Here is a 114,209-nt window from a genome sequence, read left to right as displayed (position 1 = left end):
AAACGGCGGTGGTAACTATAACCATCCTAAGGTAGCGAAATTCCTTGTCGGGTAAGTTCCGACCTGCACGAATGGCGTAACGACTTCTCGACTGTCTCAACCATAGGCCCGGTGAAATTGCACTACGAGTAAAGATGCTCGTTTCGCGCAGCAGGACGGAAAGACCCCGGGACCTTTACTATAGTTTGATATTGGTGTTCGGTTCGGCTTGTGTAGGATAGGTGGGAGACTGTGATGTGGCCACGCCAGTGGTTGCGGAGTCGTCGTTGAAATACCACTCTGGTCGTGCTGGATGTCTAACCTGGGTCCGTGATCCGGATCAGGGACAGTGTCTGATGGGTAGTTTAACTGGGGCGGTTGCCTCCTAAAGAGTAACGGAGGCGCCCAAAGGTTCCCTCAGCCTGGTTGGTAATCAGGTGTTGAGTGTAAGTGCACAAGGGAGCTTGACTGTGAGACCGACGGGTCGAGCAGGGACGAAAGTCGGGACTAGTGATCCGGCGGTGGCTTGTGGAAGCGCCGTCGCTCAACGGATAAAAGGTACCCCGGGGATAACAGGCTGATCTTCCCCAAGAGTCCATATCGACGGGATGGTTTGGCACCTCGATGTCGGCTCGTCGCATCCTGGGGCTGGAGTCGGTCCCAAGGGTTGGGCTGTTCGCCCATTAAAGCGGTACGCGAGCTGGGTTTAGAACGTCGTGAGACAGTTCGGTCCCTATCCGCTGTGCGCGTAGGAATATTGAGAAGGGCTGTCCCTAGTACGAGAGGACCGGGACGGACGAACCTCTGGTGTGCCAGTTGTCCTGCCAAGGGCATGGCTGGTTGGCTACGTTCGGAAAGGATAACCGCTGAAAGCATCTAAGCGGGAAGCCTGCTTCGAGATGAGTATTCCCACCTCCTTTGAGGGGTTAAGGCTCCCAGTAGACGACTGGGTTGATAGGCCAGATGTGGAAGCCTGGTAACGGGTGGAGCTGACTGGTACTAATAGGCCGAGGGCTTGTCCTCAGTTGCTCGCGTCCACTGTGTTGTTCCCGGGTTGCGAACAGTCGCACCGGTTGAACAGTTTCACTACTTAATTGAAAAGTGTGCTTGTTCGCTAGAACCCGATAGGGTTTCGGTGGTCATTGCGTTAGGGAAACGCCCGGTTACATTCCGAACCCGGAAGCTAAGCCTTTCAGCGCCGATGGTACTGCAGGGGGGACCCTGTGGGAGAGTAGGTCGCCGCCGAACAATCTTTCAAGGACCCTTGGTCCCAGCGTTCATGCTGGGACCAAGGGTCCTTTTTTATTTGCCGAAGCGCGTCGGGAGACTGGCCGCGCGAGAATGTCTGTAGTACCCGAAGACAGGAGTCACCCCCATGCCCACCAACTCTCCCGACGATCGTTCGGAGCGCGAGCCGCGTCGCCGGGACGGCGGTGACAGGGGCGGATTCCGTAGCGGTCGCGACGATCGCTCCGCCGGGCCGCGCCGGGACACCAATGACCGTGGCGGTTTCCGCCGTGACGACAGCCGGCCCAATGGCGGCGGTGGTGGCGGCGGTGGTGGTTTCCGTCGGGACGACAACCGCGGTGGCGGGAGCGGTGGGAGTGGCTTCCGGCGCGATGACAACCGTGGTGGCGGTACGCCCGGTGGGGGTTTCCGCCGGGATGACAACCGGTCGGGCGGCGGCGGTGGTTTCCGCCGGGACGACAGCCGGAGCGGTGGTGCGTCCGGTGGTGGGTTCCGTCGTGATGACAACCGGTCCGGTGGTGGCGGTGGGTTCCGTCGCGACGACAGTCGGCCCAGTGGTGGTGGCGGCGGTGGTGGTTTCCGTCGTGATGACAGTCGTGGTGGCGGGAGCGGTGGGGGTGGCTTCCGGCGTGATGACAGCCGCAGTGGTGGCGGCGACCGTGCGCCGCGTCGGGACGACGACCGTGGTGGGCGTTCCGGTGGTGGTTTCGAGCGGCGCGATGACCGTCCGCGCGGGCCCCGTCGTGACGACGGTCGGCCCAGTGGGGGCGGCGCCGGCGGTGGGTTCCGTCGTGATGACCGTGGTGGGCGTTCCGGTGGTGGTTTCGAGCGGCGTGACGATCGTCCGCGCGGGCCGCGTCGCGATGACGACAACCGTGGTGGCGGCGGTGGGTTCCGTCGTGACGACAGCCGAGGTGGCGGGAGCGGTGGGAGTGGCTTCCGCCGCGACGACAACCGCGGTGGTGGTACGTCGTCCGGTGGTGGTTTCCGCCGGGATGACAGCCGGAGCGGTGGTGCGTCCGGTGGTGGTTTCCGTCGTGACGACAACCGGTCCGGTGGTGCGTCCGGTGGTGGGTTCCGGCGTGACGACAACCGGTCCGGTGGCGCGTCCGGTGGTGGGTTCCGGCGGGATGACAACCGCGGTGGTGGAAGTGGTGGGGGTGGCTTCCGGCGCGATGACAGTCGTGGTGCCGGCGGTGGCCGTCCGCCGCGTCGGGACGACGACCGTGGTGGGCGCTCCGGTGGTGGTTTCGAGCGGCGCGATGACCGTCCGCGCGGGCCCCGTCGCGATGACGACAACCACGGTGGCGGTGGTGGGTTCCGTCGTGATGACAGTCGTGGTGGCGGGAGCGGTGGGGGTGGCTTCCGGCGCGATGACAGTCGTGGTGCCGGCGGTGGCCGTCCGCCGCGTCGCGACGACGACCGCGGTGGATACCGTGGTCAGCGGGACGACCGGGAGCGTGGTGGTTTCGGACGTCGTGACGAGCGCGAGCGGGACCGCGAGCCGATCAAGCGGCTTCCCATCCCCGATGACGTCACCGGTGACGAGATCGACAAGAGCGTCCGTCAGGAGCTGATGAGCCTGCCGAAGACCCTGGCCGACGACGTCGCCAGGAACCTCGTCATGGTGGCTCGCCTCATCGACGAGGACCCCGACCAGGCGTACGCGTACTCCCGTATCGCCCTGCGGCTGGCCTCGCGGGTGGCCGCCGTCCGTGAGGCGGCCGGGTTCGCCGCGTACGCGACGCAGAAGTACGCCGAGGCGCTGGCGGAGTTCCGGGCGACCCGGCGGATGACCGGCTCCGTGGACCTGTGGCCCGTGATGGCCGACTGCGAGCGTGGACTCGGGCGGCCCGAGCGGGCGATGGCGATGGCCGGTGAGCCCGAGGTGCAGAAGCTGGACAAGGCCGGTCAGGTGGAGATGCGGCTGGTGGCCGCCGGGGCCCGCAGGGACATGGGGCAGATCGACGCCGCCATCGTCACCCTGCAGAGCTCGGAGCTGGCCTCCCACTCCGTACACCCGTGGACCCCGCGACTGCGGTACGCCTACGCCGACGCGCTTCTGGCGGCGGGGCGTGAGGACGAGGCGCGGGAGTGGTTCGCCAAGGCGCTGGAGGCTGACAAGGACGGCTCCACCGACGCCTCCGACCGGCTCGCGGAGCTGGACGGCGTCGAGTTCGTCGACGCACTCGGCGAGGACGCCGAGGAGTCCGGGGCGGAAGCCGCCGACGAGCGCGGCAGCGACGACGATGACGATGACGACGAGGCCGGCGGTACGGCCAAGGCGTGAGGCATGACAGAGGGGCGGCACTCCCGACAGGAGCGCCGCCCCTCTGTCGTGCCAGGTGGAGGTCAGTCGGTCGTGAGGCTGCGCAGGACCAGGCCGGTGGCCGGCTTCGGACCGAACGAGGTCGACTTCCGCGGCATGGTGACGCCCTGCCGGGCCAGGTCCCGGACGATCTCCTCGCGTACCGGATGCATCAGGACCGCTGTCGTGTGATGGCGCTCCGCCTGTTCGACGGCCGCCGCGGTGTCGTGGATGTACGCGATGTGCTCCGGGGCGTCGGGGATGCGCCAGATCCGGTCGAGCAGAGTCGTGTGCAGGACCGTCGCGTCGAGTGTGCGCCAGGCGGCCGGGCGGTCCGCCGGGACCGTGCGGGCCAGCAACTCCTCGTCGGGGCGGTCGACCAGATGGAATCCGCCGTCCCCTGCCAGCAGGAACGCGTTGCCCTCGGCGGCGGCCTTCGCGAGCGCGGCCATGGCGTGCGGCAGCGGTCCCTCGACGTCGCGGACGCGGAACCGGCCCTTCACCGCGGCGAGCGCGTCCTCGACGGGGAAGCCGTGCAGCAGCCGGTGGATGGCCCGGACCCGCAGCGGGTAGCGGACCGTGTCGACCAGGAGGACCAGCCCGAAGTCCCAGGGGCCGGGGGAGTCGTGCTCCTCGCGGAGCCGCAGATATGTCGCCCAGCGGTGGTGGCCGTCGGCGATCAGGGCCTGGTGGCGGGCGAGATCTGTCTGGATCTCGGCCTGTTCGGCCGGGTCCGTGACCGCCCACAGCCGGTGACCGAAACCGTCCTCCGTCGTGGTGGCCAGGAGCGGGGTGCGCAGAACGGTCCGCTCGACGGCTGCGGTCGCGCCCGACGGCCGGCCCTCGCCGCGGTAGGTGAGGAGCAGGGGTTCCAGATGGGCGGCCGTCGTACGCATCAGATCGGCGCGGTCCTCGACGACGTCCGCCATCACGTCCTCGTGGGGGAGGACGACGCCCTCCTCGGTGGTGGACAGCGCCAGTGCCCCGATGACACCGCGTTGCAGGATTTCGCCGTCGCGCTGTTCGTACACGTAGAGGGCGGCTTCGGGGTCGGGGGCCAGTACGCCCTCGGCGAGCCAGCGGTTCAGGGTCTCGGCGGCCTGCCGGTGGCGGACCTCGGCGGTGGCCGCGTGCGGCAGGATCAGCCGGACGATGTTGTGCGGGTCCGCGGACTCCAGGTGCAGCAGCCCGTCGGGCCGTACGACCACGTCGTACGGGGGGGAGGTCACCGCGGCGAGACTGCCGACCCGCTCGGGGACGTACCGCAGTCCACGGAACGGGATCAGACGCAGTCCCTGATCTGCGCGACCTGATGTGTTCATTGCTGCATCGTATGTGCGTCCGGACGATGCGCGATGATCGGGGGAGAAGCCTGGGAAGAGGAGCGCATCATATGAGTCAGCGGAGCAGGACCCGGCCGAGCGGCAGCGGTACCGCGCTGAACGAGGCGTACGACACGGCCCTGCTGGACCTCGACGGGGTGGTGTACGCGGGCGGGCACGCCATCGACCACGCCGTGGAGTCGCTGGGCACGGCGCGGGACGGCGGGATGCGTCTCGCGTACGTGACGAACAACGCGCTGCGGACTCCCGACGCGGTGGCCGGGCACCTGACCGATCTCGGGGTGCCGGCGGAGGCCGCCGATGTGATCACCTCGGCCCAGGCGGTGGCCCGGCTGATGGCCGATCAGCTGCCGTCCGGGGCGCGCGTGCTGGTGGTCGGCGGCGAGGGACTGAAGGTCGCCCTGCGGGAGCGCGGGCTGGTGCCGGTGGAGTCCGCGGACGACGGACCGGTGGCGGTGGCGCAGGGATACGGCGGGCCCGACATGGCGTGGGGAAGGTTCGCCGAGGCGGCCTACGCGATCGCGGGCGGAGTGCCGTGGTTCGCGTCCAACACGGACCTGACCATCCCGAGCGCCCGGGGGATCGCACCGGGCAACGGGGCGGCGGTGGAGGTCGTACGGATCGCGACCGGCGCCGAGCCGCAGGTGGCCGGAAAACCGCTGCCGCCGATGCACCGGGAGACGGTGCTGCGGACCGGGGCGAAGCGGCCCCTGGTGGTCGGGGACCGGCTGGACACGGACATCGAGGGGGCGTTCAACGGAGGTGTGGACTCGCTGCTGGTCCTCACCGGGGTCACCGACGCCGCTCAGCTGCTGGCCGCCGGGCCGGAGCGACGGCCGACGTATGTGGACCGGGATCTGCGGGGCCTGCTGACCGGGCAGCCCGAGGTCGACGCGGTGGAGGACGGACACCGGTGCGGTGGCTGGACGGCCGGGGTGAGCGGCGACGCGTTGACGCTGGACGGCGAGGGGGACGCCCTGGACGGGCTGCGGGCGCTGTGCGCGGCGGCCTGGACCGAGGCCGGGGACGGCGGCTGCCGACTGGACGCGAGGAAGGCGATCGACGCCCTCGGGCTGTAGGGGCTTGTTCGGGTACGTGATCGGGTCCGGGCGTTCCTGTGGGACGAGTGGCGGGAAAGCGGGACGGGGACGGCGTGGGGCCCCGGTTGCGCGACCCACCCGAACGGGTGAAGTGGCAGGGTAGGCTAACCTAACCAGGTGTTGGTCGACAGTCCCCCAGAACCGAGCGCGGGCGCAGCGCCTGCGGCCCCCGAGCCCGCCAAGCGCCGCGCGGTCCGGGCCGGCGGGCTCGTGGCCGCCGTGGCCGCCCTGATCCTGGTCTGCCTCGCGAGCATCGCGGTCGGCGCCAAGGGACTGCCGCTCGGCGATGTCTGGCACGGACTGTTCCACTCCTCGGGGACCGGCGCCGACGTACTCGTCCGGGAGGTACGGGTGCCACGGACCCTGCTCGGGCTGATCGTCGGCACCGCGCTCGGCCTCGCCGGAGCGGTGATGCAGGCCCTGACCCGCAACCCCCTGGCGGAACCCGGACTCCTGGGGGTCAACGCGGGGGCGTCGGCCGCCGTCGTCTCCGCCATCAGCTTCTTCGGCGTCACCTCACTGACCGGCTATGTCTGGTTCGCGTTCCTCGGCGCCGCGATCGTCTCCGTGGCGGTGTACGTCCTCGGCGGCAGCCGCGCCGCCACCCCGGTACGGCTCGCGCTCGCCGGGACCGCCGCCACCGCGGCGCTGTACGGATACGTCAACGCCGTACAACTGCTGGACTCGGCGGCCCTGGACCGGCTCCGGTTCTGGACCGTCGGATCGCTGGCCTCCGCCGACATGGAGACGGTCGGCAAGGTGTGGCCGTTCATCGCGCTCGGCGTCCTGCTCGCGCTGCTCATCGCCCGGCCGCTCAACGCCCTGGAGATGGGCGACGACACGGCCAGGGCACTGGGCGCCCGGCTGAACCTGACCCGGGTGCTCGCGATGCTCGCAGTCACCCTGCTGTGCGGCGCCGCGACCGCCGCGTGCGGGCCGATCGTCTTCGTCGGACTGATGATCCCGCACCTGGTACGCGCCATCACCGGCCCCGACCTGCGGTGGATTCTGCCGTACGCGGCCGTCCTCGCCCCCGTGCTGCTGCTGGGCGCCGACGTGGTCGGCCGGGTCGTCGCCCGGCCGTCCGAACTCCAGGTCGGCATCGTCACCGCGCTGCTCGGCGGACCCGTCTTCATCCATCTCGTACGCCGCAAGAGGATGGCCCAGCTGTGAAGGCGAAGGAGGCCGCGGAGCGGACGGGGACGGAGGAGCGGGACCGGGCCGCGAGGGCCGCCGCGTCGGTGAGGGCGGTACGGACGGCGGGCGGGATCTCCTTCCGGCTCGACGTGCGGACCTGTCTCGTCGTCGTCCTGCTCGCCGCCGTGGCGGCCGGAGCGGCGGTCGTGCTCATCGGCAGCGGCGACTTCGCCATGACACCGGGCGAGGTCGTCACCACGCTGTTCGGTCACGGAACCTTCCAGCAGGAGTTCATCGTCACCGGGCTGCGGCTGCCGAGAGTCCTCGTGGGCCTCCTCGTCGGCGCGGCGCTCGGCATCGGCGGGGCCGTCTTCCAGACCATCTCCCGCAACCCGCTCGGCAGCCCCGACGTGCTCGGCTTCGGCCAGGGCGCCACCGTCGGCGCGCTCACCGTCATCGTGATCTTCCAGGGCGGGGTCGCGGCCGTCGCGGGCGGCGCAGTCGTCGGCGGCGTACTGACCGGCATCGCCGTCCACCTGCTCGCCTGGAAGCGCGGGGTGCACGGCTACCGGCTCGTCCTCGTCGGCATCGGCGCCGCGGCCATGCTCACCGCGGCCACCCACTACCTGATCACCAAGGCCGATCTGGTCGACGCGACGCGGGCCGTCGTCTGGATGACCGGTTCGCTGGACGGCCGGGACTGGGCCCAGGTCTGGCCGCTGCTGGCGGTCTGCGGCCTGCTCGTCCCGCTGGTGCTCGGCCACGGGCGGGCGCTACGGGCGATGGAGATGGGCGACGACGCCGCGTACGCCCTCGGCGTCCGGGTCGAACGGGCCCGGCTGGTCCTGATGGGCTCCGCCGTGCTCCTCGTCGCCGTCGCCACCGCCGCGGCCGGCCCCATCGCCTTCGTCTCGCTGAGCGCCCCCCAACTGGCCCGCAGGCTGACCCGGTCGCCCGGCCCCAATCTGGCGCCCGCCGCCTTCATGGGAGCCGCCCTGCTCCTGGTCGCCGACTGGATCGCGATGGACGCCTTCGGCGACCGCCAGCTGCCCGTCGGTGTGGTCACCGGTGTCCTCGGCGGCTGCTACCTGCTGTGGCTCCTGGTCACCGAACGCAAGGCGGGCCGCATATGAGAGCCCGCGCCCGAAGCGGCACGGACCCGGCGCGGCCGGGCCCCTCCAACAGCACCATCGACCCCGGGAGTACGACCATGCAACGCCTCACAGCGGAATCGGTGACCGTCGGCTACGACCAGCGGATCATCACCGACAGTCTCTCGGTCGAGATCCCCGACAACTCCTTCACGGTCATCGTCGGCCCCAACGCCTGCGGCAAGTCCACCCTGCTGCGCGCCCTCTCCCGGATGCTCAAGCCCAGCCAGGGACGGGTGCTCCTGGACGGGCAGAACATCCACACGCTGCCCGCCAAGAAGGTCGCGAAGACCCTCGGGCTGCTGCCCCAGTCCTCGATCGCGCCCGACGGCATCACCGTCGCCGACCTCGTGGCCCGCGGCCGCTACCCGCACCAGGGGCTGCTGCGGCAGTGGTCCCCCGAGGACGAGCGCGTGGTCGCGGAATCGATGGCGTCGACGGGTATCGGCGAACTCGGCGAGCGTTACGTCGACGAACTCTCCGGCGGGCAGCGCCAGCGCGTCTGGATCGCCATGGCACTCGCCCAGCAGACCCCGCTGCTGCTGCTCGACGAGCCGACGACGTACCTCGACATCCAGCACCAGATCGACGTCCTCGACCTCTGCGCCGAACTCCACGAGAGCCGGGGCCGCACCCTGGTCGCCGTCCTGCACGACCTGAACCACGCCGCCCGGTACGCCACCCACCTCATCGCCATGCGCGAGGGCGAGATCGTCGCGGAGGGGCCGCCCGCCGACATCGTCACGGCCGAGCTGGTGGAGCGGGTCTTCGGGATGCGGTGCCAGGTCATCGACGACCCGGAGACCGGTACGCCCCTGGTCGTGCCCGCGGCCCGCAAGCGGCGCACCGGCCGTGACGGGAGGACGGCGGCGGGCGTCACGGCGGGAGCCACGGGAAGCTGAACCGAACCAGGACCGGGCAAGCGGTAGGTGATGAGCGCCGGAGGGACGGAGCGGGTGGTTGGAGCCGGCGCGACGGTTCAGGCCGTGGCACCGGTGGACGCGCGGCCGTCCCGGCCACGGCCCGCGGCCACCGTCAGAGCAGTGATCTCAGCCTCAGCAGATCCCGGAAGCCCGCATCGAGGCGGACCCGGCCCGACGCCCACGCCTTCGCGAAGTTCAGCCGCCCGTCCACCAGCGCCACCAGATCGTCCCCGGTCATGGTGAGCCGGATCTGCGCCTTCCCAGGTGGCGGCCCCTCCACCGTGTCGAGCACCCGGAACCGGCCATTTCCGAGACGGCCGGTGAACGTGACGCCGAGGTCCCTGAGGTGGCAGCTGATCGAGCGGTCGAGCTCAGCCGCACCGCGCACACCGCCGTCGGCCCCCGCCAGCCGCTCCGAGAGCCTGTCGAGGGCGCTGCGGCACTCCGCCATGGTCGCCATCGTGATCGACGTTACCGCAGCCCTTCGCGGTAGCGTTCCGGCATGAGCGACTGGATGCCCGGGCCCGGGAGGACGACCGACGGCGTGCCCCGGGACGTGCCGGACGAGGCGCCCGGTGGCCCCCGGGAGACGCCGCCGCACCCCGCCCCTGCCGACGGCGGACGTCACGAGGACACCGGCCCCGCCGCGTCCCCGTACGAGCCCGCGCCCCCGGCTCCGCTGGGCGTGGCCCGCACCCCCACCGGCAACGCCGAGGTGGACGCGCGGCTGGAGCGGCTGGCGGACGCCGACCACCTGGCGGCGGACGGACACACCGAGGTGTACGAGGATGTACACCGTGGGCTCCGCGACGCGTTGACCGCGCTCGACGCCCGGCCCGCGGCCGGGCCGGTGCCCGCACCGACGCCCACGGGCGACAACGCGTACACCACCCCGTACAACAACAGGAGCTGAACCGAACGTGGCAGGAGTGGCACGTCGCCGCCTCGACGCCGAACTGGTGCGCCGAAAGCTCGCCCGCTCGCGTGAGCACGCGAGCCAGCTGATCGCCGCACGGCGGGTGACCGTCGGCGGCAACACCGCGACCAAACCCGCCACCCAGGTCGAGACCAGCGCCGCGGTCGTCGTCAGCAAGGACGACGCCGACCCGGAGTACGTCTCGCGCGGCGGCCACAAGCTCGCGGGCGCCCTCGCCGCCTTCGTACCCCTGGGGCTGAGGACCGAGGGGCGGCGGGCACTGGACGCGGGGGCGTCCACCGGCGGCTTCACCGACGTACTGCTGCGGGCCGGCGTCGGCCATGTCGTCGCCGTCGACGTCGGATACGGGCAGCTCGCCTGGTCGCTGCGGTCGGACGACCGCGTCACCGTCAAGGACCGCACCAATGTGCGGGAACTCACCCTGGAGGCGATCGACGGGAAGCCGGCGGACCTGGTGGTCGGCGACCTCTCGTTCATCCCGCTGGGACTCGTCCTGCCCGCCCTCGCGCGCTGCGCGGCCCCCGGCGCGGACCTCGTCCTCATGGTCAAACCGCAGTTCGAGGTGGGCAAGGAACGCCTCGGCAGCGGCGGCGTGGTCCGGAGCCCCGAACTGCGTGCAGAAGCGGTGCGGGAGGTGGCACGCCGGGCCTGGGCGCTCGGCCTGGGGGTGCGGGGCGTGACGGCCAGCCCGCTGCCCGGGCCGTCGGGCAATGTCGAGTACTTTCTGTGGCTGCGGGCCGGGGCACCTGAACTCGATCCCGCGGATGTCGACCGTGCAGTGGCGGAGGGGCCGAGTTGACGACGAACGCGACGAATACGGCACGAACTGTCTTCCTGCTGGCGCACACCGGCCGTCCGGCCGCGATCCGCAGCGCCGAACTCGTCGTGCAGGGGCTGCTGCGCAGCGGTCTCGGTGTGCGGGTGCTGGCCACGGAGGCGGCCGATCTGCCGCTGCCGCCGTCCGTCGAGAAGGTGACGGCGGACACCCACGAGGCGGTCGACGGGTGCGAACTGCTGATCGTGCTCGGCGGCGACGGGACGCTGCTGCGCGGCGCGGAGTTCTCCCGGGCGTCGGGAGTGCCCATGCTGGGCGTCAACCTCGGCCGCGTCGGATTCCTCGCCGAGGCCGAGCGGGACGACCTGGACAAGGTGGTGAACCGGGTCGTCACCCGGGCGTACACCGTCGAGGAACGGATGACGCTCGACGTCGTCGTGCACAGCAACGGCGACGTCGTCCACACCGACTGGGCGCTCAACGAGGCGGCCGTGCAGAAGGTGTCGCCCGAGCGGATGCTGGAGGTCGTGCTGGAGATCGACGGCCGTCCGGTGACCGGCTTCGGCTGCGACGGCATCGTCTGCGCCACACCGACCGGCTCGACCGCCTACGCCTTCTCGGCGGGCGGTCCCGTGGTCTGGCCCGAGGTCGAGGCGCTGCTCATGGTGCCGATCAGCGCCCACGCGCTGTTCGCCAAGCCGCTGGTGACGTCGCCCACGTCGGTGCTGGCCGTGGAGGTGCAGCCGCACACCCCGCACGGGGTGCTGTGGTGCGACGGCCGCAGGACCGTCGAACTGCCCGCCGGGGCGCGGGTGGAGGTGCGGCGGGGCGCGGTGCCGGTACGGCTGGCGCGGCTCCACCAGGCGTCGTTCACGGACCGGCTGGTCGCCAAGTTCGCCCTGCCCGTCTCCGGGTGGCGGGGCGCGCCGAACTGAGCGCCGGGGCCCGTCCCCGGTGGCCCGCCACCGCCCGGGAGAGTGAACCCGGGACCGGGGGCCGTCGCACGGCGGGCAGGAAACCTCGTATGGTCATGTGCGTGTTGGAGGAGATGCGCATACGGTCGCTCGGGGTCATCGACGACGCGGTGGTCGAGCTGTCGCCCGGCTTCACCGCGGTCACCGGTGAGACCGGCGCGGGTAAGACCATGGTCGTCACCAGCCTGGGGCTGCTGCTCGGCGGACGAGCCGATCCCGCCCTGGTGCGGATCGGCGCCAAGGCCGCGGTCGTCGAGGGCCGGATCACGGTGTCCGACGGCGACGCGGTGGCGGTACGGGCGGAGGAGGCCGGGGCGGAGATCGAGGACGGCGCGCTGCTGATCAGCCGTACCGTTTCCGCCGAGGGGCGCTCCCGGGCCCACCTCGGCGGCAGATCCGTGCCGGTGGGCGTGCTGGCCGAACTCGCCGACGAACTCGTCGCCGTGCACGGCCAGACCGATCAGCAGGGGCTGCTCAAACCCGCCCGGCAGCGACAGGCCCTCGACCGGTACGCGGGCGAGGCCGTCGCCGTGCCGCACGCCGCGTACGCGACGGCCTACCGGCGCCTGCGGGCGATCACCACGCAGCTCGACGAACTGACCGTCCGGGCCCGCGAACGCGCCCAGGAGGCGGACCTCCTGCGGTTCGGGCTGGGCGAGATCGGCGGGGTCGAACCGCTGCCCGGCGAGGACACCGAACTCGCCGCCGAGGCCGAACGTCTGGGCCATGCCGAAGCCCTCGCCTCCGCGGCGGCCCTCGCGCACACCGCGCTCGCGGGCGACCCCGAGGACCCCGAGGGTGTGGACGCCACCTCCGTGGTCGCCGCGGCCGGGCAGTACCTGGACGGGGTCCGTGCCCACGACCCGGCGCTGGCCGCGCTCGCCGACCGGATCGGCGAGATCTCCATCCTGCTCAGCGATGTGGCGGGGGAGCTGGCCGGGTACGCCGACCAGCTCGACGCCGATCCGCTGCGGCTCGCCGCCGTGGAGGAGCGAAGGGCGGCACTGACCGCGCTCACCCGCAAGTACGGCGAGGACGTCACGGCCGTGCTGGCCTGGGCGGAGGACGGGGTCGCCAGGCTCACCGAGCTGGAGGGCGACGACGACCGGATCGGCGAGCTGACCGCGGAACGGGACGCGCTGCGGTCCGAACTCTCCGCGCTGGGCCAGGCGTTGACCGATGCCCGGACCGAGGCGGCCGCGAAGTTCGCCGAGGCGGTCACCGCGGAACTGGCCTCGCTGGCCATGCCGCACGCCCGGGTCTCGTTCGACATCCGGCAGACCGAGGCGTCCGGCGAGGCGTCCGGCATCGACATCGGCGGGCGGAGCGTGACGTACGGTCCGTCCGGCGCCGACGAGGTGGAACTGCTGCTGGCCCCGCACCCCGGCGCCCAGCCCCGGCCGATCGCCAAGGGCGCTTCCGGCGGTGAACTCTCCCGGGTGATGCTCGCGGTCGAGGTGGTCTTCGCGGGCTCGGACCCCGTACCGACGTACCTCTTCGACGAGGTCGACGCGGGTGTCGGCGGCAAGGCGGCCGTGGAGGTCGGCCGGCGCCTGGCGAAACTCGCGAAGTCCGCGCAGGTGGTCGTGGTGACCCATCTGCCGCAGGTGGCCGCGTTCGCCGACCGGCAGCTGCTGGTCGAGAAGACGGTCGACGGCTCGGTGACCAGGAGCGGGGTCACGGCGCTGGAGGGCGAGGACCGGGTCCGTGAACTGTCCCGGATGCTCGCGGGGCAGGAGGACTCGGAGACGGCCCGGGCGCACGCGGAGGAGCTGCTCGCGACGGCGCGGGCGGACGGCTGAGGGCCCGGCGCGCGCGTACGGGGTCGGCGCGTACATGGGGCTGAGGGGGTGTACGCGCCGTGCGTACACCCCCTCAGCCCTGGGTGGCGGGGTGTACGCGCCGCGCGCCTCCCCTCAGCCCTGGTGGCCGCGTGATGGAGCCCCCGCGAGGGTGCGCGCGGCGGGACACGGTGGCGCCGGGCACACAGGTGCGGGACGGCGGAGCATCACCCGTCCCTCCGCCATCCCGGTCGTTCGGTGCGGGATGTACGGCTCTCGTGGGGCGCACGCCGGTGTGGCGCGGGGGCGGCGTACAGCCATGGGCGAGGGGGCGTACGCCGGAGCGTGTTCGCGCGGCGGCACGGGCGGCCGGACCGGGCGGCGCACGGCCCGGCCCCCCAGGTGCGCCGGTGGGGCAACACCACGCCGTACATCTCACCCCTGCGGGTACGAGGGGGCGCGTCCGGACCGCACAGGTCCCGCCAACCGTGGCACGAAGGTGCCGGAACGCCCGTACGTGCTGGCATCCTTGGCGACGTACATACCGCCGACTCGGGACCCCCGGGAGCCATTGAACGTGTCACAGCTGCGTACGGTCCAAGTCCTGGGCGGCGGCAGCGCGGGCAGCAGTGCCCACGTCAGCTCGCTGGCCGCGGGGCTGGTGGCGCGGGGCGTGCAGGTCACCGTCTGCGCCCCCGCCGATCCCGATCGCGCCCATGACTTCCCCGCCACCGGGGCTCGCTTCGTTCCCGTGCCCCGGCGCGGAGATCCCGCCGCCCTCGCCGCGCTGCGCGCCGCGTGCGCGGGCGCCGACGTCGTCCACGCGCACGGGTTGCACGCCGCCGTGCGCACCGGCCTCGCGGTGGCCGGACGCGGCACCCCCCAGGTCGTCACCTGGCACACCCGTGCCCACACCGAGGGCGTACGGGCCGGGATGGTGCGCCTGATGGAGCGCAAGGTGGCCCGAGGGGCGGCCGTGGTGCTCGGTACGTCGTCGGAACTGGTCGATCTGGCCCGCCGCAGGGGGGCGCGCGACGCCCGCCTCGCGCCGGTCGCCGCCCCCGCGCACCGATCGCCCGGGAACGTCCACGACGGCAAGGCACGGGCGGAACTCGGCGCCGTGGAGCGGCCGTTACTGATGTCCATCGGCAGACTCGTACCCGACCACGGCTTCGACGCGCTGCTCGACGCCGCCCGGCTGTGGCGCGCGCTCGATCCGGTGCCCCTGCTGGTCATCGCGGGGGAGGGGCGTGAGCGGGGCGCCCTGCAACGGCGCATCCGGGACGAGGACCTGCCCGTGTCGCTCGTCGGGGAGCGGGAAGACGCCGCCGAACTCCTCGCGGCGGCCGACCTCGCGCTTCTGCCCAGCCGCTGGGAGGCCCGCTCCCAGGTGGCCCAGGAGGCGTTGCGGCTGGGCGTACCGCTGGTCGCCACCGCGGTCGGCGGAGTGCCCGAACTCGTCGGTGACGGCGCGGAACTCGTTCCGTACGGGGACGCCGAGGTGCTGGCCCGTACCGTCGTACGGCTGCTCGCCGACCCGGAGCGGCGCGCCGGACTTACCGCGGCGGGCCGCGAACAGGCGGCGAGATGGCCGACCGAGGACGACACGATCGCTCATGTCCTCAGCGTCTACGACGAGTTGACCTGCCCACTGCTGCCCCGCGGATGCTGAGCGCGGCGCCCGCCGCCGTCTGCCCGGCGGCCGGACGACACGGAAGCCCCGGCGGGACGCGCCGCCCGTCGGCGTCGCGCCCGCCGGGGCCACCGTCAGCCGGCGTACGCCCCGCTCGCCGTCAGTCGCAGCGCCGTGTCGATCAGCGGCACATGGCTGAACGCCTGCGGGAAGTTGCCCACCTGCCGCTGGAGCCGGGCGTCCCACTCCTCCGCCAGCAGGCCCAGGTCGTTGCGGAGCGACAGCAGCTTCTCGAAGAGCTTCCGCGCCTCGTCGACCCGTCCGATCATCGCCAGATCGTCCGCCAGCCAGAACGAGCAGGCCAGGAACGCGCCCTCGTCCCCCTCCAGCCCGTCCACCCCCGCGTCCTCGCCGGAGGTCGGGTAGCGCAGCACGAAGCCGTCCTCGGTGGACAGCTCGCGCTGGATCGCCTCGATCGTGCCGATCACCCGCTTGTCGTCCGGTGGGAGGAATCCGACCTGGGGGATCAGCAGCAGCGACGCGTCCAGCTCCTTCGACCCGTACGACTGGGTGAAGGTGTTGCGCTCCTTGTCGTAGCCCTTCTCGCAGACCGTGCGGTGGATCTCGTCGCGCATCTCGCGCCAGCGCTCCAGCGGCCCGTCCGCGTCCCCGGACTCGATCAGCTTGATCGTGCGGTCGACCGCGACCCACGCCATCACCTTCGAGTGCACGAAGTGGCGGCGCGGCCCGCGCACCTCCCAGATGCCCTCGTCCGGCTCGTACCAGTGCTTCTCCAGGTAGCTGATCAGCTTCAGCTGGAGCACCGAGGCGTAGTCGTTGCGGGTCAGGCCGGTCATATGGGCCAGGTGCAGGGCCTCGGTGACCTCGCCGTACACATCGAGCTGGAGCTGGCCCGCCGCGCCGTTGCCGACCCGGACCGGACCGGAGCCCTCGTAACCGGGCAGCCAGTCCAGCTCGGCCTCGCCCAGCTCACGCTCGCCCGCGATGCCGTACATGATCTGGAGGTTCTCCGGATCGCCGGCGACGGCCCGCAGCAGCCACTCGCGCCAGGCGCGCGCCTCCTCGCGGTAGCCGGTGCGCAGCAGCGAGGAGAGCGTGATCGCGGCGTCGCGCAGCCAGGTGTAGCGGTAGTCCCAGTTCCGTACGCCCCCGATCTCCTCCGGCAGGGAGGTGGTCGGCGCGGCGACGATGCCGCCGGTCGGCGCGTACGTCAGGGCCTTCAGCGTGATCAGCGAGCGGACCACGGCCTCGCGGTAGGGGCCGTGGTACGTGCACTGGTCGACCCATTCGCGCCAGAAGTCCTCGGTCGCCTCCAGCGAACCCTCCGGGTCCGGCAGGGCGGGGGGCTTCTGGTGCGACGCCTGCCAGCTGATGGTGAAGGCCACCCGGTCGCCCGGCGCCACGGTGAAGTCGGAGTAGGTGGTCAGGTTCTCGCCGTAGGTGTCGGCGGGGGTGTCCAGCCAGACCGAGTCCGGGCCCGCGACGGCGACCGTACGGTCGCCGACCTTGTGGACCCAGGGCGTCACCCGGCCGTAGCTGAACCGCATCCGCAGCTCGGAGCGCATCGGCACACGGCCGCTGACCCCTTCCACGATGCGGATCAGCTGGGGGGCACCGTCACGCGGCGGCATGAAATCGGTCACCCTGACCGTGCCGCGCGGGGTGTCCCACTCCGATTCCAGTACGAGGGAGTCCCCCCGGTAGCGCCGCCGGTCCGCGGCGGGTGGCTGTGCCCCCTCCGCGAACGCCGGGCCCAGGCGCCAGAAGCCGTGTTCCTCGGTGCCCAGAAGCCCCGCGAAGACGGCGTGTGAGTCGAAGCGGGGAAGGCACAGCCAGTCCGCTGTGCCGTCCCGGCAGACCAGGGCGGCGGTCTGCATGTCTCCGATGAGTGCGTAATCCTCGATGCGCCCGGCCACGTGCGTCTCCAGTCGAACGGCCATGTCGCCCCGAAGGGCTCTTACTGCAAGGTCAAGGGTGGTTGCAAGGGTTCGTTTAGGGAAATCGACGAGCTCCTGCACCGGTGAGCGGGCTGTTGTGGTGCCGCTGGCCGGCCGGCTCGGCGCGAGTGTCCGAGCAGGATACGACGCACCCGGGTGATCCGTGCCACGGTCCGGAGAAGATCTCTGAGCCGAACGGGTGGGGAGCATTCGGGACGCCCTGATCACCTGGGGGAGAGTGTGGCAGATATGGCCGGAAGCGGCCTCCTGTCGTCGCTGATACCCTGGTGGCCCGTGGACCGGTGGTCGTCCGCGTCAGCGAACGAGGCCCCCGAACCGCAGCGACGGCACCTCCGGAATCTCCGGTTCGGTGAGCCGGTACGCACCCACTATCGCGACCACGGGAGCCCCCTTTGGCTATGCAGCCCACATCCACGACGACCAAGCACATCTTCGTCACCGGGGGTGTCGCCTCCTCCCTCGGCAAGGGTCTGACTGCCTCCAGCCTGGGTGCCCTGCTCAAGGCGCGGGGCCTGCGGGTCACGATGCAGAAGCTCGACCCGTACCTGAACGTCGATCCCGGCACGATGAACCCGTTCCAGCACGGTGAGGTGTTCGTCACCAACGACGGCGCCGAGACCGACCTCGACATCGGCCATTACGAGCGGTTCCTCGACGTGGACCTGGACGGCTCGGCCAACGTCACGACCGGCCAGGTGTACTCGCAGGTCATCGCCAAGGAGCGGCGCGGGGAGTACCTGGGCGACACCGTCCAGGTCATCCCGCACATCACCAACGAGATCAAGCACCGCATCCGCCGCATGGCGGCCGAGGACGTCGATGTCGTGATCACCGAGGTCGGCGGCACGGTCGGTGACATCGAGTCGCTGCCGTTCCTGGAGACCGTCCGCCAGGTCCGTCACGAGGTCGGCCGGGACAACGTCTTCGTCGTGCACATCTCGCTGCTGCCGTACATCGGCCCCTCCGGCGAGCTGAAGACCAAGCCCACCCAGCACTCGGTCGCCGCGCTGCGCAACATCGGTATCCAGCCGGACGCCATCGTGCTGCGCGCCGACCGTGAGGTGCCGACCGCCATCAAGCGCAAGATCTCGCTGATGTGCGACGTCGACGAGACCGCCGTGGTGGCCTGCCCGGACGCCAAGTCGATCTACGACATCCCGAAGGTGCTGCACACCGAGGGGCTGGACGCCTACGTCGTGCGCAAGCTCGACCTGCCGTTCCGCGACGTCGACTGGACGCAGTGGGAAGACCTGCTCGACCGCGTCCACAACCCCGACCACGAGGTCACCGTCGCGCTCGTCGGCAAGTACATCGACCTCCCCGACGCCTACCTCTCGGTCACCGAGGCGATGCGCGCCGGCGGCTTCGCCAACCGGGCCCGGGTCAAGGTCAAATGGGTCACCTCGGACGACTGCAAGACGCAGGCGGGCGCCGGGAAGCAGCTCGCCGACGTCGACGGGATCGTCATCCCGGGCGGATTCGGCGAGCGCGGTGTGAACGGCAAGGTCGGTGCCATCCAGTACGCCCGTGAGCACCGGATTCCGCTGCTGGGCCTGTGCCTGGGCCTCCAGTGCGTGGTCGTCGAGGCCGCCCGCAACCTCGCGGGGATCGCGGACGCCAACTCCACCGAGTTCGACGCGGCCACCGCGCACCCCGTCATCTCGACGATGGAGGAGCAGCTGGCGTACGTCGAGGGCGCCGGTGACCTGGGCGGCACCATGCGGCTCGGCCTCTACCCGGCGAAGCTGGCCGAGGGCTCGCTGGTCCGCGAGGCGTACGACGGCGAGCCGTACGTCGAGGAGCGCCACCGCCACCGCTACGAGGTCAACAACGCCTACCGCGGCGAGCTGGAGAAGAAGGCCGGACTGGTCTTCTCCGGCACCTCCCCGGACAACAAGCTGGTCGAGTACGTCGAATACCCGCGCGAGGTCCACCCCTACCTGGTCGCCACCCAGGCGCACCCGGAGCTGCGGTCCCGCCCGACCCGCCCGCACCCGCTCTTCGCGGGACTGGTGAAGGCGGCCGTGGCCCGCAGGACGGGTACGAAGTAGCGGCTACGCAGGCGATACGGTTGACCGGGGTACGGATCTTTCCTGATTCGTGCCCCGGTTCCCGCTTTCTGTGGAAGGACGTACATGGGTTACCAGGACACGCCCGAGGAGTGGCGGGTCACCGCGAGCACGGTCCCGTTCAAGGGCAACAAGACCAGTGTCCGCACGGACGACGTGGTCATGCCGGACGGTGCCGTCGTCCGCCGGGACTACCAGGTCCACCCCGGCTCCGTCGCGGTGCTCGCGCTCGACGACGAGAACCGCGTCCTCGTCCTGCGGCAGTACCGCCATCCCGTGCGCCACAAGCTCTGGGAGATCCCGGCCGGTCTGCTCGACGTGCCGGGCGAGAACCCGCTGCACGCGGCCCAGCGCGAGCTGCACGAGGAGGCCTACGTCAAGGCGGAGGACTGGCGGGTGCTGGCCGACGTCTACACCACCCCCGGTGGCTGCGACGAGGCCGTACGGATCTTTCTCGCCCGGGACGTCTCGGTGGCGGACGGCGAGCGTTTCGAGGTCGCCGAGGAGGAGGCCGACATGGAGCTGGCCCGGGTGCCGCTCCCGGAGCTCGTGAAGGCGGTGCTCGCCGGGGATCTGCACAACAACTGCCTGGTGGTGGGGGTCCTCTCGCTCACCGCGGTGCTCGCGGGCGACGGGATCGACTCGCTGCGGCCCGCCGACGCGCCCTGGCCCGCCCGGCCCTTCGACGCCTGAGCGGGCCGGCCGCCGCCGGGCCCGTGAGAAGGCCCGCCGGTCCGTCGTCAGCCGCTGATCGGAAAAGATGTTGATCCTTTCGGGGGACCTCTCCGCCACGCTCCACCCTGCGTGCCCGTACGCCTGAACTACGCTCGGATTGCCCTTGACCGGAGTTCCGGAGGGCGACGCGTGCAGCGAAGTGGAGCGTGGCCCGTGACCGATCAGGCGGTGGACACCAGCGGCCCGGCCGGGGCGCCCGGGACCAAGGGGGCCACCGGCGCCGGCACCACCCAGTTCTTCGGCCGCGAACGTGAGTTGCAAGCGCTTCGGGCGGACATCGAACGGGCCGGTCTGGACACCCTGTCGGGCCGCAAGGTGCCCCGGGCCCGGGTCCTGCTGATCGCCGGACGCCCCGGTTCCGGGCGCACCGCGCTCGCCGCCGAACTGGCCCGCGGACTCGTCGCCTCGGGGAAGTACCCCGACGGGCCGCTGAGGGTCCGGCTCACCGAACCCGGCGGCGCCCGGATTCCCACCGAACGCACCGCACGCGACTTGCTCGACCTCCTCCACGTCCCCGTACCGCCCGGCGCCGGCCAGGACGAACTGTCCGGACTCGTCCGCACCGCGCTCGCCGACCGCCGCGCCCTGCTGCTGTTCGACGACGCGGTCGACGCCGAGCAGGTCGACCCGCTGCTGCCCGACAACCCGGACTGCCTGGTCGTCGCCACTGCCCAGGGACCGCTCACCGGCATCCCCGACGTCCGCCCCTGCACCATCGGCGGCCTCAGCGCGGACGCGTCCGTCCAACTGCTGCGCCGGGCGATCGGCCAGGTCAGGATCACCGTCGATCCGCGTACCGCCGAATCCCTCGGCGAGGAGTGCGGCGGGCAGCCCGCCGCACTCGTCCTGATCGCCGGCTGGCTCGCCGCCCGGCCCAACGCCTCGGTCGCCGACGTCACCAGGCAACTGCGGGAGCTCCCGGAGGACGGTGACCCGAACACCGGCGCCCGCCCGCTGGCCCGCGCCTTCCGGCTCGTGTACTCATCCCTGCCGCAGTCCGCCGCCCGGACGCTGCGCCTCCTCGCCCTCGCCCCGGCCGGACTCGCCGACGCCCACACCGCGTCCGCGCTGGCGGGCTGCTCCGTCACCGCCGCCCGTACGACGCTGGACGACTTCGTCCGGCTCGGCCTGCTGCACACCAACGGCGCGGCCCTCGCCCAGTACGAGGTGCCCGGCTGCGTCGCCCCCATGCTGCGCGCCCTCATGACGGAGCTGGACCGCTCGGCCGAGGTGCAGCTCGCGCGGGCCCGGATGCTGGAGCGGACCGTACGGCAGCTCCAGTCCTGCCGGGCGATCACCGACCCGGAGGGGTCGCCGGCCCGCCGCAAGCTCGCCGGACTGCCCCGCTCGCTGCGCTTCCCCCATCCGGAGACGGCCGCCGAATGGCTGCGCAGCCGCCGTCCCGCCCTGCTCGCCTCGGCCAGGGTCGCCGTGGAGGACGGCGAACTCGACACTCTGGCGCGGCGGTTGGTGGCCGCCCTGGTCCGGGCGCTGGCCGCGCACGAGGGGACCGAGGCGGCCGCCCCCGACCTGTACGGGCTGCACGGGCTCGTCCTCGATGTCGCGGAGCGGCGCGAACTGCCCCGCGAACAGGCGGCGGCCCTGCTCAACCTCGGTGATCTGGACGCGCGGACGGGACGGACCAGGGCGGCGCTGGCCCGCTACCGGGAGGCGCTGGACGCGGGGCGGGCGGCCAGGGACCCGTACGCCACCGGCCGCGCGATGGAGTCCGTCGCGGGTGCCCACGCCGAACTCGGTGACTGGCACCGGGCGGGCGACTGGTACGGCAGGGCGCTCGCCCAGCGCCTCACCCAGGGAGACCGCGCCGAGGAGGCCCGGCTGTACGGGCGGCTCGGCTCCGTCCACACCTACGCCGGGCGGTACGGCGAGGCGTTGCGCGACTGGCGGGCCGCGGCGGCGCGGTACCGCAGGCTCGGGGACCGGGCCGGTCACGCGAGGGCGCTCAGCGAGGCGGCCAGGGTGCAGGAGTACGCGGGCCGTCCGCAGGAGTCGCTGCACACCTGCCGGGACGCGGTGGAGTGGGCGCGGAAGGCCGGGGACGTACGGCTTGAGGCGGCGCTGCAGCTCAGGCTCGCCGACACCCTCGACCGGCTCGGCGAGCCGGCGGCGGCCCAGCTGCACCGGAACGCCGCCGACCGATTGCTGGACGAGGGCGAAGGTTCCGCTTCTGCCTACGAAATCCGCAGTGCTTCCACGGAAAGTTAATGCTTTGTAAGGCTGGACAGCGGGAAGTCCTTCATTAAACTGGCTCTGCCGCGTATCCCTGCGGCGATCTCCGTTACGCTGTATGCATCCGGGTATGTACCCCTATGCCCGAGTGCCCCTCCGAGCCAAGGACCGTGGTCGACGTGAAGGTCGGTATCCCCCGCGAAGTCAAGAACAACGAGTTCCGGGTGGCGATCACCCCCGCCGGAGTGCACGAACTCACCCGCCAGGGCCATGAGGTCCACATCGAGCGCAACGCCGGTGCGGGCTCGTCCATCACCGACGAGGAGTACGTCGCGGCGGGCGCGCGCATCCTCGACACCGCCGACGAGGTCTGGGCCACCGCCGACCTGCTGCTGAAGGTCAAGGAGCCGGTCGCGGAGGAGTACCACCGCCTCCGCAAGGGCCAGACCCTGTTCACGTATCTGCACCTCGCCGCCTCCCGGGCCTGCACGGACGCGCTGCTGGAGTCCGGCACCACGGCCATCGCGTACGAGACCGTCGAGGGCGCGAACCGCGCGCTGCCGCTGCTCGCCCCGATGTCCGAGGTCGCGGGCCGGCTGGCCCCGCAGGTCGGCGCCTACCACCTGATGCGCTCGGCGGGCGGCCGGGGCGTGCTCCCGGGCGGTGTCCCGGGCACGGCGGCCGGCCGGGCCGTCGTCATCGGCGGCGGTGTCTCCGGCTGGAACGCCACCCAGATCGCCGTCGGACTCGGCTTCCACGTCACGCTGCTCGACAAGGACATCAACAAGCTGCGCGAGGCCGACAAGATCTTCGGCACCAAGGTGCAGACGGTCGTCTCCAACGCGTACGAGCTGGAGAAGGCGGTCGTCGAGGCGGACCTCGTCGTCGGCGCCGTCCTCATCCCCGGCGCGAAGGCGCCGAAGCTGGTCACCAACGAGCTCGTCGCCAAGATGAAGCCCGGAAGTGTACTTGTCGACATCGCGATCGACCAGGGCGGCTGCTTCGAGGACTCGCACCCGACCACCCACGCCGAGCCGACCTTCCCGGTCCACGACTCGGTCTTCTACTGCGTGGCCAACATGCCGGGCGCGGTGCCGAACACCTCCACCTACGCGCTCACCAACGCCACGCTGCCGTACATCGTGGAGCTCGCCAACCGTGGCTGGGCCGAGGCGCTGCGCCGCGACCCGGCGCTCGCCAAGGGGCTCAACACACATGACGGGCAGGTGGTTTACCGCGAGGTGGCGGAGGCGCACGACCTGCCCCACGTCGAGCTGCAGACGGTTCTCGGCTGACGCGTCAACACCCGCCGTCAACCATGTGCGTCCGGCCGGACCTCGCCCAGCGAGGTCCGGCCGGACGTGTGTCGGGGCGCTGCGACCCCCTCGCACAACTCGCCTCGAACGTAACCCTTTACCCGTTTCGCACACCCGTGAAATGTGTGTCCGGACCCTCGCGCACTCTTGACAGAGGGGTGTTCGATTGCCGACACATCCGGCCGGGTCCGGTGGATTGTGTTGCTGCGAACCGGTGACACGCCATAGAGTCGCAAACCGTCGGCATGGTGCCACGCTGACCTATCGATAAGTTTCCTGGTCCCGTCCAAGGAGGTAAGACGACTTGTGAATGAGTCGACATTTACTCCTGGGGGTGGTCAACCAGGGATGCCCGCGCGGGGTCAGGGCCCGATCGGGCTCGAAGCTGTCGGCTCCGTCGCTGTTCGCACCTTCGCCACCCACCAGCACATGACGACAGCCCCCCAGATGATGGACGGCCTACACGTGAACGCCATGGCCGGCAACGAGAGTGGCCGCGACACCGCCCACTTCGCCGACTTCGCCGAGGTGCCCGAAGGGCACTTCTACGACCCCGACGCCGAGTACGAGCCCGATCCGGAGTACGCGGCCACCCTCGCGCCCGACGCGGCCCGCCAGCGCCGCGAGCGGGTCGGCCCGACCGGCCGCCCCCTGCCGTACTTCCCGATCCCGGGACCGCTGACCGACCACGGCCCCGCGAAGATCATCGCGATGTGCAACCAGAAGGGCGGCGTCGGCAAGACGACGTCGACCATCAATCTGGGCGCCGCGCTCGCGGAGTACGGCCGGCGGGTGCTGCTCGTCGACTTCGACCCGCAGGGGGCCCTGTCGGTCGGACTCGGTGTCAACCCGATGGAGCTCGACCTCACGGTCTACAACCTGCTCATGGAGCGGGGCATGGTGGCCGACGACGTCCTCCTGAAGACCGCCGTGCCCAACATGGACCTGCTGCCGAGCAACATCGACCTCTCGGCGGCCGAGGTCCAGCTGGTCAGCGAGGTCGCCCGGGAGTCCACGCTGCAGCGCGCCCTGAAGCCGCTGATGGCCGACTACGACTACATCGTGATCGACTGTCAGCCCTCGCTGGGCCTGCTGACGGTGAACGCCCTGACCGCCGCCCACAAGGTGATAGTCCCGCTGGAGTGCGAATTCTTCGCGCTGCGCGGTGTGGCGCTGCTCACGGAGACCATCGAGAAGGTCCAGGAACGGCTCAATCCGGAGCTGGAGCTCGACGGCATCCTCGCGACCATGTACGACTCCCGCACGGTGCACAGCCGCGAGGTCCTCGCCCGGGTCGTCGAGGCGTTCGACGACCACGTCTACCACACGGTCATCGGGCGCACGGTGCGCTTCCCGGAGACCACGGTCGCCGGTGAGCCCATCACCACGTACGCCTCCAACTCGGTCGGTGCGGCCGCCTACCGCCAGCTCGCCAGGGAGGTGCTCGCCCGGTGTCACGCCGAGTGAGTCTGCCCGGGGCCGACGAACTGTTCCGTACCACCGGGGGAGGGATGGGACTCCAGTCCTCGTCCCCCGCCGCACAGCGGCGCAAGGCCAACGGCGAGGCCCGGGTGCCGGGTCCGGCCGAGGGCGACGCCGCCACCGACCGGGCGGCCGGCGAGGCGGGGACCGTACAGGTCCCGTCGCCCTCCACGCCCCCGGAGGGCGAGGCCAGGCCGACGACGGGCACCGCGACCACCGAACCGCGCGGCCGGGCCGCAGACAGCGACCGGGTCGCCGCGGCGGCGCAGGCGGGCCGCAGACCGCAGGGCCAGGGCCAGCAGCAGCCGGAGCCGGTGCCCGCGGCCCAGCAGCGCAGACGCGGCGGTCGCGGAGCGAACCGCAGGCCCAGTGGCCGTGAGCGGCACGACGAGAAGATCACGGTCTATGTCTCCGCCGAGGAGCTGATGGACCTCGAACACGCGCGGCTCGTGCTGCGCGGTGAGCACGGACTGGCCGTCGACCGGGGACGCATCGTCCGCGAGGCGGTCGCGGTGGTCCTCGCGGACCTGGAATCGCGGGGCGACGCGAGCATTCTCGTACGGCGGCTGCGCGGTCGTTGACCGGTGCGCCGCGGGTAGCCTGGCCGAAGGGTCGGCCGCGTGCGGTCCGGCCTCCTGTGTGCGGGCCACCACCGCCCGTGTCCCCGCTGCCCCTGGATCACCTCTTGGCACCCACCGACGAGCCGTCCCGCGGCCTCCGCCGCGCCCTTGGCCGAGGGCCGGGGGCGGCGTCGGCTCCCGGGCGGGCGGAACCCGCATCCGGCGCTGTCCCCAGCACCGGCGTACCCGGGCCTCCCGCCGACGCGGGGGACAGTGGCGGGCCGGAAACCGTGTCGGTGCCGGAAGCCGGTTCCGTACCGCAGTCCTCTCCGGCGTCGCGGTCCCATCGGGTGCCGCAGTCCCCTCCGGCGTCGGAGTCCGTGCCGGTGCCGGGGACCGTTCCGGGGAATGTCTCAGGGGACGTTCTCGGGGGCGTTCCCGACCGGGCGGGCGGGGCGGATGCCGGGGCCGGTGAGGCGGGGGGTGAGGCGGTCGAGGGCGCCCGGTTCACCGTCCGGCTGGTGAACTTCGAAGGACCGTTCGATCTGCTGCTCCAGCTGATCTCCAGGCACAAGCTCGATGTGACCGAGGTGGCGCTGTCCCGGGTCACGGACGAGTTCATGGCGTACATCCGTGCCATGGGACCGGACTGGGACCTGGACCAGACGACCGAGTTCCTGGTCGTGGCCGCCACCCTGCTCGACCTCAAGGCGGCCAGGCTGCTGCCCGCCGCCGAGGTCGAGGACGAGGCCGACCTGGCGCTGCTGGAAGCCCGGGACCTGCTCTTCGCCCGGCTCCTCCAGTACCGCGCGTACAAGCGGATCGCCGACATCTTCAGCGACCGCCTGGAGGCGGAGGGGCGCCGTCACCCCCGCACCGTCGGCCTCGAACCGCACCACGCCGAACTGCTGCCCGAGGTCGTCATCAGCATCGGGCCCGAGGGCTTCGCGAAACTCGCCGTGAAGGCGATGCAGCCCAGGGCCGAACCGCGGATCTACATCGACCACATCCACGCGCCGCTCGTCAGCGTGCGCGAGCAGGCCGGGATCATGGTGGCCAGACTCCGGGAGCGGGGGGAGATGAGCTTCGCGGCCCTCACCGAGGACGCCACGGACACCCTCACGGTCGTCGCCCGGTTCCTCGCGCTGCTGGAGCTGTACCGGGAGAAGGCCGTCACCCTCGACCAGGAACGGGCACTCGACGAGCTGACCGTGCGCTGGACCGGTGGTGAGGGGGCGGAGCCCACCGTGACGGACGAGTTCGATTCCGAGACCAGGGAGGACGCACCGGTATGAGCGAACGCGGTCACGACGGTCAGGGCGGTGACGACGGGCAGGGCGGTGACGACGAGCGCGGTGGTGACGGGCACAGTGGTGACGGTGGGCGGGACGGCGCGGTCGCGGAGCTCGAACTCAAGCCCGCGCTGGAAGCCGTCCTCATGGTCGTCGACGAGCCCGCCACCGAGGAGCACCTTGCCAAGGTGGTACGTCGCCCCCGCAGGGCCGTCGCCGACGCGCTGCGGGAACTGGCGGACGAGTACACGGCCCAGCGGCGCGGCTTCGAGCTGCGGCTCGTCGCGGGCGGCTGGCGGTTCTACACCCGGCCCGAGTACGCGCCGGCGGTCGAGGGCTTCGTGCTGGACGGCCAGCACGCCCGTCTGACGCAGGCCGCTCTGGAGACCATGGCGGTCGTCGCCTACCGGCAGCCGGTGAGCCGTTCGCGGGTCTCCGCGGTGCGCGGAGTGAACTGTGACGGGGTCATGCGGACCCTGTCGCAGAGGGGCCTCGTGGAGGAGGCGGGCACGGAACCCGAAACAGGTGCGATCCTGTACAGGACGACGAACTACTTTCTGGAGCGTATGGGCCTGCGAGGCCTGGACGAGCTCCCGGAGCTCGCGCCCTTCCTCCCCGAGGCGGACGCGATCGAGGCTGAGACGCTAGAGGGTGTGCCGTCGTTCGATCCGGACGCACCGGACACCCCGGATACTCACGCAGACGACAAGACGGAATTTTGATGCGAAGCAGTGGCAGGAACAGCGGAAGCGGCAAGAGCGACGGCGGTGGCGGCAACCGGAATTCCCGGGGCGCCGGCAGTGGCGGCAGCCGGAATCCCCGGAGCGCCGGCGCCGGGCGCGGCGACCAGCAGGAGCAGCGTCCCCGCAGGCCCCGGCCCGAGGAGCGCCGCTACGACGTGAGCGGTACCGCCGAGGAGAGCGCCGGTCCGCGCAAGGGCCGTGGCGCGGCGGCCCGCGGCGGCGCCAAGGGCGGACCGAAGCCCGCGCAGGGCGGTGGCGGCAGGACCGGCGGGCCCCGGCGCGGACCGCAGGGTGCCCCGTCCCGGCCGCGTGAGCTCGACGCCAAGATCGAGCAGCGCAACCGGGACAGGTACGCCGGCAAGCCGGAGGTCAGCACGCCCAAGACGTTCCCCGGCGCCGAGCAGGAGGGCGAGCGGCTGCAGAAGATCCTCGCCAGGGCCGGCATGGGCTCGCGCCGCGCGTGCGAGGAGCTGATCGACCAGTCCCGCGTCGAGGTCAACGGCAAGATCGTCGTCGAGCAGGGCATGCGGGTCGACCCGCACAAGGACGAGATCAAGGTGGACGGCCTGACCGTCGCCACCCAGTCGCACCTGTTCTTCGCGCTGAACAAGCCGGCCGGGGTCGTCGCGACCATGGAGGACCCGGACGGCCGTCAGTGCCTCGGCGACTACGTGAACAACCGCGAGACGCGGCTGTTCCACGTGGGCCGGCTCGACACGGAGACCGAGGGCATCATCATGCTCACCAACCACGGTGAGCTGGCCCACCGTCTCACCCACCCCAAGTACGGCGTGAAGAAGACCTATCTGGCGGCCATCCAGGGCCCGCTCCCGCGCGACCTGGGCAAGCGGCTCAAGGACGGCATTCCGCTGGAGGACGGGTACGCCCGCGCCGACCACTTCCGGGTCGTCGAGAACACCGGGAAGAACTACCTGGTCGAGGTGACCCTCCACGAGGGCCGCAAGCACATCGTCCGGCGGATGCTGGCCGAGGCCGGATTCCCGGTCGAGCGGCTGGTGCGGACCTCCTTCGGGCCGATCCCGCTGGGCGACCAGAAGTCCGGCTGGCTGCGCAGGCTCACCAACACCGAGGTCGGCATGCTGATGCGCGAGGTCGGCCTCTGAGCCGGAGCGCGTGAACCGGGGTCCGTCCCCGGAGCGAGTACCACCGAAGGCCCGTGGCCGGTCCTGTTCCCGGAACAGACCGGCCACGGGCCTTTCGCCGTGCCCGTCCACCCTTTATAGTCAGAGTGACTATTAAGGAGGGGCTGTGAGTCCCGTGGACAGTTTCGACGTCCCCCGGCGCCCCCTGGGAACACGCCAGGACGCCCCGGCCCACCGGACCGGGACGGCGCCAGGACCTCGGCAGCGGTCCGCGGATCGACCTCACCGCCCTCGCCGCGCGCGGTCGGTGGACCTGGACCCACGGGGGTGGACCGGGCACTGCCGTCCGGCCGGTGCGACGAGCCGTCCGCACCGGCCGGACCCGGCCGCGCACGGCGGGGGCGGTGCGGACCTCCGCTCCGCCGAAGCGACCGCCCGGGGGCGGCGATGAACGCCGACGCCCCCGGGGGCTACGACCCGCACGCCTTCGAACCCTTCGCCGTCACCGTCGACCTCGCGGTGTTCACCGTCCGCGACGGCCGGCTGCACGTCCTGCTCATCGAACGCGGCGAGGACCCGTACCGGGGCCGCTGGGCACTGCCGGGCGGCTTCGTGCTGCCCCGCGAGTGCGCCGGGGAGGCCGCCCGGCGCGAACTCGCCGAGGAGACCGGGCTCCCCGCCGGCACCGTGGCCGCCCTCCACCTGGAACAGCTGCGTACCTACAGCGATCCGGACCGCGACCCGAGGATGCGGGTCGTGTCCGTCGCGTACACCGCGCTCGTCCCCGACCTGCCCGAACCGCGCGGCGGAGGCGACGCGGCCCGCGCCCGGTGGTGGGACACGGGCGCGCTCGAACCGCTCGCCTTCGACCACGACCGCGTCCTCACCGACGCCCACGACAGGATCGGCGCCAAGCTCGAATACACCTGTCTGGCCACCGCCTTCTGCCCGCCGGAGTTCACCCTCGGCGAGCTCCGGCAGGTGTACGAGACGGTCTGGGGCGTCGCGCTCGACCGTCCCAACTTCCGCAGGAAGGTCCTGACCACGCCCGGCTTCGTGCGGGCCGTGGACGGACCGCCGCGCCGTACCGGCGGCCGGGGCAAACCGGCCGCGCTCTACCGGGCGGGCGCCGCCACCGCCCTGCACCCTCCCCTGCTGCGCCCGGAAGGACGAACCGCATGAATCCGACGAGGACCGTCGTGAAGCAGGCCGCCACGGGCGCGCTCACCGGACTGGCACTCGGTGACGCACTGGGCTTCCCCACCGAGTTCGACGACGTGCCGTCGATCCTCACCAGGAGCGGTCCGTGGCGGCAGATGCCGCTGCCGAGCCCGGCGCTGGTCACCGACGACACCCAGATGACGCTCGCCCTGGCCCGGGGAATGCGCACCGCCATGGACAGCGGGCTGCTCACCCTGGAGCGGCTGGCCCGGCCGCTGCGGGAGGAGTTCGTCGCCTGGTACCACTCGCCGGACAACGACCGGGCGCCGGGCAACACCTGTCTGACGGCCTGTCGGTACCTGGACGGTGACCGGGTCTGGCAGGAGGCCAGCAGGACCGGTTCCAAGGGCTGCGGTGCCAACATGCGGGTCGCGCCGGTCGGACTCGTACCGGGACTCAGTGACGAGCAGCGCGCGGGCGCCGCCCAGCTCCAGGCGGCGCTCACCCACGGCCACCCCACGGCGCTCGCCGCGTCCGACCTGACGGCCCGCGCGGTCCTCCTGCTGGCGCACGGAGCCGAACCGGCCGGACTGCTCGGACAGTTGCGGGCGTACGCGTACGAGAACAGCGGCCGCTACCTCACCCGCTGGCTGGGCGACCTCTGGCGGTACGCGGGCGACCGGTCACCCGAGAGCTACATCCGGCGCGGCTGGGACGAATGCGTCACCGCACTGGACCGCGTCCAGGACGCGCTGGGCGTCCCGGACCCCGAGAGCGACCCCTGCGCGACCACGGGTGACGGCTGGATCGCCGAGGAGGCGATCGCCACCGCGCTGCACTGCTTCCTCCTCTTCCCGGAGGAACCGGTCACCGCCCTGCGCCGGGCCGCCTGCACCCGGGGCGACTCGGACTCCATCGCCTGTCTGACCGGCGCGCTGGCGGGGGCCCATCTGGGGGCCGGGGCCTGGCCCAAGGAGTGGTCGGAACGGATCGAGTACCGCAGTGACCTGCTCTCGCTGGGAGCGCTCTGGGACTCCTGAGGAGACGCCGGAATCCCCTGGCCCGGCACCTGGCACCTGACCCGGCCTCATGCCCCGGCCGCCGAGTCCGGACGGGGCGTACGACCGGCGCCCGCTACGCCCCGGCCGAGGCCCGGCGGCTCCGGATCAGGAACGCCTCCACGCGTTCCCGGTCCGGTTCGGCCGGGAGCGGGGACCGGGAGACGGCCTCGTCGTTCTCCGCCACCAGACGCGTCATGCGCCGCTCGACCTCCGCCCACGGAACCTCGCCCCGCTTCACCGCGAGCAGATCCTCCCGCGCCCCGCCCACCTCGATCGTCAGCTCGCCTGTCCGCAGCAGGTCCCGCCCGCTCGTCAGCAGCCGCAGCAGATGCATCGCGTGCTTCCAGCGCGGAGCCCCGTACCGCCGGACATCGGCCTCCAGCCTTCCGCGCTGCCCCACGGCGTACCGGACGAAGGTGCGGTGGGCGAGCCGGGACAGGAACGCCTCGCGCAGCGCGAGCAGTTCGCGCCCGGTCGGGTCGATCCGCTCCACCAGCGGCGAGTGCAGACACTCCAGCACATTGGGGTTGGCGCGCAGCGCCAGCTCGCAGAAGCGTTCCAGCTCCCAGGAGAACTGCTCGTCCGCGGGGCCCTCGATGTGGGCCGGCGGTTTGTCGAAGCGCCAGAAGAGCGGGGTCGGCGCCAGGAACACCCCGCGCCTGTCCGTGTCGCTGTCGTCCGTGGCGAGCCCGAAGGCCCGCGAGCCCATCACACAGGAGTAGACCGTGTGGTCGCGTACGAGGGCCTCGTCCGTGGAGCTGATCATGCGCGTGAGGGTACGCGGACGCGCGGGCGGCGCCCCGTGGGCCGCGTCTCACCGGTTGGAGAACCACGACCACCGGTCACACCGCCCCTCTACCCTGAACCCGTACGGAACGGGTCCACGGGCGCGGGGCCCAAGGGCACGATCAGGACGCGGCAGCGGCATGCCGGTGCGCGGAAGCAGCGAGGAGCACGATGTGGCGGTACGAGCGGTCCGTGGAGCCGTCCAGCTGGACCGGGACGAGGCCGGGCACATGGGCGAGCGGGTCGGTGACCTGCTCACCGCCGTTCTGGAACGCAACGGGATCGTCCCCGACGACCTGATCAGTGTCTGGTTCACCGCCACGCCGGATCTGCACAGCGACTTCCCGGCCGCCGCGGCGCGCGCCCTCGGCATCGTCGACGTGCCGCTGATCTGTGCCCAGGAACTGGCCGTCGAGGGTGCCATGCCCCGCGTGGTCCGGCTCCTCGCCCACGTCGAGACCCGTCTGGCCAAGGCGGGGATCGCACACGTCTACCTCGGCGCCACGGCGTCCCTGCGCAAGGACATCGCCCAGTGAGAACAGCCGTCGTCATCGGAACCGGCCTGATCGGCACCTCCGCCGCCCTCGCGCTCGCGGGCCGGGGCGTCACCGTCCATCTCGTCGACCACGACCCGGAGTCCGTCCGCACCGCCGTCGCCCTCGGCGCCGGTACGGACGAGGTGCCCGAGGGCCGCGTGGACCTGGCGATCGTCGCCGTACCACCCGCCCATGTGGCCGCCGTGCTGGCCACCGCCATGCGGGACGGGGTGGCCCGTGGCTACCTCGACGTCGCCAGTGTCAAGGGCGGCCCGTGCCGCGAACTGGAGGCGCGCGGCTGCGACCTCGCGTCGTACATCGGCACGCACCCCATGGCGGGCAAGGAACGCTCGGGCCCGCTGGCGGGTTCCGCCGATCTCTTCGAGGGCCGCCCCTGGGTCCTCACCCCGACCCGGGACACCGACACCGAAGTCCTCAACCTGGCGCTGGAACTGGTCGCGCTCTGCCGCGCCGTACCCGTCGTCATGGGGGCGGACGCCCACGACCGGGCCGTCGCGCTCGTGTCGCACACCCCGCAGCTCGTCTCCTCGATGGTCGCCGCCCGGCTGGAGGAGGCCGACGAGACGGTCGTGCGCCTGTGCGGCCAGGGCATCAGGGACGTCACCCGGATCGCGGCCTCCGACCCCCGGATGTGGGTGGAGATCCTCGCCGCCAACCCCGGCCCGGTCGCCGACGTCCTGGCCGGGGTCGCCACCGACCTGGACCGGACGGTACGGGCCCTGCGCGGCCTCCAGTCCGCCGACGAGGAGAAGCGCCGGACCGGCGCGGAGGGCATCGAGGACGTACTGCGCCGGGGCAACGCGGGCCGGGTCCGGGTGCCCGGGAAGCACGGGGCGGGCCCGGCGGCGTACGAGGTCGTGGCTGTGCTGATCAGCGACCGGCCGGGCGAACTCGCGGGCATCTTCGCGGACGCGGGGAGGGCCGGGGTCAACATCGAGGACGTCCGTATCGAGCACGCGACCGGCCAGCAGGCGGGCCTCGTCCAGCTGATGGTCGAACCGAGCTCGGCGGCCGCGCTGGGTTCGGCGCTGCGGGAGCGGGGCTGGTCGATCCGCCAGTAGCGGCGCCCGCCGCGAGGGGCGGGGCCCGGTGGCGTCGGCCGATGCCCGTCATGACGGCGGTGTCCGCCGGGAGGCGCGCCGCCTGACGCGGCACGCCCGGTCGCCCGCCGGGGCGCGGCCGCGGGTCCCGGGTGTCTTCGTCCACAGGGGTGCGAAGGCCCGCCCGGGTACTCGGTAACCTTGTGCGGGGCGGGTCAGCGCGCCCCTGCCCGCCCGCCTCGCGTACCAGGAAGGTGTCCACCACCGTGGAAACCGCAGCAGCCGCCGCCCGGACCGCCCCGGCAGCCGTGATCGTCGCCATCGACGGACCCTCCGGCACCGGGAAGTCCAGCACGTCCAGGGCCGTCGCCGCCGAGCTGGGGCTGAGCTATCTGGACACCGGCGCGCAGTACCGCGCGATCACCTGGTGGATGCTGAACAACGGTGTCGACGTCGAGGACCCGGCGGCCGTCGCCACCGCCGCGGACAAGCCCGTCATCGTGTCCGGCACGGACCCGGCGGGACCGACGATCACCGTTGACGGCGAGGACGCGTCGGCCCCCATCCGTACCCAGGCCGTCACCGCCAAGGTCAGCGCGGTCAGCGCGGTGCCCGAGGTGCGCACCCGGATCACCGGACTCCAGCGTTCCATCGCGGCGGACGCGGCGAGCGGCATCGTCGTCGAGGGCCGGGACATCGGCACCACCGTGCTGCCGGACGCCGACCTCAAGATCTTCCTCACCGCCTCGCCCGAGGCCCGCGCGGCCCGCCGCAGCGGTGAGCTGAAGGGCTCCGACCTCGCCGCGACGCGTGAGGCGCTGATCAAGCGGGACGCCGCCGACTCCAGCCGGAAGACCTCGCCGCTCGCCAAGGCGGCCGACGCGGTCGAGGTGGACACCACCGAGCTGACCCTCCAGCAGGTCATCGAGTGCGTCGTCACCCTCGTCCGGGAGAAGCGGGCCACGCGGTGACGCCGGCCACCGGCACGCCCACGGAGCGCGGAGCGGCGGTCGGGCGCGGAATCGGCATCGGGCTCATGTACGGGCTGTGGAGGCCCCGGGTGCTCGGCGCGTGGCGGATGCCCGCCTCGGGACCCGTCATACTCGCGGTGAACCACTCGCACAACATCGACGGGCCGATGCTGATGGGCACCGCGCCCAGGCCCGTCCACTTCCTGATCAAGAAAGAAGCGTTCGCCGGTCCGCTCGACCCGTTCCTGCGGGGCATCGGACAGCTGAAGGTGGACCGCTCGACCGCCGACCGCACCGCCATCACCCACGCCCTCGGCGTACTGGAGAACGGCGGCGTGCTCGGGATCTTCCCCGAGGGGACCAGGGGCGAGGGCGACTTCGCGTCGCTCCGCGCCGGGCTGGCGTACTTCGCGGTACGGGGCGCGGCGCCGATCGTGCCCGTGGCCGTCCTGGGAAGCACCGAGCGTCGCGGACGGCTGATACCGGGGCTGCCCCCGTTGCGCGGCCGGGTCGACGTCGTCTTCGGTGACGCGTTCGAGGCCGGGGACGGAAGTGGCCGGCGCACGCGCAAGGCGCTGGACGAGGCGACGGTACGGATTCAGGAGCGGCTGACCGCCCACCTGCGAAATGCCCGGCGCCTCACCGGACGGTAGGCGAGACTCACCGGGTAAGACTTGAGTAGTGGACCGCGCGATCGTGGTCCATCGATGAAGATGCAAAGAGGAACGGACTTCATGAACGACCAGATTCACTCCGACGGCTCGGACCACGAGCACGGAGCGCTTGGCGACGCCGAGTACGCGGAGTTCATGGAGCTCGCCGCGCAGGAGGGTTTCGACCCCGAGGACATCGAGGGCGCGATCGGCGAGGCCGGTCACGGACCCCTGCCGGTCCTCGCCGTGGTCGGCCGGCCCAACGTCGGTAAGTCGACCCTGGTGAACCGGATCATCGGCCGCCGCGAGGCGGTCGTCGAGGACAAACCGGGCGTCACCCGCGACCGCGTCACCTACGAGGCCGAATGGGCGGGCCGCCGCTTCAAGGTCGTCGACACGGGCGGCTGGGAGCAGGACGTCCTCGGCATCGACGCCTCCGTCGCCGCCCAGGCCGAGTACGCCATCGAGGCCGCCGACGCGGTGGTCTTCGTGGTCGACTCGACGGTCGGTGCGACCGACACCGACGAGGCCGTCGTCAAGCTCCTGCGCCGGGCGGGCAAGCCCGTGGTGCTGTGCGCCAACAAGGTCGACGGACAGAGCGGCGAGGCGGACGCCACCGCGCTCTGGTCGCTGGGTCTCGGCGAGCCGCACCCCGTCTCCTCGCTGCACGGCCGCGGCACCGGGGACATGCTGGACGCCGTCCTCGAAGCGCTGCCCGACGCGCCCGCGCAGACCTTCGGCACCACCATCGGCGGACCGCGCCGGATCGCGCTCATCGGCCGTCCGAACGTCGGCAAGTCCTCACTGCTCAACAAGGTGGCGAAGGAGGACCGCGTCGTCGTCAACGAGCAGGCGGGTACCACCCGAGACCCGGTCGACGAGCTGATCCAGCTCGGCGGGATCACCTGGAAGTTCATCGACACGGCCGGAATCCGCCGCCGCGTCCACCTCCAGGAGGGCGCGGACTACTACGCCTCGCTGCGGACGGCCGCCGCCGTCGAGAAGGCCGAGGTCGCCGTCGTGCTGATCGACGCCGGGGAGTCCATCAGCGTCCAGGACCAGCGCATCATCACCATGGCCGTGGAGTCCGGGCGCGCGCTGGTCGTCGCGTTCAACAAGTGGGACACCCTCGACGAGGAGCGCCGCTACTACCTGGAGCGCGAGATCGAGACCGAGCTCGCGCAGATCGCCTGGGCCCCGCGCGTCAATGTCTCGGCCCTCACCGGCCGCCACATGGAGCGGCTGGTCCCGGCGATCGAGACGGCCCTCGAAGGCTGGGAGACCCGGGTCCCGACCGGCCGGCTGAACGCCTTCCTCGGTGAGATCGTCGCCTCCCACCCGCACCCGATCCGCGGTGGCAAGCAGCCCCGCATCCTCTTCGGCACACAGGCCGGGACGAAGCCGCCGCGCTTCGTGCTCTTCGCCTCCGGCTTCCTGGAGCACGGCTACCGGCGGTTCGTGGAGCGACGGCTCCGCGAGGAATTCGGCTTCGAGGGCACCCCGATCCACATCTCGGTCCGGGTCCGCGAGAAGCGCGGCCGCAACAAGTGACGGAAGGCGCCCGCAGGGCGTGACAGAGCCCCGGACCGTTCGCGAGGACGAACGGTCCGGGGCTCTGTCACGGCCGGGCGCGCATGCCCCGGTCCCGGTGACCGGGGGACGGACACCGGGCCGCGCGCCGAGCGTTCAGACGCCTCGGGGCCCGGGAGGCAGGGCCGCGGGCCGGGCCCGGCCCGCATGCCTGCCGACCCGCTGCCAGGCGCCGAGGTTCCCCTGGTGCGCGCCCTGCCCACCGCTCCCGCCGTGCCCGGAGTGGCCGCCCAGCGGCGGGCGGCTGCCGAAGAAGCCGCCGCCGAACGCCGGGAAGGCCAGATCCTCCTCGCCGCTCCGGTCGCCGGGCAACGCCCGGAAGGACCGCCGGAACTCGGCGTACAGCGCGTCGTAGATCGGGGTGCGGGAAGGACCGCCCGATGGCTCCTGCGACGGACGCATGGCAGGGATCTGGCTCTGGGGCTGACGCGAGGAGTCGTATGGGTGCACGTATCTGCCAACGACCCTGTGGGCCGTCGGATGCGGGCCGGACGGGGAAACAGCTGTTCGCCGCGGGTGATTCAGTGCCCGGTGCCGCGACCGGCGGTGTCTGACGGGGAGGCGCCAGGCTCGCTCAGGTACCGGCCAGTGGCATCGCGGCCGCCACCAGCAACCCGCCGGCCGCGGCCTTCTCCAGCGCGTCGCGGAGCAGGTCCTCGCGCGGTTGCTGGCCGATCGAACCGGCCGGGGCCGCGTACACGAGCACCGTCCGGGACTTGGTCGCCGCCGTCCGCCAGCCGTCGGTGACCTGGAGCGGCTGGTGGGCCTGCCACCACGCGACGGGGGAGCCGCCGCCCGTGCCGGGCTGGAGCACGGCGTGCAGCCGGCCCACGGCGAGCAGCACCGACCAGCCGGAGAGCACGGCGGGCTCCTGGTTCACATCGGCGACCGGGTGGAAGCCCTGTTCCATCAGGAGCTGGAGGAAGACATCGCCCCCGCTGCCGTCGGTCCCCGGACGGGCGATCGGACCGGTCGGTTCGACGACCAGCGCCGGATGCAGATCCTCGCCGATGAGCACCAGGCCGCTGGTGACGCCGAGAACGGCCTGTTCGGGCCCGAGACCGTCCGGGACCTCGGATTCGCCTCCGGTGATGCTCCGTACGGCCCCCTGGAGCTGGTCCTCCGAGACCTGGACGACCTGCGAGGGGATGCACGTCGCGTGGGCGAAGGCGAGGACCGCGGTCTCGTCGCCCACGAACAGCACGGTGCTGGTGCGCTCCTGCTCGGAGTCGCCCGGGGTGCGGCAGGAAGTGCAGTCGTAACTGCCCGGGGTGTTGTCGCCGACGAGCAGCCGGTCGGCTTCGGCATCGCCGATCTCGGCGCGTACGTCCTCGCTGACGTCGAGCATGCGCGGCACGGGGTGGCTCCTCGAACTCGGTGCGTGCGCCGGGCTGGTCCCGGCTCATGCAGAGGACAACGGCCGATCCGCGGCCGGAGTCACGCACCGAGGGGAACGGAATCGAACCCATGGGCAGCCACGGACCACCGGGACGGCTCTCCGCCCCGGCGCACGCCCGCCCCGGCCTGCGGCTCTCCGGGCGGGCCGGGACACGGCCCGCCCCCGGTTCCGACCTCTGTGCGAATTCTGTGCGAGGAGGCGCGGGCCAGTACAGTCCCAGCAGACCAGTTGACCAGGGGGATGCGGCGGCGCATGCACATTTCATTTCTGCTCCACAACGCGTACGGCATCGGCGGCACGATCCGCACGACCTTCAACCTCGCCGGGACGCTGGCCGAACACCACGACGTCGAGATCGTGTCGGTCTTCCGGCACCGTGACGACCCCGCGCTCGGCGCCCCCGCCGGGGTCCGGATGAGCCATCTCGTGGACCTGCGGAAGAAGAGCCCCACGTACGACGGCGACCGCCCGGAGCATGCCAGGGCGGCCTCGGTGTTCCCGGGCGGCGACACCAGGTACAAGCAGTACAGCGTGCTCACCGACGCCCGGATCGCCGCTCATCTGCGGTCCCTGGAGGCGGACGTGGTCGTCGGGACCCGTCCCGGCCTCAACGTGCACATCAGCAGACAGACCAGGCGGGGCCCGGTCCGGGTCGGTCAGGAGCACCTGACCCTCGACAGCCACGGCTACCGGCTGCGCCGCGAGATCGGGTACCGCTACGGGCTGCTCGACGCGCTTACCACCGTCACCGAGGCGGACGCCCGGGACTACCGGACCCGGCTGAGGCTGCCGGGCGTGCGCGTCGAGTCCATCGCGAACAGCGTGCCCGCCCCGGCCGCCGCGCCAGCGGACGGGACGGAGAAGTGGGTCGTCGCCGCGGGCCGGCTCCACAAGGTCAAGCGGTACGACCTGCTCGTACGGGCCTTCGCCGAGGTCGTCGAGGTCCGCCCGGACTGGCGGCTGCGCGTCTACGGCGGCGGTGACGCGTCCGGAAACGAGCGGCGGGCGCTGGACGCCCTTGTCTCCCGGCTCGGACTCGACGACCACGTCTTCCTGATGGGTTCGGTCCATCCGATGGAGGCGGAGTGGCCCAAGGGGTCCGTCGCCGCGGTGACCTCGGACCGGGAGTCCTTCGGCATGACCATCGTCGAGGCGATGCGCTGCGGACTGCCGGTCGTCGCCACCGACTGTCCGCACGGCCCCCGCGAGATCATCGACGACGGCGTCGACGGCGTGCTGGTGCCCACCGGGGACCAGCACGCCGTCGCGAAGGCGCTGCTCAGCCTCATCGACGACGACGGACTGCGGCTGCGGCTGGGGCGGGCCGCGCTCACCGCGGCGGAGCGGTTCGACCCGGCCCGGATCGCCGAACGGCACGAGAGGCTGTTCACCGAACTGGCCGGCCCCGGACCGAACGCGGCGCGAGGCCACTCCCTCGGCGCCCTGGGCACCGCGTTCCACCGCGCCCGGGGAGACGTGCTGGACGGGGCGTACGCACTCCGTCACAAGGCCGCGGACGTGATCCGCGCGCGCAGGGCGGGCTGAGCGCGGCGGGGACACCCGTTTCTTTTCGTCGGCCGGGGCCCGTCCCCTCCGCCGACCGGGACCCGTCCCCTTCTTCCACCGACTGCGGGGCCGTCCCCTTCCCGTCGGCTGCGGGCCGCCGCCGTCCCGCCGGGCCCTTGGAGCTGTCCCGTGATCCCTGGTGGGCGTGCGACGACAGCTACGGCACCTCGCGGCGTTGTGGGAACGTCCCCGTACATCCAGTACGCGGACGTTCTTCCGCCTTGCGATGCACCGCATCCGACGCCGCACGCTGATCCACCACGGATCGCGGGACAGCCCTTTGGCCGCGACTTCGAGGTGATCGGACCGCCGGGCCGGCCGTCGCGGACCGGGTGGCCCGGGCCCGGTCCGCCCCTTCCGGGCTCCGGGAGCCGGGAGCGGATCGACCCGGTCCCGTACCGGCCGGTGTGCTCCGACGGACCGGGGCACCCGGGCCGCCTTCATGGACCCATAAGCCAAAGATAAGGTTGACATAAGAGGTCCGGAATTCCGCCCGGTGTCATGCCATTCGTGTGACGCTCCCGGTACGAGAAAAGGATTCTCTTCTCGCCGGGGTATTCCGGCGCTTTCTTCTGGCCTTCACGCCCCGGATTCTTCAGGGTTGTTCAATTACCGGGCGACCGGTCGCGCACTTCTCGTTCGGGTGAAGTCGACTGATGCGAACGTGTGTCGTGATCTTGTGACACAAGCGTGACCGGTGGCGGATGTGAGGGTGACGTGACCGCCCCGGCCGGGACCGTTTCCGTCTCCGCGCGCGGCCCCCTACGGTGGGGGCATGACATCCGTACCGAACCCTCCCGCCCAGCCGGACGACGCTCCGGAGCCGTATGTCGGCCTCGACGCCGCGACCGCTGAGTCGCGGGCCCGGGAGCGCGGCTGGACCACGGTCAGAGCGCTGCCGCCGGGCACGGTCATCACCATGGAGTTCCGGTTCGGCAGGATCAACTTCGAGGTGGAGGCGGGCGCCGTGACCCGCTGCTGGGTGGGATGAACGGGTGAAGGCCCCGACCTCTGGTCGGAGCCTTCACCCGGCGGGGGCGCTTGTGCGTACCGCCCCCGGCCTTCCCGGCCGCTCAGCCGCCCGTCACCGGGCGGGCCGGAGCAGGTGCGGCCGTGCCGCCCCGGGGGGCCCGGTCCGTGTGCGGCGGCGGCCGACGGCTGCCGACCGGAGTGACGGGCATCCGCTCCGAACGCACCGAGTGCGCCCGTGCCCGGGTCCCGGAGCCCGGAGCAGGGGCAGCGGCCGGGGTGAAGCGGGCGCTCGCCGCGGCGACCGGCTCGCGTGCCGGGCTCCCGTCGCGGGTGTCGGTACGGGTCTCGGCGCCGATGTCCGTACCGGAACCGGACGCCGGGGCTGGTGCGGTCCGTACGCCCGGGGCGGTGCTGAGAGCGACGGCCGAGCCGTCCCGCCGTGAGGTGCACACCACGTGCGGCTCGTCGGCCGCGACCGGGACGGCCACCCGCCGACTCCCGCGCGCCCGCCACCACGCGCGCACGGCGAAGATCGTCTCCTCGGCGCGGGTGATCAGGGGTTCGCACCAGGGCAGCCCCAGCAGGATCAGCAGTCCGGCCGCCCAGCCGAGCAGCACATCGCTGAGCCAGTGCGTCCCGAGGTAGACGGTCGTGAGTCCCACGCCGAGAGAGACGACGGCCGACGTGGCCGACAGATAGCGTCTGGCCCGTGGCGTGGTGGCCAGATACGCGAGAATTCCCCAGGTCACCACGGCGTTCGCGGTGTGACCCGAGGGAAATATATCGCCGCCGGCGAAGAGCTCGGCCGAGCCGATCTGGGTGGCGTAGTGCGGACCGAGGCGGCCCAGACCGAGTTTGACCGCGCCCACCGTCATGTTGAGCAGCAGCAGCGAGGTGCCCAGGGTGAGCAGCGGCCGCAGTGTGTGCTGCCGCCAGGAGCGCCAGCCGAGCCAGCAGGCGACCATCACGGCCGTGGGGCCACGCTGGCCGAGCACGATGTAGTAATCGAGGAAGGCGTGGAGTTCGGGCCACTGCTGGTACGGCCGGAAGAGCATGACCTTCCAGTCCAGGGTCACCAGCCAGGAAGAGACCAGCACGGCCACGACGATGGCGAGATAGAACGCCAAGGTCCCGCCGAAGAGAGCGATGCGGTGACGGCTCATCCGCGGGATCTCTATCTTCGGCGGTTCCGGCTCCCGGTCCAGGCGGGCAAAGATGTCGGTACGCACACAATCGACGTTACAGCGAGTGAGTGTGAGACCTGGCCCATCCGGCCGGTTTGTGATGACGATGTGATGTGGGCCGGACCACGAAAAGCCCGTAATTCCAAGGCGTCGAGGGAATCCGGACGGCCTTGCGGCCAATCGCCTTCGTGTCGCGCCCGTAAAAATGTTTGAGTATGAACGTAATGGTGCGAAGTAATATCGATATGGATATCGCTGTCGATCGTTGTGGGCGGTACATGGACTCCCGGCCGCCCCTCGGCGTGGCGTACGCCACACCGCGTGATCGATGAGGTATGAGGTCGGCCACGCGTGCCCCGATGGAACTCGCGTACGCTGACGGCTCACTCGCCCGTCGATGCCGGGCCCGAGGGACGCCGGAGGCCCCGGCTCCCGGGCGGCCTGCCGACGCGAGGGACCCGTGAGGGACCTTTGGGAGGTACGCGCATGTCCGGGACGACCACGGGCCGGCACCGGCCGGCATCGGCCACCGGTGGTGGCGATCGCTGGGTCGTCCTGGTCGTCCTCTGTCTCAGTCTGCTGCTCGTCGCGCTCGACGCGACCGTGCTCCACGTCGCCGTGCCGGCCCTCACCGAGGACCTGCGGCCCAGCGCCGTCGGACTGCTGTGGATCGTCGACGCCTACCCGCTCGTCTGCGCCTCGCTGCTGATCCTCTTCGGGACCCTCGGCGACCGGATCGGCCGGCGGCGTGTGCTGCTCACCGGATACGCCCTCTTCGGTGTCGCGTCCGCGCTCGCGGCCACCGCGGGCAGCCCCGGAGTGCTGATCGCGGCCCGCGCCCTCCTCGGTGTCGGCGGCGCCATGATCATGCCCGCGACGCTGTCGATCCTCCGCCAGGTCTTCCCCGACCGGCGCGAACGGGCCACGGCCATCGGGGTGTGGACCGCGGTCGCCGCGGTCGGCGCCGCCACCGGGCCGGTGATCGGGGGCTTCCTCGTCGAGCACTTCTGGTGGGGCTCGGTCTTCCTGATCAACGTTCCGCTGATGGCACTGATCCTGCCGGTCGGCCGGCTCCTGCTCCCGGAGTCCAGGGGTGGCGACGACGGACCCTGGGACGTGTGGGGCGCGCTGACGGCGGCAGCGGGAATCCTCGGCCTGGTCTACGGGGTGAAACGGCTGGGGGCGGGCGAGGAACCACTGGGCCCGGCCACCCTCGGACCGCTGTCGGCCGGGCTCGCCCTGCTCGCGCTGTTCGTACGACGGCAGCGGCGCCGCACGCGGCCGCTGATCGACATCGGGATGTTCGCCCGGCCCGCCTTCTCCACGGCCGTGGGCTGTGTCGTCCTCGCCATGCTCGCCCTGGTCGGTCTGGAACTGATCGCCGTCCAGTACCTCCAGCTCGTCCTGGACCTCAGCCCACTGGAGACCGGACTGCGGCTGCTGCCCCTGACCTTCGCCGCCATGGCGGCGGGCGCCACGGGCTCGTACACCCTGCGCCGCACCGGCCCGCGCCGGATGGTCGGCTGGGGCTTCGTGCTCACCGCGGCGGCGGTACTGCTGCTGACCCTGATGGGACAGCACGACCGGCCTGTGCTGCTCACCTGCGGGTTCGTGCTGCTCGGCTTCGGATTGCAGTCCACGCTCTTCGGCGCGTACGAGTCGATGCTCAGCGAGGCGCCCGCCGACCGGGCGGGCGGCGCGGCGGCCATCGGCGAGACCTCGTACCAGCTCGGTGCCGGGCTGGGCATCGCGCTGCTCGGCAGTGTCATGAACGCCGCCTACGTCCCCGGGCTCGCCCGGCTCTCCCAGCAGGGCGTCCCCGCCGACGCGGGTGCGGCGGCCTCGCACTCGCTCGGCGAGGCGTACCAGGAGGCGGCCCGGCTGGGCGGCCCGCTGGGCGCGGCGCTGCGCGGCACCGCGCGTCACGCCTTCGTCCACGGCCTGCACGTCACGCTGCTGGTCAGCGCCGGCCTGCTGCTGCTCGGCGCGCTGGCCGCGCTGCGACTGCCGCGGACGATGGAGTGCCCGCCACCGGCCGGCCACGGACCCGCCGCGACGGAATCGCCCCGGCGGACGGGAACGCCGGAGACGGCGCGGGCGGTTCTTCGGGAGGCGGTGGGCATCCCGCGTCCGGCGCGGGCCCGTGCGGTGCGCGAGCCGGCTACCGAGGCCCTGCCGCGCCCGCGCCCCGCGTCGCCCGCGGGCCGCCACCCCGTCGAGGCGTCCGGATCTGGACGGGCGGCGCACTGAACCGTAACGTCAGCGCGACGCCTTGACCGACCCCCGCCCGTTCAGCAGCGCCCGAGCCGCCGGAGGCACCCTCTTGTCAGCAACTCCGTCCTCGAAGCTCCCGCCCTTCGACCCGCGTGACCCGATCGGCGTCGACGATCTGCTCGGCCCCGACGACCTCGCGATCCGGGACACGGTCCGGGCCTGGTCCACCGACCGGGTCCTGCCGCACATCGCCGAGTGGTACGAGAAGGGCGAACTGCCCGGCATCCGCGAGCTGTCCCGCGAGCTGGGCTCTCTCGGCGCCCTCGGCATGTCCCTCGACGGGTACGGCTGCGCGGGCGCGACCGCCGTCCAGTACGGGCTGGTCTGCCTGGAACTGGAAGCGGCCGACTCCGGCATCCGCTCCCTCGTCTCCGTCCAGGGCTCCCTCGCCATGTACGCCATCCACCGCTTCGGCACCGAGGAGCAGAAGCGGCGCTGGCTGCCCGGCATGGCGGCGGGGGAGATCATCGGCTGCTTCGGACTCACCGAGCCGGACCACGGATCGGACCCGGCCGGCATGCGGACGTTCGCCGAGCGCGACGGCGACGACTGGGTGCTCACCGGCCGCAAGATGTGGATCACCAACGGATCGGTCGCCGGGGTCGCCGTCGTCTGGGCGCAGACCGACCCGGCCGGGACCCCGGGCGGTATCCGGGGCTTCGTGGTGCCGACCGACACCGCCGGTTTCTCCGCGCCCGAGATCAAGCACAAGTGGTCGCTGCGCGCCTCGGTCACCAGTGAACTGGTCCTGGACGGGGTGCGGCTGCCCGCCGACGCCGTGCTGCCCGGCGCCGTCGGACTGCGCGGTCCGCTCGGCTGTCTCAGCCACGCGCGGTACGGCATCGTGTGGGGCGCCATGGGGGCGGCGCGCGCCAGTTTCGACGCGGCCGTCGACTACGCGAGGACCCGGGAGCAGTTCGGCAGGCCGATCGGCGGCTTCCAGCTCACCCAGGCCAAGCTCGCCGACATGGCGCTCGAACTGCACAAGGGAATCCTGCTCGCCCACCATCTGGGCCGGCGGATGGACGCGGGCACCCTCCGGCCCGAGCAGGTCAGTTTCGGCAAGCTGAACAACGTGCGGGAGGCCATCGAGATCTGCCGGACCGCGCGCACGATCCTCGGGGCCAACGGGATCTCGCTCGAATATCCGGTGATGCGGCACGCGACGAACCTGGAATCGGTGCTCACCTACGAGGGCACCGTGGAGATGCACCAGTTGGTGCTGGGCAAGGCGCTCACCGGTCTGGACGCCTTCCGGTAGCCCGGCGGCCCCGGTGTTTGGTGTGGTCCCACGCCCCTGGCCCGGCCCCCTGTCCCGTGCCCTCCGGGCGTCGGCGCCGGTTTCCGGCCTCCGGATTCCGGCCTTCGGTGAGAGCGGTGGCGCCCGGCCGGTCCCGGTCGGCGAGCGCCCCGCTCAGCTCTGGTTGAAGAAACCGTCGGCCGGGCGGCCGGCGGTCTCGCCGTTCAGCACCTGGGTGTTGGCGGGCGTCAGCAGGAAGACCCGCGTGGCCACCCGCTCGATCGAGCCGCGCAGCCCGAAGGTCAGCCCGGCCGCGAAGTCGACGACCCGCTTGGCGTCGGAGGGGTCCATGGCCGTGAGGTTCACGATCACCGGGACGCCCTCCCGGAAGAGTTCGCCGATGCCCCGGGCGTCCCGGAAGCTGTCCGGGCTGACGGTGGCGATCCGACGGCCGTCCTCGTGGGCCGCCTCGGAGGCCACCTGCACCCGGGGGTCGGTCACCCAGGCGTTGCCGGTACCGGTCTCGGCACCCCCGGCGTACTCGTCGTCGTAGTACCGCTCGTCGTTGTCCTCGACGAGGCCCAGCCAGGCACTTGCCTTGCGCACCGATCCCATGGACGCCTCCTCTCACCGCGGTTTCTTGGTGTTCCGCATCTCTTTCCTATCCCTATGGTCGACCATGATGCGGATCTCGCGCCAAGTGGATAGTCAGCACGGAGGCGATTCGTGACGGTACTGGTGCAGAACTTGTGGCGGTTCGTCAGGGTTCCTCCCCTATAAGGCCGCCAGAAGAAAGAAAATATGATTCTTCGGTCCGTACGGGTGACCTGGGGGACGTACGGGTGAACGGATCGCCCGGTACGATGCACGCCGCGCGCGTGTGCGGACATGTCGCGCGGCCGGGTGAATCACGGGGGAACGTCTTGTTCGGAATCGTCAGACCGTGCACGCATCGACTGTCGGAGGGGCTGAGGACCGAATGGATGGCCCATCTCTGCGGTCTCTGTCTCGCACTTCGCTCGGACCACGGCCAATTCGCCCGCGTCGTCACGAACTACGACGGCCTGATCGTCTCCGTCCTGACAGAGGCTCAGTCCGAGCGCACCACCGGATGGCGAAGGACCGCGGGACCCTGTCCGCTGCGCGCCATGCGGACCGCCCCGGTGGCCAAGGGCGAGGGGGCGCGGCTCGCGGCGGCCGTCTCACTGGTGCTGGCGTCCGCGAAGGTGCGTGACCACGTCGCCGACGGGGACGGGCTGTTGAGGCGCCGGCCGGTCGCCGCCGCGGCCCGCCGGGTCGCCGCGGGCTGGGACCGGGCCGGAGCGCGCGCCGGGGCGGCGCTCGGCTTCGACACGGCGGTGCTGGTCGACGCGGTCGACCGGCAGACCGGGATCGAGTCGCTGGCGGGCCCCGGCACCTCGCTGCTGACGGTCACCGAACCCACCGAGACGGCGACCGCCGCGGCCTTCGCGCACACCGCCGTACTCGCGGGCAGGCCGGGGAACATGGCTCCGCTCGCCGAGGCCGGCAGGCTCTTCGGCCGCCTCGCCCATCTCCTGGACGCCGTGGAGGACCAGCGGGCCGACGCCGCGTCAGGAGCCTGGAATCCGCTCACAGCGACCGGCACCTCGTCGGCCGAGGCGCGGCGGCTGTGCGACGACGCGCTGCACGGCATCCGCCTGGCCCTGCGCGACGCGGAGTTCACGGACGACAGGCTGGCGCATGTGCTGCTGGCGCACGAACTGCGGCGCTCGGTGGACCGGGCGTTCGCGACGGACACCTGTGCGCACCACGCGGACGGGCCACGGGCGGACGGGCTGCCGGCGGCCGGGCGGGGAGCCGGCGGCCACCGGCCGGACGGGCCGCCGACCGGTGCGTACGGGCCGCCGCCGGGCAATCCGTACGCGCCCCAGGCCCCCGGCGGTCCCGCGGCCCCGCCCCCGCCCGAGCCGCCGCGCGATCGGCGCGGACTGGTGGCCGGGTGCCTGGTGTGGGCGGGCCTCGCCTGCACCTGCCGGATGTGCTGCGGGACCTTCGAGGGCCCCTGGAGCAGACAACGGCGCGAGGGCCTGTGCCAGCAGTGCGACTGCGGGAACTGCTGTGACGCCTGCGAGTGCTGCGGCAACTGCGGCTGCGACGACGGGTGCTGCTGCGACTGCGGCTGCGACTGCTGACCGCGCCCGGGACAGCCTCTGGGGGCGCGGGCCGGGGCGGCCGTCAGCGACAGCGCGCCGGCGGACGGCCGTCAGCGGGTGTCCGGCCCGTCACTTGATCTCCGGCGGTGAGATCTGCGACGTCCTGATCGCCGAGCCGCCGATGCCCCACTTCTTCAGCACCCGGTCGTAGGTGCCGTCCGCCTTGAGGCTGTTGACCGCGGCCTGGAAGGCGGGCGCCAGCGGGGTGCCCTTCTTGAACGCGAAGCCGACGTCGAGCCGCTTGAACTCGTTGAGGAAACGCACCCCGTCCTGCTGGGTCACCGCGTACCGCAAGCCGTTGATCGTCGACATCACCACATCGCTGCGCCCCTGCTGGAGCGAGATCCAGAGGGCGCCGTCCTCGGCGTACGTCTTCACGTCGTAGGGCTTCTCACCCGCGTCGGCGCACCGCTGCCGGTTCTTCTCCAGCGTCACCTCGAACGTCGTCCCGGCGCTCGTGGCGACGGTCAGTCCGCAGAGCTGCGTCAGATCGGTGACCTTCGTCAGCTTGCTGTCGTTCCGGACGGCGAAGCCCTGGCCGTCATTGATGTACGTGGCGAAGTCGATCTGCTTGCGGCGTTCGTCGGTGACCCCGAAGTTCCCCGTGCCCACGTCGTACTTCCCGCTGCCCAGCGCGGGCAGGATCGCCTCGAAGGCCGCGATCTCGCGCTTGACGCGGAGCCCGAGCTTCTTGGTGACGGCGTCCGCGAAGTCGATGTCGATACCGGCCAGGGTCTTCCCGTCCGGCAGGTAGAAGGCACCGGGCGGCGCCCCGACACTGGCGGCGAGGGAGACGGTGCCCGCCTCGCGGACCCGCTGGGGCAGCAGGGCCACCGCTGCCGGGTCCTCCTTCACCGAGGACACCACATCGGTGGTCGGGATCTTCCCCCGGGCGGCGCCGGCGGGCCCGGTTCCCCCGGCGGGTGCGGTCGCCGGATCGCCGGAGCCGCACGCGGTGAGCGTGAGAGCGGCGACGGTGATCAGCGCGAAGACGGCGGTGTGCCGGGTACGGGACATGAGGCGGAGTTCTCCTGGTTCATCGGCCCGCGCCCGCCGGTGCGCGGGCAGCGCGCGGCGAGCGCCGGCCGGAGGTGCGAGGCGAGGAGACGTGTCGGAACAGCTCGGACCGGGGCGGGACGAGGCAGCGCGAAGGGCGCGGCGTCGGCACGGAGCGGTGCGGTGACACATCGGGACGGCGCGGGGTGGGGCGAGGGGAGGGTGGTGCGGTGTTGTGTGCGTGAGGACACGCGGGGAATGCCGCTGGGCGCGCTAACGGGCGCGAGCGGGAAAAGAGGAGGAAGCGAAACGCGGGGCTCGGCTCAACAGGAACAGGACCACACGCGACCGAAGTCGATGTGGGAGCGCGTGACCAGCCACAGCTGCGAATGCATGGGTCAAGTGGAACAGGCATCCGGTTGCCCGTCAACTGCCCTGGGACGTGACGGCCTCCCGTGACCCCATGAACAAGGAGTGTGGAAGGCCGCCGGGCCCACAGTGTGGACGACCTTGACAACGGGCCGCGCGCACCCCGTAGCCTTGGAAGCGGATCGCGCTGAGGGGCCCGATCCGTGTTGTGTTCCGTGTGAAGGCACGCCCCGTGTTCGATCGCTGCATCCACGGAGCCCTCGCATGTCCGCGCAGACAGAAACCCTCGCCCCGGACCGTCCCACCCCGGCCGCCAAGGCCCCCGACACCGCACTCCGGATCGTGCCGGTGCGCCGAACGGGCCAGTGGGCGGCGGCCGTTGTGGTCCTGCTCCTTCTCGTCCTGGTGCTGAACTCCGTCGTCCGCAACGACGCCTTCCAGTGGGACGTCGTCATCGACTACTTCGCCACCACCGCCGTGCTGCGCGGGCTGGGGCTCACGCTCTGGCTCACGGCCCTCGTCATGGTGCTCGGATTCGGGCTCGGCACCCTGCTCGCCGTCTTCAGGCTCTCCGCCAACCCCGTTCTCAGAGCGGTCGGTTGGGGGTACATCTGGCTGTTCAGATCCACCCCGATCCTGGTTCAGCTGCTGTTCTGGTTCAACATCGGCGCGCTCTACCCGGAGATCCTGGGCGTCCGCACGGTGAACCTCCTCGGCCCGGTCACCGTCGCCGTCATCGGACTGACCCTGCACGAGGCCGCGTACGCCGCCGAAGTCGTCCGCGGCGGAATCCTCTCCGTCGAGCGCGGCCAGCTGGAAGCCGCCCAGTCGCTCGGGCTGGGGCCGTGGCGCAGACTGCACCGCATCGTGCTGCCGCAGGCGATGCGCTCCATCCTGCCGCCCGCCGGGAACATGCTGATCGGCACGCTCAAGGGCACCTCGATCGTCAGCATCATCGCCGTCCAGGACCTGCTCTACTCGGTCCAGTTGGTCTACCACCGGACCTACCAGGTCATCCCGCTGCTGCTCGTCGCGACCATCTGGTACGTCGCGGTCACCTCGCTGCTCAGCGTCGGCCAGTTCTACGTCGAACGGCGTTACGCGCGCGGCACGGCCGGTGCCCGATGAGCGCCGCCCGCACCCCCGCACCCGTCCTCGTCATCGTCGGCGCGGGACCGCGCGGCACCGGCCTCATCGAGCGGATCGCCGCCAACGCCCCGGAGCTGTACGGGGAAAGCCGCCTCGATATCCATCTCGTCGACCCGTACCCGCCGGGCGGCGGCCGGATCTGGCGGCAGGACCAGTCGCCGCTGCTCTGGATGAACTCGATGGCCGAGGACGTCACCATGTTCACCGACGAGACGGTGGAGCAGGAGGGCCCGGTCCGGCCCGGCCCGTCGCTCGACACCTGGGCCGCCGAGGTCCGGGCCGGTCGCGTCCGCGTCGACGCGTCCGACGAACTGCTCGGCGAGATAAAGCGGTTGGGCGGCAGGGACTTCCCCGGGCGGCGACTGCAGAGCGTCTACCTGCGATGGGTGTACGAGCAGTCGGTGGCCGCGCTTCCGCCGGGCATCACCGTGCACGAGCACCGCGGCAGCGCCGTGCGGGTCACGGGACCGCGCGACGGCCGGCAGCGCGTCTGGCTCGACGGCCGCCCGACCCCGCTCCTCGCCGACCTGGTCGTCCTCACCATCGGCCATCTGGACGCCGATCCCGACGACGGACAGAGGGAGCTGACCTCCTTCGCGGACCGGCACCGGCTGGTCCACCTGCCACCCGACTTCACCGCCGACAGCGACCTCTCGGTGCTGCCGGCGGGTGAACCCGTCATCGTCCGGGGCTTCGGGCTGGCCTTCATCGACCTGATGGTGCTGCTCACCGAGGGCCGCGGCGGACGGTACGAGAACGGCGAGTACCTGCCCTCCGGACACGAGCCCGTGCTGTACGTGGGATCGCGGCGCGGCGTCCCGTACCACGCGAAGATCGGATACGCCCTGGAAGGCGAACGCCCGCCGCTGCCACGGCACTTCGGCCCCGAGGCGATCGACGCCCTGCTCGGCGGGCCGGAGCCGGCCGACTTCCGGAGCGATCTGTGGCCGCTCATCGTCAGGGAGCTCGGCCACGCCCACTACCACCGCCTCTTCACCACCCACCCCGAACGCACCGCCGTCGACCGGTCCGAATTCGAGGAGAAGTACCGGGCCGCCGAACCGGGCAGCCCCGAACTGGACACCCTCCTCGCCGCGGCCGTGCCCGACCCCGCCGACCGGCTCGACCTCGACGCGCTCGACCGCCCGCTGGAGGGGGTCCGCCACACCTCGTACGACGCGCTCCAGACCGAGCTGCGCGACTACATCACCGCCGACCTCGCCCGCCGCCACGACCCCGCGCACAGTCAGGACCTCGCGGTCTTCCTGGGGCTGCTCTCGGTCTACGGACAGCTGACCCGGCTCGGCGAGGTCCCCGGACCGTGGCACGGCTTCTTCAGCTACCTCGCCTCCGGACCGCCCGGCCCCAGGCTGCGCCAGCTGCTCGCCCTGTCCCGGGCCGGCGTGGTCCGCTTCCTGGGCGCCGGGATCACCGTCGAGACGGACGAGGAGCGGGGCGTCTTCCGGGCGGGCAGCGCGACCGTGCCGGGGGAGTGGATCGAGTCCCGCGCCCTGGTCGAGGCACGGCTGCCGGACCCGTCACCGGAACGCACCCGCAGCCCGCTGCTCCGATCGCTGTACGAGGACGGGGCGGCGGCCACCGCGAACGGGCTGCTCTCCGTCGACCCGGCCGACGGGCGAATACGGGACCGCGCGGGCCGTCCGCATCCGCGCCGCTTCGCGCTGGGGCCGCACACGACGGGCCGGGCGGGCGGCGCGTTCACCCGGCCGCGCACCGGCGGCCCCGCCTTCCGGCAGAACGACGCGACGGCGCGTGCGGCGCTCGCGTTCCTCCACGACCGGGCCGGGCTCTCCCGTACCCCCGTCTCCTCCTAAGGAATCCCAAGGAACCCCATGTCGCTCACCAGCGATCACCTCATCGGCAGGACAACCGGAACAGCGAAGGAGGACACAGCGGACAAGGCGGCGGACGCGGCGCCGGCCGGAGCTCCGGCGACGGAACCGGCGGGCGACGGAACGACCCGCGAGGCGCCCTCCTCAGGGGCCCCCGCCCCCGTGATGGTCGACATCCGCTCCGTGCACAAGAGCTTCGGCGCCCTGGAGGTGCTGCGCGGCGTCGACCTCTCGGTACGGACCGGTGAGGTGACCGTCGTCCTCGGCCCCTCCGGCTCGGGGAAGTCCACACTGCTGCGGACCATCAACCACCTGGAGCGGGTCGACCGCGGCTGGGTCAGCGTCGACGGCGTCCTGATCGGCTACCGGAGGGAGGGCGACAGGCTCCACGAACTCCGCGAGCGCGAGGTGCTGCGGCAACGCACCCGGATCGGCTTCGTGTTCCAGAACTTCAACCTCTTCCCGCACCTGACCGTCCTGGAGAACATCATCGAGGCCCCGGTCGCGGCGCTGCGCCGCCCCAGGAAGGCGGCCGTGGCCTCGGCGGAGAAGCTCCTGGCCCGGGTCGGGCTCGCCGACAGGTCGGGGGCGTACCCGGCGCAGCTCTCCGGCGGGCAGCGGCAGCGGGTGGCCATCGCCCGCGCCCTCGCCCTCGAACCGAAGCTGCTGCTGTTCGACGAGCCGACCTCCGCGCTCGACCCCGAGCTGGTCGGCGAGGTCCTGGACGTCATCAGGGACCTGGCCGAGCAGGGCACCACCATGATCGTCGTCACCCATGAGATCGGCTTCGCCCGCGAGGTCGCCGACACCGTCGTCTTCATGGACGAGGGCCGGATCGTCGAGCAGGGCCCGCCCGCCGACGTACTGGACCGGCCACGCCACGAGCGCACCCGCGCCTTTCTCTCCAAGGTCCTGTGAGGTCCCGTCATGCCCGTCACCACCCCTCTCCATCTGGCCGCCGAGATCGGCGGACCGCACGGTTTCGACCCCGCCAGGTACGTCGCCCTCGCCCGGCTCGCCGAGAGCGGCACGCTCGACTTCGTCACCCTCGGCGACTCGTTCGCCCGGCCGGGCCTCGACGCGCTCGCCGTGCTCTCCCGGGTCGCGCCCGCCACCGAACGGATCGGACTGGTGCCGACCGTCACGACCACCCACACCGAGCCGTTCCACGTCTCGTCGGCCGTCGCCACGCTGGACTGGGTGAGCCGGGGCCGGGCCGGCTGGCAGGCCGACGTGTCGGGAACCGGCGCGGAGGCCCGGCTGTTCGGCCGCCGCCCGGCCGCCCCCGCGGCCGACCTGTGGCACGAGGCGGCCGAGGTCGCCGATGTCGCCGCCCGGCTCTGGGACAGCTGGGAGGACGACGCCGAGGTACGGGACGTCGCCACCGGACGCTTCATCGACCGGGACAAGCTGCACTACGTCGACTTCCAGGGGCGCGGCTTCAGCGTCCGGGGACCGGCGATCGTGCCCCGGCCCCCGCAGGGCCACCCGGTGGTCGTCATCGACGCGACGGCCGAGGTGAGCCGGGAGGCCGCGGCCGCCCACGCCGACGTCGTCCTCGTACGCACCGACGAACCCGGCAAGGCCGCCACGGTCCGCGCCGATGTGCGCCGGCGCGCCACCGCGCACGGACGCGACCCCGACGCGCTCCGGGTGTTCGTCGCGCTCACCGTCGACCTCGGGGACGCCGAGAGCGCCCCCGAACCCGGGCTGGAGAGCGGCCCGTTGCTCGCCGGAGGAGGCTCCTACTACCGGGGCGGCCCGGTCGACCTCGCCGACCTGATCACCGAATGGCACCAGGGGGGCGCGGTGGACGGTTTCCACCTCACCCCCATCGCCCCCGAACGCGATCTGGAACGGCTCGTCAACGGCACGGCCACCCTCCTCCAGCACCGCTGCCTGCTGCGCCGCTTCTACCCCGGTGCCACCCTCCGCGAGCACCTGGGACTCGCCCGCCCCGCCAACCGCTACGCCCTTGTCGGAGGACACGCATGAGCACCGCACAGCGGCCCCGGGGAGGGCCCAGGCGACTGCACCTCGCCGCCCACTTCCCCGGTGTCAACAGCACCACCGTCTGGGCCGACCCCCGGTCGGGGAGCCAGATCGACTTCTCGTCCTTCGAACACCTCGCCCGCACCGCCGAACGCGGCCGCTTCGACTTCTTCTTCCTCGCCGAGGGCCTGCGGCTGCGTGAGCACAACGGCCGCATCCACGACCTGGACGTCGTCGGCCGCCCCGACGCGCTCACCGTCCTGAGCGGGCTCGCCGCGGTCACCGAACACCTCGGACTGGCCGGCACCGTCAACGCCACCTTCAACGAGCCGTACGAGCTCGCCCGCCGCCTGGCCACCCTCGACCACCTCAGCGGGGGCCGGGCCGCCTGGAACGTCGTCACCTCGTCCGACGCCTTCACCGGGGAGAACTTCCGGCGCGGCGGCTTCCTCGACCGTGCCGACCGCTACACCAGGGCCGCCGAGTTCGTGACGGCCGCGCGCGGGCTCTGGGACTCCTGGGCCCCGGACGGCTCCCCACGCCACTTCGTCCACCACGGACGCCACTTCGACATCGAGGGCGAGTTCACCGTCCCGCGCGCCCCGCAGGGCCACCCGGTCGTCATCCAGGCCGGTGACTCCGCCGAGGGCCGTGAGTTCGCCGCCTCCGCCGCCGATGTCATCTTCACCCGGCACGGCACCCTCGACGCGGGCCGCGCCTTCTACGCCGACGTCAAGGCGCGACTGGCGGCCTACGGCAGACATCCCGAGGACCTGAAGATCATGCCGGGGGTCACCGTCGTCCTGGGCGACAGCGACGCCGAGGCCCAGGAGAAGGCCGCCGGAATCCGCCGCCTCCAGGTCTCCCCGCAGAACGCGATGCTCGCCCTGGAACAGGTCTGGGGCCGCGACCTCTCCTCGTACGACCCCGACGGGCCGCTCCCCGAGACCGACCCCGATCCGGGCTCCACCCTGACCCAGGGCAGGGTCCGGGTCGGCGATCCCCTCACGGTCGCCGCGAAATGGCGTGCGCTGGCACAGGCCAAGGGGCTGTCGATCCGGCAGACCGTGATCGAGACGACGGCGCGGCAGTCCTTCATCGGCACCCCGCGGACCGTGGCGGCGGCCATGGAGGAGTTCGTCACCGCGGAGGCGGCCGACGGCTTCATCCTCGTACCGCATCTCACCCCGGGCGGCCTCGACGACTTCGTCGACCAGGTCGTCCCGCTCCTTCAGGAACGCGGAATCTTCCGCTCCGAATACGACGGCACCACCCTGCGGTCCCACCTCGGGCTGGCCGGGCCGGTGTGGAAGGGTTGACACCATGAGTACGGACGCACAACGGGCGGACACCGCCGACCGGGCCGAGCGGGACTGGGCGCACTGGCACAAGGAGCGGACCGACACGGTCGCGGCGCCCCACGGCCCGCTCTCGCTCACCGGCACCCACTGGCTCTCCGATCACCCGGACGGCCGGATTCCGGCCGTCCCCGGGCGATGGCGCGAGGACGGCGACGAGGTGGTGCTCACCGCCACCGCCGAGGACGGTCTCACCGCCGACGGGAAGCCCCTGACCGGCGAGATCCGCCTCACCGCCGACCACGGACCGATCGACGTGTCACGGATCGCGCACGGCGGACGCCGACTGGTCGTGCTGCGCCGCGAAGGGCTGTGGGCGGTACGGGACTTCGATCCGGAGTCCGACGCGCGGCGCGCCTTCCGGGGCATCGAGGCGACCCTGTACGAAGCCCGCTGGGAGCTGCCCGGGGTGTTCCGCCCGTACGGCGCCGACCGCACGGTCCGGGTGCGGAACGCCGACGGGCGCGAGCGCGGGCTGGGCCTCGGCGGCGAGATCGCCTTCGAGGTGGACGGCGTGGAGCACACGCTCCAGGTTGCGGTGGAGCCCGACGGCTCGCTCTGGGCCGTCTTCGCCGACGCCACCAGTGGGGACAGCAGTTACCGGTTCCGCTTCCTGCGCCCGGCGGCCCCGGCCCCGGACGGCCGGGTGACGGTCGACTTCAACCGCAGCCTGCTGCCGCCCTGCGCCTTCGCGGACCACTTCATCTGCCCCTTCCCGCCGCCGGGCAACACCCTCGCCCTCGCGGTCCCGGCGGGGGAGCGGAACAGGTCCGGCGCCTGACGCGTACCCGGTCCGGCCGCAGGGGGAGCGTGACCGTGCGGGAGTCCCCGCCCACATGGTGGGCGGGGACTCCCGCACGGGCCGGGGTTTTTGAGATGGTATGGGGATGGTCGGCCGAGCACGGCCGACGGGGGCGGACGTCGTGCCTTCCGGGGGACGCCCTCCGGGACCCCCGGGCAGACATCTCAGGGGGTTCCAGGTCCGTGAATCGCATCGGAGTGACCGGCCACCGGACCATCCCCCGGGCGGCGTACGCCCACGTGCTCATCGGGCTCCGGGCGGCGATCGGCGGTGTCGAGGGCCCGCTCGACGCGCTGTCCAGCCTGGCCGCCGGGGCGGACCAGCTCTTCGCGGACATCGCGCTGTCCCACGGCGCCGAGCTGACCGCGGTCATCCCGAGCGGGGACTACGAGTCGACGTTCTCCGGCGCGGCCGAACTGGCCCGCTACCGCGGCCTCAAGGACCGGGCGGCCCGTGAGGTCCGGCTGGACTTCCCGCACTCCACCGACGAGGCGTACTACGCGGCGGGTGCCTACATCGCCGACCACTGCGACCGGCTGTTCGCCGTCTGGGACGGCCGCCCGGCCCGTGGGCTCGGCGGTACCGGCGACATCGTGACGTACGCCCGTGCGCTCGGCCGGCCGGTCACGGTGATCTGGCACGCGGGCGTGGAGCGCGACTGACCGGCCGGCAATGGATGACGTACCGTCACATCTTGTGCCGGGCAAGCCAGTCGGTGTGCTGCGGCGACACGATCCGCTCGGTCTCGAACACCGCGACCGGCCAGTGCCGCTCGGTCAGTGTGGTCTCCATCGCGACCTGCAGCGCTTCCAGTTCCTTCTCGACCAGGGAGTGCGCGGAGATCAGCGGATGGTGGCGGCGCATCTCGTACCAGGCGAGACAGGCCGCCGCGGCGGCGGACAGCACGCCGGTCAGGGCGAAGGAGCCGGTCACCGAGAACGTCCGGAGCAGACCGAGGACGAGGGCGAGCCCGGTCAGCACGGCGATGGCGGTCGACCAGAGGAACGTGGCACGCCGGGAGACCTCCTGGCGCCTGCGGTACCAGCCTCGCTGATCGATCAGCCGGTCCCGGACATAGGTCTCCTTGCGCACGGTGAACGCCTTGGCCCGCAGTTCCCGCATCGCGTCCGTGATCAGACCGCCGGAATCCTCCTGCCGCTCCCGGGGGTCCACCCAGCCGACCTTCCGTAACTCCTGGAGCCCCTCCTCCAGCCGGTTGGCGAACACCGCCTCCGGGTGCTGGGTGCCGGTGTCGAAGGGGGAGCCGTGGACCGCGTAACGCCAGCAGACCGACTTGATGAACTCCGCCGCGGAGCGGTTCAGCTGCCAGTGCGACTTCGCCTGACGGCGGGCCGAGAGGTAGGTCGCGATCAGGACGCCGGCATAGGCCAGCACTCCCAGCGCGTCGAGGAGTTGGACCGATCCCGCGACCCGCCAGTGCCAGGGGAGGGCCGCGGGCACGGCTCCGAGCACGAGGAGCACCAGCTGCCCCCTGGTGGTGTTCACGCTCTCGCGTTGACGTGCGACGGCGACGGCGTCCGTGTGGTGGAAGAGTGCCGGAAGATCGGCGTTCCGGAAGACCATGCTCCGGAGCGGTCCGGGAATCGCGGTCATGTTCGCCCCCGTCTGCGGTTTCTGACCCTCACCCCGTTGCTGGAACGGGTCGTCGTTCCGTTCTCGTCGGGGCCCTGGGAGACGCCTGTCGCGCACGTCGTCGCCAGGTGCCGCGGCTGTCGTCGCCCGCCCGTCAGGGACCACGGGACAGCTCTTACCGAGGTGATGAGAGTAAAGTCGCGCCGCGGGACACTGCAATGGTGCCGTTTCCGGCTTCCGGCTCCCGGTGCTGTCCCGCTGTCCGGAACGACGGGACGGGTCGGGTGCTCGCTCCGCCCGGGTCAGGCTCCCGACGTCCGCCGGGTGGAGCCGCCTCCGGTACGGCTTCCGCCGCCGTCCCCCGTATCGCCGTCCCCCGTACCACTGCCCCCCGTACCGCCGCCGCCCATGCCGTTCCCGGGGCCTTCGAGTGCCATGCCGTCCGCCTGGCCCGGGGCGCGGCGCAGGGAGAGCAGCAGGGTGAGGGCCGTGCCGACGACCGCCCAGGCGGAGAGGACCAGCAGTGGCTGGGTGAGCGCGTTGCCCCTGAAGTACGCGATGGAGCGGGCCGCCCAGGTGCCCGCGCCCGGTGGCAGGGCCGGTCCGATCGCCCGCCAGAAGTCCGGCAGCATCGGCAGCGGGAAGGCGCCGCCCGCGCTCGGGTTGCCCGCGACCACGATGATCAGGACGGCCAGACCGATGCCGACGATCCCGGTGAGCGCTTCCAGCGCGAGCGTGATCATGCCCACCCCGAAGACGATCAGCGCACCCAGTCCCGCCATCCCCCACACGCTGCCCGGCAACGCGCCGAGGATCGGTCCGATGACGATCGCACCGCCGATGCCGCCCGCGATCGAGTACAGCGCCATGACGGCGACCCGGATCAGCGCGCGCCGGCGGTTGGCGGCGCGGGCGCCCGCGCTGATCGCCAGGATCGAGGCGCAGAGGTAGCCGCCGACGCACCAGCCCACGACGAGGTAGAAGGACGAGAGCCCGTTGAAGTCGTCACTGGAGGCCGGTGCCACGTCCACGGACCTGACCGTGCGCCCCTGGGCCTCGTCGGCCTTGGTGACGATCTTGGTCAGGGTGTTCGCCAGCACGGTGCCGCCCCCGGAGGCGACCAGCACCGTGTCGGTCTTCCCGGTGGGGTCGACGATCAGCACGCCGTCGAGGTCGCGGTTCAGGACCTTCTCGCGGGCCGCCTTCGCGTCGGAGACCCGGCGCGGGTCCAGCGGCCCGCCGGGGAGGTCCTTGAGCTGGGTGATCAGCTTCTGGGACACCTGCGGAGGAGCCACCACCCCGAAGGCGACGTCCGTGGGGACCGGCCTGTGCAGCGCCCCCACGTAGGACGTGATGAACAGAAGCTGCAACGCCAGCGTGCCGATGACGAGCAGCGCGGCCCTGGGCGTGACGGCGTTCTTCACCTCGTCGACGAAAGTCATGCCCTCACGGTCCGGGGGAGCGGCCGTTCACGCAGCAGGTGCGCGGCCGAATGGCTGGTCCCGGACCGGCCCCGCCTCGGATATCGCACGCACGTTCGAACGTGGTCTATGGTTGAAGGACAAAGGGGGTGGCGAGTGAGTACGGATCGGTCCAGGAGGTGCGGATGCCAGGCTTCACGCATCTGCGTACCGTTTCCGGCTTCTCCCCGCGGTACGGGGCGTCGCACCCCGAGCGGCTGGCCGAGCGCGCCGCGGAACGGGGCATGGACGCTCTCGCGCTGACCGACCGGGACACCCTCGCGGGGGCGGTCCGCTTCGCCAGGGCCTGCGAGAGTGCCGGGGTCCGCCCGGTCTTCGGGGTGGACCTCGCGGTGCCCGGGTACGCCCCGGGCGACACCCGCGCCCGGCGGCCCCGGGCACCGGTCCGTGGCGGCGCCTTCGTCGACGAGTCCGCGCCCCGGGCCACCTTTCTCGCCCGGGACGGCGCGTCCGGCTGGGCCGCACTGTGCCGGCTCGTCACCGCGGCCCACGCCACGCCCGGCTCCTACGCCACGCCCGGCTCCTATGCCACGCCCAGCTCCTACGCCACGTCCGGCTCCCACGCCACGCCCGGCCCACGCGTCACCCCCGGACAGCCCCGGCTCGACGGATGCGAGCCGCCCGCCGAAGGGGTCACCGTGCTGCTCGGCCCCGACTCCGAGATCGGCAGGGCGCTCACCGCGGGCCGCCCCGACCTGGCCACCGCGCTGCTCGTTCCCTGGCGGGAGGCGTACGGCGACGATCTCCGGCTGGAGGCGGTCCACCACGGGCGGACCGGCACCGGCCCGGGATCGCTCCGGCTCGCCGCCCGTACCGTCGGCTTCGCGGCCGACCAAGGGGTACGAGCCGTGCTGACCAACGCCGTCCGGTACGCCGACCCCGGGCAGGGCCCGGTCGTCGACGTGCTCGACGCCGCCCGTCGGCTCGTCCCCGTCGACCCGCGCCGCTCCCCCCTCGACAGCGGTGAGCGCTGGCTCAAGGACGACCGCGCGATGCGGGAGACCGCCGAGCGGATCACCTCGGCCGCCGGACTCGGCGAAGGCGCCGGGGCCCGGCTGCTCGCCGAGACCCGGCGCACCGCCGACGCCTGCGCCGTCGATCCCGCGGGTGACCTCGGTCTCGGCGGCGTCCACTTCCCCGAACCGCGCCTCGTCGGCGCCGGCCGGCGCACCGCCCAGCGGGTGCTGGCCTCCCGGGCCGCCGCGGGCATGGTGCTGCGCGGCTACGACCGCAGACCGGACTACTGGGAGCGGATGCGCCACGAGCTGGACATCATCGCCCACCACGGCTTCGCCTCCTACTTCCTGACGGTCGCCCAGGTCGTCGAGGACGTGAAGGACATGGGGATCAGGGTCACCGCCCGTGGCTCCGGTGCGGGCTCACTGGTCAACCACCTCCTCGGGATCGCCCACGCCGACCCCGTCGAACACGGACTGCTGATGGAACGCTTCCTCTCCACCCGGCGCTTCGTGCTGCCCGACATCGACATCGACGTCGAGTCCGCCCGCCGACTGGAGGTCTACCGCGCGATCATCGGACGCTTCGGCGCCGAGCGGGTCGCGACCGTCGCCATGCCCGAGACCTACCGGGTGCGCCACGCCGTACGGGACGTCGGCGCCGCCCTCTCCATGGACCCGGCCGAGATCGACCGGCTCGCCAAGGCGTTCCCGCACATCCGGGCCCGCGACGCCCGCGCCGCGATGGCGGAACTGCCCGAGCTGCGCGCGGTGGGCGAGCGGTACGGGCGGGAGGGGACGCGGTACGGCCGGTTCTGGGAGCTGGTGGAGGCGCTGGACGCACTGCCGCGCGGCATCGCCATGCACCCGTGCGGGGTCCTCCTCTCCGACGCCTCACTGCTGCGCCGCACCCCCGTCGTGCCCACCAGCGGTGAGGGCCTTCCGATGGCGCAGTTCGACAAGGAGGACGTGGAGCACCTGGGCCTGCTCAAGCTCGACGTGCTGGGTGTGCGGATGCAGTCGGCGATGGCGCACGCGGTCACCGAACTGAAGCGGGCCACGGGCGAAGACCTCGACCTGGACGCCGTGCCGCCGGACGACCCGGAGACGTACCGGCTGATCAGGTCCGCCGAGACGCTGGGCTGCTTCCAGATCGAGTCGCCGGGCCAGCGCGATCTGGTGGGCCGGCTCCAGCCCGCCACCTTCCACGACCTGGTGGTCGACATCTCGCTGTTCCGGCCGGGACCGGTCGCCGCCGACATGGTGCGGCCGTTCATCGAGGCCAGGCACGGCCGGGCCCCCGTCCGCTACCCGCACCCCGACCTGGAGGGACCGCTGCGCGAGACCTACGGGGTCGTCGTCTTCCACGAGCAGATCATCGAGATGGTGGACATCATGACCGGCTGCGGCCGGGACGAGGCCGACCGGGTGCGGCGCGGGCTCTCCGACCCGGGGTCGCAGGACCGGATCAGGATCTGGTTCGCGCAGCGGGCGGCGGAGAAGGGGTACGGCGCCGAAGTGATCGCCCGCGCCTGGGAGATCATCGAGGCGTTCGGCTCCTACGGCTTCTGCAAGGCGCACGCGGTCGCCTTCGCCGTACCCACCTATCAGTCGGCCTGGCTCAAGGCGCACCACCCGGCCGCCTTCTACGCCGGGCTGCTCACCCATGACCCCGGGATGTACCCGAAGCGGCTGCTGCTCGCGGATGCCCGGCGGCGCGGGGTCCCGGTGCTGCCGCTGGACGTGAACCGGTCGGCGGCCACTCATCAAATCGAACTGGTGTCTGGTGATGGGGAGGGTGACGGAAAGAGGAACGGTGACGGGCGCGGTCCCGGCGTCTGGGGGATCAGGCTGGCGCTCTCGGACGTCCACGGCATCAGCGAGGACGAGACCGCCCGGATCGAGGCCGGCCGCCCGTACGCCTCGCTGCTGGACTTCTGGCAGCGGGCCCGGCCCGGTCGGCCCGCCGCCGAACGGCTCGTCCAGGTCGGGGCGTTGGACGCCTTCGGCGCCAACCGCCGTGATCTGCTGCTGCATCTGTCCGAACTGCACCGCGCCCAGCGCGGATCAGGGGCGCGGACCGGCGGCGGCCCGCAACTGCCGCTCGGCGACGGCCGCAGAACCGGCTCCGTCGGCCTGCCCGACCTCAACGAGGCGGAACGCCTCAGCGCCGAACTGGGCGTCCTCAGCATGGACGTCTCCCGGCATCTGATGGACGACCACCACGCCTTCCTCGACGAGTTGGGCGCGCTCTCCGCCAAGCGGCTGCGGGACGCCCGGCACGGTGAGACCGTGCTGGTCGCGGGCGCCAAGGCGGCCACCCAGACCCCGCCGGTCCGCTCCGGCCGCCGGGTCATCTTCACCACCCTGGACGACGGTACGGGCCTGGTCGACCTGGCCTTCTTCGACGACAGCCACGCCGCCTGCGCGCACACCGTCTTCCACTCCTGGCTGCTGCTGGTGCGCGGGGTGGTGCAGCGGCGCGGGGCGCGGAGCCTGAGCGTGATCGGCGCCGCGGCCTGGAACCTCGCGGAGCTGGCCGAGCTGCGGCGCACCGGCGGACTCGACGCGGTCGCGGCCCGGCTCGCGGCGGGACCCGCGGACGAGGAGCAGCCCCCGGCCACCGACGGTTCCCCCGGCGCCACTTCCGCCGGCGGCCCTTCGGACGATCCGGCCTCCGCCGCCGGCCGCCGGGTCCGGTTGCCGACCGGATACGAGATGAACCCCTGGGCCGACCTCCGGCCCCCCGGCGAAGGGCCGCCCACCGGACGGAAGTTGTGGCACCAGAGCCAGGGGAGCGCGGGATGAGCGCCGAACGTGTCCCGGCCGGGGTGTTCTGTCTGCGGTTCCGCAGGGTCGGCGGCGGTCCGCCGGACAGCGTCGGTTACGAGGGGCTGCTCGCCCTCCTCGGTGCGTTCACCCCGGTCGTCGAGGCCGCCCCGCCCGACGGGGCACTCGCCGACGTGCGGGGCGCGCTGCGCTACTTCGGGCAGGACGCGGCGGGCCTGGCCGGACTGATCCGTGTCCGCGCCCTCGCCCTGCACGGTGTGGACTGTGCGATCGGGGCGGCCGAGAACCCGATGCTGGCGCGGATGGCGGCGCGGCAGGCCGCACCCGGTACGGCCGTCGTGGTGCCCGATGACAAGGTCGCCGACTTCCTCGTGGACAAGCCGGCCGCCGCGCTGGACGGCGTAGGGACGGCGACGGCCCGCACCCTGTGCGGCTACGGGCTCGACTCCGTCGGCCGGATCGCCTCGGCGCCGCTCGCCACCCTGCAACGGATCACCGGCGCGCGCTCCGGGCGCGAGCTGTGGGAACGGGCCCACGGCATCGACCGCACCCAGGTGGTGCCGAATGCCGCCGCCCGGTCGATGGCCGCCGAACACGCCTTCTCACGCGACGAGTTGGACCCGGATCGACAGCGCCGCGCGCTCGTGTCGCTGACCGAGGAGCTGGGCACCCGGCTGCGCGGCGAGGGGCAGGTGTGCCGTTCGCTCGCGCTCTCCGTGCGTTACGCCGACCGGACCGGCTACGCCACGCTCACCCGCAGCCGCGCGTTCCGTGAGCCCACGGCCCACTCGGCGGCGCTCACCGGGCTCGCGTACCGTATCCACGACTCGTTCGGACTGCAACGCGCCAGGGTGCGGGGGATCGCGCTGCGCGCGGAGGGGCTGGCGGACGCCGAACGGGCCTCCCGGCAGCTGACGTTCGACCCGGCGGACGAGCGGGCGCACCGGATCGAGGAGGTGGCGGACCGGCTGCGGGCGCGATTCGGCCCACGGGCGGTGATGCCGGGCAGGCTGGCGGCGTGAGCCACCGGCCGGATCGCCGGACCGCTATTTCGCCCCCGGGCCCGACGAGGGCGGAGACATGTGCCCGGTGGGCGCCGTGCTGTCATCGGCCGGCCGGAGGCAGTGGTGCGTCCGGGCGGAACGAGGGCGGTGGGGTGGCGCGTGGGACCGGCTGGCCCAGGGTGGCGGCGCGTGGGTCCGGCCGGCCGGGGGCGGTGGTGTGTGGGTCTGGCCGGCCGGGGGCGGTGGCGCGCCTGGTCGGAACGGGGACGGCGGTGCGTGGGTCCGGCCGCCCCGGGACGGTGGTATGTGGGTCTGGCCGACCGGGGGCGGTGGTGCGTGGGTCCGGCCGGGGACGGCGGTGCGTGGTCCCGGGGTCAGCGGCCGTGCCGGGCGGCGACGACGGCCCGGCGGCGGACCGAGGCGAACAGCGCGGCCGAACCCACCGCGAGCGCACCGGAAGTGCCGAGCGCGAGGTACGAGACGCTGTCACCGCCACCGGCCCCGGCGATGTCCTCGCCCGGACGGGCCGGGGCGACGGCGGCGCCGTCCGCCCTGGGCGCGCTCTCCGCGCCCAGGGCCGGGGCCGCGCACACACCTGCCGACACGAGCAGCACGAGCAGTGCGGCACCGAGTGCGACGGCCCCCGCGACCCCGCGGCGAGCGGTCATGACGACGACAGTCATGGCGGCGATCTCCTTCGACGGCGACGCGGGCATGGAACCGGGCGGGGGAGGGGTGGTGGGCGCCTGCCCCGCCCGGCGATCAGAAAGGTAGCCCGGACCGCGCCCGGACACGACGGCCGAGGGCGGTCACGGGCGATCCTTAGGGCGCGCTTAAGGAACCGCTCAGCGCCGGTTAAAGATCGGCCGTCACCACCGGCCGGAGGAGCGGCCGGTCCGGGGTCTCCCGCCGGAGAAGAGGGGCCGCGCCCAGGCAGGGGTGACGGCCGCCGGAGAAACGGCGGCCGTCACGGTCCGGGCGGGCGTCAGGTCAGCAGACCGGTCAACCCCTCGGTACGGGCCAGGAGTTCCAGTTCGTCCAACGCCCGGCGGGCCGCCAGGGCCGCCGCCGGATCGCGCTCGGTGAGGCCGCTCTCCGCGAACTCGTCCTCGTCCAGCCGGAGTACGGTCGCCCCGTCCGCCGACACCCACAGATCCAGGTCCAGGTCCTCCACCAGCAGCTCACCGTCGCTCAGCACGGCCGGGCGGGTCACGTCGCAGTACCAGCCCTTCAGCCCGCCGGTCCCCGTCCTGACCTCCTTCACCGCGAACCACCGGTCGCGCCAGTAGTGTTCGGTGAACACATCGCCCGGCTCGAACCGTACGAAGCCGAAGTCGCGGACCCCGGGCGCGGCCCACGGAGCGCGCACCGTCACCCGGACCCCGTCGTCGCGGACCACCTCCGCCGGGTAACGGATCTTGGTGTGGCCCGCCTTGACGAGGGCGACCACCAGGGCGGTCTCGGACGAGTTCATGGACATGACGTACCTCCGTGGCGCAGATTCCGTAACCGAACCATTTGTCGACGGCGAGCACCGGGCCGTTTGTCGGCGTCCATCGGCCAGGCCGGGCACCACCGCCCCGGGTGTCGTCACCGTGCACGGCGGCGCGGCCCGCCGCAGCCCGGTCCTCGGCGTCGGTGGACCGTGAGTCACGCACGATCACGGTCACGCGCAGGACGGTACGTGCCCCCGCGCCCCGGCCGCCTGCCATTTTCTTCGCGGTGGGGGAGAATCGGATTTCTTCGCGGTGGGGGAGAATCGGATGGTGACTTTCAAGATCGTCCTCGACCCGGACACCGCCACCGCCCCGTACGAACAACTGCGCACGCAGATCTCCGAACAGGCCAGGTCAGGTGCTCTGCCCGTCGGCCACCGGCTCCCGACCGTACGTGGCCTGGCCGAGGACCTCGGGCTCGCCGCCAACACCGTCGCCAAGGCGTACCGGGCGCTGGAGGCCGACGGGGTGATCGAGACCCGCGGCCGCAACGGCACGTTCGTCGCGGCGGCGGGCGACGCCGCCGACCGCAAGGCGGCCGCCGCCGCACAGGACTTCGCGGAGCAGGCCAGACGCCTCGGCCTGTCCCGGGCCGAGGCACTGTCCCTGGCCGAGGACGCGGTACGGGCCGTCTATCCGCGATGAGCGGGTGATCGGCCGGACCGGGGGCCGGGCCGACGGGGAACAGGGAGTCGGAGCCGGGGAAGCGGGAGGGATTGCATGACGGGGCGTCAGAGGTACAGGCCCGCGTCCGTGTTCGAGTCCTGCTTCGGGACCGACGCGGGCCCGCTGCCCCGGCGCAGCGCGTACAGCTCGGCGAGCGTCGCTCCCTCCCTGCCCACCTCCCGGCCGACGCCCTCCTCCGCGCCCAGCCAGGACACGGCCTCCCGGCGGGTCAGCGAGCCGACCTCGATCCGGGCCAGACAGCGGCCCGGCCTGACCACCGCGGGGTGGAGCCGTTCCAGGTCCTCGTTGGTGGTGACCCCCACCAGGACGTTCCGTCCCTGCCCGAGCAGCCCGTCCGTGAGGTTCAGCAGCCGGGACAGGGCCTGGCCGGCCGTGTGCTTCGCCTCGCCCCGGATCAGCTCGTCGCAGTCCTCCAGGAGCAGCAGCCGCCACCGGCCCCCCGACGTGCCGTCGTCCTCGCCGATCGCGATGTCCATCAGATAGCCGACGTCGTTGAAGAGGCGTTCGGGGTCCAGCACGCAGTCGACCTGGCACCAGTCGCGCCAGGACCTGGCGAGGGTGCGCAGCGCGGAGGTCTTCCCGGTGCCCGGCGGGCCGTGCAGCAGGAGCAGCCGGCCCGCGATGTCGTCGGGGGTGACCTTCATCAGCCGGTCCAGGGCCTCCGCCACCGGCGCCGTGTAGTTGCCCCGGACCTCGTCCCAGGTCCCGGCGCTGATCTGCCGGGTGGTGCGGTGCGGGCCGCGGCGCGGTGAGACGTACCAGAAGCCCATCGGCACGTTCTCGGGCTGCGGTTCCGGCTCGTCCCTGGCGCCGTCCGTCGCTTCGCCGAGCACCCGCTCCGCCAGTTCTCCGCTGGTCGCGGTGACCGTGACGTCGGCGCCGCGGCTCCATCGCGAGATCAGCAGGGTCCAGCCGTCGCCCTCGGCGAGCGTGGCGCTGCGGTCGTCGTCCCGGGCGGCGCGGAGCACCCTGGCGGCGGGCGGCAGCAGTGTCGCGGCGGATCTGACCCGGTCGAGCGACGTGCTGTGCGAGTACGGCTGCTCACCCGTCGCGAAACGGCCGAGGAACAGCGCGTCGACGACATCGGAAGGCGAATCACTGTCGTCGACGTTGAGCCGGATCGGCAGGGCGGATTCGGGGTTGGCGGACATGGTGTCCATGATCCGGCACGGGGACACCCCGCGCACCCGGTTTCGCCACGGGGCCCGGCGCCCGCCCCGGGCCGACCGCACCGGCCGGTCCCGCTCACCGCCCCGGCCCGGCGGCGGACCGGAGCGCCCGACGGGTCCTCCGTACGACGGCGTACCCCTTGGTGAGCGCCCGGTCCACCGCGAAGTCACGGCCGGCCGGCCGGCCGGTGATCATCCGGTCGAACTCCCGCGGGGTGGTGCCGCGCCGGACCGTGACCCGTTCCAGGGCGTACGGTCCCTGCCCGCGCCGGGCCAGGGCGTTGCCCACGGCGAGGGACTGGGCGAAGCCCGCGGTCCGCACGGCCCGCCGGACCCGGCGGTCGGAGTAGCCGTACGGATGGGCGAACGAGGCCGGTGCCGCGCCCAGTTCAGCGCCGATGATCTCCCGGCACCGCACGGTCTCGGACCGCAGCCGCCCGTCGTCCAGCTGGTCCAGCTCCGGATGGGTGTGGCTGTGGCCGCCGATCTCCGCACCCGCCGCGGCCAGTTCGCGGACCTGGTGCCAGTCCAGCATGGTGTCGGGCGCGCCCGCCTCCTCGTAGGGACCGCGCAGCCAGCCCGTGGTGACGAAGACGGTGGCCGCGAACCCGTGGGCGGCGAGCACCGGCAGCGCGTACCGGTGCACCCCCTCGTAACCGTCGTCGAAGGTGATCAGCACCGGCCGGGGCGGCAGCGGCCCGCCGGTCCGCCAGGCCCGGCCGAGCGCCGCCGTGGTGAGCGGGGTCAGGCCACGCTCCGCCAGCACCGCCATCTGGGCGCGGAACGCCCCGGGCGAGACCGAGAGGCGGTGGACCGCCGGGGCCGGGCGGTGGGCGACGGCGTGGTACATCAGGATCGGCACGGCCCGGTCCGCCGCCGCCTCGCTCAGCACCGTTCACCACCGTGCCCGGCGGGGCGGCCGGCGTGGTGACCGGGCCGCTGTGCCACGGGGGCGACGGGCGGCGGTACGGAGAACGTCGTACGGCCGCTCCTGACCCGTACGCTCCCCAGCAGATAGCCGCCCACGGCCGCCGCCACCCCGGTCACGATGGCGCCCGCCCGGCCCGCGCCCCCCGGCCGGCCGAGCAGCGCGTCCCGCACCCCACGGACCACCCCGGCGGGCAGCACCCGGGTGGTGTAGCGGCGTTCCGACTCAAGTCCCTTGCCCACCCCGACACTTCGGGTGACCAGGGCCTTGGAGAGACCTTCCGCGTAGGCCCGGGAGCGGAAGTAGCCGAACCGTTCGCGGGGCCCCGGCACCCTGTGGTGGACGACCGCGCGGTCGTCGATCAGCAGCACCGCCCGGGGCAGCGCCCTGGCCAGCCTGACGCACAGCTCGGTCTCCTCGCCGCCCAGCGGCCGGTTGCCGCCGCCCCGCCCGATGCCGGTGGCGAACCCGCCCGTGACCTCGAACGCGGTACGCCGGAAGGACGCGTTGCCCCCGAGCACATTGCGCACCCGGACCCTGCCCGGGGGCAGCCCCTTGTACGTGCAGCCGACGATCCAGTCGAACTCCTCGGGGAACCAGACGGGCCGCCGGCCGGAGGCCCAGGCGGGCACGGTACGGCCACCGACGGCCATCACCCGGGGGTCGTCGTACGCCCGGTCGAAGTGGCGCAGCCAGTCACGCTCGGCCACGGCGTCGTCGTCGAGGAAGGCGACGATCTCGGCGCGGGCGGCGGCGACCCCGGTGTTGCGGCCCGCCGAGAGCCCACGGGGGCCCGCGTTGGCGAGCACGCGCACCCACGCCGATCCCTCGCCCGCCCCGCCCGCCCCGTGCGCCTTGTCCGTCCCGGGCTTCTCGTACTTCTGGGCCAGCCGGTCCAGCAGGGCCGGATTGTGGTCCACCACCAGCAGCGTCTCCCTGGCGGGCAGCGACTGGGCCCGTACCGAGGCGACCGCCGCGAGGATGTCGTCCCAGCGGTCCTCGGTGTGGACGCAGATGACCACGGAGAAGTCCCGTGGACTCACGACGCGTCCCCCTGGCCGGAGACGACGGGTACGGCGGCCGGGCGGCGGCCGGGGCGGCGGACGCGCTTCTCCCGGAGGATCACTTTGAGCACCCGCAGGCCGTCCCGCACCGCGCTGAGATTGCTGACGCCGTGAATCCGGTTGTACTCGTGGCTGGGTACCTCCTGGACCCGCAGCCCCGCCTTGACGACCCGGATGTTCATCAGCGTCTCGATCTCGAAGCCGGTGCAGTCGAGGGAGATCCGGTCCAGGCAGTGTTTCCAGAAGGCGTTGTAGCCGTAGCAGAGGTCGGTGTAGCGCGCCCCGAACTTGCGGTTGACCACCGCGCACAGCACGCGGTTGCCGAGTCTGCGGACCGGTGTCATGTCGTCCGTACCACCGCCGTTGGCGAATCTGGAGCCCTTGGCGAAGTCGGCGCCGCCGACGAGGGCCGAGACGTAGCTGACGATCTCCTCGCCGTTCGCCGAGCCGTCCGCGTCGACCATGACGATGATGTCGCCCGTGCAGGCGTCGAACCCGCTGATGAGGGCGTCGCCCTTGCCCTTGCCCGCCTGCTCGACCACCACGATGTCCGGCCACAGCTCGCGGGCGACCCGCACGGTGTCGTCGGTGGACGCCCCGTCGACCAGGACGACCTCATGAATCCACCCGGGCAGGGACCCGAACACATGGGGAAGGTTCGCCGCCTCGTTCATCGCGGGGATCACCACGCTGACCGGGGGCGCTATCGCGAGATGGGAGGAGATCGGCCGGTAGCCGGCCGGTATTCGGGCGGCGGACGAGGACGACGCGGCCGTCGTCCCGGCAGGGGACGGCAGCGGCGACGTATCCCGGCCCGGAACGGCCGGGCGCAGAACTGAACTCATGATTCTCTTCCCTCTCGTCCGGCGGGCGGTCCGTTCCCGGGCCGCCCGGCTGAATGTCCGGTGCGAAAAGGGGGCTGCCCACCCCGGTCATGACGGCATGACGCCCCTGCCGACCGGGTGAGCCGGTGTCGCGGGCCGCGCGGCGGCGTGACTCAAGGAGCCGTTCGCCGACGCGGCACCCCCCAAGAGCTGTCCAGCGATTCCGGGCGGGCGCACGACGACCGTCACGGCGTCTCGTCGCGTTGCGGGAAGCGTCCGGGTACTCCGGTACGCGGACGTGCCTCCGCCTCGCGACGCACCGTGTCCGGTGCCGTGCGCTGATCCGTCAGGGGCCGAAGACAGCCCTTACCGCGCCCCGCACGGATGCCCGGCGCGGTCCCTCTGTGCGTGTGCGTGTCGGAACTCCGACCGTTCTTCGACCGTGCCGCGCGTGTCCCGCACGGTGTACATGGTCCACATCGTCCGCATTGGCGACTTTGCCCCCCGGCGCGCAGGATGCCGGACTTCAATGTGACGCACGCTCAGGAGGCCGTCAAGAAGCCCTCACCGGATGTTCGTGGCATGAACACTTCCGGCGATAGCTGGCTGCTGCTACCACGGATACGGCAGAGATCCTGCCGTAGGAGGTTCCATGAAACTTTCCGGAGTGGTGGCGTTCTCGTCCTCGCTCATCCTCGGTGCCGTACTCGCGCTGACCGGTGCGGGCGTCGCCGACGCCGCGGCCGAGAGCCGGTCCGTCGACTACGTGGCGCTCGGCGATTCGTACTCGTCCGGCGTCGGCTCGGGCGGCTACGACAGCGCGAGCGGCGCCTGCAAGCGCAGCCGGCACGCCTACCCGGCGCTCTGGGCGACGGCCAACTCGCCCTCGTCGTTCGCCTTCACCGCTTGCTCGGGCGCCCTCACGAGTGATGTGACGGCGAGTCAGCTCGGGCCGCTCAACTCCTCGACCGACCTCGTCTCCCTCTCCATCGGCGGCAACGACGCGGGCTTCGCCGATGTCATGACCACCTGTGTCCTCCAGTCCGAGGCCACCTGTCTCGGCCGGGTCGCCACGGCCCGCGCCTACGTCGACTCCACCCTGCCGGGCAGGCTCGACTCGGTGTACGCGGCGATCCACGCCAAGGCGCCCTCCGCACGCGTCGTCGTCCTCGGCTATCCCCGCTTCTACCAGCTCGGCGGCGGGTGCCTCGCCGGGCTGAGCGAGAAGGAGAGGACGGCCATCAACGGCGCGGCCGACCATCTGAACACGGTGACCGCCAAACGCGCCGCCGATCACGGCTTCACCTTCGGTGACGTCGCCGGACGGTTCGCCGGGCACGAGATCTGTTCGAGCGGCCCGTGGCTGCACAGCGTGAACTGGCTCGACATCGGCGAGTCCTACCACCCCACCGCCGCCGGACAGTCGGGCGGCTATCTGCCCGTCCTCGCCTCGGCCGCCTGACCGTTTCCCGTCCCCGCAGCCGCTCCCACCCGGAACAGCGCGACGCGTCAGGTCGGAGACCTCACCCCCGTGAGGTCTCCCTCCCGCGGGTGAAACGGAACACTTCGCGTGCCGTACTCCCGTCCGAACGGTGAGCCGGCCCGCGGCCCCCTTGTGCACCTTTCCGCCCCCTTGGGCGCCCCCTGGCGGCCCCGGTCAACTCGCCCTGGAATCGGGCGTATTCGGAGGGTGATCGGCGCTCTCGTCGCAGGTGTGCCCGAACCCGGCCGGGATAGGTGAGTGTCGTGCCGGGGCGATAGGGTTAACCTGCCCGGGTCGGGTGCCCTCGTACGGGTGGGGAGTGACATGGAACAGATAACGGTACGGAGCAGGCCGCGTGTGCCTGCCATCACATGCGGAAGCGGTGCGACGAGTTCGCGCCTTGACCGCCATCTCGCGGTGCTCGGCGGTCCCGTCGTGCCCCAGCGGGAAACGGCCGAAGCGACGCTGCTGATGCGCGAGTTGACCTCGCGCGACGCCGCGCACACCGGCAGGAGCCGAAGCCGGAGCGCGCGTGTCTCGCTCTTCGCGCCCCTGCGGCGACTGCGGCGCTCGATCCTCGGCAGCCGCCGCTGACCCGAACCGCCCGACACGACCGCGTTCGCCGAAGGGCACTCAGGCGATCACGCCGTCCCGTCCCGGCGCTGCTGTCCGCCCGTCCGTCATTCCCAGGGCCGGCAGCAGCGCTTCGGTGTGTCCGCCCGCCCTTCCGACGGCCCGGCCGACGCACCCACCGCTCGTCACCCCGGTCACCGGCGGTCGCGCGGCGGCTACCGCTCCCCGTCCGTGTACCGGCGTACGGCCAGGGGCACGAACACCACGAGCAGCGCCACGCACCACGCGAGCGTGCCCGCCACCGGGTGGGCGACCGGCCACGCCGCGCCGGCGGACGGCGTCGCGTTGCCGAGGAGCGCGCGGGCGGCCGTCGCGGGCCGTGCCGCGCGCCTCCTCGTCGCCTCGCGCCGGTGTTCCGTCAGAGCAGGGCGAACTGTCCGTCCGGCCCTTCCTCCCGTCGGCCGAGCACCGAGGCGGGCCGGCGGGCCGCCGCCGGTACCGGCAGCACCCCCGCCGCGCGCAGCTCCCGTTCGGACACCACGGGTCCCGCCGTCAGCGCCGCCCGCAATTCGGTCTGCTGAGGCAGCAGTTCGGCGAGCAGCGCCAACACCGTGATCAGCTCCAGGAGTTCGGACGTCCACTCCTGGGGCCAGCGGGCCGGGCCCACCGCCTCCAGACCGGCCGGGGCGTCGGCGCCCGCGGGGTCCGGGACGCGGCCGGCGAACCACAGCTCCAGCACTCGCGCACCGCCCACCCGGAACTCCCAGGCCCCGGGCGGCACCGGAGAGATCCTGCCGTCGCCCAGTGACAGGACCTCGCCCTCCGGGTCGTACGCCGGAGCGGCCGGCCAGGAGGTGACGGCGGCTCGCACATAGGGGCGCCGTCCGCCGGGCAGCCGTGGCCGCTCCCCGCCGCGCGTCCCGCGCAGCTGAATCCGCAGCAGCTCCCGGCCCAGCGACACCCCCGCCGTCCAGAGCGCGGTGTCGGCGGGCAACGGGACCCGGCATCCGGCGGGCGAGGCGTACGCCGTCGCGAGCACCCACGCCAGCACGGACTCCTCCGAGACCGGCTCGCCACCGCTCCTCCCGTACCGGGCGCGCAGCGACGTGAGCAGCCCCGGAGCGAGATTGGGCTCCTCGGCGCCCGGGCGCCGGTAGAGCGGCCGCACCCGGCCGGGCTGGCCGACGGGGGAGTGGCCGTCCGGCAGCAGCGTGGTCGCGGTCAGCGCGGGGCCGGTGTCCCGGGGGCCGTGACCGTGTTCCACGGCGAAGACCTGCCGGTCGTCGGCGACCCGCCACAGCTCGGGGCGGGCGGCGTCGATCAACCGGTGGTCGGGGATCAGCCACCACTCGTCGAACGGGCCGTGCGCGATCCGCACCGGATCGGGGTACGGGCCCGGCCTGCGGGCGAACGGGCCGGTGCCGCCGGCCCGCGTCCCCGGCAGGGCGGCGACGGGCGTACGGGGGCCCCGGGACCTGCTCGGCCGGAACAGTCGCTCCTGCTCGGCGCCCTCCGCCCGTACCAGCCGCTCCCAGCGGGCCTTCAGTGACGCGGCGTCCGGAGCGGTCACCCAGGGGCGGCCGGTGCGCGGCGGACGGACCGACCACGGCATCAGATCGTCGAGCAGGGGATCGTCGGGACCGGCGACGCCGCCCGCGCCTTCGGCCGCCGCCACGCGTGCTGCCACCGTGTCGTCCTCCCCGTCGCCACGTCCGTTCCGCCGCCCCGGCATCGTAACGGCGCCACCGGGCCGGAGGTCACCGTGCGGCGGGCCGGCGCCCGGGTCAGTGGGCCTCCACGGTCACCGAGAAGGAGAACCGGTCGCCCCGGTAGCGGATTCGTGCCACGTCCACCACCTGCCCGTCCTCGTCGTAGGTCACCCCGGTGAAGTACAGGATCGGGCTGAGCAGCGGCACCTGGAGGAGTTCGGCGGTGAGCGGGTCGGCGAGACGGGACTCGACGGTGTCGGTGATCCTGGCGATGCGCACGCCCACGGCGTCGCGCAGCACCTTCGTCATCGGCCAGCGTTCGAGGTCGGCGACGTCGATCCGGGCCGCGATCTCCGGACGGACGGTGTTCTCCGCCCAGTTGGTGGGTTCGCCGCTCTCCTCGTCGCGGCGCAGCCGGCGGAAGCCGACGGCCTCCGTACAGTCCGGGAAGTACTCGGCGAGGTCGCCGGGCACCGTGACCGGACCGTGCCCGAGGACGGTGGTCCGCTCGCCCGACTGCTGCGCGACGACCGCGTCGATCGAACCCATCAGCCGGACCGGCGAGACGCGCCGGGCGCGCGGCTCGATGAAGGTGCCGCGCCGCCGGTGCCTGCTGATCAGGCCCTCGTTCTCCAGCTCCTTGAGGGCCTGACGCATCGTCAGCACGCTGACCCCGTAGTGCGCCGCGAGCTGTTCCTCGGTCGGCAGCCGCAGTGAGGCGTCCCGGGTGCGGCCCAGTATGGAGGCGCGCAGGGACTGCGAGACCTGGTACCACAGCGGAAGCTTGCGGTTCAGGACCAGCGAGTCGGGGGCGAAGGCCGTCATCTGGGGAACCTGGGTCACCTGGAGTCTCCGTACTGCGACACTGCGGACGCGACGACGCGGGGGCCGGGACGGCGGGGCCGCCTACGGCCGGAAGTTGCGTTCGAGACCCTGCCACACGTCGTCGTACCCACGCTGGAGGTGTCCGGCGGTCGCGGCCTGCCCGGTCGCCGTGACCGGCCAGCGGGTCTCGAACATGAAGGCGAGACCGTCGTCGATCTTCTGCGGTCGCAGTTCCGCGGCGCTCGCCCGGTCGAACGTCTCGCGGTCGGGCCCGTGGGCCGACATCATGTTGTGCAGCGAACCGCCGCCGGGCAGGAATCCGTCCGCCTTGGCGTCGTACGCCCCCTCGATCAGCCCCATGTACTCGCTCATCACGTTGCGGTGGAAGTACGGCGGCCGGAACGTGTTCTCGCCGACCAGCCAGCGCGGTGCGAAGACGACGAAGTCGACCCCGGCGAGCCCCGGGGTGTCGGAGGGCGAGGTCAGCACGGTGAAGATCGACGGGTCGGGATGGTCGTAGCTGATGGAGCCGATGACGTTGAAGCGCCGCAGGTCGTAGACGTACGGGGTGTGGTTGCCGTGCCAGGCGACGACGTCCAGCGGTGAGTGGTCGTAGGTCGCGGACCAGAGGTTCCCGCAGAACTTGTTGATCACCTCGACCGGGCCCCCGCGGTCCTCGTACGCGGCGGCGGGCGCCAGGAAGTCCCGGGCGTTCGCCAGCCCGTTGGCGCCGATCGGGCCCAGCTCGGGCAGGGTGAACGGCTGTCCGTAGTTCTCACAGACGTAGCCGCGGGCGGTGGTGTCGAGGAGTTCCACCCGGAACCGGACACCGCGCGGGATCAGCGCCACATGTCCGGGATCGGCGCGCAGCAGACCCATCTCGGTGCGGATCAGCAGCCCGCCCCGCTCCGGGACGATCAGCAGTTCACCATCGGCGTCGGAGAACACCCGGTCCCGCATGGGGGAGTTGGCGTGGTAGAGGTGTACGGCCATGCCGGTGCGTGTGGTCGCGTCACCGTTGCCGCCCAGGGTCCACAGCCCGGCCAGGAAGTCGGTGCCGGGGGCCGGTTCGGGCAGCGGGTTCCAGCGCAGCCGGTTGGGGTCGGGGACGCTCTCGGTGAACGGCGCGGTACGGATCGACCTGTTGTCGACGCGGACGAACGGCGGATGGGCCGCCGAGGGGCGGATGCGGTAGAGCCAGGAGCGGCGGTTGTGGGCGCGCGGCTCGGTGAAGGCCGATCCGCTCACCTGCTCGGCGTACAGCCCCAGGGGGGCCCGTTGCGGGGAGTTGCGGCCGTGCGGCAGGGCCCCCGCGACCGCCTCGGAGCTGTGCTGATTGCCGAAACCGGCGTGATACGCCAGATCTTCCGCGGTTTTCCTCGCCTGCTCGATGCCGCTCATGGTGCGCTCCCGGTGCCGAAGGAATCCTATGGAACACCGTAGGAATAGCTGGGGGGTGCGTCAACGCCATCGGACGGGAAAGGGCGAGGAGTTTCCCCGCCCGGTCGGCGCGGCCCCCCTCCCGGACGCTCAGCCCCTGGGCCGCGAGGCACGCGTACGGGACACCGCCACCCCGGCCAGACAGAGCAGACCGCCCGCCACGGTGAGCGCGGCCGGGACCTCGTCGAGCAGCAGCCAGGACATCACCACCACCAGCGCGGGCACCGCGTACGTGGTGGCGCCCATCCGCCCCGCGGTGGTGCGGGCCAGGGCGTACGCCCAGGTGGTGAAGGCGAGCGCGGTCGGGAACACGCCCAGATAGACCATGTTCAGGGTGGCCGACAGCGGTGCCTCGGCGGCCTCCGACACCAGCGCTCCGGAGAACGGCAGACAGCCGGCCGTGCCCACCAGGCAGCCGAAGGCCGTGATCCGGAGCGCGGAGCCGTGCCGCAGGGCGGGCTTCTGGCTCACCACCCCGCCCGCGTACGCCGCCGCGGCCAGCAGACAGAGCAGCACCCCCAGCACCGACGCGCCGCCCTGCCCGGACATCGACAGCCCGACCACGGCCGCGCCCGCGAACGACACCACCAGGCCCGCCACCAGCCGGCGCGGAAGCCCCTCGCCGAGCAGCCGGGCACCGAGGAGGGCGATCAGGATCGGTCCGACATTGACGACCATGGCGGCCGTCCCGGCGTCGACCTGCCGCTCACCCCAGTTCAGCACCACCATGTACAGCCCGAACCAGAGCAGCCCCGAGCCGATGATCCCCGGCCACGCCGCCCTCGTCGGGAAGCCCTCGCGGCGCACCAGGCAGATCACGCCGAGGGTCAGGCTGCCGGCGAGCAGCCTGCCGAGGGCCAGCGCGCCGGGGGAGTACGCCTCGCCCGCGCTGCGGATGGAAACGAAGGCGGAGGCCCAGAGCACCACGGTGACGGAGGCCGCCGCCGGTGCTCGCCAGTCGCGCGTCGGTGCGGCGGCGGGGGCGGGTGTCGTCGTCATGACCGCAAAGGTAGGTCCCCATCTCTTCGGCGCTCACCGAAGCGTGGCCGGTTCGATGCCGAGCAGGCCGCGCAGCGCGTCCTCCCCGGCGGGCGTCGCGCGCACCGCGCGGCCCGAGCCGATCCGGACGCACCAGCCGGTGTCCAGCGCGTGCCCGCACAGCGCGGCCCCCGCCGACCCCGCGAGGTGCGGGCGGCGTTCGGTCCAGTCGAGACAGCTCCGTACGAGCGGGCGCCGGGCTCCCCGGTCCAGCCGGATGCCCGCCTCGGCGAACCAGCCGATCCCCTCATCGGTGAGCACGAGGCTGTCGGTGTCCCGGCGCAGCAGGCCGCGCGCGGTCATCGCGTCGGTGATCGCGATGCCGATGCGGCCCGCGAGATGGTCGTAACACGTGCGGCCACGGGCCAGCGCGTTGTCGGCGCTCACCGCGCGCAGACCGCGCGGCGCGCGCGACGGCTCGCCGTCGGCGGGCAGGACATGGGCGCCGAGATCCTCGACGAGCTGCGCGATCCGCGCGTCGGCCAGCCGCAGACAGCGCAGACGGCCCTGCCGCTCCTCGGCGAGCACACCGCCCGCGACCAGCTTGCCCAGGTGCTCACTGGCGGTCGACGGGGCCACGCCCGCGTACCGGGCCAGCTCTCCCGCCGTCCGGACGCGCCCGTCGAGCAGGGCCAGACAGAAGGAGGCGCGGGTCTCGTCGGCGAGCAGCGCGGCCAGAGCGGCGAGCCGGGGAGCGGTGCGGTCCGTGCGTGTCGTGTGTGCCATGCGGTCCAGGATGCGCCGCGCCCGCTTCGGTGCCGACCGAACCATGTCCGTCGGCGGACGCCCCGCGATCGAACGCGAGTCTGAGTACGGGCTGAGTACGCGGACGGATGCGGCCCGCGCCACGGCGTCCGATGCTGGGCGCATGAGTGAGACGACATCGGTCGAGCAGCAGAGCACCGCCGCCTTCCACGGGCAGGCCGTCGCGTCCTTCGGGGTCGCCATGGGCGCCGTGGCCCTCGGCATCTTCTTCCTCGACGCCAACGCCTGGGTCCGCGGCTTCCTGGCGATCGGCGTCCTGTACCTGATCACTTCGTGCTTCACCCTCGCCAAGGTGATCCGGGACCGGCAGGAGGCGGGCCGGCTCGTCAGCCGCGTCGACCAGGCCAGACTGGAGAAGATCCTCGCCGAGCACGACCCCTTCCAGAAGCTCTGACCACCGTACGGAGACGGGCTAAGCGCTTGCTCAGCTTCGGGGTATGGTGTGCGTCCGGTCATTCGAACGGGCTGCCCTCGGCGGCGCCGCCGAGGACGGCCGCGACGGATCGGGGCCGGAAGGGGCGCGCGACGATGAGTACGGCGCAGGAGAGCGACGGCGACAGCACGCCGTGGGACGAGGTGACGCCGGAGGCCGCCAGGAGGCTGCTCGTCGCAGCCGTGGACGCCTTCGCCGAGCGTGGCTACCACGCCACCACCACCCGGGACATCGCGGGCCGGGCCGGGATGAGCCCGGCCGCGCTCTACATCCACTACAGGACGAAGGAAGAACTCCTCCACCGGATCAGCCGGATCGGCCACGACCGGGCCCTGCTCGTCCTGGAGACGGCGGCCGACGGCGACGGCACGGCCTCCGAACGGCTCTCCGCCGCCGTCAGGTCCTTCGTCCGCTGGCACGCCGAGCGGCACACCACCGCCCGCGTCGTGCAGTACGAACTCGACGCCCTCGGCGAGGAGCACCGCGCGGAGATCGTCGCCCTGCGCCGCAGGAGCGACGCGGTGATCCGGCGGATCATCGGCGAGGGCGTGGCCGCGGGGGAGTTCGACGTCCAGGACGTCCCCGGCACCACGCTGGCCGTGCTCTCGCTCTGCATCGACGTCGCGCGCTGGTTCAACACCCGGGGGAGCCGGACGCCCGACGAGGTCGGCGATCTCTACGCGGGGCTCGTCCTGCGCATGGTCGGGAGCGACGGCGGACGGCCGGGCGCCCGTCAGAAGTAGTAGCGGGACACCGACTCGGCGACGCAGACCGGTCTGTCGCCGCCCTCGCGCTCGACGGTGACGAGGACCGTGACCTGCACGCCGCCCCCCGCCTCCGCGACCTTCCGCAGCTCGGCCGTCGCGCGCAGCCGTGACCCCACCGGCACCGGGGACGGGAACCGGACCTTCTCGGTGCCGTAGTTGAGGCCCATCCGCACCCCGTCGACCCGCATGATCTGCGGTACGAGGACGGGCAGCAGCGACAGCGTCAGATAGCCGTGCGCGATCGTCGCGCCGAACGGGCCCGCGGCCGCGCGTTCCGGGTCCACGTGAATCCACTGGTGGTCCCCGGTGGCATCGGCGAAGAGGGCGATCCGCTTCTGGTCGACCTCCAGCCACTCGCTGTGGCCCAAGCGCTCGCCCACCGCGTCCCGCAGCTCCCGCGCGGAGGTGAAGATCCTCGGCTCTGCCATGTCCCTGGTGCCCGTCCTTTCGGCTGTCGACCGCCCGGAGTCAGGTTTCCAAGCGCTTGCTCAGGATGTTCGGCGGACGCGTTCCTGTCAACGACGGACCCGGCCCGGACACGACCAGTAGGGTTCGAGGAGTGCCACAGATCCCACACTCACTCCATGAACTCACGGTCGGCCAGCTCTCCGCACGCAGCGGGGCCGCGGTGTCCGCCCTGCACTTCTACGAGGCCAAGGGCCTGATCCGCAGCCGCCGCACCAGCGGCAACCAGCGCCGGTTCAGCAGGGACACACTGCGCCGGGTCGCCTTCGTGCGGGCGGCCCAGCGCGTCGGTATACCGCTCGCCACCATCAGGGACGCCCTCGCCGAGCTGCCGGAGGAGCGCACCCCCACCCACGACGACTGGGCGCGGCTCTCCGAGACGTGGCGCTCCGAGCTGGACGAGCGGATCACGCAGCTGGGCCGGTTGCGCGACCACCTCAGCGACTGCATCGGCTGCGGCTGTCTGTCACTGGAGACCTGTGTGCTCTCCAACCCCGACGACATCTCCGGGGACCGGCTGACAGGCTCCCGGCTGATGCCCGAACGCCCGAGAAGGACCTGAGGGCGGCGACGCGGGAACCGTACCGTGTGGCGCGCGGGCCCAGGGCCCGGCCCGGCGTCACGGCCCCCGAGCGCCCGCGACGGTGATCGCCTCACGGTGAGGAGTGCCGTGACGGCGGTCGCCTCACGAGGAGGAGAAGAGGGGCGCCCGGGAAGCGCTCCGAGCTTTCACGCCGCCGACGCCAGCCCCCGGGGCCGCACCACCCTGGCCCGCGCCAGCGCCCGGGACGTGAGCACGGGTTGCGGCACCACGATCCCGCACTCCACGCAGACCGGGCCCGACCTCGGTTCGCGGCCCAGGTCCTGGCGCCAGACGATGCCGGTCCGTTCGCACACCGGGCAGACGGTGCCGGGCTCGGTCTCCAGCGCGGCGATCATGCGGCGCAGTACGTCGGCGAGCGGTTCCGAGGGGTGGACGGCGGGATCGGCGCAGCGCGCCACGCCGTTCCCGCCCCAGGTCCGCCGGTGCCAGTCGTCGAAGGCCCCGGGCCGGCGCAGCCCGTCGTGCTTCTCCCGCCGCCGGCGCTCGGCGAACCCCGCCTCGTACGCAAGCCAGACGGCCCGCGCCTCCTCCAGCTCCTCCAGCGCGCTCGTCAGCCGCGCCGGATCGGGCGCCCGGTCCTCGGGCTCGAACCCGTGCCGGGCGCACAGATGGTCCCAGGTCGCCCGGTGACCGTAAGGGGCGAACCGTTCCAGGCACTTGCGCAGCGAATACCTCCGCAGCGCCAGGTCTCCTCGGGGATCGCGGACCTGTCTCGCGAGACTCCGGAATCCGGCCATCGCACTGCCACCTCCGTCGTTCGTCGTTCGGTGTCGTACAGCGAACTTCATCCAGTGGACGTACGAGTGCCCGATTCGGCTCCGTCGAAAGGCGAACGGTGTCCAGGAGTTGAGACGGTACGGGGAGAACGGTCGACGCTTTGTGGTGATTCGGAAAAGGCCGGCGGCCGGACCAACGGCCCGGTGGGTCTCCGTCAGCGATACCGGAGGTACTTCTTCCGTACGGCGCGGAACGCGGCCAGATCGGCGTGCCAGGCCGCCACCACCTCGTCCGTGTCCGCGCCCGCGTCGATCATCGTGCGGACCCGGGTGTTGCCGGTGAGGGTGTCGATCCAGTGGTCGGAGCGCCACTCGAACCCGCTCCACGTCCGCTTCGCCGTCACCAGGAGCGCGATCCCGGTCCGTACCGGATCGAACATCTCCCGGTCATGGACGTGCAGTTGCACCCCGCCGACCGTCTTCCCCTGGAACTTGGAGAACGTCGGCGCGAAGTACGCCTCGCGGAACGCCACTCCGGGCAGCCGGAGGGCGTTCACCGCCGCCGCCCAGCGGTGGTCGATGCCTGCGGCGCCGAGCAGTTCGAACGGCCGGGTGGTGCCGCGGCCCTCGGAGAGGTTCGTGCCCTCGAAGAGACAGGTGCCGGAGTACACCAGGGCCGTCTCCGGCGTGGGCATGTTGGGGCTCGGCGGCACCCACGGCAGCCCGCTCGCGTCGAAGAAGTCCGAGCGCCGCCACCCCGACATCGTCACCACGTCCAGCCGCACCGGCCGCTCGGCCAGGAACTCCGCGTTGAACAGCAGGGCCAGCTCGGCGACCGTCATGCCATGGGCCTGGGCGATCTCCCGGCGGCCCACGAACGTCGCGAAGGCCGGGTCGAGGACGGGGCCCAGCGCGGCCCGGCCGCTCACCGGGTTCGGCCGGTCCAGCACGACGAACCGCCTGCCCGCGAGCGCCGCCGCCTCCATGCAGTCGTACAGCGTCCAGATGTACGTGTAGAAGCGGGCGCCCGCGTCCTGGACGTCGAAGACCACGGTGTCCACGCCGGACGCGGAGAAGACGTCGGCGAGCGGCCGCCCGCTCTTCAGATAGGTGTCGTACACCGGGAGCCCGGTCGCCGGATCGTCGTACCTGCCCTCCGAGCCGCCCGCCTGGGCGGTCCCGCGGAAGCCGTGCTCGGGGCCGAAGACGGCGGTCAGGTTCACCCGCCGGTCCTGGTGCATCACGTCGACGATGTGGCGCACGTCGGAGGTGACCCCGGTCGGATTGGTGACGATCCCGACCTTCTGTCCCCGCAGCGGCCCGTAGCCGTCGGCGGCCAGCCGGTCGAAGCCGGTCCGCAGCTCCCGGGGACCGCGCCCCCGGGAGGGCGACGGGCCGGCGGCGGCCGGACCCGCGCCCACCGCCGTCGCGGCCAGGGCCCCCACCGCACCGCTCGCGGCCAGCACACCACGTCTGGACAGGCTCATCCGGCTACCTCCAAGATCGCTACGGCTGTCATGGTCACGCACGTTAACGCGGCCGGGGGCCGCGGGGAACGACCAGGGCCGGGCGCGTTCCCGCCCCGGCCGCCGCGCCCACCGTCCGGCTCCGGGCGGGCCGGAGCGGGCCGACGGGGGTGGAGCCATGCGGGAGCGGGTGGGAGCAGGCCGTAGCGGGCCGGAGCCGGTCCCGGGCCGAGGGGGCCGGAGCCGTCGCCTGGCCCGCGCCGGAGACCCGGACCGCCCGGCTCGGTAGCATGGACCGTCCTCAACGCACCGGGAGGCGACCCGCGCATGTCCGAGTCCGGCTACGCGTCGAAACCCTGGCTCGCCCTGCTCAGCGACGCCCAGCGCGCCCCCCTCGCACCCGCCGAAACTCTGCTGCACGCCTTCCGGGCCGGCGTCGCACGCGCTCCGGAGCACCCGGCACTCGCCTACTTCGACGGCCGCCTGAGCTACCGCGAGACCTACGAACTCTCGGACTCGGTGGCCGGGCACCTCGCGGCCGAAGGACTGCGGCGCGGCGACCGCGTCGCCGTCATGCTCCAGAACACCCCGCACTTCGTCCTCGCGCTGCTCGGTGCCTGGAAGACCGGGGCCGTCGTCGTCCCGGTCAACCCGATGTACAAGTCGGCCGAGGCCGGCCATGTGCTGGACGACGCGGGGGCGACCGCGCTGATCTGCGCCGACCACGCCTGGGAGTCCCATCTGCGGGACACCGCCGCGCGGGCCCGGACCGTCCGGATCGTCCTCACCACGTCCGAACACGACCTCCAGACCCGCGACGACCCGCGCGTCCTCGGCTCCGCGCGGCTGCCGCACCCGTCCGATACGCACGACCTGGTGACCGTCGCCCGCCGGGGCACCGCCGCGCCCGCCGACCCCGGACTCCGCGCGACGGACACCGCGTTGATCAGCTACACGTCCGGAACCAGCGGCGCCCCCAAGGGCGCCATGAACACCCACGGCAACATCATGTTCAACGCCGAGCGCCAGCGCGCCGGCCACCCCGTCCCCGAAGGCGCCTGCTACTTCGCGCTCGCCCCGCTCTTCCACATCACCGGCCTGGTCTGTGAACTGGCCACCTGCGTCGGCAACGCCGGGACCCTCGCCCTCGCGCACCGCTTCCACCCCGGCGTCGTCCTCGACGCGTTCACCGAACACCGGCCCGCCTACACCGTCGGCCCGTCCACCGCGTTCATGGCCCTCGCCGCCCATCCCGGCGTCACCCGCGAGCACTTCGCCTCGTTCCGGATCATCTCGTCGGGCGGTGCCCCGCTGCCGCCCGCCCTGGTGGAGCGGTTCCGGAAGGACCTCGGCCCGTACCTCCGCAACGGTTACGGCCTCACCGAGTGCACGGCGCCCTGTGCCTCCGTACCGCCCCACCGGGAGGCCCCCGTCGACCCGGTCTCCGGCACCCTCTCGGTCGGCGTGCCGGGACCCGACACCGTCGTCCGGATCATCGACGAGCACGGAGCCGACCTGCCCTTCGGCGAACCGGGCGAGATCGCGGTACGCGGCCCACAGGTCGTCCCCGGGTACTGGAAGCGGCCCGAGGCCACCGCGGCCGCCTTCCCGGACGGCGAACTGCGCACCGGGGACATCGGGTTCATGGACCGGGAAGGCTGGCTCCACGTCATCGACCGCAAGAAGGACATGATCAACGCCTCCGGGTTCAAGGTCTGGCCGCGCGAGGTCGAGGACGTCCTCCACACCCACCCCGCCGTCCGCGAGGCGGCCGTCGTCGGGGTCCCCGACGCCTACCGGGGCGAGACGGTCCGCGCCTACGTGAGCCTGCGCCCCGGCGCCACGGCCGGACCCGACGAACTGAGCGCGTACTGCGAACAACGCCTCGCCGCCTACAAGTACCCCCGCGAGGTCGAGATCCTGGCCGAACTGCCGAAGACGGCGAGTGGGAAGATCCTCAGGCGGGACCTGCGTCCCCCGCACCGGACCCCGCCCTCCTGAACACCGGACCACGGGGCACCGCGACCCGTGCCCCCGGCACCGGACCGCGTACACACGGCACACAGCACGAAAGGCAGGTGGGCGGCACATGGCCGGGACGACCGAGGAGAGCGCCGCGCCCGTCCCCCAGCGACTGCTGGCCGCCGCCACCCGGCTGTTCGCCGAGCGCGGCTACGACCGCACCTCGGTCCAGGAGATCGTCGAGGCGGCGGGCGTCACCAAGGGCGCGCTCTACCACTACTTCGGCTCCAAGGAGGACCTGCTCCAGGAGGTCTACGCCCGGGTGCTCAGGCTCCAGCAGGAGCGCCTCGACGCCTTCGCGAACGCCGACGCCCCCGTCGAGCGGAGGCTCCGGGACGCCGCAGCCGACGTCGTCGTCACCACCATCGAGAACCTCGACGACGCCTCGATCTTCTTCCGCTCGATGCACCATCTGAGTCCGGAGAAGAACCGGCAGGTGCGGGTCGAGCGCCGCCGCTACCACGAACGCTTCCGCGCCCTCGTCGAGGAGGGCCAGCGCGCCGGGGTGTTCTCCACGGACACCCCCGCCGACCTGGTGGTCGAATACCACTTCGGCTCGGTCCACCATCTGTCCACCTGGTACCGGCCGGACGGGCCGCTCAGCCGGCAGCAGGTCGCCGACCATCTGGCGGACCTGCTGCTGCGGGCGCTGCGCCCCTGAGACCCGGTGGCGGACGGCCCCCGCCCGGTCCGGGCCGTCCCGGCGCTTCCCCTACCGGTACTTTTTGAGTTCCCGCCGCGCCAGCGACCGCTGATGCACCTCGTCGGGGCCGTCCGCCAGCCGCAGCGTCCGCGCCGACGCCCACAGCTCCGCCAGCGGGAAGTCCTGGCCGACTCCGCCCGCACCGTGCAACTGGATCGCCCGGTCGAGGATGTCGGTGACCGCGCGCGGGGTGGCGATCTTGATGGCCTGGATCTCGGTGTGCGCCCCGCGATTGCCCGTCGTGTCCATCAGCCAGGCCGTCTTCAGCACCAGCAGCCGCAACTGCTCCACCGCGACCCGGGCATCCGCGATCCAGTTCCGCACGACGCCCTGCTCGGCCAGCGGCCTGCCGAACGCCGTACGCGCCACCGCCCGCCGGCACATCAGCTCGATGGCGCGCTCCGCCATCCCGATCAGCCGCATGCAGTGGTGGACACGGCCCGGTCCCAGCCGTGCCTGGGCGATGGCGAAACCGCCGCCCTCCTCGCCGACGAGGTTCGCCGCGGGCACTCGTACGTCGGTGAGGACGATCTCGGCGTGACCTCCGTGCGCGTGGTCCTCGTACCCGTACACCCGCATCGCCCGGCGCACTTCGAGGCCCGGGGTGTCGCGCGGCACCAGGATCATCGACTGCCGGCGACGGATGTCGGCGCCGTCCGGATCGGTCTTCCCCATCACGACGAAGACCGCGCAGTCCGGGTTCATCGCCCCCGAGATGTACCACTTGCGGCCGTTGACGACGTAGTCGTCGCCGTCCCGCGCGATCCGGGTCTCGACGTTCGTCGCGTCCGACGAGGCCACCTCCGGCTCGGTCATCGCGAACGCCGACCGGATCTCCCCGTCGAGCAACGGCCGCAGCCACCGCCTCCGCTGTTCCGGTGACCCGAACTGGGCCAGCACCTCCATGTTCCCGGTGTCCGGGGCCGCGCAGTTCAGCGCGGTCGGCGCCAACTGCGGACTGTGGCCGGTGATCTCGGCCAGCGGGGCGTACTGGAGGTTCGTCAGCCCCGCCCCGTGCCCGGCGTCCGGCAGGAAGAGGTTCCACAGGCCCCGCGCACGCGCCTCGGCCTTCAGGTCCGCCACCACCGGCGGGGTGTCCCACGGCGACGCGAGGCGTGCGCGCTGCTCCCGCGCCACCTCCTCGGCCGGGAGGACGAACTCGTCCATGAAGGCGAGCAGTCTGCCGCGCAACTCCTCGGTGCGGGCGTCGAACGCGAAGTCCATGAGGGTGACTCAGCCTTCCTGGAGGGTGGTGAGGCCGTGCTCGACGAAGACGGGGACGAGTTCGCCGATCCGGTCGAAGCCGGCCCCGACGGTCCGGCCCAGCGTGTGGCGGTAGTGGATGCCCTCCAGGATCACGGCGAGCTTGAACCACGCGAACGCCGTGTACCAGGCGATGGCGGAGGTGTCCCGGCCGCAGCCGGCCGCGTACCGCTCGATCAGCTCGGCCGGGGCGGGGTGTCCCGGCGCGCCGCTGGTGGTGGGCACCGGGGATCGCGGCAGTACGGCCCCGGAGCTGTACATCACCAGCAGACCGAGGTCGGTCAGCGGATCGCCGAGGGTCGACATCTCCCAGTCGAGGACGGCCCTGATCGAGTCGTCCGGGCCGATCAGCACGTTGTCCAGGCGGTAGTCGCCGTGCACCACGGTCGGTGCGGGGGAGTGGGGCAGATCGCGGCCGAGCGCCGCGCGCAACTCGTCGACGCCGGGCAGCTCACGACTGCGGGACGCCTCCAACTGCTTCTCCCAGCGCCGTAGTTGCCGTACGAGGAATCCGTCGGGATGGCCGAAGTCGCCGAGCCCGACCCCTTCCGGGTCCACCGCGTGCAGCTCCACGAGGGTGTCGACGAGACCGAGCACGACCGCCCGGGTGCGCTCCGCGCCCAGCGGGGCCAGCTCGGCGGCGGTGCGGTACGGGGTGCCCGCCACGTACTCCATGACGTAGAACGGCGCCCCCAGCACGGCCTCGTCCTCGCACAGCAGCACCGTCCCGGGCACCGGCACGGCCGTCGGACGCAGCGCGCTGATCACCCGGTGCTCGCGCCGCATGTCGTGCGCGGTGGCCAGGACATGGCCGAGCGGCGGCCGGCGCACGACCCACCTCCGTGCGCCGTCGGTGACGAGGTACGTCAGATTGGAGCGCCCGCCCTCGATGATCCGGGCTTCCAGCGGCCCGCTCAGCAGCCCGGGACGCTCACGGTCGAGATACCCGCGCAGCCGTCCGGGGTCGAGACCTGGCGGGGGGACCGAGTTCATCACGCGCACCTCCGGGGCGGGTCGTCCGGTCGTCGACGCCCATCATGCCGACCAGTCGGTATGCCGTCCAGTGCGGCCCGGGAACCGGAGCCGGGCCCGCGCGGGGCCGACTGCGGTCCCGCCAGGGCCCGGAGAACCGGTACGGGCGGGCCCGGTTCAGGCGTGACAGGCGACCGGCTCGCCGCCGTTCATCACCGCCATGTCCCCGAACACCGTGGCCACGTCGAGCGGCGAACCGGCCGGGAGCCCGTCCAGCTCGGCGTACGCGCGGTGCACATTGGCCACCAGCCGCTCGCTCTCGCGCCACTCGGCGAACGGTCCGAGGTCCGCGCCGCTCGCGACCTCCAGCGGCGTCAGGCCCCGGCCGTGCCCGTCCTCGGCCAGCTCGCCGACCCACCGGAGGTAGCGCTCCGTGTCGTCGTACGCGGACGGGTCGGTGAGCGGACCGTGTCCCGGTACGACGGTCTCCGCGCCGAGCGACCGCAGCAGCTCCAGCGCGCGCAGCGAACCGCTCAGCGAGCCCATCGGGATGAACGGTGTGCCGCCCTGGAAGACCAGGTCCCCGGTGAGGACGACGGACTGCCGGGGCAGATGGACGACCGTGTCGCCGAGGGTGTGCGCGATCCCCGGGTGGATCAGCCGGACCTCGGTGTCGCCGACATGGAGGGTGAGGCGGTCGCCGTACGTGAGGGTGGGCGGGGTGACCGTGATGTCGCCGAAGTCGTTGCGCGGCCACATGGCGTGCAGCTGCCGCCCCGCCGCGACCACCTGCTCCCGGCAGGAGTCGTGACCGATGACCAGCGCGCGCGGGGCGAACACTCCGTTCCCGTAGGTGTGGTCGCCGTGGTGGTGCGTGTTGACGACGGTACGGGGGAAGGGCGCCCCGGCCGCCGCGACCGCGTCCCGCAGGGCGAGAGCGCGGCGTTCGGTGGCGGCGGTGTCGACGAGGAGCGTGTCGCTCCCGTCGCTCACGAAACCGGCGTTGTTGAGGCACCAGCCGCCGTCCGGCTGGACGTAGGCGTGCACCTCGGGCGTCAGCCGGACGGTGTACGGCTCGGTCGCGCTGTCGGTCACGGGTGTGGTGGTGGTCATCGCGGGTCCCCGGGTTCGGCTCCAGTACGTCTTCGGAATCCTTCCAGCCGACGCCCGGTCACGGGGCCGGAAGTGACGGTTCCGCCACCCGTGCCCGCCGGGCAGCACCCGGGGGTTCCGTCACCCGCACCCGTCGGGCGCCGCCCGGACCCGTCCGAGTTGCGCGCGGGCGGCGCCCCGCCGAGGGTCGGACCATGAAGGCGATCAGTTACAGCGGATACGGCGGGGTCGACGTCCTGGAGTACGGCGAGCGTCCCGACCCCAAGGTCGGCCCCGACAGCGTCCTGGTGAAGGTGCGCGCGGCGGCCGTGAACCCGGTCGACCGCAAGGCCCGCGAGGGCCATCTCGACTCCCTGCTCGACGCCGTCTTCCCGGTCGTCCCCGGCTGGGACGTCTCGGGGGTCGTCGTGCAGCCCGGGGCCGCCGTCGACGAGTTCGCGGTCGGCGACGAGGTCATCGGCTATGTGCGGGAGGACTTCCTGTCCCGGGGCACCTTCGCCGAGTACGTCGCCGCCCCGGTCCGTACCCTCGCCCGCAAGCCGCTGAGCCTGAGCTTCGAGGAGGCCGCGGGCCTGCCGCTGGCCGGACTCACCGCGTACCAGGTGCTCCACCGGGTCCTGCGGATCAGGGAGGGGGAGACCGTCCTGGTGCACGCCGCCGCCGGGGGCGTCGGTTCGTTCGCCGTCCAGCTCGCCCGGCACGCGGGAGCCCGCGTCGTCGGCACCGCGGGCGAGCACAACCACGCGTATGTGCGGCAGCTCGGCGGCGAGCCCGTGGCCCACGGTGAGGGACTCGCCGACCGGCTGCGCGCGCTGGCGCCGGACGGGTTCGACGCGGCCTTCGACACGGTGGGCGGAGACGCCCTGCGGGTATCGGCCGACCTGCTCGCCCCGGGCGGCCGGCTGGCGTCCATCGTGGACGAGGAGGTCTTCGGCCACGGGGGCCGCTACGCGTTCGTACGGCCCGACGCCGCCGATCTGGCGCACCTCGCGGGCCTGGCCGAACAGGGCATCCTCGCCGTCCATGTGGACCAGGTCTTCCCGCTGGAGCGGGCGGCGGACGCGTACCGGCTCAACGAGGAGGGCCGCACCCGGGGGAAGATCGTCGTCACGGTCGACTGGGAGAGCTGACGCCCACCGGGAGCGCCGGGCGGACGGCCGGTCCGCGTCTTCCCGGTCCGCGTCCGTCCGCCGCGAGCCGTCCGCGCCTCGGCCGGATGAGGCCAGGCTCCCCGGGACCCGTTCCGCGGTGCGCCCTCAGAACAGCATCACCGTGGCGAACACCGCCAGCGCGACCGTGCAACCCGCCGTGACCAGCGCCCCGCCCGTCGACAGCGGCAGCGGCCGGGCCGCTCCCATCCCCAGCACCCGCCGCTGCGCCACCCACAGAAAACCCAGCCAGGCCGCCGCGCTCAGCGACAGCGCCACGGCGGCGGCCGGGGACGTACCGTCGTGCAGCGCCTGCTTCGCCGCGAGCAGCGCCACCACCGTGCAGGACAGGGTGGTACGCCGCCACGCCAGCCGGGTCCGCTCCGGCTGGAGCCCGGGGTCGCGCCCGCCGCTCATCGGCCCTCCCAGCCGAAGAGGACCACCACGACCATCACGACGGCGACGACCGCGACGACGAGACCCAGCAGGGTCGGGAAGCGGGACACCGGAAGGCTTTCGCCCCGCCGCATCGCCCGCTCGCACCGCACCCAGTGGTTGACCGCCCGCAGCGCGCACAGCACCCCGGCCGCGAGCAGTGCCAGCGCCAGCCCCGCGCGCACGCCCCAGGACAGTCCCGGCAGGAACTGATCGACGGCGAAGCCGCCACCGATCAGCGCGAGAGCCGTCCGAATCCACGCCAGGAACGTCCGCTCGTTGGCCAGTGAGAAGCGGTAGTCGGGGGTGTCGCCCTCCTCCCGGACCCGCTGCGGCGCGAACCACAGCCGCAGGCTCCGTACGACGCTTTTCACGCTCTGAACTCCCGGAGCCGCCGGTACGTCTCAAGGCCGTCCGGCACCCACCGCAGGGTGTCGAGCCGCTGCTCCAGTTCCGCGTCGGTGAGGAAGGTGTGCCAGGCGACCTCCTCGGCCTGCGGGTCCACCGGAAGTTCGCACCGCACCTGGTAGACGTGCGACCACCAGGTGTGCGCGGGGCTCTCGTACAGGAACGAGAAGAGGGGTTCGGGGCGGGGCAGACCCGTGACCCCCAGCTCCTCCTCGGCCTCGCGCAGCGCGGCCTCGTCGTACGTCTCGCCCGCGCCGACCACTCCGCCGACGAACATGTCGTGGTGCGAGGGGAAGACCAGCTTGGACGCCGTTCTGCGGTGGACGAAGATCCGGTCCCGCGCGTCCCTGACCTCGATGAACACACAGCGGTGGCGCAGCCGCCGCGCGGTCGCCTCGCCACGTGGGGCCTGCCCGACGACCCGGTCCCGGACGTCCACGATGTCGAGGAGTTCATCAGCAGCACTCATGTCGCCCATCCAACATCACCGTGATCGGCCGGGCCCGCGCGGGCGGCACCGGGCGCCGCCGCCGCGCCGGTCCGGGCGGCCCCGGCGGCCCGGCTCCTCCCATGACGTCAGCGCGGCTGGAGCCGCTGCGTGTGGTGCCTGCCCAGGGGGCCGTCCGGCATCGCCGGATGCAGCCCGAGCAGGACGATCCCGACGACGACCGCGGCCAGCCCGGCCGCCTCCCAGGCCAGCGCGCCCGTGTCGGTCCGCAGCCGGTCGCCGAGGAAGCCCACCCCGCAGGCGATCCCCGCCAGCGGCTGGGCGGCCGTCAGCGCGGGCAGCGACCTGCGCAGCGGCGCCGTCTCGAACGCGCTCTGCACCAGGACCAGGCCGGTGACGCCGAGGACCACCACGGCGTACGGCTGCCAGCCCGTCAGCATCCCGGCGAGCCCACCGGACGACAGCCGCTGACCGCTGACCCGGGTGAGCGCGTCCTGGAGCCCGTACAGCAGCCCGGCCGCCACCGCCAGCAACGCGGGCCCCGCCCCCACCCGGGAGCGCCTGGCGATCGCGGTGAGCAGCAGCGCGATGCCCACGACGACCCCGATCACCAGCCAGTGCCGCAGCGGATCGGTCACCGCCCGCCCGCCCTGCGGCTCGCCCGCCAGCAGGAAGGCCGCGACGCCGCTCGCCAGCAGCCAGAGCCCGGCCCAGCCCTGCCGGCCGAGCCGCTGTCCGGTGCGGCGACGCGACAGCGCCATCGCGAAGAGCAGATTGGTGGCGAGGAGGGGTTCGACGACGGAGACCTCGCCCTGGCCGAGCGCCAGCGCCCCGAGCACCATCCCGCAGACCATCAGCCCGATCCCGGCCAGCCAGCTCGGCACTCGCATCAGATCGAGCAGCAGCCGGAAGGAGAGGAAGTCGCTCAGCGGGGCACGCCGGGCCGCGTCCTGCTGGAGGACGAAACCGAAGCCCAGACAGCAGGCGGCGCCCACGGAGAGCACGAGGACCAGCACCGACACGATCTCGACCTCAAGTCCGGCCAGGAGAGGGTGATTTGTCTTCGACGATAACGCCAGTGGCGGCGGGGTGCGGGCGGAGCGCCGCCGACCGGGCGGTTGACGGCGGCGGTGGCCGGTGCCGAAGATCTGACCCACTGGTAACTTCCGGCGCCGGGCCGGACCGCCCCACACCCCGCCGTACCGCCCGCCACCGCCCCGCCCGGTACCCGGTGACGGACCGCCCCGCCCCCTCTCGACAAGGATGGAACCCATGGCGTACGACGCCGATGTGATCGTGATCGGGGCGGGCCTGGCCGGTCTCGTCGCCACCGCCGAGCTGGTCGACGCGGGCCGTCGGGTGATCGTGCTCGACCAGGAACCCGAGCAGTCGATCGGCGGCCAGGCCCACTGGTCCTTCGGCGGGCTCTTCCTCGTCGACTCGCCCGAGCAGCGCCGCCTGCGGATCAAGGACAGCCGGGAGCTGGCCCTCCAGGACTGGCTGGGCACGGCGGGCTTCGACCGCGTGGAGGACCGCTGGCCGCGGGCCTGGGCCGAGGCGTACGTCGACTTCGCGGCCGGGGAGAAGCGCTCCTGGCTGCGCGCCCAGGGGGTGCGGTTCTTCCCCGTCGTCGGCTGGGCGGAGCGCGGCGGTTACGACGCGACCGGGCACGGCAACTCCGTACCCCGTTTCCACATCACCTGGGGCACCGGTCCCGGCGTCGTCGCCCCCTTCGAGCGACGGGTGCGCGCGGGCGTCGCCCGGGGCCTCGTCGAGCTGAGGTTCCGCCACCGCGTCACCGGTCTCGGCCGCACCGCCGGCGCCGTCGACACCGTGACCGGCGAGATCCTGGAACCGAGCGGCGCGGCGCGCGGCGCCGCCAGCGGCCGGGAGGTGACCGGCGCCTTCGAGCTGACCGCGCAGGCGGTGATCGTCACCTCGGGCGGCATCGGCGGCAACCACGACCTCGTACGCGCCCAGTGGCCCGAGCGGCTGGGCGCCCCGCCCGCACGGATGCTCTCCGGGGTCCCCGCCCACGTCGACGGGCTGATGCTGGGCATCGCGGAGAAGGCGGGCGCGCACCACATCAACCGGGACCGGATGTGGCACTACACCGAGGGCATCGAGAACTGGAACCCGGTCTGGGACAAGCACGCCATCCGCATCCTGCCCGGCCCGTCCTCGCTCTGGCTGGACGCGACCGGCAGGCGGCTGCCCGTGCCCCTCTTCCCCGGCTTCGACACGCTCGGCACGCTCGAACACATCACGAGGACGGGGTACGACCACACCTGGTTCGTGCTCGACCGGAGGATCATCGGCAAGGAGTTCGCGCTCTCCGGCTCCGAGCAGAACCCGGACCTGACCGGCAAGTCGGTGAGCCAGGTGATCGGCAGAGCGAGAGCGGACGTGCCGGGCCCGGTGCGGGCGTTCATGGACCACGGGGTGGACTTCGTCGTCGAGCGGGACCTCGGGGCGCTGGTGCGCGGCATGAACGCGCTGACCGGTGAACCGCTGATCGACGAGGACGGGCTGCGCCGTGAGATCACCGCACGCGACCGCGAGATCGACAACCCGTTCACCAAGGACCTCCAGATCACCGCCCTGCGCGGCGCCCGCTCGTATCTGGGTGACCGGCTGATCCGGACCGCCGCCCCGCACCGCATCCTCGATCCGGCGGCGGGTCCGCTGATCGCCGTGCGGCTGAACATCCTCACCCGGAAGTCGCTCGGTGGTCTGGAGACCGACCTGACGTCCCGGGTGCTCACCGCGGACGGCGACCCGCTGCCGGGCGTGTACGCGGCGGGGGAGGCGTCCGGGTTCGGGGGCGGGGGCGTGCACGGCTACCGCTCGCTCGAAGGGACCTTCCTGGGCGGCTGCCTCTTCTCCGGCCGGGCGGCGGGCCGGGCGGCGGCGCGGGCGGTCGGCTGACACCCGCGCGCGGCGGCCGGGCGCACCCGGAAGGGACCAGGGGTCGGAGGACCCGGGCCGGAAGGACTCCCGCCCGGAAGCAACCCCGATCGAAAGGGACCCCGCCCGGAAGGATTTGCCCACGATTTTGCCGATGGCCGATTATCCGCGTCCCGAGCCCGGCCGTCGCGCGCGCCGCCCTTGTCCGGCCCGGGACCGCCGGGCCCGCCGTGCCGGACGGGCGGGGCCAGGGGCGGTCAAGTGTGGCCGGGGCGCACCGGTTGACACGCCCGGGCCCGTGTTGACCGTACGCGATCGGCCGACTCATCCTCGTAACTTAGCTGCACTGTGCATCTGGTTCGGGAGAGGAAGCGTATGTGTGGAATCACCGGGTGGGTCTCCTTCGACCGGGACCTGCGAACGGACGCGGCGGCCGCCACGCTGGAGGCGATGACCGGGACGATGGCGTGCCGCGGCCCCGACGACCGGGGCGTCTGGGCCGAAGGGCCGGCCGCGCTCGGACACCGCAGGCTCGCGATCATCGACCTGCCGGGCGGACGGCAGCCGATGACGGTGGAGACGGCCGAGGGCACGGTCGCGCTCGTCTATTCGGGTGAGACGTACAACTACACCGAACTGCGCGGCGAACTTCTGGCCCGGGGTCACCGCTTCACCACCGAGTCCGACACCGAGGTGGTGCTGCGCGGCTATCTGGAGTGGGGCGAGGCGCTCACCGACCGGCTCAACGGCATGTACGCCTTCGCCATCTGGGACGGCCGCCACGGCAGGCTCGTACTGATCCGCGACCGGATGGGCGTCAAGCCCCTCTACTACAGCCCGACCCTCGACGGGGTGATCTTCGGGTCCGAGCCCAAGGCCCTCCTCGCCAACCCGCTGGTCCGGCCCCGGGTCACCCTGGACGGACTGCGGGAGATGCTGGTCCTCATCAAGACGCCGGGTCACGCCGTGTGGGACGGGATGTACGAGGTCGAGCCCGGCACCGTCGTCACCGTCGACCGCGACGGACTGCGCCGACGCGTCTACTGGCGGCTGGAGACCCGTCCCCACACGGACGACCGGGAGACCACGATCGCCACCGTGCGCTCCCTGCTCGACGACATCGTGGAGCGCCAGCTCGTCTCCGACGTACCCCGCTGCGTCCTGCTCTCGGGCGGCCTCGACTCCTCGGCGATCACCTCCCTCGCGGCCCGCCGGCTCGCCGCGAGCGGCGAGACCGTCCGGACCTTCGCCGTCGACTTCGTGGGCCGGAGCGAGAACTTCGTCGCCGACGCGCTGCGCTCCACCCCCGACACGCCCTTCGTGCACGACGTCGCGAAACTGGCGGGCACCGAACACCGCGACATCGTCCTGGACCCCCGCACCCTCGCCGATCCCGAGGTGCGCGCCAAGGTGATCCGCGCCCGGGACATCCCGGCGGGACTCGGTGACATGGACGCCTCGCTGTACCTGCTGTTCCGGGCCATCCGCGAACACTCGACGGTGGCGCTGTCCGGGGAGTCGGCCGACGAGATCTTCGGCGGCTACCTCCAGTTCTTCGACGAGGAGGCCCGCCAGGGCGGCACCTTCCCCTGGCTGGTGCGGCAGCGGGACTACTTCGGCGACGACGCCGAGGTGCTGCGCGACGACGTGCGTGAGGCGCTCGACCTGGACACCTATGTCCGCGACGGCTACGCCGAGGCCGTCGCCGCCGTCCGGCGCCTCGACGGCGAGAGCGACTTCGAGTACCGGATGCGGACGATCTGCCATCTGCACCTGACCCGCTTCGTGCGCGTCCTGCTCGACCGCAAGGACCGCGCCAGCATGGCGGTCGGTCTGGAGGTCCGCGTACCCTTCTGCGACCACCGGCTCGTGGAGTACGTGTACAACACCCCGTGGGCGATGAAGTCCTTCGACGGCAGGGAGAAGAGCCTGCTGCGCGAGGCCACGGCGGACGTCCTGCCGCGCTCGGTGTACGAGCGGACCAAGAGCCCCTACCCGTCGACCCAGGACCCGGACTACGCCGTGGCCCTACAGGAGCAGGTCAGGGATCTCCTCGCGCTGCCCTCCCACCGGGTCTTCGACCTCGTCGACCGCGCCAGGCTGGAGCGCGCCGCCGCCCGGGACACCCCGCAGATCACCTCGGCCTCCCGGCGGAGCCTCGAACGAACACTGGACCTGGCCCTCTGGCTGGACATGTACGATCCGGAACTCGTCCTGGAGTGATGCCCCGGCGGCGCCCCGGCCCCCACCGGCCGGTGGGGGCCGGGGCGCCCGCCCCGCCGTGGTCTCCCGCGACCGGCCGATCCGACCGATCCGGCCGGAGCGGGGTCGCGGGGAGGTGCGGTGGGAGTCGTCCGGCCGGAGCCACCGGAGCGGCGTCGGCCCGCGCGGCCGACCGGCGCGGAGCCACCGGGGCGGAGGCGCCGAAAACACCGACCAGGGGCCAGTTCCAGCCAACCATGCGGAAAACCGGCGGAGTTGACATGAGCGGCGCTTGACGCCGACCGTTGCCTACCGCTTTGCTGTGCGCGATCATTTGCTCGCACACCGCGTCGAAAAGGAAGCCAGCGGATGTCTCCGCCTCCGCCGCCCCTGGGCCGTTCCCGTAAGCGGGGCGGGCGCTCCGGCCATCCCTTCGACCCGGCACTGGACGACACCGAACTCATCGCCGTACGAGGGCAGTTCACCCAGGGGCGGTGGACCAGGGCCCGTTCCCTGCTGGTGGCGACAGGCACCGAGTGGGACCGCAGGGGGCACCGGGTCGTCGCGCTCGCCGAGACGCCCTCCGCCGCGGACTGGGCCCGTGACTGGCTGCTCGCCGAACCCGACAGCGCCGACGCCGCCACTCTGCTCGCCTGCGCCACCGTCACCCGGGCCCTGCGCGGCAAGAGCACGCCCGACGAACCCGACCGGGCGCGCGAGGCGTGCCTGGCCGCCGCACGGCTGGCCCCCGCCGATCCCACCCCCTGGCTGGGACTGCTGATGCTGGCCCGCGCGCACGGCAGCCAGGACGAGGCGGGCAAGCTCTTCGACGAGGTGCGGACCCGGCACCCCGACCACCACCACGCGCACCACCTGATGACGGCCAGACTCGCCGAATACCGCCCCGACAGCGGTCGGGACCCGCTGCACGAGGTCTACGACTTCGCCGCCTGGGCCGCCGAACAGGCCCCCGCCGACTCCCCGCTCGCGGTCCTGCCGGTCGTCGCGCACGCCGAGCGGTACCGCGTCCTCGTCGCCGCGGGCAGCGAGCCCGACGACCCCGCCGCGTCCGGCCACTGGTCGGGGCGCCGGGCCCGGCAGGTGATGAAGGCCGCGTTCGACTGGTGGCTGGAGTGGGAGCGCGAGGACCATCCGCGCAACCGCGTCGACCTCAACTTCCTCGCCCACGCCAAGGTGTCCGAGGGCCGCCCGGCCGAGGCGGCGGCCCTCTTCCACCGCATCGGGGACCACGCGACCGCGGCCCCCTGGTCCTACGCGGGCCAGGAGCCCCACGCGGCCTTCCTCGCCGCGCGGGCCGTCGCGCTCGGTGTGCGGTGACCGGGCCGGCGGCCCGGACCGCGAACCCGCTTGTTTCTCCTCACCGAAGGGACCACCGCCGCCATGCCGACGGGCAGTTCAAGAACGAACGAGACCGGCGCCACGAACAGGACGCGTGACACCGGCGGCATCCACACGTACAAGGGGGAGGAACGGGCCCTGCGGGCCGACCGGCTCGGCACCCCGGGCCTGCTGCTGTCCGTGCTGGCGGCCAGCGCCCCGCTGATGGTGGTCGCGGGGGTGATGCCCACGGTCTTCGGCGTGATGGGCATCGTCGGCCAGCCCCTGCTGTACGTCATCCTCGGCGCCGTCCTGATGCTGTTCAGCGTCGGGTACGCGGAGATGAGCCGGCACGTCCACAACGCCGGTGCCTTCTACGCGTACATCGCCCGCGGGCTCGGCCCCACCGCCGGCGCGGGCGCCTCGCTGGTCGCACTCGTCGCGTACAGCGCCATGCAGGTCGGCATCTACGGCATCCTCGGCTTCGAGGTCTCCGACCTCTTCGCCACCTACCTCGACATCGACCTCCACTGGTGGGTACCGGCCGCGGTCGCCGTGCTGGTCGTCGGCGTACTGGGCTGGCTGAAGATCGACCTCAACGCCCGGGTCCTCGGCGTCCTGCTGGTCGTCGAATGCGTCCTCGTGGTGATCTTCGACGTCGCCGCCGTCAGCAAGCCGGGCCCGGAGGGCGTCTCGCTGCACGCCTTCAACCCCGACACCCTCACCGGCGCCGGACTCGGCACCGCGCTCTGCTTCTGCATCGCCGCGTTCGTGGGCTTCGAGCAGTCCCCGGTGTACGCGGAGGAGACCAGCCGCCCGCACATCGTGGTCTCCCGGGTGATGTTCCTCGCCGTCGGGTACGCGGCACTGTTCCTCGCCCTCAGTTCCTGGGCGGTGACCGTCGCCACCGGCCCCGGAGCCATCACGGAGACCTCCCTCAAGGAGGGCCCGGCGATGCTCTTCCGGCTGACCGAGAGCCGGCTGGGCACCACCTTCACCGATGTGCTGCACGTCCTCTTCGTCACCGGCATGTTCGCCGCGCTGCTCAGCTTCCACAACGTCGTGGCCCGCTACGCCTTCGCGATGGGCCGGGAGGGACTGCTGCCCGCCGCCTTCGGCCGGACGAACAGGACCAGCGGGGCCCCGGCCACCGGCTCCGTCCTCCAGTCCGCGCTCTCCCTGGTGATCGTGTTCGCGTTCGCCGTCACCGACGACGCCCCGATCGGCGACCCCACGGCTCCGGTGCTGCACCTGTTCACCTGGATGGGCAACGTCGGCGCGCTCGGCGTCATCCTGCTGATGGCCGCCGCCTCCTTCGCCGTGATCGCCTTCTTCGTGCGCCGGGGGGCCGGGCGCGCCCAGGCGCCGAGACTGGCCGCCTCCGCGCTGGCCGGTGTCGCGCTGCTGGCGATCGCCGTGTTCACCGTCCGGGACTTCGACGTGCTGGTCGGATCGGGAAGCGGCTCGGCGCTGACCTGGGTGCTGCCCGGCGTCATCCTCGCCGCCCTCGTCGTCGGCCTGGTGTACGGCGCGGTGCTGCGCGCCGTCAGGCCCGAGGTGCACGCCCGGATCGGACTCGGCAACGAGGCGTTCCAACTGGAGAGGGCCGCCACCGAGCGCACGTCCGCACCGAACTGACGGCCACCGGGCGGTCCGTCCCGGCCCGGTCACCGACGCACCCGGGGTGTCCGTCGCACCGGTGACCGGGCCGGGACGCACCGGGCCCGGGCGCCTCAGAGCACCAGGGACAGCAACAGGATGAAGACCAGCGAGACCACGGAGATGATCGTCTCCATCACCGACCAGGTCTTGACGGTCTGGCCGACGTCCATCCCGAAGTACTCCTTCACCAGCCAGAACCCGGCGTCGTTCACATGGCTGAAGAAGAGCGAGCCCGCGCCCACGGCCAGCACCAGCAGCGCGACGTGGGAGGTCGACATGTCGGCGGCCAGCGGGGCCACCAGACCGGCCGCCGAGATCGTGGCCACGGTCGCCGAGCCGGTCGCGAGCCGGATCGCCACGGCGATCAGCCAGCCCAGCAGGAGCGCGGGGATCGACCAGTCCTTGGAGAAGTCGAGGATCATGTCGCCGACGCCGGCGTCGATGAGGGTCTGCTTGAAACCGCCGCCCGCGCCCACGATCAGCAGCACGCCCGCGATCGGGGCGAGCGACTTCTCGACCGTGGAGGAGAGCCGCCCCCTGGTGAATCCGGCCGCCCGGCCCAGCGTGAACATTCCGACGATCACCGCCGCGAGGAGCGCGATCAACGGTGAACCGATGACCTCGGTCACCTTCTGCAGGACGCTGTCCGGATCGTCCACGACGATGTCGACGAACGCCTTGGCCAGCATCAGTACGACGGGCAGCAGCACGGTGGCCAGCGTGGCTCCGAAGCCGGGGCGCCGGTCGAGTTCCTCGGACGCGCGCTGCGGAGTCATCTTCTCGGGGGCCTTGATGTCCACCCAGCGCGTGGCGTAGCGGGAGAAGACCGGGCCCGCCAGGATCACCGTCGGGACCGCGACCACGACCCCGAGCGCCAGCGTGACGCCGAGGTTGGCGTCGATCGCGTCGATCGCGGCGAGCGGGCCGGGGTGCGGCGGGATCAGCCCGTGCATCACGGACAGCCCGGCCAGCGCCGGGATGCCGATCCGCATCAGGGAGTAGTTGCCGCGCTTGGCGACGAGCAGCACCACCGGGATCATCAGGACGATGCCGACCTCGAAGAACAGCGGCAGGCCGATGATCGACGCGATCAGCACCATCGCCCACGGCATGGCACGGCCGCTCGCCCTGGCGAGGATGGTGTCGACGATCTGGTCCGCGCCGCCCGAGTCGGCGAGCAGCTTGCCCAGGATCGCGCCCAGTGCGATGAGCACACCCACGCCCGCGACGGTCGAGCCGAGGCCGTCGGTGAAGCTGGTCATCGCCTTGCCGAGCGGCGCCCCCGCGAAGGCGCCGAGCGCCAGCGAGCCGATCGTCAGCGCGAGGAAGGCGTGCAGTTTGAACACGGTGATGAGCAGGACGATGACGGCGATGCCCGCGAGCACGGCGATGCCCAGCTGGGCGTCGCCGGCGGAGGTGATGGGTTCGGCGGCGTCCGCCGCCAGTGTCTCGACGCTGAGACCGGTCACGGTGATGATCCTCAGTTTTCGAGCCGCCGCAGCGCTGCGACGGCTCGTCGGGTGATGTCCTCGGGGGTGCCGGAGACGTCGACGGCGACCCCGGCCTCGTCCTCCTCCAGCGGCTGGAGGGTGGCGTACTGCGAGTCGAGCAGCGCGGCCGGCATGAAGTGCCCCTTGCGCTGCGCCATCCGTTCCTCGATGAGGGACCGGTCACCGGTCAGATGGAGGAAGACGGCGCCCGGTGCCCCGGCCCGCAGCCGGTCGCGGTAGGACCGCTTCAGCGCCGAGCTGCTCACCACCCCGCCGAACCCCGCCCGGCCGTGCGCCCACCGTCCGATCGCGTCGAGCCAGGGCCATCGGTCCGCGTCCTCCAGCGGGGTGCCCGCCGACATCTTGGCGATGTTCTCCGGTGGGTGGAAGTCATCGCCCTCGGCGTACGGAACGCCCAGTTCGGCGGCGAGCAGGGGGCCGATCGTGGTCTTGCCGGTCCCTGCCACGCCCATCACCACGACGACGTGGGGGGTGTTCATTGGTGCCTCGCTGTCTTCTTCGACATCGGTCCGTCGCGCTACTGAAGCTCATAAGGTGTGACTTATTCAAGGCGATGTGATGTAAACGTCGTACTTAATTCGGATGGAGTTCGCCCCGTAGGCTGGTGCCATGAGCACATCTGCCCCGGGGCTGCACACACATGTGCTGGACACCCTGGGCCTTGAGATCGCCGCGGGCGACCGCCCGCCCGGCACCGTGCTGCGCACCGACGAGCTGGCCCAGCGCTTCGACGTGTCACGCACGGTCGTACGGGAAGTGATCCGCGTACTCGAATCCATGCGCCTGGTCGAGTCCCGGCGCCGGGTCGGGGTGACCGTCCGGCCCACCGAGGCGTGGAACGTCTACGACCCGCAGGTCATCCGGTGGCGGCTGGCCGGCGCCGACCGGCCGCGCCAGCTCCGCTCGCTCACCGTCCTGCGGTCCGCGATCGAACCGGTCGCGGCCGGGCTCGCCGCCCGCCACGCCACCCCCGCCCAGTGCGCGGCCCTCACCGAACGCGCCCTCGGCATGGTCGCCACCTCGCGCGGCCACCAGCTGGAGCGGTATCTGGAGCACGACATCGCCTTCCACCGGATCGTGCTCGACTCCTCGGGCAACGAGATGTTCGCGCGCCTCGGGGACGTGGTCGCGGAGGTCCTGTCGGGCCGTACCCACCACCAGGTGATGTTCGAGGACCCGGACCCCGCGGCGGTCACCCTCCACGTCCGGCTCGCCCAGGCGGTACGGGAGAGCGACGCGGCCTCCGCCGAGCGGCTGACCAAGGAGATCGCGCTCGGCGCCCTGCACGAACTCGACGTACTCGCCCCCTGACACACCCGCGGCGCACCCCCGCTCCGCGGCCCGCCCGGTGACCGGCGGGGCGCCGCCGCACCGCGTACCGTGGGCCGCGTCGGATCTCCGGAAGGGCTCGCCAGAGCTCCCTGGAGTGTCACAGGAGTCAGGAATGGGAGACCGCGGTATGCCGCAGCAGGTCCAAGGGGTCGTCGCACCGGGGAAGAACGAGCCGGTGCGGGTCGAGACGATCATCGTGCCCGATCCCGGTCCCGGCGAGGCCGTGGTGAAGATCCAGGCGTGCGGCGTGTGCCACACGGACCTCCACTACAAGCAGGGCGGGATCAACGACGACTTCCCGTTCCTCCTCGGCCATGAGGCATCCGGACTGGTGGAGTCCGTCGGCGAGGGCGTCACGGACGTCGAGCCCGGCGACTTCGTGATCCTCAACTGGCGCGCCGTGTGCGGACAGTGCCGCGCCTGTCTGCGCGGCCGGCCCTGGTACTGCTTCGACACGCACAACGCGAAGCGGCGGATGACCCTCCTGGACGGTACGGAGCTGTCCCCGGCCCTCGGCATCGGCGCGTTCGCCGAGAAGACCCTGGTCGCGTCGGGCCAGTGCACCAAGGTCGACCCGGCGGTCGCCCCCGAGGTCGCCGGACTCCTCGGCTGCGGTGTCATGGCGGGCATCGGCGCCGCCATCAACACCGGCCAGGTCGGCCGCGGCGACTCCGTCGCCGTCATCGGCTGCGGCGGCGTGGGCGACGCGGCCGTCGCGGGGGCCCGGCTCGCGGGCGCGGCGAAGATCATCGCCGTCGACATCGACGACCGGAAGCTGGAGACGGCGAAGAGGATGGGTGCCACGCACACCGTCAACTCCCGCTCCACCGACCCGGTCGAGGCCATCCGGGGCCTGACCGGAGGCAACGGCGCGGACGTCGTCATCGAGGCCGTCGGCCACCCGGAGACGTACAAGCAGGCGTTCTACGCCCGCGACCTCGCGGGCACGGTCGTCCTGGTCGGCGTCCCCACCCCGGAGATGAAGCTCGAACTCCCCCTCCTCGACGTCTTCGGCCGCGGCGGCTCGCTCAAGTCGTCCTGGTACGGCGACTGCCTGCCCTCGCGCGACTTCCCGATGCTCATCGACCTGCACCAGCAGGGCCGGATCGACCTCGCCGCCTTCGTCACCGAGACCATCGGACTCGGCGACGTCGAGGCGGCCTTCGCCCGCATGCGGGACGGCGACGTCCTGCGCTCGGTGGTGATCCTCTGATGGCCGCCCGCATCGACCACCTCGTCACCTCCGGCACCTTCGCCCTCGACGGCGGCGAGTGGGACGTCGACAACAACGTCTGGATCGTCGGCGACGACACCGAGGCGGTCGTCATCGACGCCGCCCACGACGCCGACGCCATCCTGGCCGCCCTCGGCGGCCGTACCCTGCGCGCCATCATCTGCACCCACGCCCACAACGACCACATCGACGCGGCACCGGCCCTCGCCGACGCCACGGGCGCACCGATCCTGCTGCACCCCGACGACCTGCCCCTGTGGAAGCGGACCCACCCGGACCGCACCCCCGACGCCGAACTGGCCGAGGGCCAGGAGCTGGAGATCGCCGGAACCCGTCTCCAGGTCCTGCACACCCCCGGCCACGCGCCCGGCGCCGTCTGCCTCCACGCCCCGGAGCTGGCCACCGTCTTCACCGGCGACACGCTCTTCCAGGGCGGCCCCGGCGCCACCGGACGGTCCTTCTCCGACTTCCCGACCATTGTCGGGTCGATCCGGGACCGGCTGCTCACGCTCCCGCCGGAGACCACCGTCCGCACCGGCCACGGCGACCCCACCACCATCGCCGCCGAGGCCCCGCACCTCGACGAGTGGATCGCCCGCGGCCACTGACCGCCGCACCTCTCACCGGTCCGGCCACGCGGCCAGGGGCTGTCCCGTACTCCCTGATGGAGTGGCGCGCGGCGTCGGATGCGGTGCGTCGCGAGGCGGAGGGACGTCCGTGTACTTGGATGTACGCGGACGTTCCGACAACGCCGCGAGGTGCCGTGGCTGTCGTCGCGCGCCCGCCAGGGATCACGGGAGAGCGCTCAGCCGCAGCCCGCTCTCGAAGCGGTGCGCCACGCCCGTGACCGGATCGGTGAACTCCAGCGCACGCGCCAGGAGTTGCAACGGCCGCGACCAGTCGTCGGCGGCGCCTTCCGCCTCCACCACCGGATAGACGGGGTCCTGGAGGATCGGCAGCCCCAGCGCGTTCATATGGACCCGCAGCTGATGGGTCCGCCCGGTGGCGGGCGACAACCGGTAACGCCCCAGCCCGTCCCGGTGCTCCAGCAGCTCGATCCGGCTCTCGCTGTTCGCCTCGCCCGGCTCCTCGCGGGCGGCGATCACCCCACGCTCCTTCACGATCCGGCTGCGCACGGTCACCGGGAACTCCCGCGCCGGATCGTACGGTGCGACCGCCTCGTACTCCTTGCGCACCAGCCGGTCCCGGAAGAGCGTCTGGTACGCGCCCCGTTCCCCGGGCCGCACCACGAACAGCACCAGACCGGCGGTCAGCCGGTCCAGTCGGTGGGCGGGCTGCAGCTCCGGCAGCCCCAGCTCACGGCGGAGCCGGGCCACCGCGGTCTCGGTGACGTGCCGGCCGCGCGGGGTCGTGGCGAGGAAGTGCGGCTTGTCGGCGACGACGAGATGCCGGTCCCGGTACACCACGCCGACCGGGAAGGGCACCGGCTCCTCGGGGGCGAAATCACGGTGGAACCAGATGAACCGCCCGGCGCCGTACGGCTCGTCGGCCGCCACCGGACCGTCCGTACCGACGAACCGCCGCCCGCTCAGCATCGCCTCCACCCGCGCGGCCCCGATCGCGCCCGCGAACCGGGCCACCAGATGGTCCCCGACCGTCGCCCAGACCCCCTCCGGATTCTCGGGCAGCCGCACCCGCACCGGATCGATCCCGTCCCGCTGGGGGAGGGGCGCGGCCGGGACACCGCCGCTTCGCCCACGGCCTCTCATCGTTCTCCCCCACCCGGGCGCGGGAGAACGATGAGAAGGGGAAACACAGCGGGGTTCATGGGGCGCCTTCCGGACCGTGATGTCGTCCGAAGCCATTCTCCCGCACGCGCCGGGCCCCAAGCCCGCACCACCGGGGATGCGGGACCGCCGGCGTTCCCGTGCCCGATGTCCCGGGCCACGAACTCCGGCAACGCGGGCCGTCGAACGCAAACACAGAAGACCCCAGATCAACTGGGGTCTTCGCTGGTGTCCGAGGGGGGACTTGAACCCCCACGCCCGATAAAGGGCACTAGCACCTCAAGCTAGCGCGTCTGCCATTCCGCCACCCGGACAAGGTGTCTGTCGCAGCGGCCTGGGCCGTTCCGACGTGGAAAACCATAGCAAACATTCGAGGTGCCCGATCACGCCCGGGGCGTATGTGAAGGGCGGATGACGAGGGGTGGGCGGCCTTGGGCGCGAGCAGCCCGCGGGGCAGGATGAGAGGTGTACCAGCGGCGACGGTGGAAGGAAGCAGCGTGAGTGAGACCAGCACGGCCGGCACAGGCCAGGGCGGGACCGCCGAGAGCGAGGTCGTGGACCTCTGTCGTGACCTGATCCGGATCGACACCAGCAACTACGGGGACCACTCGGGCCCGGGGGAGCGGCTCGCCGCCGAGTACGTCGCGGAGAAGCTCGCCGAGGTCGGGCTGGAACCGAGGATCTTCGAGTCCCACAAGGGTCGTGCCTCGACCGTGGCCCGGATCGAGGGCGAGGACCCCTCCAGGCCCGCGCTGCTCATCCACGGTCACACCGACGTGGTTCCGGCCAACGCCGACGACTGGACGCACCACCCGTTCTCCGGAGAGATCGCGGACGGCTGTGTGTGGGGCCGCGGCGCGGTCGACATGAAGGACATGGACGCGATGACCCTGGCGGTCGTACGCGACCGGATGCGCACCGGTCGCAAGCCTCCGCGCGACATCGTGCTGGCGTTCCTCGCGGACGAGGAGGCGGGCGGGACGTTCGGGGCCCGGCACCTCGTGGACAACCACCGTGACCTCTTCGACGGGGTCACCGAGGCGATCGGGGAGGTCGGCGGCTTCTCCTTCACGGTCAACGAGAACCTGCGGCTCTACCTCGTGGAGACCGCGCAGAAGGGCATGCACTGGATGCGGCTCACCGTGGACGGTACGGCCGGCCACGGTTCGATGACCAACGACGACAACGCCATCACCGAACTCTGCGAGGCGGTCGGGCGGCTGGGGCGGCACACCTGGCCGGTCCGGATGACCAAGACCGTGCGGTCGTTCCTCGACGAGCTGTCCGACGCGCTCGGCACCCCGCTCGATCCCGAGGACATGGAGGCGACGCTCGCCAAGCTCGGCGGCATCGCGAAGATGATCGGCGCCACCCTCCGCAACTCCGCCGCTCCCACCATGCTCGGCGCGGGGTACAAGGTGAACGTCATCCCCGGCCAGGCCACCGCCCATGTCGACGGGCGGTTCCTGCCCGGGTACGAGGAGGAGTTCCTGGCCGACCTCGACCGGATTCTCGGTCCCCGGGTCAAGCGGGAGGACGTGCACGGCGACAAGGCGCTGGAGACCGGCTTCGACGGCTCCCTCGTGGACGCGATCCAGACGGCGCTGAAGGCCGAGGACCCGATCGCCCGCGCCGTGCCGTACATGCTCTCCGGCGGCACCGACGCGAAGTCCTTCGACGACCTCGGCATCCGGTGCTTCGGGTTCGCCCCGCTGAAGCTGCCGCCGGAGCTCGACTTCGCGGGCATGTTCCACGGGGTGGACGAGCGCGTACCGGTGGACGGGCTGAAGTTCGGCGCGCGTGTGCTCGACCGTTTCATCGACAACTGCTGAGCGCGCCGGACCGGGCGCCTGTCGGCCCGCCGCGCCGGGACGCGGTCCACGGACGACATGGCGTACGGACGTGGCATGACATACGGACGGGGCGTGACGGACGGACGGGGCATGACGGACGTGGCATACGGGGGAATCGTCCGTACGTACGTACATAACCAGAACGGGTGAAAGGAGTCAGGCGCTCGTAGCCCCGTCACCCCCTCCTCGTTACAAGTGATGCGGTCCGCGGCTGGGACCGCATTGCCAACCAGGAGGAAATAATGATCAAGAAGATCGTCGCCGCTGCGGCAGTCACCGGTGGTCTGGTGCTCGCGGGCGCGGGCATGGCCGTCGCCGATTCGGGTGCCCAGGGCGCCGCCCTCAACAGCCCCGGCGTGATCTCGGGCAACGTCGTTCAGGTTCCCGTCCACGTTCCGGTCAACGTGTGCGGCAACACGATCTCCGTGATCGGGCTGCTGAACCCCGCCTTCGGCAACACCTGCGTCAACGCCTGACGTTGTGCGCCAACCCGTAAGGGTATGAGCCCGGTCGGCCCCGGAGTGCGCGCCATGCACTCCGGGGCCGCTGGGCCTTTCGCCCTCGCACGGTCATGTCCGGGGGTAGTCCGAAAGGTAGAAGGCAGGAAACGAAGCTATGCGACAGGTCACGCGTAAAGGCCTGATCACCATCGCGGCGGCGGGCGGAGTGCTCGCGCTGAGTGGGGGTTACGCACACGCCGACGCGGGAGCGTCCGGCGGGACATCGAATTCCCCGGGGGTGCTGTCAGGGAATTCGGTCCAGATTCCGATCGACGTACCGGTCAACGTCTGCGGCAACACGGTGAGCGTCGTGGGGCTGCTCAACCCGGCGGCCGGCAACAACTGCTCGAACGGCTCCGGCGGTGCCCGGGAGGCCGGGACCCCGGCCTCCGGCGCCCATGCCGGGGGCGGCGCCGTCACCACGCACGGTGGAGCCACCGAGGGCCACGCCCCGGGCGGGCACACGGCGGACGGCCCGGACCGGCAGGACGGACGGACCGGCCCGGCCACGCACAGCGGCGGAGCGAGCGCCGAGGGCCTGGCGACCGGCTCACCCGGTGTCCTCTCCGGCAACAACATCGCGGTGCCGGTCGACCTCTCGCTGAACGTCTGCGGCAACGGCGTCACCATCGGCGGACTGCTCAATTCCGTCACCGCTGCCGGAGGCGGCTGCGAGAACGACCCGGCGCATCCGGTCGACCCGGTCCGCCCGGTCGATCCGGTGGTACCCGTCACTCCCGACGAGCCGCCCGCCCCGGCACCGTCCGGGCACCGGACGGTGCCCAACACGCCGGTCGCGATGAGTCTCCCCGACAGCGCTCCGCAGCTCGCGCACACCGGAGCGGGCGGTCTCGACCTGCTCGTCCCGGCGAGCGCGGGTCTGCTGCTCGCGGGCGCGGGCGCCGTGCTGTACCGACGTGCCCGTGGCGCCGCCTAGTGCCGGGAGCGGCACTAGTGCCGTGACCGGCGCTGGAACCCGTGACCGGCAGTGGTGTTCGTCACGGCGTCAGGGGTAGGGCGCGAGCACGTCATGTTGAAGGGAGCGGGTCCCGCGGCTGCGGGGCCCGCTCCGTGCGGTGCGCCAGGCGGCACGGTCTCACCAGGTGGCCCGCAGCTGGCGGATGATCCGTCGGCGCAGCCGCACCCTGCGGCTGCCGTCACGGCGCAGCGTCAGACGGTCCAACTCCCAGTGCCCGTACTCGGCGTGGTCGGTCAACAGACGGGCCGCCTCCTTGCGGGACACCCCGCGCGGCACGTACACATCGGCAAATTCGTATTCCGGCATCGCATCTATTGTGCGTCCGGAGCCCCGGTACGGATAGCGTCTGCACTATGTCTGATGCTGCGCAGCCCACCGCTGCCGAGGTACGCGCCGCCGCCGATGCGGTCAAAGCCGCGCTCGACCGTCACCTCGACGCGGTCGAACGACGTAGCGGGGACGACGACCCCGCCGTGTACGACGCGTTCAACGCACTGGCCGCTGCGGCCGAGGTGTACGACGAACTGCTCTACGACCGCTACGACGAGGTCACCCCCTTCGAGATCCCCGGGGCGGACGACTCCCTGCCGCCGTACGCCGGGCCCGAGGAACCGAACGCCCTGAGCGTGCTGATCCGGCGGGACTACGCGGTCGTGGAACCGCCGAGACTGCTCGCCCAGGCGCAGCGGATCGCGGACCTCGACCCGGACGAGCGGGGCCGTGAGGCGGCGGTGGTCGGCACCAGTGTGCATGCCGCGCTCGGTGTGATCTTCGGGGAGTTCGAGGCCGACGAGATCGCCTCCCGGCACAAGGAGTTCGGTCTGGAGGAGGGGGACTCCACGCTCTGGGTGTCGGCGGCGGACGAGCTTCCCGAGCCCGGGGAGTGGCTGGGCGCCCCGTTCGACCAGGCGGATCCGCAACTGGTCGTGTGCCGTTTCGACGTCAGCGCGGTCTTCGACGAGGACGAGGACGAGCTGGACCAGGATCTGGACGATCTGCCCACCGGCCGCGTCTGAGCGGTGACCGGTGGGCGAGGTCCCGGCCCCTGTGCGTCCGCACGGGGGCCGGATCGCCGTCCGTCGTGCTGTCCCGTCAGCCGTCAGCCGTCAGCCGTCAGCCGTCAGCCGTCAGCCGTCAGCCGTCCGCCGTCCGCACCGCGGCGGAGGCCGCCGACGTCTCCAGCAAGGTGCGCAGCCGCGTCGTGCGGTCCTCCGAGGGGGTCTGCGCCACCGCGAGGGGCAGGGCCTGGTCCACGCCGTGCACGACGGACAGATGCCGCTCTCCACGGCTGAACGCGGTGTACACCCAGGGGCGGCTCAGCCCCTGTGCCGCGTCGCCCGGTAGGACGACGACCACGGCGGGCCACCGCATCCCCGCCGCCTGATGGGCGCTGAGCGCCCAGCCGTGGCGCACCGACGACTCCACCCGCTCCTGCGGTACGACGACGGGGGTACCCGCGCAGTCGAGGTGCAGCCCCTCGGCGTCGGCCGACACGACCGCGCCGGGCACGGTCCGCCCCGGCGCGGGGATGTGGACGACCCGGTCGCCCGGATCGAAGCCGCCGAACCGGCCGGGGCCCGGATTGAGCCGTTGTTTGAGCGCCGTGTTCAGCGCCCGGGTGCCCGCGGCGCCACCGTGTCCGACGGTGATGACCTGGGTGTCGGCCGGGGGCACCCCGATGGCACGCGGCACCGAGTCCGCGACCAGCTGCACCGTGCGGTGCACGGCCTCGCCGGCCTCACGGACGGGGACGATCACCACCTCCTTCCCGGGCGCCGCCACCTGTTCGAGTTCGCCGATCCCGATCCCCGAGACCAACTCGCCGATCGGGCCCGGGTCCGGTGTGCGGGACGTCACCCGCGGACACGTGCGCGCCGCGAGCACATCGCCGAACACCCGGCCCGCGCCCGCCGAGCCCAGCACCGCCGGATCGCCGCTCAGCACCAGCCGGGCCCCGTCGGCCAGCGACTCGATCAGCATCGCCGCGCTCTCCACGTCCAGCTGAGGGGCGTCCAGCACGACGAGCAGATCAAGGGCGAACGCCCCCTCCTCGTCGCGTCCCGGGCCCTCCGTACCGGAGAGCAGCCCCGACAGCGTGACCGCCGCCGACGGATCGCCGATCGCCTCGGCCAGCCTGCGCCGGCCGTCCACGCTGTGGGTGGTGCCGAGGGCCCGCAGCCCGAGGCCGTGGGCCGCGGACAGCAGCGCGGCGGGCTCGGCCCTGGCGGCCTCGCCCCCGGTGTGACAGACGACACCGGCGGTGGCGACCGCGCGGACCAGTTCGGCCGCCGAGGGGGAACCGACGGTCTCGGCCGCCCGCTCCCAGGCGGGGTCGTCCCCGTACGGCGCGCACGCGTTGACCAGCCGCGCCAAGCCGTCCGCCAGGCTCTCCTCCGCCAGGGCGTAGCGGTCGAGTCCGAGCAGCACCTGGACCGGCTCCGACGGCTGCCCGTCCGCGTCCGGCGCGTCCGCGGAACCGTCGCCCGAGGCCCCGGCGGGTGCGGCAGGCTCCGCGCCGTCCTGGAAGACCAGGACGACACCCTCTGCTACGGCGTGCCGCACGGCCGCGTCGGGATCGGACACCGCCCGCTCGGCGAGCCCCGCCCGTACCGCCGAGGCGTCCATGGCCGTGTGGCCCCGCAACGCGGCCCGCTCCAGCAGCAGACCGACCAGCGCGGCCGTCCGCCGTTCGTCGTCCGGTCCGCATTCGGCGCCGAGCAGTGCCCGCGCGAATCCGTCGGCCTGCTCGGGGCGTACGCCGGGCACGGACAACAGCTGCCAGGGGTCCGCGCGCAGGAGATCGGCGGACCGCTCCCCGAGCGTCCCGGCCACCGCTCCCGCCAGGGTCACCGGCGCCCCGCCCTCCGTGAGCACGGCCGACACGGCGGCGACGGCATCGGCCGAGGGGCCCCGTGTCACCGTCCTGGCGACGCTGGACCCGGGCCTCGACTGCGCGGGCACGGGCGGCGACGCCCTGCGAGGCGCGGCCGCGGCCGCGGCCGTGGGCGCGGGGGCGGAGGGCGAGTCGAAGAACGCCGTGGCGGTCTTCTCGCCGCTTTCCACGGCCCGTACCGCCGCGAGCAGATCGGCGGCCGTCCCGCTCAGCTTCGTGCCGGCCGGAATGGGGCCTTCCTTCTCGGCCTTGCGCTTCTCGATCCGCTCCCGCAGCTCCCGCTGCGCGGCCAGCTCTGCCTCCGCCTCGGAAAGCGCCACGGCGCCGTCCGTAGCGGCCTCCCCACCGCCGTCACCGGTGCCCTCAGGGGCTTCGGAGCCTCCGGTGCCTTCCGGTGCTTCCGGGATTTCGGTGCCGACGGGTGCGGTCGCCGACGGCGAACCCTCGTCCCCTTCCCGCGACGCCGGGTCGCCCCCGGTCGCCGCCCCCGACTCCGTGCCTGTGTCTGTGTCGTGGTCCGTGTCCCCCGGGCCGGACCGGGCATCCGCGCCGTCGATCGGGTCCGCCGGGCCGGCCGACGCCGTCGCCTCGGGATCGGGGGCCGTCCCCGGGGCCGGCGACGTGGTCTCGGGAGGGGTGCCGGTGGGGGAGGCCACGGCAGTGGTGTCATGGTCCTCGGCCGAGGGGCCGGGGGTCTCCCCTCGGGGAAGCGCGGTCACAGCGTGCTCCAGTCCTGGTCGGGATAGCGGTGCACGGGCGCCGACACGTCGTCGAGCGCCTGGCAGATCTCGTCAGGAAGACTAAGCGCCTCCACTGACAGCGCTTCCCCGAGCTGCCGTGAGTTGCGCGCGCCGAGGATCGGGGCCACCACCCCCGGCCGGTCCCGCACCCAGGCGAGAGCCACCTGGAGCGGTGTCGTGGCGAGGCCGTCCGCCGCCGTCGCCACCGCGTCGACGATCCGGCTCGCCGGTTCGTCGAGGTAGGGCTCGACGAACGGGGCCAGGTGCTGCGACGCCCCGCGCGAGTCGGACGGCGTACCCAGCCGGTACTTCCCGGTCAGCACCCCGCGTCCGAGCGGTGACGAGGGCAGCAGCCCGACCCCCAGATCGAGCGCGGCGGGCAGCACCTCCCGCTCCACACCGCGCTGGAGCAGCGAATACTCCATCTGGGTGCTGGCCAGCCGGGTCCGCACGCCGGGTGAGGCCATCTGCCAGGTCGCGGCCTTCGCCAGCTGCCAGCCGCAGAAGTTCGACACGCCCGCGTATCTCGCCCGTCCGCTGGAGACCGCCAGATCCAGTGCCTGAAGGGTCTCGTCCAGCGGGGTGACCGGATCGAAGGCGTGTATCTGCCACAGGTCGACGTAGTCCGTACCCAGCCGCTCCAGCGAGGCGTCGAGCGCCGCCAGCAGGTGTCCCCGCGAGCCGTCGAAGCGCCGGTCCGGGTCGGGCACGCTGCCCGCCTTCGTCGCGAGGACCAGATCCCGCCGCGGCACCAGCTTTCCGACGAGCTGCCCGAGCAGGTATTCGGCCTCCCCGCCGCCGTACACATCGGCCGTGTCGACCAGCGTGCCGCCGGCGTCCCAGAAGACCCGCAGCTGGTCGGCGGCGTCGTGCTCGTCCGTGTCCCGGCCCCAGGTGAGCGTGCCGAGCCCGATCCGGGACACGCGTAGGCCGGTGTGGCCGAGATGCCTCTGCTCCATGAGGGCTGAGATTACTGGCCCGGCCCCGCCGGAGCCGATGCCTGTGGACAACCGGAGGGTCGCCCGGGACCGGCCGGCCTCCGCAGGTGCGGGCCGCGCCGGAACGGGGCCCGGGCACGGGTGCCCTGCCGGAACCCGCCGCCGCGCGCTAGAGTCCGGGACAAGCGACGTTACTGATCGGTAAGGGGAGCGGTTATGCGGCTCGGCATCAATCTCGGCTACTGGGGCGCGGGAATGGACGGCGACAACCTCGCCGTCGCCCAGGAGGCCGACCGGCTCGGTTACGACGTCTGCTGGGCGGCCGAGGCGTACGGGTCGGACGTGCCGACCGTGCTGACCTGGGTCGCGGCCCACACCGAATCCATCGACGTCGGTTCCGCGATCATGCAGATCCCGGCCCGCCAGCCCGCGATGACGGCGATGACCGCCGCCACCCTCGACTCGCTCTCCGGCGGCCGGTTCCGGCTCGGCCTCGGCGTGTCCGGCCCGCAGGTCTCGGAGGGCTGGTACGGCGTCACGTTCGACAAGCCGCTGGCCCGCACCCGTGAGTACGTCGAGATCGTCCGCAAGGCGATGGCCCGAGAGCGCCTGTCGTACGAAGGGCAGCACTGGACGCTCCCGCTGCCCGGTGGCCCCGGCAAGCCGCTCAAGCTCACCGTGCACCCGCAGCGCGAGCACATCCCGCTCTACATCGCCGCGATCGGCCCGAAGAACCTGGAGCAGACCGGCGAGATCGCGGACGGCGCCCTGCTGATCTTCCCGTCCGCCGACCACCTGGAGGACACCGCGATCCGGCACCTCAGGGCGGGGCGCGAGAAGGCCGGGAAGACCATGGACGGATTCGACGTCTGCCCGACGCTCCCGCTCGCCGTCGGCGACGACATCCCGGGCCTCGCCGACATGTTCCGCCCCTACACCGCGCTGTACGTCGGCGGCATGGGCAGCCGTAAGCAGAACTTCTACAACCGGCTCGCCCAGCGCATGGGGTACGAGAAGGAGGCGGCCGAGATCCAGGACAAGTACCTCGACGGCGACAAGAGCGGCGCCGCCGCCGCCGTACCGCACCAGCTCATCGACCAGACCACGCTGCTCGGCCCCGTCGAGCGGATCGCCGAGCGCATGCAGGCGTACGCGGCCGCGGGCGTCACCACCCTCACCCTCGCCCCGGCCGGTTTCACCCTCGACGAGCGGATCGCGGCCCTGCGCGCCGGTACGGAGGCCCTGGAGCTCTCCGGGCTCACGGCCTGACCCCGGTGCGCCCCGGCTGCCCGTTCCGGCAGCGGTACGGCCGTGGCGGGGGCTCGGGGTCGCTCCGCCACGGCCGTACGGACTGCTAACGCGCCGCGCGCTCCCCGGTCACGCCTCCGAACGCGCTCGCCCGTTCGGCGCAGCCGCGCACCGCTGCTGTTGCCCGCTCCCGCGCCCCGCACTTGACTGACTCTCCGCGGACGTCGTACGGAGGTGGCGATGATGCTCTCTGCGAAGAGCCTGTTCCAGGAGATCCTCGACAACGACGAATCGTTCCGCCTGTTCTGTTCCATCGCCGCGGCCGGGGAGTCCCAGGGCGGCTGGGAGAACGCCCGTATCGCCGCCCTGGTGCCCGAGGAGAGCCGCGCTCTCGTCCCGAAGATCGTCCG

General features: G+C 72.5%; 101 protein-coding genes, 1 tRNA gene, 2 rRNA genes and 1 pseudogene (2 of these 105 cut by a window edge). 65 read left to right on the top strand and 40 right to left on the bottom strand.

Annotated elements, in window-relative coordinates:
- The 4 genes from PZB75_RS04710 to PZB75_RS04695 form a co-directional block, all read left to right on the top strand.
- Positions 1–1,002, top strand: a 23S ribosomal RNA gene (locus tag PZB75_RS04710); it begins 2,124 nt to the left of the window's first position.
- A 108-nt stretch (positions 1,003–1,110) separates the two neighbouring features.
- Positions 1,111–1,227, top strand: a 5S ribosomal RNA gene (gene rrf, locus PZB75_RS04705).
- A 416-nt stretch (positions 1,228–1,643) separates the two neighbouring features.
- Positions 1,644–2,804 (top strand): hypothetical protein, encoded by a 1,161-nt coding sequence (locus PZB75_RS04700; protein WP_343286218.1) that lies wholly within the window; start codon positions 1,644–1,646, stop codon positions 2,802–2,804.
- Entirely contained in the window at positions 2,804–3,517 is a 714-nt protein-coding gene (locus PZB75_RS04695; RefSeq protein ID WP_275538588.1) for a tetratricopeptide repeat protein, read from the top strand. Before PZB75_RS04700 ends, PZB75_RS04695 begins: the two co-directional genes overlap by 1 nt.
- Before the next feature lie 62 nt (positions 3,518–3,579).
- Here PZB75_RS04695 and PZB75_RS04690 read toward each other — a convergent pair whose 3' ends face one another.
- Positions 3,580–4,857, bottom strand: a complete 1,278-nt coding sequence (locus PZB75_RS04690; RefSeq protein WP_275534013.1) for a DUF1015 domain-containing protein — start codon at positions 4,855–4,857, stop codon at positions 3,580–3,582.
- A gap of 71 nt (positions 4,858–4,928) precedes the next feature.
- Here PZB75_RS04690 and PZB75_RS04685 point away from each other — a divergent pair, with 71 nt between their 5' ends.
- The 4 genes from PZB75_RS04685 (at position 4,929) to PZB75_RS04670 (ending at position 9,168) form a co-directional block, all read left to right on the top strand.
- Positions 4,929–5,957, top strand: coding sequence for an HAD hydrolase-like protein (locus tag PZB75_RS04685; RefSeq protein WP_275534012.1), 1,029 nt, complete (start codon positions 4,929–4,931; stop codon positions 5,955–5,957).
- Between the two features lie 138 nt (positions 5,958–6,095).
- Positions 6,096–7,151 carry an iron chelate uptake ABC transporter family permease subunit gene (locus PZB75_RS04680; protein WP_275534011.1) on the top strand — a complete coding sequence of 352 codons (1,056 nt, stop codon included), beginning with the start codon at positions 6,096–6,098 and terminating at the stop codon, positions 7,149–7,151.
- 68 nt (positions 7,152–7,219) lie between these two features.
- Complete coding sequence (locus tag PZB75_RS04675) at positions 7,220–8,248, top strand: iron chelate uptake ABC transporter family permease subunit (RefSeq protein ID WP_275538587.1); 1,029 nt, start codon at positions 7,220–7,222, stop codon at positions 8,246–8,248.
- 77 nt (positions 8,249–8,325) lie between these two features.
- Positions 8,326–9,168 carry an ABC transporter ATP-binding protein gene (locus tag PZB75_RS04670; protein WP_275534010.1) on the top strand — a complete coding sequence of 281 codons (843 nt, stop codon included), beginning with the start codon at positions 8,326–8,328 and terminating at the stop codon, positions 9,166–9,168.
- Between the two features lie 133 nt (positions 9,169–9,301).
- Here PZB75_RS04670 and PZB75_RS04665 read toward each other — a convergent pair whose 3' ends face one another.
- Entirely contained in the window at positions 9,302–9,649 is a 348-nt protein-coding gene (locus PZB75_RS04665) for an SCP2 sterol-binding domain-containing protein (protein ID WP_275534009.1), read from the bottom strand.
- A 42-nt stretch (positions 9,650–9,691) separates the two neighbouring features.
- Here PZB75_RS04665 and PZB75_RS04660 point away from each other — a divergent pair, with 42 nt between their 5' ends.
- The 5 genes from PZB75_RS04660 (at position 9,692) to PZB75_RS04640 (ending at position 15,328) form a co-directional block, all read left to right on the top strand.
- Positions 9,692–10,102, top strand: a complete 411-nt coding sequence (locus tag PZB75_RS04660; RefSeq protein WP_275534008.1) for a hypothetical protein — start codon at positions 9,692–9,694, stop codon at positions 10,100–10,102.
- 7 nt (positions 10,103–10,109) lie between these two features.
- Complete coding sequence (locus PZB75_RS04655) at positions 10,110–10,925, top strand: TlyA family RNA methyltransferase (RefSeq protein ID WP_275534007.1); 816 nt, start codon at positions 10,110–10,112, stop codon at positions 10,923–10,925.
- Positions 10,922–11,836 carry an NAD kinase gene (locus PZB75_RS04650; RefSeq protein WP_275534006.1) on the top strand — a complete coding sequence of 305 codons (915 nt, stop codon included), beginning with the start codon at positions 10,922–10,924 and terminating at the stop codon, positions 11,834–11,836. Before PZB75_RS04655 ends, PZB75_RS04650 begins: the two co-directional genes overlap by 4 nt.
- Positions 11,837–11,931: 95 nt before the next feature.
- Positions 11,932–13,677 (top strand): DNA repair protein RecN, encoded by a 1,746-nt coding sequence (gene recN, locus PZB75_RS04645; protein WP_275538586.1) that lies wholly within the window; start codon positions 11,932–11,934, stop codon positions 13,675–13,677.
- Positions 13,678–14,233: 556 nt separating this feature from the next.
- Positions 14,234–15,328, top strand: a complete 1,095-nt coding sequence (locus tag PZB75_RS04640; protein WP_275534005.1) for a glycosyltransferase family 4 protein — start codon at positions 14,234–14,236, stop codon at positions 15,326–15,328.
- A gap of 95 nt (positions 15,329–15,423) precedes the next feature.
- Here the strand turns inward: PZB75_RS04640 and PZB75_RS04635 are convergent, their stop codons facing one another.
- The gene (locus tag PZB75_RS04635) at positions 15,424–17,250 is read right to left on the bottom strand and encodes a glycoside hydrolase family 15 protein (protein ID WP_275534004.1); all 1,827 of its coding nucleotides are present in this window, start codon (positions 17,248–17,250) and stop codon (positions 15,424–15,426) included.
- Positions 17,251–17,666: 416 nt separating this feature from the next.
- Here PZB75_RS04635 and PZB75_RS04630 point away from each other — a divergent pair, with 416 nt between their 5' ends.
- The 11 genes from PZB75_RS04630 (at position 17,667) to PZB75_RS04580 (ending at position 30,959) form a co-directional block, all read left to right on the top strand.
- Positions 17,667–19,319, top strand: coding sequence for a CTP synthase (locus PZB75_RS04630; RefSeq protein ID WP_275534003.1), 1,653 nt, complete (start codon positions 17,667–17,669; stop codon positions 19,317–19,319).
- Positions 19,320–19,403: 84 nt separating this feature from the next.
- Complete coding sequence (locus PZB75_RS04625; RefSeq protein ID WP_275534002.1) at positions 19,404–20,030, top strand: NUDIX hydrolase; 627 nt, start codon at positions 19,404–19,406, stop codon at positions 20,028–20,030.
- A 195-nt stretch (positions 20,031–20,225) separates the two neighbouring features.
- Entirely contained in the window at positions 20,226–22,298 is a 2,073-nt protein-coding gene (locus PZB75_RS04620; protein ID WP_275534001.1) for a tetratricopeptide repeat protein, read from the top strand.
- A 143-nt stretch (positions 22,299–22,441) separates the two neighbouring features.
- Entirely contained in the window at positions 22,442–23,557 is a 1,116-nt protein-coding gene (ald, locus tag PZB75_RS04615) for an alanine dehydrogenase (protein WP_275534000.1), read from the top strand.
- Positions 23,558–23,926: 369 nt separating this feature from the next.
- Positions 23,927–25,045 carry a ParA family protein gene (locus PZB75_RS04610; protein ID WP_275533999.1) on the top strand — a complete coding sequence of 373 codons (1,119 nt, stop codon included), beginning with the start codon at positions 23,927–23,929 and terminating at the stop codon, positions 25,043–25,045.
- Entirely contained in the window at positions 25,042–25,641 is a 600-nt protein-coding gene (locus PZB75_RS04605; RefSeq protein ID WP_275538585.1) for a hypothetical protein, read from the top strand. The genes PZB75_RS04610 and PZB75_RS04605 overlap by 4 nt, the downstream gene beginning before the upstream one ends.
- Before the next feature lie 104 nt (positions 25,642–25,745).
- Positions 25,746–26,915 carry a segregation/condensation protein A gene (locus PZB75_RS04600; RefSeq protein ID WP_275533998.1) on the top strand — a complete coding sequence of 390 codons (1,170 nt, stop codon included), beginning with the start codon at positions 25,746–25,748 and terminating at the stop codon, positions 26,913–26,915.
- The gene (gene scpB / locus PZB75_RS04595; protein WP_275533997.1) at positions 26,912–27,634 is read left to right on the top strand and encodes an SMC-Scp complex subunit ScpB; all 723 of its coding nucleotides are present in this window, start codon (positions 26,912–26,914) and stop codon (positions 27,632–27,634) included. The genes PZB75_RS04600 and scpB overlap by 4 nt, the downstream gene beginning before the upstream one ends.
- Positions 27,634–28,779 (top strand): pseudouridine synthase, encoded by a 1,146-nt coding sequence (locus tag PZB75_RS04590; protein ID WP_275533996.1) that lies wholly within the window; start codon positions 27,634–27,636, stop codon positions 28,777–28,779. Before scpB ends, PZB75_RS04590 begins: the two co-directional genes overlap by 1 nt.
- A 426-nt stretch (positions 28,780–29,205) precedes the next feature.
- Complete coding sequence (locus PZB75_RS04585; RefSeq protein ID WP_275533995.1) at positions 29,206–29,940, top strand: NUDIX domain-containing protein; 735 nt, start codon at positions 29,206–29,208, stop codon at positions 29,938–29,940.
- Positions 29,937–30,959 (top strand): ADP-ribosylglycohydrolase family protein, encoded by a 1,023-nt coding sequence (locus PZB75_RS04580; protein ID WP_275533994.1) that lies wholly within the window; start codon positions 29,937–29,939, stop codon positions 30,957–30,959. The genes PZB75_RS04585 and PZB75_RS04580 overlap by 4 nt, the downstream gene beginning before the upstream one ends.
- A 94-nt stretch (positions 30,960–31,053) precedes the next feature.
- Here the strand turns inward: PZB75_RS04580 and PZB75_RS04575 are convergent, their stop codons facing one another.
- On the bottom strand, positions 31,054–31,746 hold the full coding sequence (locus tag PZB75_RS04575) for a nucleotidyltransferase domain-containing protein (RefSeq protein WP_275533993.1): 693 nt from the start codon (positions 31,744–31,746) through the stop codon (positions 31,054–31,056).
- A gap of 193 nt (positions 31,747–31,939) precedes the next feature.
- On the opposite strand from PZB75_RS04575, the gene aroH reads away from it, so the two are divergent.
- The 5 genes from aroH to der all read left to right on the top strand — a co-directional run bounded on the left by aroH (position 31,940) and on the right by der (position 36,538).
- Positions 31,940–32,302 (top strand): chorismate mutase, encoded by a 363-nt coding sequence (gene aroH, locus PZB75_RS04570; RefSeq protein WP_275538584.1) that lies wholly within the window; start codon positions 31,940–31,942, stop codon positions 32,300–32,302.
- A complete protein-coding gene (locus PZB75_RS04565; RefSeq protein WP_275533992.1) occupies positions 32,299–33,384 on the top strand; it encodes a prephenate dehydrogenase in 1,086 nt (361 codons plus the stop codon). Before aroH ends, PZB75_RS04565 begins: the two co-directional genes overlap by 4 nt.
- Positions 33,385–33,617: 233 nt before the next feature.
- Complete coding sequence (gene cmk, locus PZB75_RS04560; RefSeq protein ID WP_275533991.1) at positions 33,618–34,334, top strand: (d)CMP kinase; 717 nt, start codon at positions 33,618–33,620, stop codon at positions 34,332–34,334.
- Positions 34,331–34,987 carry a lysophospholipid acyltransferase family protein gene (locus PZB75_RS04555; RefSeq protein WP_275533990.1) on the top strand — a complete coding sequence of 219 codons (657 nt, stop codon included), beginning with the start codon at positions 34,331–34,333 and terminating at the stop codon, positions 34,985–34,987. The genes cmk and PZB75_RS04555 overlap by 4 nt, the downstream gene beginning before the upstream one ends.
- A gap of 81 nt (positions 34,988–35,068) precedes the next feature.
- The gene (gene der / locus PZB75_RS04550; RefSeq protein ID WP_275533989.1) at positions 35,069–36,538 is read left to right on the top strand and encodes a ribosome biogenesis GTPase Der; all 1,470 of its coding nucleotides are present in this window, start codon (positions 35,069–35,071) and stop codon (positions 36,536–36,538) included.
- Between the two features lie 135 nt (positions 36,539–36,673).
- Here der and PZB75_RS04545 read toward each other — a convergent pair whose 3' ends face one another.
- Entirely contained in the window at positions 36,674–36,979 is a 306-nt protein-coding gene (locus PZB75_RS04545) for a hypothetical protein (RefSeq protein WP_275533988.1), read from the bottom strand.
- Between the two features lie 172 nt (positions 36,980–37,151).
- Complete coding sequence (locus PZB75_RS04540) at positions 37,152–37,934, bottom strand: hypothetical protein (protein WP_275533987.1); 783 nt, start codon at positions 37,932–37,934, stop codon at positions 37,152–37,154.
- A gap of 294 nt (positions 37,935–38,228) precedes the next feature.
- Here PZB75_RS04540 and PZB75_RS04535 point away from each other — a divergent pair, with 294 nt between their 5' ends.
- Positions 38,229–39,521, top strand: a complete 1,293-nt coding sequence (locus PZB75_RS04535; RefSeq protein ID WP_275533986.1) for a glycosyltransferase family 4 protein — start codon at positions 38,229–38,231, stop codon at positions 39,519–39,521.
- Positions 39,522–40,317: 796 nt separating this feature from the next.
- Positions 40,318–40,533 (top strand): I78 family peptidase inhibitor, encoded by a 216-nt coding sequence (locus PZB75_RS04530; protein ID WP_275533985.1) that lies wholly within the window; start codon positions 40,318–40,320, stop codon positions 40,531–40,533.
- An 82-nt stretch (positions 40,534–40,615) separates the two neighbouring features.
- Here PZB75_RS04530 and PZB75_RS04525 read toward each other — a convergent pair whose 3' ends face one another.
- Positions 40,616–41,743, bottom strand: coding sequence for a phosphatase PAP2 family protein (locus PZB75_RS04525; protein WP_275533984.1), 1,128 nt, complete (start codon positions 41,741–41,743; stop codon positions 40,616–40,618).
- Between the two features lie 441 nt (positions 41,744–42,184).
- Between PZB75_RS04525 and PZB75_RS04520 the strand changes: the two genes are divergently transcribed.
- Both PZB75_RS04520 and PZB75_RS04515 read left to right on the top strand, forming a co-directional pair.
- Complete coding sequence (locus PZB75_RS04520) at positions 42,185–43,948, top strand: MFS transporter (protein ID WP_275533983.1); 1,764 nt, start codon at positions 42,185–42,187, stop codon at positions 43,946–43,948.
- Between the two features lie 73 nt (positions 43,949–44,021).
- Entirely contained in the window at positions 44,022–45,233 is a 1,212-nt protein-coding gene (locus tag PZB75_RS04515) for an acyl-CoA dehydrogenase family protein (protein WP_275533982.1), read from the top strand.
- 153 nt (positions 45,234–45,386) lie between these two features.
- Here the strand turns inward: PZB75_RS04515 and sepF are convergent, their stop codons facing one another.
- Positions 45,387–45,827, bottom strand: coding sequence for a cell division protein SepF (gene sepF / locus PZB75_RS04510; RefSeq protein WP_275533981.1), 441 nt, complete (start codon positions 45,825–45,827; stop codon positions 45,387–45,389).
- A gap of 308 nt (positions 45,828–46,135) precedes the next feature.
- On the opposite strand from sepF, the gene PZB75_RS04505 reads away from it, so the two are divergent.
- The gene (locus tag PZB75_RS04505) at positions 46,136–47,386 is read left to right on the top strand and encodes a DUF5685 family protein (RefSeq protein ID WP_275533980.1); all 1,251 of its coding nucleotides are present in this window, start codon (positions 46,136–46,138) and stop codon (positions 47,384–47,386) included.
- A gap of 90 nt (positions 47,387–47,476) precedes the next feature.
- Here PZB75_RS04505 and PZB75_RS04500 read toward each other — a convergent pair whose 3' ends face one another.
- The gene (locus PZB75_RS04500) at positions 47,477–48,424 is read right to left on the bottom strand and encodes an ABC transporter substrate-binding protein (RefSeq protein ID WP_275533979.1); all 948 of its coding nucleotides are present in this window, start codon (positions 48,422–48,424) and stop codon (positions 47,477–47,479) included.
- Positions 48,425–49,036: 612 nt separating this feature from the next.
- On the opposite strand from PZB75_RS04500, the gene PZB75_RS04495 reads away from it, so the two are divergent.
- The 7 genes from PZB75_RS04495 to PZB75_RS04465 all read left to right on the top strand — a co-directional run bounded on the left by PZB75_RS04495 (position 49,037) and on the right by PZB75_RS04465 (position 56,588).
- A complete protein-coding gene (locus PZB75_RS04495; RefSeq protein WP_275533978.1) occupies positions 49,037–49,900 on the top strand; it encodes an amino acid ABC transporter permease in 864 nt (287 codons plus the stop codon).
- Complete coding sequence (locus PZB75_RS04490) at positions 49,897–51,756, top strand: FAD/NAD(P)-binding protein (protein ID WP_275533977.1); 1,860 nt, start codon at positions 49,897–49,899, stop codon at positions 51,754–51,756. Before PZB75_RS04495 ends, PZB75_RS04490 begins: the two co-directional genes overlap by 4 nt.
- 183 nt (positions 51,757–51,939) lie before the next feature.
- Positions 51,940–52,692, top strand: a complete 753-nt coding sequence (locus PZB75_RS04485) for an amino acid ABC transporter ATP-binding protein (RefSeq protein ID WP_275538583.1) — start codon at positions 51,940–51,942, stop codon at positions 52,690–52,692.
- Positions 52,693–52,701: 9 nt separating this feature from the next.
- The gene (locus PZB75_RS04480; protein WP_275533976.1) at positions 52,702–53,769 is read left to right on the top strand and encodes an LLM class flavin-dependent oxidoreductase; all 1,068 of its coding nucleotides are present in this window, start codon (positions 52,702–52,704) and stop codon (positions 53,767–53,769) included.
- Positions 53,766–55,085, top strand: coding sequence for an NtaA/DmoA family FMN-dependent monooxygenase (locus PZB75_RS04475; protein ID WP_275533975.1), 1,320 nt, complete (start codon positions 53,766–53,768; stop codon positions 55,083–55,085). The genes PZB75_RS04480 and PZB75_RS04475 overlap by 4 nt, the downstream gene beginning before the upstream one ends.
- 4 nt (positions 55,086–55,089) lie before the next feature.
- Positions 55,090–55,905: a DUF1684 domain-containing protein gene (locus PZB75_RS04470; protein ID WP_275533974.1), complete on the top strand. Its 816-nt coding sequence runs from the start codon at positions 55,090–55,092 to the stop codon at positions 55,903–55,905.
- A gap of 203 nt (positions 55,906–56,108) precedes the next feature.
- Entirely contained in the window at positions 56,109–56,588 is a 480-nt protein-coding gene (locus PZB75_RS04465; RefSeq protein WP_275533973.1) for a hypothetical protein, read from the top strand.
- Between the two features lie 25 nt (positions 56,589–56,613).
- On the opposite strand, the gene PZB75_RS04460 is transcribed toward PZB75_RS04465, so the two are convergent.
- Entirely contained in the window at positions 56,614–57,540 is a 927-nt protein-coding gene (locus PZB75_RS04460; protein ID WP_275533972.1) for a DUF4231 domain-containing protein, read from the bottom strand.
- A gap of 281 nt (positions 57,541–57,821) precedes the next feature.
- Positions 57,822–58,961, bottom strand: coding sequence for a DUF3533 domain-containing protein (locus PZB75_RS04455; protein ID WP_275533971.1), 1,140 nt, complete (start codon positions 58,959–58,961; stop codon positions 57,822–57,824).
- A gap of 164 nt (positions 58,962–59,125) precedes the next feature.
- Between PZB75_RS04455 and dnaE the strand changes: the two genes are divergently transcribed.
- Both dnaE and PZB75_RS04445 read left to right on the top strand, forming a co-directional pair.
- Positions 59,126–62,764 (top strand): DNA polymerase III subunit alpha, encoded by a 3,639-nt coding sequence (gene dnaE, locus PZB75_RS04450; protein WP_275538582.1) that lies wholly within the window; start codon positions 59,126–59,128, stop codon positions 62,762–62,764.
- Positions 62,761–63,768 carry a hypothetical protein gene (locus PZB75_RS04445; RefSeq protein ID WP_275533970.1) on the top strand — a complete coding sequence of 336 codons (1,008 nt, stop codon included), beginning with the start codon at positions 62,761–62,763 and terminating at the stop codon, positions 63,766–63,768. The genes dnaE and PZB75_RS04445 overlap by 4 nt, the downstream gene beginning before the upstream one ends.
- Positions 63,769–64,124: 356 nt before the next feature.
- Here the strand turns inward: PZB75_RS04445 and PZB75_RS04440 are convergent, their stop codons facing one another.
- Positions 64,125–64,433, bottom strand: a complete 309-nt coding sequence (locus PZB75_RS04440) for a hypothetical protein (RefSeq protein WP_275533969.1) — start codon at positions 64,431–64,433, stop codon at positions 64,125–64,127.
- Between the two features lie 302 nt (positions 64,434–64,735).
- A complete protein-coding gene (locus tag PZB75_RS04435; RefSeq protein WP_275533968.1) occupies positions 64,736–65,230 on the bottom strand; it encodes a DUF402 domain-containing protein in 495 nt (164 codons plus the stop codon).
- A 286-nt stretch (positions 65,231–65,516) separates the two neighbouring features.
- Here PZB75_RS04435 and PZB75_RS04430 point away from each other — a divergent pair, with 286 nt between their 5' ends.
- On the top strand, positions 65,517–65,891 hold the full coding sequence (locus PZB75_RS04430) for a GntR family transcriptional regulator (RefSeq protein WP_275538581.1): 375 nt from the start codon (positions 65,517–65,519) through the stop codon (positions 65,889–65,891).
- An 86-nt stretch (positions 65,892–65,977) separates the two neighbouring features.
- Here PZB75_RS04430 and PZB75_RS04425 read toward each other — a convergent pair whose 3' ends face one another.
- The 4 genes from PZB75_RS04425 to PZB75_RS04410 form a co-directional block, all read right to left on the bottom strand.
- Positions 65,978–67,084 (bottom strand): DUF5925 domain-containing protein, encoded by a 1,107-nt coding sequence (locus PZB75_RS04425; RefSeq protein WP_275533967.1) that lies wholly within the window; start codon positions 67,082–67,084, stop codon positions 65,978–65,980.
- Positions 67,085–67,178: 94 nt separating this feature from the next.
- Positions 67,179–67,952 (bottom strand): polysaccharide deacetylase family protein, encoded by a 774-nt coding sequence (locus tag PZB75_RS04420; RefSeq protein WP_275538580.1) that lies wholly within the window; start codon positions 67,950–67,952, stop codon positions 67,179–67,181.
- Between the two features lie 35 nt (positions 67,953–67,987).
- On the bottom strand, positions 67,988–69,073 hold the full coding sequence (locus tag PZB75_RS04415; RefSeq protein ID WP_275533966.1) for a glycosyltransferase family 2 protein: 1,086 nt from the start codon (positions 69,071–69,073) through the stop codon (positions 67,988–67,990).
- On the bottom strand, positions 69,070–69,939 hold the full coding sequence (locus tag PZB75_RS04410; protein WP_275533965.1) for a glycosyltransferase family 2 protein: 870 nt from the start codon (positions 69,937–69,939) through the stop codon (positions 69,070–69,072). Before PZB75_RS04410 ends, PZB75_RS04415 begins: the two co-directional genes overlap by 4 nt.
- A 631-nt stretch (positions 69,940–70,570) precedes the next feature.
- Between PZB75_RS04410 and PZB75_RS04405 the strand changes: the two genes are divergently transcribed.
- Together PZB75_RS04405 and PZB75_RS04400 are read left to right on the top strand one after the other, a co-directional pair.
- The gene (locus PZB75_RS04405) at positions 70,571–71,380 is read left to right on the top strand and encodes an SGNH/GDSL hydrolase family protein (RefSeq protein ID WP_275533964.1); all 810 of its coding nucleotides are present in this window, start codon (positions 70,571–70,573) and stop codon (positions 71,378–71,380) included.
- Positions 71,381–71,725: 345 nt separating this feature from the next.
- The gene (locus PZB75_RS04400; RefSeq protein WP_275533963.1) at positions 71,726–71,995 is read left to right on the top strand and encodes a hypothetical protein; all 270 of its coding nucleotides are present in this window, start codon (positions 71,726–71,728) and stop codon (positions 71,993–71,995) included.
- Between the two features lie 194 nt (positions 71,996–72,189).
- Here PZB75_RS04400 and PZB75_RS04395 read toward each other — a convergent pair.
- The 6 genes and pseudogenes from PZB75_RS04395 to PZB75_RS04370 form a co-directional block, all read right to left on the bottom strand.
- Positions 72,190–72,345, bottom strand: a pseudogene (locus PZB75_RS04395) (ABC transporter permease); the annotation flags it as partial.
- A gap of 47 nt (positions 72,346–72,392) precedes the next feature.
- Positions 72,393–73,661, bottom strand: coding sequence for a type ISP restriction/modification enzyme (locus tag PZB75_RS04390; RefSeq protein WP_275533962.1), 1,269 nt, complete (start codon positions 73,659–73,661; stop codon positions 72,393–72,395).
- Between the two features lie 97 nt (positions 73,662–73,758).
- On the bottom strand, positions 73,759–74,508 hold the full coding sequence (locus PZB75_RS04385) for a GntR family transcriptional regulator (protein WP_275538579.1): 750 nt from the start codon (positions 74,506–74,508) through the stop codon (positions 73,759–73,761).
- Between the two features lie 81 nt (positions 74,509–74,589).
- Positions 74,590–75,909 (bottom strand): homogentisate 1,2-dioxygenase, encoded by a 1,320-nt coding sequence (gene hmgA, locus PZB75_RS04380; protein WP_275533961.1) that lies wholly within the window; start codon positions 75,907–75,909, stop codon positions 74,590–74,592.
- A gap of 129 nt (positions 75,910–76,038) precedes the next feature.
- Positions 76,039–76,947: a DMT family transporter gene (locus PZB75_RS04375; protein ID WP_275533960.1), complete on the bottom strand. Its 909-nt coding sequence runs from the start codon at positions 76,945–76,947 to the stop codon at positions 76,039–76,041.
- A 33-nt stretch (positions 76,948–76,980) separates the two neighbouring features.
- Positions 76,981–77,712, bottom strand: coding sequence for a winged helix-turn-helix domain-containing protein (locus PZB75_RS04370; RefSeq protein ID WP_275533959.1), 732 nt, complete (start codon positions 77,710–77,712; stop codon positions 76,981–76,983).
- A gap of 142 nt (positions 77,713–77,854) precedes the next feature.
- Here PZB75_RS04370 and PZB75_RS04365 point away from each other — a divergent pair, with 142 nt between their 5' ends.
- On the top strand, positions 77,855–78,145 hold the full coding sequence (locus tag PZB75_RS04365; protein WP_275533958.1) for a YiaA/YiaB family inner membrane protein: 291 nt from the start codon (positions 77,855–77,857) through the stop codon (positions 78,143–78,145).
- A gap of 134 nt (positions 78,146–78,279) precedes the next feature.
- On the top strand, positions 78,280–78,927 hold the full coding sequence (locus PZB75_RS04360) for a TetR/AcrR family transcriptional regulator (protein ID WP_275533957.1): 648 nt from the start codon (positions 78,280–78,282) through the stop codon (positions 78,925–78,927).
- Here PZB75_RS04360 and PZB75_RS04355 read toward each other — a convergent pair.
- Positions 78,918–79,379: a MaoC family dehydratase gene (locus PZB75_RS04355; RefSeq protein ID WP_275533956.1), complete on the bottom strand. Its 462-nt coding sequence runs from the start codon at positions 79,377–79,379 to the stop codon at positions 78,918–78,920. The genes PZB75_RS04360 and PZB75_RS04355 overlap by 10 nt on opposite strands.
- Before the next feature lie 131 nt (positions 79,380–79,510).
- Here PZB75_RS04355 and soxR point away from each other — a divergent pair, with 131 nt between their 5' ends.
- Entirely contained in the window at positions 79,511–79,978 is a 468-nt protein-coding gene (gene soxR, locus PZB75_RS04350; protein ID WP_275533955.1) for a redox-sensitive transcriptional activator SoxR, read from the top strand.
- A gap of 167 nt (positions 79,979–80,145) precedes the next feature.
- On the opposite strand, the gene PZB75_RS04345 is transcribed toward soxR, so the two are convergent.
- Both PZB75_RS04345 and PZB75_RS04340 read right to left on the bottom strand, forming a co-directional pair.
- Entirely contained in the window at positions 80,146–80,757 is a 612-nt protein-coding gene (locus PZB75_RS04345) for a hypothetical protein (protein ID WP_275533954.1), read from the bottom strand.
- A 194-nt stretch (positions 80,758–80,951) separates the two neighbouring features.
- The gene (locus PZB75_RS04340) at positions 80,952–82,223 is read right to left on the bottom strand and encodes a DUF1343 domain-containing protein (protein ID WP_275533953.1); all 1,272 of its coding nucleotides are present in this window, start codon (positions 82,221–82,223) and stop codon (positions 80,952–80,954) included.
- A 306-nt stretch (positions 82,224–82,529) separates the two neighbouring features.
- On the opposite strand from PZB75_RS04340, the gene PZB75_RS04335 reads away from it, so the two are divergent.
- Both PZB75_RS04335 and PZB75_RS04330 read left to right on the top strand, forming a co-directional pair.
- The gene (locus tag PZB75_RS04335) at positions 82,530–84,203 is read left to right on the top strand and encodes an AMP-binding protein (RefSeq protein WP_275533952.1); all 1,674 of its coding nucleotides are present in this window, start codon (positions 82,530–82,532) and stop codon (positions 84,201–84,203) included.
- Positions 84,204–84,291: 88 nt separating this feature from the next.
- Positions 84,292–84,885: a TetR/AcrR family transcriptional regulator gene (locus PZB75_RS04330; protein ID WP_275533951.1), complete on the top strand. Its 594-nt coding sequence runs from the start codon at positions 84,292–84,294 to the stop codon at positions 84,883–84,885.
- Between the two features lie 51 nt (positions 84,886–84,936).
- On the opposite strand, the gene PZB75_RS04325 is transcribed toward PZB75_RS04330, so the two are convergent.
- The 3 genes from PZB75_RS04325 to PZB75_RS04315 all read right to left on the bottom strand — a co-directional run bounded on the left by PZB75_RS04325 (position 84,937) and on the right by PZB75_RS04315 (position 88,275).
- On the bottom strand, positions 84,937–86,151 hold the full coding sequence (locus PZB75_RS04325) for an acyl-CoA dehydrogenase family protein (RefSeq protein ID WP_275533950.1): 1,215 nt from the start codon (positions 86,149–86,151) through the stop codon (positions 84,937–84,939).
- A 9-nt stretch (positions 86,152–86,160) separates the two neighbouring features.
- Complete coding sequence (locus tag PZB75_RS04320; protein WP_275533949.1) at positions 86,161–87,183, bottom strand: phosphotransferase family protein; 1,023 nt, start codon at positions 87,181–87,183, stop codon at positions 86,161–86,163.
- Between the two features lie 156 nt (positions 87,184–87,339).
- Positions 87,340–88,275 carry an MBL fold metallo-hydrolase gene (locus PZB75_RS04315; protein ID WP_275533948.1) on the bottom strand — a complete coding sequence of 312 codons (936 nt, stop codon included), beginning with the start codon at positions 88,273–88,275 and terminating at the stop codon, positions 87,340–87,342.
- 194 nt (positions 88,276–88,469) lie between these two features.
- Here PZB75_RS04315 and PZB75_RS04310 point away from each other — a divergent pair, with 194 nt between their 5' ends.
- The gene (locus PZB75_RS04310; protein WP_275533947.1) at positions 88,470–89,405 is read left to right on the top strand and encodes an NADP-dependent oxidoreductase; all 936 of its coding nucleotides are present in this window, start codon (positions 88,470–88,472) and stop codon (positions 89,403–89,405) included.
- Positions 89,406–89,531: 126 nt separating this feature from the next.
- Here the strand turns inward: PZB75_RS04310 and PZB75_RS04305 are convergent, their stop codons facing one another.
- From PZB75_RS04305 to PZB75_RS04290, 4 genes are all read right to left on the bottom strand, one after another.
- On the bottom strand, positions 89,532–89,840 hold the full coding sequence (locus PZB75_RS04305; RefSeq protein ID WP_275533946.1) for a DUF202 domain-containing protein: 309 nt from the start codon (positions 89,838–89,840) through the stop codon (positions 89,532–89,534).
- A complete protein-coding gene (locus tag PZB75_RS04300) occupies positions 89,837–90,232 on the bottom strand; it encodes a DUF202 domain-containing protein (protein WP_275533945.1) in 396 nt (131 codons plus the stop codon). The genes PZB75_RS04305 and PZB75_RS04300 overlap by 4 nt, the downstream gene beginning before the upstream one ends.
- Positions 90,229–90,735, bottom strand: coding sequence for an NUDIX domain-containing protein (locus PZB75_RS04295; protein ID WP_275533944.1), 507 nt, complete (start codon positions 90,733–90,735; stop codon positions 90,229–90,231). Before PZB75_RS04295 ends, PZB75_RS04300 begins: the two co-directional genes overlap by 4 nt.
- 107 nt (positions 90,736–90,842) lie before the next feature.
- The gene (locus PZB75_RS04290) at positions 90,843–91,736 is read right to left on the bottom strand and encodes a DMT family transporter (protein WP_275533943.1); all 894 of its coding nucleotides are present in this window, start codon (positions 91,734–91,736) and stop codon (positions 90,843–90,845) included.
- A 250-nt stretch (positions 91,737–91,986) separates the two neighbouring features.
- On the opposite strand from PZB75_RS04290, the gene PZB75_RS04285 reads away from it, so the two are divergent.
- The 4 genes from PZB75_RS04285 (at position 91,987) to PZB75_RS04270 (ending at position 98,799) form a co-directional block, all read left to right on the top strand.
- Positions 91,987–93,642 (top strand): FAD-binding dehydrogenase, encoded by a 1,656-nt coding sequence (locus tag PZB75_RS04285; protein WP_275533942.1) that lies wholly within the window; start codon positions 91,987–91,989, stop codon positions 93,640–93,642.
- A 354-nt stretch (positions 93,643–93,996) separates the two neighbouring features.
- Positions 93,997–95,844, top strand: a complete 1,848-nt coding sequence (asnB, locus tag PZB75_RS04280; protein WP_275533941.1) for an asparagine synthase (glutamine-hydrolyzing) — start codon at positions 93,997–93,999, stop codon at positions 95,842–95,844.
- 348 nt (positions 95,845–96,192) lie between these two features.
- The gene (locus PZB75_RS04275; protein ID WP_275533940.1) at positions 96,193–97,161 is read left to right on the top strand and encodes a hypothetical protein; all 969 of its coding nucleotides are present in this window, start codon (positions 96,193–96,195) and stop codon (positions 97,159–97,161) included.
- Positions 97,162–97,224: 63 nt separating this feature from the next.
- The gene (locus tag PZB75_RS04270) at positions 97,225–98,799 is read left to right on the top strand and encodes an APC family permease (RefSeq protein WP_275533939.1); all 1,575 of its coding nucleotides are present in this window, start codon (positions 97,225–97,227) and stop codon (positions 98,797–98,799) included.
- Between the two features lie 95 nt (positions 98,800–98,894).
- Here PZB75_RS04270 and PZB75_RS04265 read toward each other — a convergent pair whose 3' ends face one another.
- Positions 98,895–100,292 carry a gluconate:H+ symporter gene (locus PZB75_RS04265; RefSeq protein WP_275533938.1) on the bottom strand — a complete coding sequence of 466 codons (1,398 nt, stop codon included), beginning with the start codon at positions 100,290–100,292 and terminating at the stop codon, positions 98,895–98,897.
- An 11-nt stretch (positions 100,293–100,303) separates the two neighbouring features.
- Positions 100,304–100,813 carry a gluconokinase gene (locus PZB75_RS04260; RefSeq protein WP_275533937.1) on the bottom strand — a complete coding sequence of 170 codons (510 nt, stop codon included), beginning with the start codon at positions 100,811–100,813 and terminating at the stop codon, positions 100,304–100,306.
- Positions 100,814–100,943: 130 nt separating this feature from the next.
- On the opposite strand from PZB75_RS04260, the gene PZB75_RS04255 reads away from it, so the two are divergent.
- The 3 genes from PZB75_RS04255 to PZB75_RS04245 all read left to right on the top strand — a co-directional run bounded on the left by PZB75_RS04255 (position 100,944) and on the right by PZB75_RS04245 (position 103,508).
- Positions 100,944–101,645 (top strand): FCD domain-containing protein, encoded by a 702-nt coding sequence (locus tag PZB75_RS04255; protein WP_275533936.1) that lies wholly within the window; start codon positions 100,944–100,946, stop codon positions 101,643–101,645.
- 148 nt (positions 101,646–101,793) lie between these two features.
- Complete coding sequence (locus tag PZB75_RS04250; protein ID WP_275538578.1) at positions 101,794–102,879, top strand: S-(hydroxymethyl)mycothiol dehydrogenase; 1,086 nt, start codon at positions 101,794–101,796, stop codon at positions 102,877–102,879.
- Positions 102,879–103,508, top strand: a complete 630-nt coding sequence (locus PZB75_RS04245; protein ID WP_275533935.1) for an MBL fold metallo-hydrolase — start codon at positions 102,879–102,881, stop codon at positions 103,506–103,508. Before PZB75_RS04250 ends, PZB75_RS04245 begins: the two co-directional genes overlap by 1 nt.
- Before the next feature lie 183 nt (positions 103,509–103,691).
- On the opposite strand, the gene PZB75_RS04240 is transcribed toward PZB75_RS04245, so the two are convergent.
- Both PZB75_RS04240 and PZB75_RS04235 read right to left on the bottom strand, forming a co-directional pair.
- Positions 103,692–104,630, bottom strand: coding sequence for an RluA family pseudouridine synthase (locus PZB75_RS04240; protein ID WP_275533934.1), 939 nt, complete (start codon positions 104,628–104,630; stop codon positions 103,692–103,694).
- Positions 104,631–104,874: 244 nt separating this feature from the next.
- Positions 104,875–104,962: transfer RNA gene (locus PZB75_RS04235), tRNA-Leu, on the bottom strand.
- Positions 104,963–105,145: 183 nt separating this feature from the next.
- On the opposite strand from PZB75_RS04235, the gene PZB75_RS04230 reads away from it, so the two are divergent.
- From PZB75_RS04230 to PZB75_RS04220, 3 genes are all read left to right on the top strand, one after another.
- Positions 105,146–106,480, top strand: a complete 1,335-nt coding sequence (locus PZB75_RS04230; protein WP_275533933.1) for a M20/M25/M40 family metallo-hydrolase — start codon at positions 105,146–105,148, stop codon at positions 106,478–106,480.
- 263 nt (positions 106,481–106,743) lie between these two features.
- Positions 106,744–106,977 (top strand): chaplin ChpH, encoded by a 234-nt coding sequence (gene chpH / locus PZB75_RS04225; RefSeq protein ID WP_275533932.1) that lies wholly within the window; start codon positions 106,744–106,746, stop codon positions 106,975–106,977.
- A 139-nt stretch (positions 106,978–107,116) separates the two neighbouring features.
- On the top strand, positions 107,117–107,938 hold the full coding sequence (locus PZB75_RS04220) for a chaplin (protein WP_275533931.1): 822 nt from the start codon (positions 107,117–107,119) through the stop codon (positions 107,936–107,938).
- Between the two features lie 159 nt (positions 107,939–108,097).
- Here PZB75_RS04220 and PZB75_RS04215 read toward each other — a convergent pair whose 3' ends face one another.
- Entirely contained in the window at positions 108,098–108,286 is a 189-nt protein-coding gene (locus tag PZB75_RS04215) for a DUF5703 family protein (RefSeq protein WP_109977076.1), read from the bottom strand.
- A gap of 47 nt (positions 108,287–108,333) precedes the next feature.
- Here PZB75_RS04215 and PZB75_RS04210 point away from each other — a divergent pair, with 47 nt between their 5' ends.
- Complete coding sequence (locus PZB75_RS04210; RefSeq protein ID WP_275533930.1) at positions 108,334–108,996, top strand: hypothetical protein; 663 nt, start codon at positions 108,334–108,336, stop codon at positions 108,994–108,996.
- Between the two features lie 118 nt (positions 108,997–109,114).
- On the opposite strand, the gene PZB75_RS04205 is transcribed toward PZB75_RS04210, so the two are convergent.
- The gene (locus PZB75_RS04205) at positions 109,115–111,592 is read right to left on the bottom strand and encodes a helix-hairpin-helix domain-containing protein (RefSeq protein WP_275533929.1); all 2,478 of its coding nucleotides are present in this window, start codon (positions 111,590–111,592) and stop codon (positions 109,115–109,117) included.
- A complete protein-coding gene (locus PZB75_RS04200) occupies positions 111,589–112,572 on the bottom strand; it encodes an aldo/keto reductase (RefSeq protein ID WP_275533928.1) in 984 nt (327 codons plus the stop codon). The genes PZB75_RS04205 and PZB75_RS04200 overlap by 4 nt, the downstream gene beginning before the upstream one ends.
- 195 nt (positions 112,573–112,767) lie before the next feature.
- Between PZB75_RS04200 and PZB75_RS04195 the strand changes: the two genes are divergently transcribed.
- Together PZB75_RS04195 and PZB75_RS04190 are read left to right on the top strand one after the other, a co-directional pair.
- Positions 112,768–113,820: an LLM class F420-dependent oxidoreductase gene (locus PZB75_RS04195; RefSeq protein ID WP_275533927.1), complete on the top strand. Its 1,053-nt coding sequence runs from the start codon at positions 112,768–112,770 to the stop codon at positions 113,818–113,820.
- Between the two features lie 222 nt (positions 113,821–114,042).
- A protein-coding gene (locus tag PZB75_RS04190; RefSeq protein WP_275538577.1) for a ferritin-like domain-containing protein crosses the window boundary here: on the top strand, positions 114,043–114,209 show its 5' end (the start). It continues 622 nt past the right edge of the window; the window shows 167 of its 789 coding nt (coding positions 1–167); the start codon lies at positions 114,043–114,045; its stop codon lies beyond the right edge, outside the window.

Origin of the sequence: Streptomyces sp. AM 4-1-1 (genome assembly GCF_029167625.1) — a bacterium.
In the GTDB taxonomy this organism is placed as follows: domain Bacteria; phylum Actinomycetota; class Actinomycetes; order Streptomycetales; family Streptomycetaceae; genus Streptomyces.
Note: the sequence above shows the minus strand (reverse complement) of the source record. Positions and strands in the feature narration are given on the sequence as shown.

Bases quoted from the DNA above. Each gene is read 5' to 3' on its own strand.
- PZB75_RS04330 (WP_275533951.1), top strand. From the start codon at position 84,292: ATGGCCGGGACGACCGAGGAGAGCGCCGCGCCCGTCCCCCAGCGACTG.
- PZB75_RS04370 (WP_275533959.1), bottom strand. From the start codon at position 77,712: ATGGCACACACGACACGCACGGACCGCACCGCTCCCCGGCTCGCCGCT.
- PZB75_RS04490 (WP_275533977.1), top strand. From the start codon at position 49,897: ATGAGCGCCGCCCGCACCCCCGCACCCGTCCTCGTCATCGTCGGCGCG.
- PZB75_RS04355 (WP_275533956.1), bottom strand. From the start codon at position 79,379: ATGGCAGAGCCGAGGATCTTCACCTCCGCGCGGGAGCTGCGGGACGCG.
- PZB75_RS04470 (WP_275533974.1), top strand. From the start codon at position 55,090: ATGAGTACGGACGCACAACGGGCGGACACCGCCGACCGGGCCGAGCGG.
- PZB75_RS04260 (WP_275533937.1), bottom strand. From the start codon at position 100,813: ATGAACACCCCCCACGTCGTCGTGGTGATGGGCGTGGCAGGGACCGGC.
- PZB75_RS04270 (WP_275533939.1), top strand. From the start codon at position 97,225: ATGCCGACGGGCAGTTCAAGAACGAACGAGACCGGCGCCACGAACAGG.
- PZB75_RS04440 (WP_275533969.1), bottom strand. From the start codon at position 64,433: ATGACTGTCGTCGTCATGACCGCTCGCCGCGGGGTCGCGGGGGCCGTC.
- PZB75_RS04480 (WP_275533976.1), top strand. From the start codon at position 52,702: ATGCCCGTCACCACCCCTCTCCATCTGGCCGCCGAGATCGGCGGACCG.
- PZB75_RS04665 (WP_275534009.1), bottom strand. From the start codon at position 9,649: ATGGCGACCATGGCGGAGTGCCGCAGCGCCCTCGACAGGCTCTCGGAG.
- PZB75_RS04255 (WP_275533936.1), top strand. From the start codon at position 100,944: ATGAGCACATCTGCCCCGGGGCTGCACACACATGTGCTGGACACCCTG.
- PZB75_RS04590 (WP_275533996.1), top strand. From the start codon at position 27,634: ATGCGAAGCAGTGGCAGGAACAGCGGAAGCGGCAAGAGCGACGGCGGT.
- PZB75_RS04310 (WP_275533947.1), top strand. From the start codon at position 88,470: ATGAAGGCGATCAGTTACAGCGGATACGGCGGGGTCGACGTCCTGGAG.
- scpB (WP_275533997.1), top strand. From the start codon at position 26,912: ATGAGCGAACGCGGTCACGACGGTCAGGGCGGTGACGACGGGCAGGGC.
- PZB75_RS04375 (WP_275533960.1), bottom strand. From the start codon at position 76,947: ATGACGACGACACCCGCCCCCGCCGCCGCACCGACGCGCGACTGGCGA.
- sepF (WP_275533981.1), bottom strand. From the start codon at position 45,827: ATGGGATCGGTGCGCAAGGCAAGTGCCTGGCTGGGCCTCGTCGAGGAC.
- chpH (WP_275533932.1), top strand. From the start codon at position 106,744: ATGATCAAGAAGATCGTCGCCGCTGCGGCAGTCACCGGTGGTCTGGTG.
- PZB75_RS04500 (WP_275533979.1), bottom strand. From the start codon at position 48,424: ATGTCCCGTACCCGGCACACCGCCGTCTTCGCGCTGATCACCGTCGCC.
- hmgA (WP_275533961.1), bottom strand. From the start codon at position 75,909: ATGAGCGGCATCGAGCAGGCGAGGAAAACCGCGGAAGATCTGGCGTAT.
- PZB75_RS04250 (WP_275538578.1), top strand. From the start codon at position 101,794: ATGCCGCAGCAGGTCCAAGGGGTCGTCGCACCGGGGAAGAACGAGCCG.
- PZB75_RS04240 (WP_275533934.1), bottom strand. From the start codon at position 104,630: ATGAGAGGCCGTGGGCGAAGCGGCGGTGTCCCGGCCGCGCCCCTCCCC.
- PZB75_RS04200 (WP_275533928.1), bottom strand. From the start codon at position 112,572: ATGGAGCAGAGGCATCTCGGCCACACCGGCCTACGCGTGTCCCGGATC.
- PZB75_RS04420 (WP_275538580.1), bottom strand. From the start codon at position 67,952: ATGTACCACGCCGTCGCCCACCGCCCGGCCCCGGCGGTCCACCGCCTC.
- PZB75_RS04495 (WP_275533978.1), top strand. From the start codon at position 49,037: ATGTCCGCGCAGACAGAAACCCTCGCCCCGGACCGTCCCACCCCGGCC.
- PZB75_RS04695 (WP_275538588.1), top strand. From the start codon at position 2,804: ATGAGCCTGCCGAAGACCCTGGCCGACGACGTCGCCAGGAACCTCGTC.
- PZB75_RS04485 (WP_275538583.1), top strand. From the start codon at position 51,940: ATGGTCGACATCCGCTCCGTGCACAAGAGCTTCGGCGCCCTGGAGGTG.
- PZB75_RS04670 (WP_275534010.1), top strand. From the start codon at position 8,326: ATGCAACGCCTCACAGCGGAATCGGTGACCGTCGGCTACGACCAGCGG.
- PZB75_RS04575 (WP_275533993.1), bottom strand. From the start codon at position 31,746: ATGATCAGCTCCACGGACGAGGCCCTCGTACGCGACCACACGGTCTAC.
- PZB75_RS04220 (WP_275533931.1), top strand. From the start codon at position 107,117: ATGCGACAGGTCACGCGTAAAGGCCTGATCACCATCGCGGCGGCGGGC.
- PZB75_RS04455 (WP_275533971.1), bottom strand. From the start codon at position 58,961: ATGACTTTCGTCGACGAGGTGAAGAACGCCGTCACGCCCAGGGCCGCG.
- PZB75_RS04585 (WP_275533995.1), top strand. From the start codon at position 29,206: ATGAACGCCGACGCCCCCGGGGGCTACGACCCGCACGCCTTCGAACCC.
- PZB75_RS04630 (WP_275534003.1), top strand. From the start codon at position 17,667: ATGCAGCCCACATCCACGACGACCAAGCACATCTTCGTCACCGGGGGT.
- PZB75_RS04245 (WP_275533935.1), top strand. From the start codon at position 102,879: ATGGCCGCCCGCATCGACCACCTCGTCACCTCCGGCACCTTCGCCCTC.
- der (WP_275533989.1), top strand. From the start codon at position 35,069: ATGAACGACCAGATTCACTCCGACGGCTCGGACCACGAGCACGGAGCG.
- PZB75_RS04215 (WP_109977076.1), bottom strand. From the start codon at position 108,286: ATGCCGGAATACGAATTTGCCGATGTGTACGTGCCGCGCGGGGTGTCC.
- PZB75_RS04360 (WP_275533957.1), top strand. From the start codon at position 78,280: ATGAGTACGGCGCAGGAGAGCGACGGCGACAGCACGCCGTGGGACGAG.
- PZB75_RS04210 (WP_275533930.1), top strand. From the start codon at position 108,334: ATGTCTGATGCTGCGCAGCCCACCGCTGCCGAGGTACGCGCCGCCGCC.
- PZB75_RS04285 (WP_275533942.1), top strand. From the start codon at position 91,987: ATGGCGTACGACGCCGATGTGATCGTGATCGGGGCGGGCCTGGCCGGT.
- PZB75_RS04400 (WP_275533963.1), top strand. From the start codon at position 71,726: ATGGAACAGATAACGGTACGGAGCAGGCCGCGTGTGCCTGCCATCACA.
- PZB75_RS04315 (WP_275533948.1), bottom strand. From the start codon at position 88,275: ATGACCACCACCACACCCGTGACCGACAGCGCGACCGAGCCGTACACC.
- recN (WP_275538586.1), top strand. From the start codon at position 11,932: ATGTGCGTGTTGGAGGAGATGCGCATACGGTCGCTCGGGGTCATCGAC.
- PZB75_RS04475 (WP_275533975.1), top strand. From the start codon at position 53,766: ATGAGCACCGCACAGCGGCCCCGGGGAGGGCCCAGGCGACTGCACCTC.
- PZB75_RS04425 (WP_275533967.1), bottom strand. From the start codon at position 67,084: ATGTCCGCCAACCCCGAATCCGCCCTGCCGATCCGGCTCAACGTCGAC.
- PZB75_RS04690 (WP_275534013.1), bottom strand. From the start codon at position 4,857: ATGAACACATCAGGTCGCGCAGATCAGGGACTGCGTCTGATCCCGTTC.
- PZB75_RS04340 (WP_275533953.1), bottom strand. From the start codon at position 82,223: ATGAGCCTGTCCAGACGTGGTGTGCTGGCCGCGAGCGGTGCGGTGGGG.
- PZB75_RS04345 (WP_275533954.1), bottom strand. From the start codon at position 80,757: ATGGCCGGATTCCGGAGTCTCGCGAGACAGGTCCGCGATCCCCGAGGA.
- PZB75_RS04410 (WP_275533965.1), bottom strand. From the start codon at position 69,939: ATGAGTTCAGTTCTGCGCCCGGCCGTTCCGGGCCGGGATACGTCGCCG.
- PZB75_RS04660 (WP_275534008.1), top strand. From the start codon at position 9,692: ATGAGCGACTGGATGCCCGGGCCCGGGAGGACGACCGACGGCGTGCCC.
- PZB75_RS04195 (WP_275533927.1), top strand. From the start codon at position 112,768: ATGCGGCTCGGCATCAATCTCGGCTACTGGGGCGCGGGAATGGACGGC.
- PZB75_RS04635 (WP_275534004.1), bottom strand. From the start codon at position 17,250: ATGGCCGTTCGACTGGAGACGCACGTGGCCGGGCGCATCGAGGATTAC.
- PZB75_RS04460 (WP_275533972.1), bottom strand. From the start codon at position 57,540: ATGACCGCGATTCCCGGACCGCTCCGGAGCATGGTCTTCCGGAACGCC.
- PZB75_RS04275 (WP_275533940.1), top strand. From the start codon at position 96,193: ATGTCTCCGCCTCCGCCGCCCCTGGGCCGTTCCCGTAAGCGGGGCGGG.
- PZB75_RS04435 (WP_275533968.1), bottom strand. From the start codon at position 65,230: ATGTCCATGAACTCGTCCGAGACCGCCCTGGTGGTCGCCCTCGTCAAG.
- PZB75_RS04445 (WP_275533970.1), top strand. From the start codon at position 62,761: ATGAGCGCCGAACGTGTCCCGGCCGGGGTGTTCTGTCTGCGGTTCCGC.
- PZB75_RS04625 (WP_275534002.1), top strand. From the start codon at position 19,404: ATGGGTTACCAGGACACGCCCGAGGAGTGGCGGGTCACCGCGAGCACG.
- PZB75_RS04520 (WP_275533983.1), top strand. From the start codon at position 42,185: ATGTCCGGGACGACCACGGGCCGGCACCGGCCGGCATCGGCCACCGGT.
- PZB75_RS04535 (WP_275533986.1), top strand. From the start codon at position 38,229: ATGCACATTTCATTTCTGCTCCACAACGCGTACGGCATCGGCGGCACG.
- PZB75_RS04365 (WP_275533958.1), top strand. From the start codon at position 77,855: ATGAGTGAGACGACATCGGTCGAGCAGCAGAGCACCGCCGCCTTCCAC.
- PZB75_RS04405 (WP_275533964.1), top strand. From the start codon at position 70,571: ATGAAACTTTCCGGAGTGGTGGCGTTCTCGTCCTCGCTCATCCTCGGT.
- PZB75_RS04545 (WP_275533988.1), bottom strand. From the start codon at position 36,979: ATGCGTCCGTCGCAGGAGCCATCGGGCGGTCCTTCCCGCACCCCGATC.
- PZB75_RS04700 (WP_343286218.1), top strand. From the start codon at position 1,644: ATGACAACCGGTCGGGCGGCGGCGGTGGTTTCCGCCGGGACGACAGCC.
- PZB75_RS04530 (WP_275533985.1), top strand. From the start codon at position 40,318: ATGACATCCGTACCGAACCCTCCCGCCCAGCCGGACGACGCTCCGGAG.
- PZB75_RS04610 (WP_275533999.1), top strand. From the start codon at position 23,927: ATGCCCGCGCGGGGTCAGGGCCCGATCGGGCTCGAAGCTGTCGGCTCC.
- PZB75_RS04295 (WP_275533944.1), bottom strand. From the start codon at position 90,735: ATGAGTGCTGCTGATGAACTCCTCGACATCGTGGACGTCCGGGACCGG.
- PZB75_RS04325 (WP_275533950.1), bottom strand. From the start codon at position 86,151: ATGGACTTCGCGTTCGACGCCCGCACCGAGGAGTTGCGCGGCAGACTG.
- PZB75_RS04335 (WP_275533952.1), top strand. From the start codon at position 82,530: ATGTCCGAGTCCGGCTACGCGTCGAAACCCTGGCTCGCCCTGCTCAGC.
- PZB75_RS04580 (WP_275533994.1), top strand. From the start codon at position 29,937: ATGAATCCGACGAGGACCGTCGTGAAGCAGGCCGCCACGGGCGCGCTC.
- PZB75_RS04385 (WP_275538579.1), bottom strand. From the start codon at position 74,508: ATGACGGCCTTCGCCCCCGACTCGCTGGTCCTGAACCGCAAGCTTCCG.
- dnaE (WP_275538582.1), top strand. From the start codon at position 59,126: ATGCCAGGCTTCACGCATCTGCGTACCGTTTCCGGCTTCTCCCCGCGG.
- asnB (WP_275533941.1), top strand. From the start codon at position 93,997: ATGTGTGGAATCACCGGGTGGGTCTCCTTCGACCGGGACCTGCGAACG.
- PZB75_RS04320 (WP_275533949.1), bottom strand. From the start codon at position 87,183: ATGAACTCGGTCCCCCCGCCAGGTCTCGACCCCGGACGGCTGCGCGGG.
- PZB75_RS04685 (WP_275534012.1), top strand. From the start codon at position 4,929: ATGAGTCAGCGGAGCAGGACCCGGCCGAGCGGCAGCGGTACCGCGCTG.
- PZB75_RS04305 (WP_275533946.1), bottom strand. From the start codon at position 89,840: ATGAGCGGCGGGCGCGACCCCGGGCTCCAGCCGGAGCGGACCCGGCTG.